Genomic DNA, 106,514 nt, shown 5'->3' with positions numbered 1-106,514 from the left:
CCCCAGGCGCCTTTCCTTCCACGGCAGATTCAGTCCCGGCAGCCCGAAAGCCTGTCCGCCCAGCGCCACGCTCAGCAGCAGCGCATGCGCCAGCAGCGACATCGCGAGCGCCGCGTTCAGGCGCCATGGCGCGCGCTGCGCAAAGAACGGCGCCGGCGCGCCGAATGCCGCGTGCACAGGCGCAGCCGGTTCCTGCGGAACCGCTGCGTGAACTACCTGTACGGCATGGATCGGTGTGGACATGGTGACGAGACGCGCAGATGCCAATGAAGCAAGGAACTCAGCGATGCTATCACAGGCGCCCCGGCCGACGCGTCATGCCGGCACGCGCGCGTGCCCGTGTCCCTCAATACGTGCCCGGCAGCAGGATCCTGCTGTCGACGTCGCGCACGTCGCGCAAACCGCAGAAGGCCATTGTCAGGTCGAGCTCGTTGCGGATGATCTCCAGGCAGCGCGCCACGCCCGCCTCGCCCATCGCGCCCAGCCCGTACAGGAAAGGCCGTCCGATGTGCACACCCTGCGCGCCCAGCGCCAGCGCGCGGATCACATCCTGGCCGGAGCGGATGCCGCCGTCCATGTGCACTTCGATCTCGCTGCCCACTTCGGCGACGATCGCCGGCAAGGCCCCGATGCTCGACTGCGCGCCGTCGAGCTGGCGCCCGCCGTGGTTCGACACGATCAGCGCGTCGGCGCCGCTCTTGACCGCAAGGCGCGCATCCTCGGGGTCCATGATGCCCTTGATGATCAGCTTGCCGCCCCAGCGCTCCTTGACCCAGGCCACGTCGTCCCAGGACAGCGTCGGGTCGAACTGCTGCGAGGCCCAGGACGAGAGCGAACTCATGTCCGACACGCTGCTCGCATGGCCGACGATGTTGCCGAACTGGCGGCGCGGCGTGCGCAGGATGTTCCAGCACCAGCGCGGCTTGGTCGCCAGGTTGATCAGGTTCGGAAGGGTCAGCTTGGGCGGCGCCGTCATCCCGTTGCGCAGGTCCTTGTGGCGCTGGCCGAGCACCTGCAGGTCGAGCGTGAGCACCAGCGCCGAGCACCTGGCCGCCTTGGCGCGGTCGATCAGGCGGTTGATGAAGTCGCGGTCCCGCATCACGTACAGCTGGAACCAGAACGGTGTCGTGGTGTGCCTGGCCACGTCTTCGATCGAGCAGATGCTCATCGTCGAGAGCGTGAACGGCACGCCGATCTTCTCTGCCGCGCGCGCGGCCAGGATCTCGCCGTCGGCATGCTGCATGCCGGTCAGACCCGTGGGCGCAAGCGCCACCGGCATCGCCACTTCCTGGCCGACCATGGTGCTCTTCAGGCTGCGGTCGACCAGGTTGACCGCGACGCGCTGGCGGAACTTGATCTTCGCGAAGTCCTCCTCGTTGGCGCGGTAGGTCGATTCGGTCCACGAGCCGGCGTCGGCGTAGTCGTAGAACATGCGCGGGACGCGCTTCTTGGCCAGGACCCGCAAGTCCTCGATCGTCGTGATGATGCTCATGCGTGGATTTTCCTCTCCTCAGGGGGTATGGTGGAACGCGCCTCGGCCGCTCTCAGCGGCAACTCGAGTACGAATACGGTGCCGCTGCCGGGCGTGCTCTCGACGCGAATCGAGCCGCCCAGCAGCGTAGTGGCGATGGTATGGGCGATGTTCAGGCCGAGGCCCGTGCCGCCCTGCCCCATGCGCGTGGTGAAGAAGGGGTCGAACACGCGCGCCAGGTGGGCGGCCGGGATGCCGCGGCCGTCGTCGCCGAAGACGATGCGCACCCAGTGCCGGTCGAGCAGTTCGGCCGACAGGCGCATGGCGCCGCCGGGACCGTCGAAAGCATGCAGCAGCGCGTTGTTGACGAAATTGATCAGGACCTGGCCCAGCGGGCCCGGGTAGCTGTCCATCGCGATCCCCTCGGGTACCGCGAGTTCGAGCGTGTGGCCGGCCATGCGGACCTTGTTCATCAGCGTGGCCACGATTTCATGGCAGGCGCGCGCAAGGTCGAAGCGGCGGCGCTGGGCGCTGGCCTGGTCGACCGAGACCTGGCGGAAGCTGTCGACCAGGTCGGCCGCCTGGTTCAGGCTGCGCATGATCAGTTCCGACGCTTCGCCGGCCGCGCCGACATAGGCTTGCAGGGCCGAGCGACGCAACGCGTCCGTCTCGAGCGCATGGGCGATGCCGAGCGTCTTCTCATGCAGCGTGCTGGCCATCAGGAGACTGTTGCCGATCGGGGTGTTCAGTTCGTGCGCCACGCCGGCCACGAGCGAACCGAGCGAAGCCAGTTTCTCCTGCGCCGCGAGCTGGCCCTGGACGTCCTTGAGCTGGCGGTAGGCCTGGGCATTGTCGAGCGCGACGCCGACATAGGCGGCCAGCGTGCGCAGCATGTCGAGGTGCACGCGCTGGTAGGCGCGCGGGGCGAAGCTTTGCACCGTCAGGGCGCCCAGTACGCGCTGGCCGACCGCGACCGGCATGTACAGCAGGGAACGCGGCAAGGCGGTAACCGACGCATCGGGCACGCAGGGCAGCACGCGGGCCGCTACCTGCCCGGGGTCGGCGCCCGGCAGGTAGCGCGCGGCGTCGAGCGCGAGATCGTCGATGAAGACCTCGCGCCCTTGTTCGACGCACCAGGCGACCAGCTGGCGCGGGTCGCGCCGCTCGACGCTGCTCGGCGCGCGCCGGCTGCCCTCCACCACCGCGTACGCGTAGTCGAGCAGCGCGCCGTCGGGACGGACGACGGCCACCGCGAACACGGGCGCTTCCATCAGCACCCGCACGTGCTCGTGGAGCGTGGCCATGATCGCCTCGGTGTCGAGGTTCGCCGTCAGGCGGCGGCCGATGTCGGACAGCAGCGCGATGCTGCGGCGCGCGCTGTCGGCGGCCTCGCCCTGCTCCTCGGCTTCGCGCTTGCGCTGTTCGGCCGCGTCCTTCTGCAGCACCAGTTCGGCCGTGCGCGCGTTGATCTCGCGCGCCAGCACGTCCTTTTGCTGCATCAGCGCGCGGATGCGCAGGCGGTAGCCGGCCACCACGGCGGCGGCCACCAGCGCCAGCACCAGCAGGCGGAACCACCAGCTCTTCCACCAGGGCGGCATCACCGTCACCGCCAGCGCCGCCGGCGCTTCGCTCCAGACGCCGTCCTTGTTGCTGGCGCGGACCCTGAACACGTAGGTGCCGGGGTCGAGATTGGTGTAGGTGGCAAAACGCTTGTCCGCGTCGGTGGCGACCCAGCCGGCATCGAAGCCTTCGAGCCGGTAGGCATAGCGGTTGCTGCCGGGGGCGGCGTAGTGCAGGCCGGCGAATTCGAACGAAAACACCGATTCGCGGTGGCTCAGCGTGATTTCGCGGGTACGGTCGATCGGCGTGGCCAGGCGCTGCGGCTTGTTAAAGACAAGGAAATCGGTGATCCGCACCAGCGGCGGGACGCGATTGTCGCGGATCGCGTCGGGAGAAAAGGAGGTGAGCCCGTTGACGCCGCCGAAGTGCAGCCGGCCGTCCGGTCCGCGCGCGGCCGAGGCCACGAAAAAGGTGCCGTCGATCAGTCCGTCCTTGGCCGTGTAGTGCTTGTACAGTCCGCTGTCCGGATCGTAGCGGCTGATGCCGTCGGTCATGCTGGCCCACAGGCGGCCGCGCGCGTCTTCCAGCACGGCGCCGATCGGCAGCGGCTCGTCCGCATCGCGCAGCTTGACCAGGCGAAAGCCGAGCTTGCCCGCAGGTCCCCGCTCGGCCCGGTGCAGGCCGCCGGCGGTGCCGACCCAGAGTACGCCGCGCGCACCGAGCGCGAGGGAATACACGCGGTTGTGGCGCAGGCTGGCCGCGTCGAGCGGATCGTGGCGGTAATGGGTGAATGTCCCGCTGCGGCGGTCGAACCGGTCCAGGCCGTTATCGGTGCCGATCCAGAGCATGCCTTGCGCATCCTCGACCATCTCGAACAGGGTGTTGTCGCCCAGGCTGGCGGGCCGGCGCGGGTCGTGGCGCCAGTGGCGGCGCACGGCCAGGTCCTCGCCCAGCTCGTACAGGCCGGCGCGCGTGACGACCCAGAGCACGCCGTCGCGGGTACGCAACACGCCCTGCACCGCGGCCGTCCCCAGGTCGGGCAGCGCGATCTGGTGGAAGCGCCCGCCGTCCACGCCGCTCCAGGCCAGGGCCCCGGCGCTGCCGACATACAGGCGCTGGTCGACGATGGAGAGGCTGTGGACGACGTCGTTCGGCAGTGTGTCGTCGCGGCCGGGCCGGTGCCGTTGCTGCTCGGTGCGCCCGGTGTCGGGGTCGAGCAGGACCAGCCCGCCGCCGGTGGTGCCGATCCAGACCTTGCCGTCGGCGCGCACGGCGACGTCGCGCGCCTTTTCGAAGCCGATGCGGTAGCTGTCCTCGGGACGGAAGCTGAAGTTGTGGAAACCGCCGCTCGCCAGGTCGGTGCGCGAGAGACCGCGGAAACGGGTGCCGACCCAGAGCGTCCCGCTGCGGTCGATGCGGATCGAGGTGACATGGTTGTCGGACAGGGTGTGCGCGTCGAGCGGCCGGTTGCCGTAGGAGACGAAGCGCCCGCTGGCCGGGTCGCGCCAGCGCACGCCGTCGATGTCGGTGCCGACCCAAAGCGTGCCGCCGGCATCGTGGTAGAGGGCCATGACGCGCGCCCCGCCTTCGCCTTCGCCGTCGCCGACGGCGCGCCGGCGCGGCACGGCATCGCTCAGGTCCCAGGCTTCCAGGCCGGCGTCGGTGCCGATCCAGAGCGTGTCGCGCGGCCCCATCGACAGGGCATTGACGCGGGCGCGGCGCGGGTCCTGCCCCGTGAGCGCGAAATATTCGAGCTGCCCGGCGCCGGGCAGCAGGCGCCCCACTCCGCGCGCGGTGCCGGCCCACAGCACGCCCCGGCCGTCGAAGGCCAGGGCGCTGACGGCGTCGCCGCCCGGGTCCGGGTGGCGGATCGTGGTGAAGGCGCCGCTGGCCGGATCGAAGCGCTTGATGCCGTCGGTCGTGCCCAGCCAGAGGATGCCCTGGCCGTCGGCGACGATCGCGTTGACGCTGCGGTTGATGCTGGCGCCCGTGCCGCCGTCGGCCAGCGGGTAGCGCACGAACTTGGCGGCGGCCGCGTCGAAGCGCGCCAGGCCACCCTTGGTGCCGAACCACAGGCGGCCCTCGGCGTCCTCGAAGGAAACGTTGACGAAGCTGTCCGGAAGCGAGTCCGGATTGCGGGGGTCGGCCCGGTAAACCGTCATCTTGTAGCCGTCGTAGCGGTTCAGGCCGGCCTGGGTGCCGAACCACATGAAGCCCTGGCGGTCCTGCAGGATCGTGAGCACCGACTCCTGCGACAGGCCATGTTCGATCGATACCTGTTCGAAGCGCAGGTGGCGCGGCGCGGCCGCTGCGGCCATGTCGCCCGGCGCCAGCAGGCCGCACAGCGCCGCCAGCAAGGTAAGCACCGCGTTTACGCCCCGGTGCAAGGTGTTGCCCAGCATAGTCTCTTGGAATCGGATACAGAATGCATAATCTACCAGAGGAAGCCAAACAGTTGTAATAAATTAAGACTTCCGCAACGCCGACGCCGCTGCTATAATGCGTCTCACGGGCGGCTGTAGCTCAGCTGGATAGAGTACTTGGCTACGAACCAAGGGGTCGTGGGTTCGATTCCTGCCAGCCGCACCACGCAATACGAAGGCCAGATCGCGAGATCTGGCCTTTTTCGTTCGGGCGTCCGCGCGGCGCTTTCCCGCGCATCCGGCCGGCGCGGGCAGGCCCTTCCCAAGCCGGCGATGCCCCGCTATAATGCGTGGCTTGGGCGGCTGTAGCTCAGCTGGATAGAGTACTTGGCTACGAACCAAGGGGTCGTGGGTTCGATTCCTGCCAGCCGCACCACGGATACCGAAGGCCAGATCGCGAGATCTGGCCTTTTTCGTTGGCCTGCACGCGCGGCGAAGCGAAGCCGGATGCGCCGCCGCCACGCACGCCTTCCCATTTTACCAAGGCCCCGCTATAATGCGGGGCTTGGGCGGCTGTAGCTCAGCTGGATAGAGTACTTGGCTACGAACCAAGGGGTCGTGGGTTCGATTCCTGCCAGCCGCACCACGAATACCGAAGGCCGGATCGCGAGATCCGGCCTTTTTCGTTGGCCGGCCCGGCCGGCGCCGGGACCTGGGTGCCGCCGCCATGCAAGCCCTTCCCTTTCCGAGGATGCCCCGCTATAATGCGTGCTTCGGGCGGCTGTAGCTCAGCTGGATAGAGTACTTGGCTACGAACCAAGGGGTCGTGGGTTCGATTCCTGCCAGCCGCACCATAGTTTCAAAGAAATGGCTCAGAAGAGATTCTGGGCCATTTTTCCTTTCCGCGACGCTCGCCCGTACGCGCGCTCCCAGCCCGATTCGCCGTGCGGACCCGAGCGGTTCTACCTGCAGGCGAGTCTTAGATGGGACTTAGCTCGGCAGAGGACGCGCACTTCTCTTTTCGTAGGAGGGCGCTGACGTTATTCGGGCAATCTGCCATCCTTTTCCACTCAACAATTGCCTTGAAATCTGCGCCCTATGAAACCCGGCCTATCCGGGGCCGCCGGCGCGGGCATGTACTGGAAGCATCGACTGTAGCTGCAAACGCACAGCCCTTCCAAATGACGCACATCCTCCTCCCCGTTTGCTAGCATGAAGTCCCCGATTGCCATAACCCGGCCGCAGGACGCGGCTGATTTCGCGAGAGGACGTTATGAAAAAATCGTTACTAGCTGCAGTGGTGTTGGCAAGCGCGTCATTCGGTGCCCCGTCCGCGTGGGCGCAAAACGATGTCGGCAGCCCGCCACAAGCCCTCGACCTGGTCGACAATGCCTCTTTTTTCGGTGACAGCTTCGACGCCGGCAACAGCGGCAACACCTTCGCCGACCGCTTTACCTTCACCGTGACCGGCACCATCGGCCAGAACCTCGATGCCATCGTCGCGTCGATCAGCCGCGACCGGAACATCGGCCTCGACATCACGGGCCTGTGGCTGTTCAACGGCAACGATACCCTGCTCAGCCAGGGCACATCGTTGCAAAGCGGCGCGACCGATGTGTGGTCGGTCGCCGGGGGCAACCTCAGCGCGGGCGACTATTACATCCGCGTGAACGGGACGATCGTTTCGGACGACGGCGCATCGTTCGGCGGGGCGATGATGCTCGTGCCGGTGCCCGAACCCGAGGCCTACGGCATGATGCTGGGTGGACTGGGCATCCTGGGCTTCCTGGCACGGCGCAGGAAGGCCAAATAAGGGAAACAAGCCGAACAAGCCGCATGCGCCGGACAAGCCCGTCCATTAGCACGGCTTGCTGCGCCGGGAGCGCATGCGTTCCCGCCGCAGTTTCGCTGCGCAGTGCTCCCGTCCCGCGTTCAGGTCCGCAGCTTCTTGATGAGGCTGCGGTTGCCCAGGATTTCCTCGATCTGCTCGAAGCGCACCGGCTTGACCATGTGGTGGTCGAACCCGGCCTCGAAGGCCAGCTGGCGGTCTTTTTCCTGGCCCCAGCCGGTGACCGCGATCAGCACCGTCATCGGACCGCAGGAAAGACCGCGGATGCCGCGCGCCAGGTCGTAGCCCGACATTTGCGGCAGGCCGATGTCGAGGAAGGCGTAGTCCGGACAGAAGCGCGCCGCGGCCGCCAGCGCGTCGGGACCGTTGTGGGTGATGACCACGCTGTGGCCCATCGCCGTCAGCAGCGCGCCGATGCTGTTGACGAAGTCGACATTGTCGTCGGCCAGCAGGATGCGGTAGGTCTCGGTGCTCATGAAGGCAGCCGGCGTCGGCTTGGTCGGCAGTTCCGGCTCGACCACGATCGGCAGGCGCACCGTGAAACGGCTGCCGCGCCCCAGGCCTTCGCTGGCTGCGGCGATTGTGCCGCCGTGCAGCTCGACCAGTTTGCGCGCCAGCGACAGGCCCACGCCCAGGCCGGCGTTCGTGCGTTCCAGGGTCGAGTCGACCTGCACGAACATGTCGAACACCGAGTCGAGCATCTCGGGCGCCAGGCCGATACCCGTGTCCATCACTTCCAGCACCAGGGTCTTTTCCTCGACCCGCGCGGTCAGGGTGACGCGCCCGCCGCGGTTGGTGTACTTGGCGGCGTTGTTGAGCAGGTTCGACAGGATCTGCGCCAGGCGCGTGGCGTCGCCGTGCAGGAACACCGGGCGGTCCGGCAAGTCGATCGCCAGTTCGTGGCCATGCAGCTCGATATAGGAGCGCACCACTTCCATGGCGTCGTTGACGACCGCCTTCAATTCGACGCGGCCCATCTTGATGGCGAACTTGCCGGTATTGATGCGCGAGACGTCGAGCAGATCATCGACCAGGCGTACCATCTGGCGCAGCTGGCGCTCCATGATGTCGGTCGCACGCTGGGTGGCCTGGGCGTCGCCGCTGCGAATGCGCAGGATGTCCAGGCCAGTGCGGATCGGCGCCAGCGGATTGCGCAGCTCATGCGCCAGGGTCGCCAGGAATTCATCCTTGCGGCGGTCGGCCACGATCAGCGCATCCTCGGCCTTCTGGCGCACGTCCATCTCGTGTTCGAGGGTGCGGTTGGCCGCCTGCAAGGCCTCGGCGCGCCGCCCGATCTCGGCCAGCATGTCGTTGAAGGCCTCGACCAGCACCCCGATCTCGCCGCTGTCATTGCCCGGCACGCGCAGGGTGAAGTCGCGTTGCTGCATCACCTGGCGCGCCACGTTGGTCACCGCTTCCAGCGGACGGGTGATCGCGGCCTGCAGGCGCGAAGCCACCAGGGCCGCGATCACGAGCGCGCCCAGCATCACGCCGCCGAGGATGGCGCCGTAGTTCAGCAGGCGGTCGACCAGGCCGTAGCGCGAGCGCAGGAAGACGGTTCCCACCGCTTCGCCGTTCTCGACGATGCCGTGCCAGACCTCGAGTTCGCCGCGCTCGATGCGGTAGCCGGGCGCCTGCGGGCGCGGCGGCAGCGTCTGCTCCAGGCCCGCCTGGACATAGGTGGCGAAGCGCGCGCCCGTGTTCGCATAGACGGCGCCGGCCAGGATTTGCGGCCGCGCGCGCAGTACGGACAACTGCTGCTGGGCCGTGGCGGCATCGTTGAAGGCCAGGGCCGGCGCGGTGACGCTGGCCATGATGCCGGCCTGGGTGGTCAGATCGTCGACCCAGTAGCGCTGGAAGGTGCGCAGGTCGAGCAGGAGCATGGCGACCGAGGCCGAGAAGAGCGCCGCCAGCGTCGTGAAAACGGCCATTTTGACCAGCTTGCTGCGGACCGTGCCGCCGTCATGGGAATGCCTGCGCGACTGCATCAGCTGGTTCCCTTCACCACGCGGTTGGCGACCGTAAGCAGGCGCGAACTGAGTTTCACGTTGTTCCTCTCTGCCGAGTCGAGCGAGACGTCGAAACGGACCCGCTCCTCGATAATCCTGAAATTGATGACGCTGCCAAATTGCAGGCCGTGTTCGCACTCGGTGACCGGCAGCAGGGCCGCCGGCGCCGCCCGCAGGATGCGCGCCGCGCGGGTGCTGTCGGCGCCGGCCACGAACAGCAGGTGCACCTGGACCTGCTCGCCCTCGCGCAGGGCGCGCACGACGATCGGACGGCCGCGCACCTGGCGTCCCGCCACCACGCGCGCCAGTTCGGCCGCCATCTCGTCGGAACCGACCACGCCGATCGCCACCGGCGCGGTGCTGTCGGCGAAGGCGGCGGCCGGAAAGTCGGCATAGCCAAGGAATTTATACAGGAAGGCGGCCTTCACGCGCCGCTCGAGCGCCTGGCTGGAACCGCCTTGCGCCACCGGCGGCGCCGCCGGCACGGCCGCGGCCGTGCACGGCGCCGCGCCCGCCAGCGCCCAGCCGACCAAGCAGCCGGCCATGCGCCGGCGCGCAGGCGCGGACCAGGGCAGCTGCAGGGTGCGGGAAAAGCGGTGTCGCATCATGGGCCGGGATTAAATGTGCGGTCCGCACTCAGGACCGCGGCGCGCGATCGCCCGGCGCACACCCGGTTCGCCAGGCTTTGCACGAGCGCCCGCACGGACGCATCGGACGCATCGGACGCATAATACCCGGCACGACCGGCCGGGGCAGGCCGGCCAGCCGGATCCGCCATGCCCGCGCAGGCGCAGCCCTGCACCGCCTGCCCGGCGTGCACAGGACAGCGTCGCGTCTCGAATATCCGTATTGCAGCGCGATGAATTGTTTAATGACATATGTCATGGTAAAACATTTTCCTCAATGCACCAAGCGATGCACATTCGCGTGCGCCTGTGCGCAGGCCATAAGCGACATCAATGACTGTCATCAGGATTCTAAATTGGAATTTTGCATTGCGTTGCAGCATAATTCTTCTTGTCTCCTCTATCTCCTTTCCGGAAATAGATTCAGCCCGCTCTCCTGAGCGGGTTTTTTTTTACGCCAGTCCCGTCCGATTGCTGTCATGATTGCCGGCGCCGCCCTGGCGTTCTCCGGGAGACCAAGTTGACCCTGCCTGCCGCCCCGCATCAGCCGATCGAATTCTGGTTCGAATTCGGCAGCAACTACAGCTATCTGGCGGCGATGCGCATCGCCGCCCTGGCCGGCGCCGCCGGCGTGACCGTGCTGTGGCGTCCTTTCCTGCTCGCCCCGATCTTCCGCGAACTGGGCTGGAACAACTCGCCGTTCGTCCTGCAGGGCGCCAAAGGCCGCTACATGTGGCGCGACATGGAGCGCCAGACGGCCAAGTACGGCTTGCCATGGCGCCGCCCGAGCGCCTTTCCGCGCGCCGCCGTGCTGCCGATGCGCGTGGCCGCGCTGGGCATGGACGAACCCTGGATCGGCGACTTCTGCCGCCGCGTGATGCAGCAAAACTGGGTGCGCGACCGCGAGATCGACGACCCGGCCGCCGTGGCCGAAGCGCTGGCCGGCCTGGTATCCGATCCGCAGGCCGTCCTCGACGCCGCCGTGGCGCCAAACAACAAGCTGCGCTTGCGCACCAATACCGAGAGCGCGTCGGCGCGCGGCATTTTTGGAGCGCCGACTTTTTTCGTGGGCAACGAAATGTTCTGGGGTAACGACCGGCTGGAGGACGCCATTGCGCTGGCCGCCGCCCCACCCTGAAGACCGCGGGCGCATCCGAATCGCCGCCCGCCACGGGGCGCGCTTCAACGCGCCGACACAGGGTAGGCAATTAGTGTACGATTCGGCCATGTTTTCGAATACACAACAGGCCGCTTCTCATGCTCGCTTCCGGTAACGCCGTCCGCACCGTTTCATCCTACGACTGGAGCGCCAGCGCGCTGGGCGAGCCTGCGCTCTGGCCGCAGCCGCTGCGCCTGGCCGCCGACCTGATGTTCAACACGCCGCTGCCGATGCTGCTGGCCTGGGGCGAGCAGCCGATCGTGCTGTGCAACGAAGCCTATGGCGCACTCGCCGGCCCCGGCTTGAGCCGCGTGCCGGGCGGCTCGGTGCCGGCCGTGCTGCCGCCGCCGTTCGCGGCGGCCGGCGCGGCGCTGGCGGCCGCGCGCCGCGGCGAACCGGTGCTGGTGAGCGGGGCGACCGTCAATTTCGGTGCCGGCCAGGCCCGCTTCGACCTGCATTTCACCCCGGTCGGCGCCGACGGCGTGCTGTGCGCGCTGGCCGTGGCCGAGCCGGAGCAGGCCGCGCCGGGCGAACCGGCCGGCACCCTCAGCATCCTGGTGGTCGAGGACAATCTCGATTCGCAATACCTGGTCTGCGAGATGCTCAAGGCCTTCGGCTACGACGCCGACGGCGTGGCCCATCCGGACGACGCGCTGGCGCATCTGGCGGCGCGCCGCTACCACGTGCTGTTTACGGACGTCAGCCTGCCTGGGATGTCGGGCGTGGACCTGGCGCGCCTGTCGCTGGAACGCTATCCGCACCTGAAAGTGATCTTCGCATCGGGCTACGGCGACATGCTGCTGCGCCATCTCGACTTTCCCTACCAGTCGCTGCAAAAGCCGTATGAGCTCGACCAGCTGCAGGACGCGCTTGGCCAGGTCACCAGCGCGCTGCGGGCGGGCAGCTGAGTGGCGTCGACGCGTGTGCCGCCAACCCCGACCCCCAGGCTCGCAGGGCCGGGTGCCGCGTCCACGCGCGCGGCCAGGCGCCAGCGCCAGGTCCCGTGCATCGGCCCCGCCTTGGCGTGCGCCCGGCTTTCCATGACGGTGTCTGCATCGATCCGCCTGCCGCTCCCCCGCTGCGCCCTGCCCGCCGGAGGCGCTGCGTGAGCGACAACCGCCCCGAGCCCGAAGCGATGTCCACGGCCGGCAACCACACGGCCTCGACCGTGCTGGCTGCGCGCCAGCAGGCCGAAGCCGAGCTGATGGCCGCCAAGGAAGCGCTGCGCCAGGCCAACGAACGCATGGAAAACATGCTCGAAAGCCTGACCGATGCCTTCTGCGCGGTCGACTTCGACTGGCGCATCACCTATGTCAACGGACGCGCCCTGCAGTTGCTGGCGCCGCTCAACAAGTCGCGCGAAGGCTTGCTCGGCAGGCGCCTGTGGGACGAATTCGAAGAGCTCGCGGGCACCAACCTGGCCAGCGAACTCGAGCGTGCGATGAGCACGCGCCAGACCGGCAGCCGCGAATTCTTCTATCCGCGCCTGGCGATCTGGATCGAGGCGCGGATGTACCCGTCGCCCGATGGCCTGACCCTGTATTTCCACGACATCACACGGCGCCGCGCCGACCAGCAAGCCCTGGTCGAGGGCAATAGCCGACTGCAGGTGGCGCTTGCCGCCGGGCGCCTGGGCGACTGGCGCTGGGACGCCGGCAGCGACCGCGTCAACCTGGGCGAGCGCGCCGCCGAGATCCTCGGCCTGGCCCCGGAAACCCCGATCGCCTGGCCCGAACTGCGGGCGCGCCTGGACGTGCCGGACCGCGCGGCCGTGCGCCGCGCAGTGCTGCAGGCGTTCGCGTCGCACAGCGACCTGAACATCGAATGCCGCCTGCTGCCGGACGGCGGCCAGGTGCGCTGGATTGCCCTGGTCGGACGCGCCGACTACGCCGATGCGAGCCGGCGCGACAGCGTTACCGGCATGGCCGGCGTGATGCAGGACATTTCCTTGCGCAAGAATGCCGAAGACAGCCTGCGCCAGAGCGAAGAAGTGCTGCGCGCGCTGGCCAACACCATCCCGCAGCTGGCCTGGATGGCCCAGGCCGACGGCGCCATCGTCTGGTTCAACGAGCGCTGGTACGAGTATACCGGCACCACCCCCGAACTGGCCAGCGGCTGGGGCTGGCAAGACACGGTCGAGCCGGACGCCCTGCCCGCCATGCTCGAGCACTGGCGCGCCTCGATCCACAGCGGCGAGCCCTTCGAGATGGAATTTCCGATCCGTGGCGCCGACGGCCAGTACCGCTGGTACCTGACGCGGGTGAACGCCGTGCGCGACCGCAACGGCAAGGTCGTGCGCTGGTTCGGCACGAATACCGACGTCGACCAGGTCAAGCGTGTCGAGCAGGCCTTGCGCGAGGAATCGAAAGTGCTCGAGCTGCTCAACAACACCGGCAGTGCGCTGGCCTCGACGCGCGACCTGCGCTCGCTGCTGCAGGTGGCGACCGACGCCGCCAGCGGCATCGCCGGCGCGCGCTTCGGCGCCTTCTTCTATCACGGCAAGGAAAGCGAAGGACCGCGCTTCTCGCTGTACACGCTCTCGGGCGGCACCTCCAACGAATTCCGCAGTTTCGGCGAGCCTCAGGCCAGCGCCCTGTTCGGTCCCGCCTTCCGCGGCGCCGGGGTGATCCGCTCGAGCGACATCATGGACGACCCGCGCTACGGCCGCAGTCCCACGCAGTTCAGCCTGCTCTCGGGCCAGCCGACGGTGCGCAGCTATCTCGCCGTGCCGGTCACGGCCGGTTCCGGCGAAGTGCTGGGCACGATGTTCTTCGGCCACCCCGAGCCGGGCATCTTTACCGAACGTACCGAGCGCATCGTGCGCGGCATCGCCGCCCAGGCCGCGGTCGCGCTCGACAATACGCGCCTGTACGAAGCGGCCCAGCAGGCGGCCGAGGAACGCAAGGTCTTGCTCGAGAGCGAGCGCGAGGCGCGCGCCGAGGCCGAGCGCTCGAGCCAGATGAAGGACGAATTCCTGGCCACCCTGTCGCATGAACTGCGTACCCCGCTCTCGGCCATCCTCGGCTGGGCCCAGGTATTGCGCCGCGGCGGCAAGGACGAGGCCGACCTGCAGCGCGGCCTGCAGACGATCGAACGCAACGCCCGCGCCCAGGCCCAGCTGATCGAAGACCTGCTCGACATGAGCCGGATCACCTCGGGCAAGGTACTGCTCGACATGCAGAGCCTCAATCCGCAGGGCTTCCTGGACGCGGCCATCGAAACCGTGCGCCCGGCGGCCGATGCCAAGAACATCCGCATCGAGAAGCGCTTCGCGCTGAACCCGGGCATGATCGCGGGCGATCCGGCGCGCCTGCAGCAAGTCGTGTGGAACCTGCTTTCGAATGCGATCAAGTTCACGCCGCGCGACGGCCTCGTCACGGTCGAGCTCAGCCCGGGCGAAGGCTCGGTGGTGGTGACGGTGCGCGATACCGGCGCCGGCATCCGCCCCGAGTTCATCACCCACGTGTTCGAGCGCTTCCGCCAGGCCGATGCCTCGATGACACGCCGCCATGGCGGGCTCGGGCTGGGACTGGCGATCGTCAAGCACCTGATCGAGCAGCACGGCGGCACGGTGCGCGCCGAGAGCGCGGGTGAAGGACAGGGAGCGAGCTTCGCGTTCGAGCTGCCGCTGGCCAAGGCGCCGACCCGCGCCGAGCGCCGCGCCGCCATGATCCTCGGCGCCACGCCGCCGGCCGCGCCCGACCTTACCCTGCGCGACCTGGCCGGGGTGTCGGTACTGGTGGTCGACGACGACCGCGACGCGCGCGAACTGATCGCGCGCATCCTTACCGACTGCCATGCGAAGGTGCGCATCGCGGCCAGCGCGCGCGAGGCCTTCGCGGCCTTGCAGGCGGACATGCCGAACCTGCTCATCAGCGATCTCGGCATGCCCGAAGTCGATGGTTTTGAGTTATTGTCTTGGGTAAGGAAATTGCCGCGCAACAATGGTGGACTGTTGCCGGCGGTCGCCCTGACGGCGTTCGCGCGGTCGGAAGACCGCCTGCGCGCCCTGGAAGCGGGTTTTTCCTCGCATATCTCGAAGCCCGTCGAGCCGAGTGAATTGATCGATGTAGTAGGCTCGCTGGTGCGCCCGCGCACGGGGCGCCAGCGTTAATGAAGTTCCTACTATTCCACGCGGCGCTGTCCTACAAGAAATTCTTTGGGCTTTGTTAGACTAATTGAAGTGGGAAAGTTGGATCCTGTAGAAACAAAGTAGTTTCCTTCCAGTACCTATTTCGACGAGAAAAAGCATGCCGAGTAGACAAGAAATTTTGAACGCCAAGATCCTGGTCGTGGACGACTCTCCAGACAATATCGAATTGATGGAAGAGATATTGCGCGAAGAGGGTTATGCGAACGTCAGCTCGACCATGGAGCCGGAGCAGGTCTGCCCGCTGCACCGCGAGCACAACTACGATCTCATCCTGCTCGACTTGCAGATGCCGGGTCTGAACGGTTTCCAGGTCATGAAGAGCTTGAAGGAAATCGAAAAAGGCGGCTACCTCCCGGTGCTGGCCCTCACCGCCCAGCCGAGTTTCAAGATCGCGGCCCTGGAAGCGGGTGCGCGCGACTTCATCAGCAAACCCTTCGACTTGCTGGAAGTGCACAAGCGCATCCACAACATGCTCGAAGTACGCCTGCTCTACAAGGAACTGGCCCAGTACAGCCGTGCGCAGCAGGAACTGGCGCTGCACGACGCCCTCACCGGCCTGCCGAACCGGCGCCTGCTGGAAGACCGCATCGAAACGGCCCTGCAGCATGCCAACCGCAGCCATGCCAAGGCAGCGATCATGTATCTCGACCTGGACGGCTTCAAGGCGATCAACGACACCTACGGCCACGCCTACGGCGACGAGATCCTGAAAATGGTGTCGCAACGCCTGCTGGCCTCGTCGCGCAAGGAAGACACGGTCGCACGCCTCGGCGGCGACGAGTTCATGGTCGTCCTGGGCGACATCCACAGCCTGGCCGACGCCCAGGGGCCGGCCGCGAAGCTGGTCGATGCCCTGGTCGAGCCTTTCTTCATCAACGACCTGACGCTGCGCCTGTCGACCTCGATCGGCATCAGCATCTACCCGGACGACGCAGAATCGGTCGACGCCCTGATCAGCATTGCCGACTACGCCCTGTACGAAGCCAAGCGCGCCGGCAAGAACCGGTACTGCTCGACGGGCACCGCGCCGACGGGCGCCGCAGTCAAGACGCCGGCCAAGCAAGGCGTGCCGGAGCTGGTGCCGCACCGCTAAGCGTCGTTCGAGGTGTCGCACAAGGCCCGGTTCCAGTACATGGACCGGGCCTTTTGCCTATGCACGGTGCAAGCCGACCGGGCGTCCAATGCCGACCGGCCGCTGTCGTGCCGCCTGCGATCGAGAACCCGTCCTGACGACAACGGCGCCCGTCCCGCATTCCTGCGGGTACGGGCGCCGTCTTCTTGGGCACGCCTGCCGGCGCCACCCGGTCAGGCCATCAAGCCGAGCCGATATCTTTCGATCCGATGCGCGGGTTGCCGACGTTGGTCTGTCCGCAGGCTTGCTCGTTGTGCGCAGCGATCGCCGCTGCGTTCTGGTGGTCGCGCGCCGCCTCCACCTTGTCCGGGGCGACCTCGATGCGGGTGATGCCGGAATCGACCGAAATCGGATCGCTGGCCGGGAAGGTCATCTCGACCGCTTCGTCGAGCAGGGTTTCGCTGGCCGTGTCGGCGCTGGACGGCCGCTCGGCGCTGGCCATCATTTCAATGGCGACCGCGTAGCTGATGACCTTGAGCTGGGCCAGCTGGCCGATCGTCTTGATGTTGAAGGCTTCCTGCAAGGCCTTGGCCTGGCTCTCATCGATGCCGCACAGAGCCGTCAGCGGACAATCCACCAGTTCGCGCAGCGATTTGCCATGAAACTGCTCGTTAACAATTTTACTGATATTCATTTTTTTGTCCTCGTAAGTAAGCCGCCTGCCCCACTTCGACATAGTTGTACTGGGCACGGTTCCACTATCGCATGGCACGCTGGTCAAGTATGTGCGCTGGCGAACGCGCAACACTGCGCACGATTGCCCTTAGACACTGGAAATTGCCGTGATATCATTCTCCAGCTCCGGAGGGCCGTTAGTTTATGTCTTTACTTTGGAAAACAAAGGCTCTCTGCTATCCTTTCAGTCCCGCAGAATTTTGGCTCCTTACGACGAACGCAGCAGGAACGACGTGCCAACTACCGACAAACCAAAAATTCTGGTCGTCAATGACGATGCTGCAAGCCTGCTCGCGCTGAGCAGCCTGCTCGACCAATGGGCCGACGAGACCGGCTACAAGGTCATGTCCGCGCGTTCCGGCCAGGAAGCGCTGCGCCAGGTGCTGCTGCACGATTTCGCCGTGATCATCCTCGACGTCAACATGCCCGGCATGGACGGCTTCGAGACCGCCGAGGCGATCCACCAGCGCGCCCGCTCTGCCGACATCCCGATCATCTTCGTGACCGCCTTCCTGGCCGACGAGATCGACCGCCTCAAGGCCTACCAGCGCGGTGCCGCCGACTTCCTGTTCACGCCCGTCATTCCGCAGATCCTGCACGCCAAGGTGTCGGTGTTCGTGGCCCTGGCCAACAAGAACGAGCAGCTGCGCCGCCAGACCGAAAAGCTGTCGCAGCGCACGCTCGAGCTGACCGGCACCAACGAGCGCCTGATGCGCGAGATCGAGGAGCGCCAGGCCGCCGAGGCCAAGAGCCATGCGAAGGACGAATTCCTCGCCATGCTCGGCCACGAGCTGCGCAATCCGCTGTCGGCCATTTCCAGCGCCGCCGCCCTGATCGACATGCCGGGCGCGCACGCCGAGATGGCCAGCCGCGCACGCCAGATCATCCAGCGCCAGACCCAGCACTTGTCGCGCATCGTCGACGACCTGCTCGACCTCTCGCGCGCGATGTCGGGCAAGATTCTGCTGGCAAGAAAGCCCGTCGACATGGCCAGCCTGGTGGGCGCCTGCCTCGACACCTTCCGCGCCACCGGCCGCACCGGCGGCTACCGGATCAACGTCGACCTGGCCCCGAACTGGGTCGACGGCGACCCGACGCGCCTGGAACAGATCGCCACCAACCTGATCGACAACGCGCTCAAGTACACTCCGGCCGGCGGCACGATCGACATCACGATCGCGCTCGAAGGCGAGGAAGTGCTGCTGTGCGTGCGCGATACCGGCGTCGGCATCGCGCCCGACCTGTTGCCGCACGTGTTCGACGTCTTCGTCCAGGGCTCGATCAGCCTGGACCGCGCACAAGGCGGCCTGGGCATCGGCCTGTCGCTGGTGCGCCGCCTGGTCGAGCTGCATGGCGGCAGCGTCAGCGCCACCAGTAACGGCGCCGGCGAAGGCAGCGCCTTCACGATCCGCCTGCCAAGCGCCGAAGCGATCCTGGCCGAGGCCAGGCCGCATGCGGTGGCGGCCGAAGCGGCCAGCAAGCCGGCCGTGCTCCTGATCGAAGACAACGACGATGGCCGCGAGATGATGGCGACCATGCTCGACGTGTACGGTTATCCGGTCCTGCAGTCGGCCGACGGCCTCGACGGCGTGGCGCTGGCGACGGCGCACCTGCCGAACGTGGCGCTGGTCGACATCGGCCTGCCCGGCATCGACGGCTACGAGGTGGCGCGCCGCCTGCGCGCCAATCCGGCCACCAGCGCCATGCGCCTGATCGCCCTGACCGGCTACGGGCTGGCCGAAGACCAGCGCCGCGTGCTGGAAGCGGGTTTCGACATGCACCTCGTGAAACCGGTGGATATCGCCCAGCTGTTGGGCGCGCTGGGCGAACCGGCGCCCCTGCCCGCAGCGGCGGGCTGAGCCGGCTCAGGAACACCGACGAAAACGGCGCCGCGGCGCCGTTTTCATTTGTCCCTCGCTGTCGTCTACCGACCGCCGAACCTGCGGCGGGATGACGCCGGTTTTACTGCGAGGCTTCGATTTCCTGCTGGCGCGCCTGCATTTCCCGGCCCAGGGCCACCAGGTCCAGCTTGAGTTGGCGCGTCTTCGGGAACATTTCCTTCTCCTCTTCCTCGACGTGGTGCTCGACCAGCTCGCCCAGCACCTTCACCTTGGCGTCGTACAGGTCGTCGCCCGGGTCCATCTCCAGAATCTGCGCGATCAGGTTTTTCGCCGACGCGTGTTCGACCACGGCCTCGTCGACCATGTCTTCGGTTTCCTCGCTCGCTTCGCGCGTGGCCGGGTAATAGATCTCTTCCTCGATCGTGGCATGCATGATCAGCGCGTTGCAGATCTCGTCGGCCAGCTTCTTCTTGCTCACCTTGGCGCGGTCGGTCATGTTCTCGAAGCGATCGAACATGTCCTTCACTTCGCGGTGCTGCTGCGTCAGCAGGTCGACGGCATCGATTTGTCCATTGGTTCTAGGCATGGGAACTCCCTGAAAGTTTTTGTATTGAATAAGATGTCCAGGCCTCCAGCATCGTCGCAATCGGCGCGGCCTACCGTTCGGCAGCGCACGGAGACGGGGCGGCGTGCGCGCTTCCGGTGCGAAGCTGCTGTATGATTTGGGAAACATTCAACCGAGCCCACGATGACCGCACCGGACCCGCACCACCTCGACCCGGAACTGGAACGGCAGGTTGCCGAACGCACCGCCGCACTGACCGAGCTGGTCGCCCACCTGATGAGCTGCTGGGACGACGAACGGCGCCTGCTCGCGCGCAAACTGCACGACAGTCTCGGCTCCTCGATGACGGCGCTGACCATGCACCTCGGGCTGCTGTCGAAAGGGCTGACCGATCCGAAGGCGATCGACCGTGCGGGCCAGATGAAGAGCCTGCTCAGCGGCATCATCGACACCAACCGCGCGGTCCAGCTGACGCTCTGGAACGACAAGCTGGAGTTCCTGGGCATCAAGGCGGCGCTGGCGGAACTGGTGAGCGAGTTCGGCCAGGAGCACGGCATCACGGCGCGCGTGAGCCTGCCGGACGACGACGAAGCCTATCCGCGCGCCCAGGGCGTGGCGCTGCTGCGCTGTGCCGAGGAAGGCTTGCGCAATGCGCTGGACCACGGCAAGGCGCGCACGGTGGACGTGATTCTCGACGACGACGGCGAGCAGTTGATGATGACGGTGCGTAACGACGGCGCGGGCCTGGCCTGCCCGGCGGCGCCGGAGTCGCTGCAATGCCATGGCTTGCGTTTGCTGCGCGAGCGGGCCCGGGCGCTGGGCGGAACCGTGAAGCTGGCGCCGCTCGATGAAGGCGGAACAGCCTTGACCATGATCCTGCCGCGCGCGCAAGACCAGTGACGGCTGGCGGGCGTTGCCGGGCCCCAGGGGCGCGGCAACGCCCGCCCCCTCAATGCAGTTTCACAAGCGGCGTCGTGCGGCGAATCAGGAACCGCGCCACCGCCAGCACCCCGGTGCGAATCGATCCCAGCACCGCCTGGTGATGCATCAGGTGCAGGCTGGTGTACATCAGCCGCCCCATCATGCCTTCCACGAACCAGCTGGCCCCGCTTAGCGAGCCCATCAGGCTGCCGACGCTGGTCGACTTGCCCAGCGAGACGAGCGAACCGTAGTCGCGGTAGCGGTAGGGCCTGGTGTCGAGCGGCTTGCCGGCGAAGCGGCGCAAAAATTGCTTGAGCAGGTACTCGGCTTGCTGGTGCGCCGCCTGGGCACGCGGCGGGACCGGCTTGCCGGAGGCGTCGATGCAGGCGGCGCAGTCGCCCAGCGCATACACGCCGGGCACGCCCTTGACCGCCAGGCTCCCGTCGACCTCGATCTGGCCGCCCTTGTTGACCGGCAGCCCGAGCGTGCTCAGGAATTCCGGCGCGCGGATGCCCGCGGCCCAGACGCACATGCTGGCCGGATAGACGTTGCCGTCGGCGTCGATCACGCGCTCGGCGTCGATCTTCATGACCCGGCAATTGCTGACGACGCGGATGCCGCGCTCGTCGAGCAGCTTGAGCGCGGCGTTGGCGACCCGCTCCGGCAGCGGTGCCAGGATGCGCGGCGCGCCTTCGAGCAGGGTGATGCGCACGTCGCGCTTGACCTGCAGGCGCGAGAAACCGTAGGTGGCGTACACGCCCGAGGCTTCGCGCAGTTCGGCCGCCAGTTCGACGCCGGTCGCCCCGCCGCCGATGATGACGACGTCGAGCGCCGCATCGGCGTCCCTGCGCTCCTCGCGTGCCTGTTCGGCCATGGCCATCAGGCGCAGGAGGCGCAGGCGGAAGCGCTCGGCGTCCTCGGTGGCGTTCAGGGAGATGGTGTGTTCGCGCGCGCCGGGCACGCCGAAATAATTGGAGGTGCTGCCGACTGCGATGACGAGCGAGCCGAAATCGATGCGCCGCTCGTGCAGGACCTCTTCGCCGTCGGGGGCGTTTACGGCGCCCACCGTCAGGCGGCGCGCGCCATGGTCGAGCCCCGTCATGGGGCCGTAGACGAAGGTGAAACCGTTATCGTGGGCCAGCATCTGGTAGGACAGGCCCTCCTGGTGGATGTCGAGCGTGCCGGCGGCCACCTCGTGCAGAGAGGGTTTCCAGATATGGTAGAGCCGCGAGTCGACCAGCAATACTTTCGACGGACCGAGCTTGCGTCCAAGTTTGCAGGCCAGTTCCAATCCGCCCGCCCCGCCACCCACGATCACTATTTCGCTTTGCAAACCACCCTCCGTTCGTTGCGCCGCCGGCCGCCCCGGCTATTGGCTACATGACAAGTGTACACCCAGCAGGAATTATCTGTGTGAAACGGACCCGCCCCGACGCTCAGTCGTCGCGGCCGTGGCCCTTGCCGTGGCCCTTGCCATGCTTGTCGTGCTTGTCGTGCCTGTCGTGCCTGTCGTGCCTGTCGTGCTTGTCGTGCTTGTCGTGCTTGTCGTGCCTGTCGTGACGCTCGCGGCGCTCGCGCCGGTCATCGTAATCGACATGGTGCACCACGTGGCGCACCTCGCGCACTTCGCGCACGACCGGGCGCGGCGCGTAGTGGCGCTCGCGGTAGCGCGGCGCATAGGTGTCGGTGTACCAGTCGTCGCGCACGAACATCACGGGACGGCCGCAGGCGTCGTAGCGGTCGCAATAGCGCGACCAGTTCTTGCGGTGCTTCGTCGGCACCCGCAGGTAGACCGGCTCGCTGTACACATGGCGCACTTCGCGCACGATCACCGGCTGCTGGACGTACACCACGGGCGGCGGAGCGAAGTCGCCCAGCTCGACGCGGCCGTAGAAGCCGGGCTGGCCGATGTTGATGCTGACATTCGTCTGGGCCAGTGCGGGCACGGCCGCGGCGCCGAGCGCGGCGCCGAACAACAGGGTAAGGAGGGGGGATTTCATGATGGGTCCTCTGATTGTAGTCTTGTACCGACTGTAGCAGCTTCTGCGCAGAAACTTTGTTCGCTGCAACACATATTTACAATATGCCTCGCCCGGTCCGATGGCGGCAGACGGGCGCGCGCCGGCACCAAACCCCGCTATCATGGACCCGAAGGAGGAATCGCCATGAACACACGTGTCCTGCGCTACGGCGCCATGGTCCTTGCCTGCCTGCTCGCCAGCGCCTGCAAGGACCGCCCGGAACCCGTCAAGCCGATCGCGGCGACGCCGCTGGTCTGCTGCATCGATTTCTAGGGCCGTCCGCAGCCTGCCCTGGCCGTGGGCGGCATGCGCTCGCCCATGCCCGCCCCGCTGCATGAAATCTGCACCCGCACGCCGTGCAGGGTAAACTGTCGGCTGTTCATTTCGCTCCAAGGCTGCCATGTCGTTTTCCTCGCTAGGCCTGATCGACCCGATCACGCGCACCCTCGCCACCCTCGCCTATACCGAACCGACCCCGGTCCAGACCCAGGCGATCCCCGCCGTGCTGGCCGGGCGCGACGTCATGGCGGCGGCCCAGACCGGCACCGGCAAGACGGCCGGCTTCGCGCTGCCGGTCCTGCAGCGCCTGACCATGGAAGCGACCCGCGTGGCCAGCAATTCGACCCGCGCGCTGGTGCTCGTGCCCACGCGCGAACTGGCCGAACAGGTGCATGCCAGTTTCAAGGCCTACGGCGCCGGCCTGCCGCTGCGCACGATGGTCGCTTATGGCGGGGTGAGCATCAATCCGCAGATGATGCGGCTGCGTAAGGGCCTCGACCTGCTGGTGGCCACCCCCGGCCGCCTGCTCGACCTGCAGCGCCAGAACGCGCTCAAGCTCAACGGCGTGCAGATGCTGGTGCTCGACGAAGCCGACCGCATGCTCGACCTGGGTTTCTCGCGCGAGCTCGACCAGGTGTTCGCCGCCCTGCCCCCATTACGCCAGACCCTGCTGTTCTCGGCCACCTTCTCGGACCCGATCCGGGCCCTGGCCGACAAGCTGCTCAAGGACCCGGTCAGCATCGAGACCGCGCCGCGCAACACGACGGTGAAAGCCATCAGGCAGTGGGCGGTCACGGTCGACAAGAAGCGCAAGCCCGAACTGTTCATGCACCTGCTGGAGCGGCACGGCTGGGGCCAGGTACTGGCGTTCGTGAAAACGCGGCGCGGGGTCGACGAACTGGTGGAACTGCTGCATTCCAGGCGCATCGGCGCCGATTCGATCCACGGCGACAAGCCGCAGCCGGCCCGCCTGCGCGCGCTCGAACGCTTCAAGGCGGGCGAAGTGAAGATCCTGGTCGCGACCGATGTCGCCGCGCGCGGGCTCGACATCGACGACCTGCCGGTGGTGGTGAATATCGATCTGCCGATCGTGGCCGAGGACTATGTCCACCGCACCGGCCGCACCGGCCGCGCCGGGGCCTCGGGCGAAGCGGTCTCGCTGGTGTGCGCCGACGAGGTGACCCAGCTGGCGGCGATCGAGCAGCTGACCGGGCAGAGCCTGCGCCGTGTCGAGGAGCCGGGCTTCGTGCCGGAACACCGCGTGCCGGAGACGAATGCCAGTGGCCAGGTGGTGAAGAAGCCGAAGAAGCCGAAAAAGCCGAAGGGCGAGGCGAAGGTCGTCAGCGAGGACGTGCGCTTCCGGCGCGCATGAAATAATATGACAATAAGCGGCGCTTGATGAAATTTTATTTCATCGCAACACCAGCTTGAAGCTGCGTACCCCCTCTTCCCCGGCCGGCTGCACCTCGAAGCCCAGCTTTTTCACCAGCCCGATGATCCGCGTGTTCTGCGGCAGCGCCTCGCCCACGATCTCGCGCGTGCCGCGCAGGCGGCAGTAGTCGATCAGCTTCTGCATCAGGATCCGTCCCAGCCCCATCCCCTTCAGATCCGAGCGCACCGTCACCGCGAATTCGGCGCTGACATTGTCCGGATCGGCCACCACCCGTCCCACGCCGAGCGTCTCGGGCAGCCCGTCGGGCCCGCCGCGGGTGGCGATGAAGGCCATCTCGCGGTCGTAGTCGATCTGGGTGAAGCGCGCCAGCTGCGAGGGCTGCAGTTCGCGGATGCGCACGAACATGCGGTAGCGCACGTCGTCGGGCGTGAGCGCATCGAAAAAGCGCAGGTGGGCCGGACCGTCCTCGGGCCGCACCGGCCGCAGCAGCAGGGGCGCGCCGCCGAACTCGATGGTCTCTTCCAGCTCGCGCGGATAGGGCCGGATCGCGAGCCGGTCGAGGGTGCTGGCGGAATGGTCGGCCAGCGCCAGGCGCATGCGCGCATCGAGGACGATGGTGCCGCTGGCGTCGGCCAGCAGCGGGTTGATGTCGAGTTCGACGATTTCCGGAATGTCCGAGACCAGCCGCGAGACTTGCACCAGGGCCGCGACGATGGCGTCCATGTCGGCCGGCGGGCGGTTGCGGTAGCCGGCCAGCAGGCGCGCCACGCGGGTGCGGTCGATCATGTCGCGCGCCAGCACCGCGTTCAGCGGCGGCAGCGCGACGGCGTGGTCGTCCGCCACCTGCACCGCGATGCCGCCCTGGCCGAACAGGATCACCGGACCGAAGACCGGGTCGGTGGCCGCGCCCAGGATCAGCTCGTGGCCCTCGGGACGGCGCGCCATCGCCTGCACCGAAAAGCCCTCGAAGCGCGCGTCCGGGCGCAGTTCGCCCAGGCGCTTGCGCACGCGCTGGGCGGCGGCGCGCACGGCCTGCTCGGAGTCGAGGTCGAGCGCGACGCCGCCGACATCGGACTTGTGCATCACGTCCGGCGACAGGATCTTGACCGCCACCGGAAAGCCGATGGCGCGCGCCGCGACGACGGCCTCGTCGACGCTGGCGGCCGCCCGCGTTTCGACCAGGTCCATGCCGTAGGCGCGCAGGATGGCCTTGGTCTCGGGATCGGACAGCAGGTAGCGCCCGGCGGCGAGGGCCCCGCGCACCAGGGCGCGCGCGGCGCCGCGCTCGCTGGCGGGAATGCCCGAGACCGAGGGCGGCACCTGCATCAAGAGGTTCTGATTCTGGCGGTAGTGGACGATCTGCAGGAAGCCGGCGACCGCGTCTTCGGGCGTGTCGAAGGTGGGCATGCCGGCGCCGGACGCGATCTCGCGCGCGGCCGTGACCGAATCGCCCCCGAGCCAGCACGAGAGCACGTTGCGCGACGCGCCCTGCGCGATGGGCGCGATCGCGCGCGCGACGTCGGCGCTGTCGACGCTGGCGTTGGGCGCGTGCACGACCAGCACGGCGTCGAGGCCGTCGTCGCGCAGCAGGATCTCGAGCACCCGGGCGTAGCGTTCGGATGCGGCGTCGCCCTGCAGGTTGAGGGGATTGGCGCGCGTGCCGCCCGGTGCGAGCACGGCGTCGAGGCGTTCGAGCGTGGCCGGCGCCAGCACCGCCGCGCTGCCGCCGCCGCACACGAGCGCGTCGAAGGCCAGTACGCCGGGCCCGGCGCCGTTGGCGACGATGGCCAGGCGCTCGCCGTGCAGCGGGCGCGCGTGGGCCAGGGTCTCGACGGCCGCGAACAGCTGTTCGGTGGTGAACACGCGCAGCATGCCGGCGCGCCGGATGGCGGCGTCGAACACGTCGTCCAGGCCGGCCAGGGCCCCGCTTTCGCTGGCGGCGGCGCGGACGTTGGCCGGCACGCGTCCGGCTTTCAGTACCAGGGTCGGTTTGCTGCGCGCCGCCGCGCGCGCGGCCGACATGAACTTGCGCGCATAGCGCAGGTGTTCCACATACAAAAGGATCGAGGCGGTTTCGCCGTCGCTGGCCAGGTAGTCGAGCACGTCGCCGAGGTCGACGTCGGCCGAATCGCCGAGCGCGATGATGTGCGAGAAGCCGATGCCGCGCGAACGCGCCCGGTCCAGCACCGCGGTCATCAGCGCGCCCGATTGCGAGACGAAGGCGATGCGTCCGGGCAGCGCGCCGCTGTGGGCGACGCTGGCGTTCAGGCCCAGGCCGGGCGCCAGCAGGCCGGCGCTGTTCGGCCCGAGGATGCGCAGCAGGTAGGGGTGGGCCGCGTCCAGCATCGCCTGCTTGAGCGATCGGCCGCGTTCGTCGCGCGCCTGCGCCAGGCCGGCGCTGAGCACCACCGCCGCGCGCGTGCCCCGCTCGCCGAGCTGGCCGATGATGCCGGGCACCGTGGCCGGCGGCGTGCAGATGACGGCCAGGTCGGGCGCCGCCGCCAGCTCGGCCACGCTGGCGACGACCCGCAAGCCGGCCAGTTCCGTGCGCGTGGGATGGACGGGATGGATGGCGCCGCGAAAGCCGCCGCCGACCAGGTTATGCAAGACGGTCGCGCCCAGGCTGCCGGGACGGTCCGAAGCGCCGATCAGCGCAATAGAGCGCGGGGCGAACAGCTTCACGAGGTTGCGCACGCTCATCGGCCGGCCCTATGGGAATTGCGTTGCGGATGCGCTGGACGGAACGGCAATCTGACCTCCACCTTCGACGATGACGTGCACGGCGCTGCGGCAGCGGGCGCGCGCACGTGTCCCGGGCCTTGCTGCCCTTGTCGAAGGATACCGCGGGCAGGCGCCGCGGCGCGCACTGAACAGCGGCGCCCGCGCCGTGCCGGCGCCCGGGGCCAGGCTAGCTCATGCTGCCGAGCGCGCCGTCACCGGATAGCCGGCCGCGTCGATCGCCGCCGCGATGCGCTCGAGCCCGGCGCTGCTGTCGATGCGCACGTTCTTCGTCGCCAGGTCGATCTGCACCTGCGCAGCCGGGTCCAGTGCCTGCACGGTCTTGGTCACGCGCGCCACGCAGTGGCCGCAGCTCATGCCTTCCACGGTCAATTCAAGCATTTTCTCTTCTCCAGTCGATCGAGGGGCCGGCATCGCGCCGGTTGGAACGGTTGACACCGCCGGCCGCGCCGGCCGCCAGCTGCGCAGCAGCAGCGCATTGGCGACCACGCTCACGGAACTCAAGGCCATCGCCGCGCCGGCCAGCATCGGATTGAGCAGGCCGAAGGCCGCCAGCGGAATGCCGACCAGGTTGTAGACGAAGGCCCAGCCCAGGTTCTGGCGGATCTTGCGCCAGGTGCGGCGCGAGATGTCGATCGCGTCCATGACCAGGCGCGGATCGCCGCGCATCAGGGTGATGCCGGCCGTATGCATCGCCACGTCGGTGCCGCCCGCCATCGCGATGCCGACATCGGCCGCGGCCAGCGCCGGCGCGTCGTTGATGCCGTCGCCGACCATGGCCACCGTGCGTCCCTGCGCCATGGCGGCGCGCACCACGTCGGCCTTGTCGCCGGGCAGCACCTGGGCGCGGTAGTCGCGGATGCCGAGCGCCGCGGCCGCCACCCGCGCCGCCCCCCCATTATCGCCCGTCAGCAGCATCGTGAGCACGCCGGCCGCTTCCAGGCGTGCGACCGCTTCGGCGGCGCTGTCCTTGATGCGGTCGCCGAAGGCAAGCAGGCCGAGCACCTCGATGGCGCCGGGCGCGCCGCGCGCCAGCAGCGACACCGTGCGCCCGTCGGCCTCGTGGCGGGCGGCCGCGGCGCGCAGCGGCCCGGGCTCGCCATGCAATTGCTCGATCAGCGCGGCATTGCCAAGATACACCGGGACGCCGCCGACCACGGCACGCACGCCTTGCCCGGGCACGGCCTGGGCGTCGCCCGCCGCCGGCAGGACCAGGGCGTGCTCGCGCACGTACGCGGCCACGGCATGGGCCAGCGGATGGTCGCTGTGCCGCTGCACGGCGCCGGCCAGGGTCGCCACCAGCGCCGCGTCGGCGCCCTCCACCGCCACCACGCGCGGGCGCCCTTCGGTCAGGGTGCCGGTCTTGTCGAAGACGACGGTGTCGACCGCGTGCGCGCGTTCGAGCGCCTCGGCGTCGCGGATCAGGATGCCGTGGCGCGCCGCGGCGCCGGTGCCGACCATGATCGCGGTCGGCGTCGCCAGGCCGAGCGCGCAGGGACAGGCGATCACCTGTACCGCGACCGCGTTGAGCAGCGCCGCCTGCCAGTCCCCGGTCGCCAGGCCCCAGCCGAGCAGGGTCGCGAGCGAGACAAGCAGCACGACCGGTACGAACAGCGCGCTCACGCGGTCGACCAGGCGCTGGACCGGCGCCTTGACGGCTTGCGCGTCCTCGACCTGGCGGATGATCTTCGAGAGCAGCGTGGCCGCGCCGACCGCCGTCACCTCGACCAGCAGCAGGCCCTCGCCGTTGACGGCGCCGCCGGTCACGCGCGCGCCCGGTGCCTTGGCCAGCGGCAGGCTCTCACCGGTCAGCAGCGACTCGTCCACGTGGCTGCGTCCGTCGACCACGCGGCCGTCGGCGGCCAGCCGCGCACCGGGCCGCACGACCAGCAAGTCGCCCACGCGCAGCGCATCGAGCGCGACGGTCGTGTCGACGCCGCCGCGCCGCACCACCGCCTCGTCCGCGCGCAGCGCTTCGAGCGCGCGGATGGCTGCCACCGTCTGCCCCTTGGCGCGCGCTTCGAGCCACTTGCCAAGCAGGACGAGGGTGATGACGACTGCCGAGGATTCGAAGTACAGGTGCGCGGCGCCGTGCGCGCCGCCGCGCAGCAACAGATAGAGCGACAGCCCGTAGGCGGCACTGGTGCCGAGCGCCACCAGCAGGTCCATGTTGCCGCTGCCGGCGCGCAGCGCCTTCCAGCCGGCGCGGTAGAAGCGCGCCCCCAGCCAGAACTGCACCGGCGTAGCCAGCAGCCACTGCACCCAGCCCGGCAGCGACCAGTCGGCGCCGAACAGCTGGGCGGCCATGGGCGCGGCCAGCGGCGCCGTGAACAGGGCCGCCAGCGCCACCTGGTGCCAGGATGCCGCGGCGCTGCCCGCGGCCGCGGCCCCTGCCGCGGCCGTGGCGCGGGCCTCGTAGCCGGCGGCGCGCACGGCGGCCACCACCGCGCCGGGCGCCGCCGTGCCGCGCACGCTGGCCCGTTCGGTCGCCAGGTTGACGCTCGCCTCGCGCACGCCAGGCACCGCGCGCACCGCTTTCTCGACACGCGCCACGCAGGAGGCGCAGGTCATGCCGGAAATATCAAAGCTCGCCCGCGCGGGGCTGGCAAGCCGGTCGATGGTGTTGTCCATGGGGTCCTCTCATTCGTTCCATGCAGGATAGGGCTTACCATCGTGGGAAGGTCAAGCGCCTACCGTTGCGGCGCCGTGGCGGGCGGGCGGCGCATGGAGTGCCGTTCGCTATTGTAGGGCCATGTCGCCGGGCCCGCCGGCAAAGGAAGGCCGTGACCGGCGTTCAGGCTGCGCCCAGCGGCGCCATCGGCATGACGAGGTAGCGCATGTCGGCGCGGTCGGCGCCGCCGTCGGCGCCGCCGAGAAAGCTGTCGCGCCCCAGGCGTGCCAATCCGGCGCCGGGCCCGGCCAGGCAGACCGGCCGCACGTCGCGGGCGCGCAGGACCAGCTCGATTTCGAAGCCGACCGTCGGCTCGGCGAAGCTGCGCAGGATGGCGCGCATGGCGGCGCTGGCCTCGCCGCTGGGCAGAAAGCGCGCGAAGGCGCGTGCGTCGAGCGGACCGATGCGCAGGCGGGCGCGCAGGTCGGGGCGCCAGCTGCGCGCGCCCAGCAGGACGTTTTCTCCCAGTTCGGCATTGACGCCCAGCGCGCACTGCTCGCAAGGCTGCAGCCGGTCCCAATGCCCGACCGCTTCCTCGAGCATGATCGGCACCTCGAAGAAATCGGACAGGATGCGTTGCAGCGCCACGCCCGAGCACGGGCGCTGTTGCAGCAGGCCCGCGAAATGCGCGGCCAGGTTCTCCGGCAGCGCGTGCGGGGGAGCGGGACAAGCGGCCAGGGCCAGCAGCAGCGGGCGCAGCCCGGCGCCGCCGGCCGCGGGCCCGATCCGGTATTTCAGCCAGGCCCGATAGAACAGGGCCAGCATGCGGTTCGACAGCAGGTCGAGAAAGGCGCGCGGCGCCGCGTCGTCGCGCGTGCCCTGCCAGGCAGCGATGCGTTCGGTGAAATGCAGCGGGAGCGCGCCGTGGACGCCCAGCAGCCCCATGAACGCGGGCGTGATCGTGAAGCGATGCTCCGCGGCGGCGCCGCCGGCGCCTGGCGGCCTGTGCGCGATCGCTTCGATCTCGGACGCCGGAAAGCCCAGCGACAGGCTGTTTTCAAAGCGCAGGCAAGCGCGCAAGCCCTGTTCCGGGGACACGCCCTGCCCGGCCAGCCAGGCCAGCAGGAGCGAGACCGCCTGCACGAAGCTGAACTCCTGCGGCGCCGCTAGCAGCCGCTCGATGACGCTCGCAACTTCTCGGCGGTGCGTGGGGCGCATGCGAGGATCTCCTCTCCGGTCTGGCTCGATGCGATCGCGAGCCGCGTGAAGCAGTTGAGCTGGCTGTTCAGCGCAAAATAGCGGTCCATCACCTGCGCGAACACGTAGAGCGAGCTGCCGACGAAGGCGTCCTCGTCGACGGTCATGCGGATGCCCACGCCAGGCATCAGCGAGGACACCGGGCGCGTGCGCAGCCAGGCGCGCACGGTGCCGTGTTCGAGCTTGACGATGCCCGCGATCTGGCGCCGCGCGCTGGGCGAGCGCGGCAGGTCGTACAGGGCAAGCATTTTCTGCAGGTCGGGCAGCCCGGCGGTCGTCAGCCCGGCATGGTTCAGCGACAGGTGCGCGATCAGGCACCAGTGGGCGCCCTCGCCGCCGGCCAGGCGCCAGCTCGGCGTCGGCTTGCGCAGCAGGCTGAAGGGTACCGGCCCCATCGCCGATTCGGCCAGCAGGTCGCCTGCCGCCTGGCCGATGCGCAGTTGCACGGGCAGGTCGCGGTTGGAACAGGTCAGTTCCGTGGAGATCGTGGCGCTGGCCGCTTCGTCCGGCGTGAAACCGGGGTCGATCAGCGCCAGCCTGAGTTCATGGCCGGGACTGATCCGCGCCAGCGCCTCGTCGCGCCGCGCCACCCAGAACCGCCCCGCCGCGCCGGCCTGCTCGTGGCGCACCGCATACAGCGGCGCGAATTCAGTCACGGCGGTCTTGCCGCGCGCCTCGCGCACGACGCGGACCTTGTCGATGCTGTGGATGTCGAAGGAGGCGGCATGCGCGCCGTCGGCCGCGAGCGCATAGTCGGCCTGGGCATGCGTCAGCTGGATCGGGTCGCCGGCCTTGCGAAACAGGTTGACCACGGGCGTGCAGCCGGTCAGCAGGTGGCGCGCCGACAAGGGCGCGAGCAGGCGCGCGCAATCGCCGTCGGCGGCGATCCCGGCCAGCCCCACGTGCAGCGTGAAGCGCCGGCAGCCGGGCGGCAGCAGGCGTGCCGCGTGGCGCAGGTCGATGTCGATGAAGTGGAATTTTTCCGGATAGGTGAAATACTCGGTCAGCAGGCGGAATGCCGGGTGTGCGCGCGCCGGCGCGGGCAGCAGGGCTTCGTCGTCCTCGAAACCTGCCAGGCGCAGCGGTATCGCGGCAAGGGTTTGCCACGTGTCGCTGCCATCGGCCTGGACCCAGGCGGCGCGCGCGCGCATGAACAGCGCGTCGAGCAAGGCGGCGCGCAGCGCGGGCTCGCCGTCGACGAACAGCCGGATTTGCCCCAGGCCGCGTTCGCACAGGCCGCCGAGCGAACCCTTCAGTTCCACGGTGATCGCCACCGCGGCGCCGACGCCGCGCGGCAAGGCGGCGCAGCGTGGCGCATGGATGGGCAGCGAAAAGGCCGCCTGGGCGATGCGTAGCGGGCCGGCGAGCACGGGATAGACGGTGCGGAACTGGCAGACGGTCCCCGCCACCGGGGTACTGCGCAGCACCGTGCCGCGCGCGATGCCGGCGAACTCGCCCGCGTCGCGGCCGGCGTCCACGATCCGCGCCACCGAATACGAAGGCAAGGGGCGCAGGTAATGCGGGTACAGGCTCTCGAGCAAGGCCTCGGTGAACTGGGGATAATCGTCGTCGAGCCGCTTGTGAATCCGCGCGCTCAGCAGTGCCACCGACTGGATCAGCCGGGCAACGCCGGGATCGTCGTAGCTGTCGCCGGCGACGTGCAAGTCGCCGGCCGGCTTGGGAAAGCGCTGGCGAAATTCGCGCGCATAGTCGCCGAACAGTCCCAGCTCCGCTTCGAAATACCGTAAAAGCTCATCCATACGCTGTCTTTGCTGGCTGGAAACGCTTATGCTCCCATCGCCTCGCGGCTGTGGATTTGATCGGCGATAAGAACGATCCCTCGACGGCAAAACCGTTGTTGGATGGGATGGATCGTGTCGAAGAAGTGCGGTCTGGAGCTTGCATTGAGGAGCCGCAAGGATCTTCACGATACCCGGTGCACAATGGCCGAATATCCCTTGCCGGCGCATCCAATGGCTCCCCTTCCCGCTTCCGCGCCCCATACCGCCGCCGCCGCCCTGCGCCGCGCGCGCAAGCTCCTGTTCGTCCGCATCCACCATCTCGCTTCCCTCGACGACGGCGCGTTCTGCGCCGGATTCGAAGCCGTGGTGGGCGCGATCGAAGCGGATCTGGCGCACGAGGACACGGTGATGGAAACGCTGGGATTCGACGGCCTGCACGAGCGGCTGGCCGGGAACGCGCTGCTGCTCGCTTCGCTACACCGGATCATCCCCCAGGTCGAATCGGGAGCCGCCGCGCTCGGACGCGCCGCCCTGGCAGCCGCCGCCGACCTGCTCTCGCTGCATCGGCTCACGACCGACCTGGCACTGGTGCTGGCGCGGCCGGTCGTGACGGCGCCGCATCATGCTCCCGTGCGCCAGCCGCCAAAGGTCATGCCGGGACGCCGGCGCAAAGGTTGAGGAAGGGCTCGATCAGCGGAACGCGGGGTTAACGAAAAAAAGCCACCTTGCGGTGGCTTTTTTTCTTGATCCTGGCGGAGACGGTGGGATTCGAACCCACGATACAGGTATAAGCCGTATGCATCCTTAGCAGGGATGTGCCTTCGGCCACTCGGCCACGTCTCCAATCAACACCAGCAGCATTCGCTAGCGCTGAGTGCAAGCATCTTAATGGCCGGTGCCCGATTGGTCAAGGCGGCGCGGCCAAAAATATGGAAAAAGTTAAGCTTTCTCCAAGTCAAAAGCTTTATGCAGAGCACGAACGGCCAGCTCCATATATTTCTCGTCGATCAGCACCGAAATCTTGATCTCGGAGGTCGAGATCATCATGATGTTGATGCCCTCCTCGGCCAGCGTGCGGAACATCTGCGAGGCCACGCCGACGTGGCTGCGCATGCCCACCCCGACCGCCGACACCTTCGACACCTTGGCGTCGCCGACGATGCGCACGTAACCGAGTTCTTCGCGTTTATCTTCCAGCACCGCCAGCGCGCGCTGGTAGTCGCCGCGCGACACGGTGAAGGTAAAGTCGGTCTTGCCATCGACCGACTGGTTCTGGATGATCATGTCCACTTCGATATTGGCGTCCGACACCGGACCCAGGATGTGGTAAGCGACGCCCGGCTTGTCGGGCACGCCGATGACGGTAATCTTGGCTTCATCACGGGTGAATGCGATACCGGAGATGACGGCTTGTTCCATGTTGGTTTCTTCCTCGAACGAAATCAGGGTGCCGGAGTTGGCTTCTTCTGCCAGGGGCATGTGGGGATCGGTCAGCGACGACAGCACGCGTGTCGGCATCCGGTAGTTGCCGGCGAACTCGACCGAGCGCGTCTGCAGCACTTTCGAGCCGAGCGAGGCCAGTTCCAGCATTTCTTCAAATGTAATCTTTTCCAGCCGGCGGGCTTCGTCGACGACGCGCGGGTCGGTCGTATAGACGCCGTCGACGTCGGTGTAGATCAGGCACTCGTCGGCCTTCAGGGCGGCGGCGATCGCCACGGCCGAGGTGTCCGAGCCGCCGCGGCCCAGGGTCGAGATATTGCCCTGCTCATCCACGCCCTGGAAACCGGTGATGATGACGATCTTGCCCGCGTCGAGGTCGGCCCGTACGCGCGAATCGTCGATCGACTGGATGCGCGCCTTGGTGAACGAGGAATCGGTGCGGATGCCGACCTGCCAGCCGGTGTAGGACACGGCGTCCTTGCCGATCGCCAGCAGCGCCATCGCCAGCAGGCCGACCGACACCTGTTCGCCGGTCGAGGCAATCATGTCCAGCTCGCGCGGATCGGGCTGTGCCATGATTTCCTTGGCCAGGCCGATCAGGCGGTTGGTCTCGCCCGACATGGCCGACGGTACCACGACGATCTTGTAGCCGGCGTCGTGCCACTTGGCGACGCGGGCGGCGACGTTCTTGATGCGGTCCGTCGAACCCATCGACGTACCACCGTATTTGTGGACAATTAAAGCCATAACAGGAAGCTTCCCAGCGTGGAGAGGGTGAAAAGGGAACCCCAACTCTAGCATGTTGCAGTGCAAGGTCACAAGGAGGGAAATCCGAAAAGCTATACGAAAAGAAAATAAGGTAATTCGCTTTTCGCTTAAACACTATTCGAGCCGGCATTCCCAGCGCAAGGCGAGCGCCGTCGTGGCGTCCGCACTGGAATGCCGGCAATCCATGCCCAGCCCGGCCGCGAACAGCAGCTCGCCCGCGCTGCTCACGATCGGCAGGCGGGCCCGCTCCCAGGCCGGGATGCCGGCGGCCTGGTAATGCGCCTTCAAGCCCCGCGTCGGGCGGTTCGGGGCCAGCTTCAGGCGCTCGCCGCCCTTGCGGAAGTCGATGACGAGCGCTTGCGCGCGCAGCCAGGCCGGGTCGACGCCGACGCCGCCCGCGGCCGGCTCGACGTGCAGCACGCCGCCATAGGCCGGAAACGCAAGCTGCGTTTCGCCCTGCCAGCGGAAGGACTGGCCCGGCTTGTCGATGATGCCTGCGTCGTCGGGATCGCGCATGCCGGCCAGGTCAGCCAGCCTGGGCGTGATGTACAGCCGGTCGCGGTGGCGCCGGATGTGGCAGGCCGGATGGGTCACCAGCAGCTGGGCGTCGTGGCGTGCTTCGATGAGTTGCGCCACCATCTCGCTCAACCAGGCGGTCGAGGGCATCGCCAGGCCCTGGGTCGCGAACCAGTGGCGCAGCAGGTTGTAGACGCGGTCCAGGCTCATCGTGCGCAGGCGGCCCACGTCGATGGCGCCGTCGACCAGGAGCTCGGCCAGGTCGCCTTCGGCCAGCTCCGCAAGCAGGCGCTGCGCCGACTGGGCGTGCGCCGCGCTGCGCGCGAAGCGCTGCTGGAAGCCGGGAAAGGCCTGGGCCAGGGCCGGCATCACGCGCTGGCGCAAGGCGTTGCGCGCGTAGCGGGTGTCGCTGTTCGACTCGTCCTCGACCCAGTCGAGCCCGGCGTCGTGGGCATACGCGGCGAGCTCGGCGCGTGACAGCGGCAGCAGCGGCCGCGCCATGAGCAGGTCCGGATTGCCGAGCAGCCCGGGCGCGCTGTTGGCCGCGTCCATGCCCGACAGTCCGGCCGGCCCCGAGCCGCGCAGCAATTGCAGCAGCACGGTTTCGGCCTGGTCGTCGAGGTGATGGGCGGTCAGCAGCACGGTGGCGCGATGCTCGCGGCACAGGTCGCCCAGCGCCCGGTAGCGCAGCTTGCGCGCCGCCGCTTCCGTGCCCGAGCCGCCGCGATCGACCACGACGCGCCGGTGGTCGGCGCGCACGCCGAGCGCGGCCGCGCTGGCCTCCACATGGCGCTGCCAGGCGTCGGCGTTCGTGCTCAGGCCGTGATGGACGTGGAAGACGAGGAGCGTGTGTCCGTGCTCGCGGCACCAGCGCGATGCCAGCTGCAGCAGAACCATGGAATCGAGACCGCCGCTGCAGGCGATGGCGATGGTGGCGGGGGAAACCGGGTTGCGCTGCGCGAGCAGGGACGCCAGCGCGTGCGCAAAAGTCGCCGGGACGGACCCGGCTGCGGGACTGCTCACTGGGTGGGGCTCACTCTTCGCTTGGGGTGGTTTCCTTGAACTTCCCGTAAGCCATCAGTTTCTGGTGACGGGCTTCGAGCAGGTCCTTGGTCTTCATGCCCTGGAACTGGCGCAGCGTGTCGGCCAGTGCGCGCTTGAGCATCTGGGCCATGGCCTTCGGATCGCGGTGGGCGCCGCCGAGCGGCTCGGTGACGATCTTGTCGATCACGCCCATCGCTTTCAGGCGGTGCGCGGTCAGGCCGAGGGCGTCGGCGGCGTCGGCCGCGCGTTCCGAGGTTTTCCAGAGGATCGAGGCGCAGCCCTCGGGCGAAATGACCGAATAGGTCGCGTACTGCAGCATCAGGACGGCGTCGCCGACGGCGATGGCCAGCGCGCCGCCGGAACCGCCTTCGCCGATGATGGTGGCGATCAACGGCACTTTCAGCTCGGCCATGACGTACAGGTTGTGGCCGATGGCTTCCGACTGGCCGCGCTCTTCGGCATCGATACCGGGAAAGGCGCCCGGGGTGTCGACGAAGGTGAAGATCGGCAGGTTGAATTTTTCGGCGACCTTCATCAGGCGCATCGCCTTGCGGTAGCCTTCCGGCTTCGGCATGCCGAAGTTGCGCATCGCGCGCTCCTTCGTGTCGCGGCCCTTCTGGTGGCCGATCACCATGCAGGCCTGGCCATTGAAGCGCGCCAGGCCGCCGACGATCGACTGGTCGTCGGCGAAGGTGCGGTCGCCGCGCAGCTCGTGGAAGTCGGTGAAGATATCGTTCACGTAATCCATCGTGTACGGCCGCTGCGGGTGACGTGCGATCTGCGCCACTTGCCACGGCGTGAGCTTGGCGTAGATGTCCTTGGTCAGCTGCTGGCTCTTCTTGTCCAGGCGGTCGATTTCTTCCGAAATGTCGACGGCGGAATCGTCCTGGACGAAACGCAGCTCTTCGATTTTGGAATCGAGCTCGGCAATTGGCTGCTCGAAACTGAGGAAAGTTGTTTTAGTCATTGTACCTCCGGGGTTGTTCTGTGGCCGCGGCGCTGGGCGGACACACGGCGCGCCATGGCAATTTGGCGTTATTCTACCGTACCGGACGCCGCTGCGGAGGCCAGAGCCGATGCCGAACCTGGCACCGATGCGGGGTCCAGGCTGCGCCACAAATACCAGGTGGCGACCGTGCGCCAGGGTTCCCAGTTGGCCGCCACTTCGCGCGCATCGCTGCGCGAGACAGGCTCACCGGAGAAATAATTCTGGCTGATGCCCTGGATCAGGCCAGGGTCGTCGAGCGGCAGCACGTTCGGACGCAGCAGGTTAAAGACGAGGAACATCTCGGCCGTCCAGCGGCTGATGCCGCGAATCTGCACCAGCTCGGCGATCACTGCCTCGTCGTCCATCTCGGACCACAGGTTGGCGTGCACGCGCTTGGCCTTGAAATGGTCGGCCAGGTCGAGGATGTATTCGGTCTTGCGCTTCGATAAGCCGCAGGCGGACAACTGCTCGGCGCCGAGTTTCAGGATCTGGGCCGGCGTGAGTTTCGGGCAGCACTGGCCAAGCTTGGTCCAGGCGGCGTCGGCGGCCTTGGGCGTGACCTGCTGGCCGACGATCGAGCGCGCCAGCGTCGTGAACGGGTCCGGGTGGCCCTTCAGGTGCATGTCGCCGAATTGCGGGATGAGGCGCTTCATGATGCGGTCGCGCTTCATCAGCTCCGCTTTCGCCTCGGCCCAGTACGCGGGCACCTCGAGTTCCGGCACGCCGGCGGCGCCGTTGTCCTTTTCCGCTGCCATCATGCGCGACGCCAGTTCGTCGTCCCGTCCGGCTTGTCTTCCAGGATGATCCCGGCGGCAACCAGCTCGGCGCGGATGCCGTCGGCCTGGGCGAAATTACGCGCTTTCTTGGCGGCGGCGCGGGCCGCGATCAGGTCGGCAATGTCGGCCTCGCCGAGCCCGCCCTGCCCCTCCTGCCCGCCTCCGGCGCGCAGGAATTCGCGCGGCGCCCGCTGCAGCAAGCCGAGCACGCCGGCCAGCGCTTTCAACTGGCGCGCCGTCCCGGCCGACTTGGTACGGTTGACCTCGCTTGCCAGGTCGAACAGCGCGGCCATCGCCAGCGGCGTATTGAAGTCGTCGTCCATCGCTTCGCGAAACCGCAGTGCGTGCGCCTCTTCCCAGTCGACCGCCGCTGCCTCGTCGCCCAGCTCGACGTCGGCAAGCGCCGTGTACAGGCGCGTGAGCGCACCCCTGGCGTCGTCGAGGTGGACGTCGGAGTAATTCAATGGGCTGCGGTAATGGGCGCGCGCAATGAAGAAGCGGATCACTTCGGCATCGTACTTCTTCAAGACGTCGCGGATCGTGAAGAAATTGCCCAGGGACTTGGACATCTTCTCGTTATCGACCCGCACGAACCCGTTGTGGATCCAGTAGTTGACCATCGGCGCACCGAAGGCGCCTTCGCTCTGGGCGATCTCGTTTTCGTGGTGCGGGAACTGCAGGTCCTGGCCGCCGCCATGGATGTCGAAGTGTTCGCCCAGCAGCGAGCAGGCCATGGCCGAGCACTCGATGTGCCAGCCCGGGCGCCCGCGGCCCCATTTCGAATCCCATTTCGCCTCGGCCGGTTCCGATTCCTTGGCCGCCTTCCAGAGCACGAAGTCGAGCGGATCGCGCTTTCCCGTGTTGACGTCGACGCGCTCGCCGGCGCGCAGGTCGTCGAGCGACTTGCCCGAGAGCTTGCCGTAGTCCGGGAAGCTGCGCACCGCATAATTGACATCGCCGTCCGCGCTTCGATAGGCAAGGCCCTTGCTTTCGAGCTGCTCGATGATCGACAGCATGCCCGGCACGTGTTCGGTGGCGCGCGGCACGAAGCTGGCCGGCAGGATGCCGAGCGCGGCCGTGTCTTCGTCCATGTACTTGGTAAAGCGCGTCACCAGCGAGGACAGGGTTTCGCCGTTCTCGACCGCGCGCTTGATGATCTTGTCGTCGATGTCCGTGATGTTGCGCACGTACTTGACCGCATACCCCGATTCCATGAGCCAGCGATAGATGAGGTCGAACGCCATCATCATGCGCGCGTGGCCGACGTGGCAGTAGTCATAGACGGTCATGCCGCAGACATACATGCCGACCTTGCCGGCCTCCCTCGGAACGAATACCTGCTTCTCGCGCGCCAGCGTGTTGTAAATCTTTAATTGGCTCATTGGGTGTGATGAATCGAGAGGGAGTGGACGCCCGGAGCAATACGAATCCCGGGCACGTTCGCCGCGTGGCGCGTGCCGGGATCGTCGTTGCGTCGAGACCGTCAAGCCCTCCGTGTTGTTCTTATTTGATAGAATGGGACGTTCTGCGCAAAGTATAGCATTGATAAAATCCCGACTGGCCGCCTACGGCTCAGGTTTATTTTTCCGCAAAAGACTTGACAGGGCTTTGCGCCACGTCCACCGAGGAGACGCTCCATGACCGTACAAAAACAAGCCCGCCGCGCCCTCTTCGCCCGCCTGGCCGGCGCCGCCCTGGCCCTGGGCCTGGCCGGCAGCGCCTGCGCCGCCGGCAATCCGCAGGTATCCATCAAGACCACGATGGGCGAGATCGTCGTCGAGCTCGACGCCGCCAACGCGCCGAAGAGTACCGCCAACTTCATGCAGTACGTTAAATCCGGTTTCTATAAAGGCACGGTCTTCCACCGCGTGATCGACGGCTTCATGATCCAGGCCGGCGGCTATACCGAGAAACTGATCGACAAGCCCGGTGTGCGCAAGCCGATCCCGAGCGAATCGAAAAACGGCCTGTCGAACAAGCCCTACACGCTCGCCATGGCGCGCACCGGCGATCCGAATTCAGCCACGTCGCAATGGTTTATCAACGTGAACGACAATAACGGCCTCGATTATCCCGGCCAGGACGGCCACGGCTATACGGTATTCGGGCGCGTGGTGCAGGGCCAGGAAACGGTGGACAAGATCAAGGCCGTGGTGGTCGACGACATGCGCGGCATGCAGAACGTGCCGGTCACGCCGGTCGTGATCCGCTCCACGACGGTGCTCGCCGGCGACAGGCTGGTCAAGTAGATCGTCGAATAAGTTGTAAAATGACGGCCTTGCACGTTTGATCAACAAATAGAACAGGATCTCCCATGACCTCCGTACTGCTGACCACCAACAAGGGCAATATCACGCTCGAGCTCGACGCCGAAAAAGCGCCGAAGACCGTTGCCAACTTCCTGGACTACGTGAACAAGGGTCACTTCACCAACACCATCTTCCACCGCGTGATCAAGGACTTCATGATCCAGGGCGGCGGTTTCGAGCCGGGCATGAAGCAGAAGGAAACCGGCGCGACCGTCGAGAACGAAGGCAAGAACGGCCTGAAGAACGACAAGTACACCGTCGCCATGGCCCGCACCTCGGCGCCGCACTCGGCATCGGCCCAGTTCTTCATCAACACCAAGAACAATGACTTCCTCAACTATCCGGGCCAGGACGGCTGGGGCTATGCGGTCTTCGGCAAGGTGACCGCCGGCACCGAGATCGTCGACGAACTCAACAACGTGAAGACCTCGCGCACCGGCATGCACTCCGATGTGCCGGTCGAGCCGATCATCATCGAAAAAGCCGAAGTCGTTCAGTAAGCGTCGTACCGTCACCCACTTGCGCGCGGGAGTCCGCATTTCCATGTCCGCTCCCGCGCGCACGCTCGCGCTTTTCATCTCCGACCTGCACCTGCAGGAATCGCATCCGCGTACGGCCGAGTCCTTCTTCCGCTTCCTGGAAGAACACGCCGCGCATGCCGGCCAGCTGTATCTGCTCGGCGATATCTTCGAATACTGGGCGGGCGACGACGACCTCGACGCGCCTTTCCACGCACGGGTCGTGCATGGCCTGCGCACGCTGGCGGACGCCGGCGTCGCATTGTTCTGGATGGCGGGCAACCGCGACTTCCTGGCCGGCGCCGGCTTCGCCGCGGCCGCCGGCCTGACCCTGCTCGACGAGCCGCATGTAACCACCATCGGCGGCCGGCGCATCGCCCTCGTGCATGGCGACGCCGAATGCACGCTCGACACCGGCTACATGGCTTTTCGCGCGATGGTGCGCGCGCCGGCCTGGCAGGCGCAATTCCTCGCCATGCCGCTGGACCGGCGCAAGGCCATCATCGCCGGATTGCGCGAAGGCAGCCGCGACGCCCATACCGCCAAATCCTGCGAGATCATGGACGTGACTCCGGCCGCGGTCGAGGCGGTATTCGCCGCCACCGGCGCCGATGTCCTGATCCATGGCCACACCCATCGCCCCGCCCTGCACGTGCACGGCAACCGGCGCCGTTACGTCCTGCCCGACTGGGAACTCGATTGCGCGCCGCCGCGCGGCGGCTGGATCGCCATCGACGCCGGCGGCGCCATCACGCGCCACGCCCTCGACGGCTGCCCCGCCTGATCGGACGCGAATAAACAGCCGCAACCGACGTGGGACTTGCGGCCGGACTGCGACAAGCAAAAAAACGCGGCAGGCACGATGGGTGTGCCTGCCGCGTCCTCCCAGCCGAGCGGCCCGGGGGCCGTCGATCACCCGGCCGCTGAGAAGCAGCCAATCGTGCCTACATTTACGGCGTGAAGTATTGTTGCACGACAGCGTAACGCGTCATGCCGATCAGCTTGCCCTTGTTGTAGGTGATCGCGCCAATCGGTGCGCTACCCCAAACAAAGTTCGGAGTGGATACCACGCCTGCCGGGCTAATCAAGCGTACATTGCCCGATCCGCTCAGGTATAGGAAACCCTTTTCGTCGACCGCCAGGTGATCGACTTCGTAGAAGCCCAGCGTGGCGACATTGACCGCGCCGTCGACATTGCCGGTTTCCTTGAATGGCGTACCGGCGAACACGGTCAGCGCGCCGCCCGGGGTCAGCTTGTACACGGCCACGGTACCGGTATCGCCGATGTAGATATTGCCGGCGGCATCGACAGCGACCGATTGCGGCACGAAGTTGGCGTTTGCGCCGACCAGGGCCTGGATCTGCGCCTTGTCGACCAGCTTCGTGGTCACGCCGGCCGGCGTGACGCGCAGCACTTCGCCCGTCCCCGCGCCGGTAACGACGATTGCATTGTGCTCGTTATCGACCGTGAGACCGATCGGGCGCACGGACGCGTTGGCGGTCGTGACCGTGCCATCCTTGATGCGGCGCAGGCCGAGGCTCTGCGCAACCCAGATGCTGCCGTCGCGGCCGGTGGCCACGCGCGTCGGTGCGGCCAGTTTTGCCGTGGCGACCGGACCGTTGTCGAGACCGGCGCTACCGACGACGCCCGCGACCGTCGTCACGACGCCGGCCGGCGTCGCCTTGCGCAGGACGTGGGTGACGGGGTCGACGAAGTACAGGTTGCCTTCGGCATCGGCGGCGAGCGAACTGAAGGAGCCGAAGCGCGCGCTGCCGGCATCGCCGTTGATCGTCTTGCGCACCGCGGGCGTCGCGGCCACGGTCGTGACGGCGCCGTCCAGGGTAATGCGGCGCAGTACCTCCTGGCCGCTGTCGACGACGAACAGGTTCGTGCCGTCGAAACCGATGGAGAGCAGGTTGCCGAATTCGGCGGCGCTGCCCACGCCATCCTTGTCGCCGCGCGTCGCGCTGCCGGCCAGGGTCGTGACGACGCCGGACGGGGTCACCTTGCGCACCGATGCGAAGTCCGAGACGTACAGGTCGCCGTTCGGGGTCGTGGTCATGCCGGTGATGGCGACGAAGCGCGCGTTGGCGCCGGTACCGTTCTGCGCGCTGCCGCCGACCAGGCTGCCGGCATGGAGAACCAGGCTGCCGTTGACATCGCGCCAGATGCGGTTGTTCGCGTCGGCGATGTACACCGTGCCATTCTCGGCCCGGGTGATCGTGCGCAGCGAGATCGTCGGCTGGCTCGGATCCGGGTTCGCATAGTCCGTTGTGACGACCACACCGGCCGAATTGACCCTGCGCACCGTCAGTCCGGCGTTGGCATCGATGACGATCACGCCGCCAGCGCCGTCGGAAGCCATCGAGGTCGGTTTTTCGAAACGGGCGGCGGCGCCGGTGCCGTCGGCTTTCACGGCGGGCGTTGCCACGTTGTAGCAGGCGGTGGTGCCGTTGCCGGCCAGGGTCGAGACGACACCGTCCGGAGTCATCTTGCGAATCGCGCCGTTGCAGCCGTCCATGATGAAGAGATTGCCCTGGCTGTCGACCGTGGCGCCGTTATTGTCATCGCCGTCGAGCCAGAAGCGGGCAGCGCTACCTTTTGCGTCAACCAAACCGGGCTGGCCGGTGCCGCCGGCGAGCATGGCGAGCGCGCCAGCCGCGTCCAGCTTCTGCACGCCATGCAGGCCGGCGTCGAGGACGTAGACGGTGCCCTTGCCGTCGCTCGTGACGGCAACCGGTTCCTGCAGCGAGCCGACCACGCCCGCCAGCACGTTCGGGGCGCAGTCGACGGCCGCGGCGACATTGGCAGTGCCGACGGCGCCGCTGGCACCGGTGGCCTTGCACGTGTAGCCGCCGGGTGGCGTGACCTTGATCTCGTAGGCGGCGCCGCTCTTGAGCGTCGTCGGGAAGACGAAGCTGCCGTTCGCGCCGACCGGCAAGGTGTCGGCGCCGTTGGCCAGGGTGACCGTCGCGCCGGCGCGCAGGCCGGTGACGGTGCCGCCGACCGTGAAATCGGTCTGGCCAGGCGTGGCGGGCGGGGTGCTGCCGGCCGGGGGTGGCGTCGTCGCCGAGCCGCCGCCACCGCCACCGCCGCCGCCGCAACCGGCTACCAATGCCAAGACTGCCACGGCGACTGCATATTCAAATTTCTTCAATTTCATTTCTTCTCTCCTGAGCGCTGACGGCGCGACCGGCGCCATTTCCGTAACAACATAATAGCAAAATATAATTTTTTTAATGGAATTCTGGCAATTGTATCGTGCGCATGTGCTCGCTTCGCAACGGCCTCCTATGACAAGCGAACTCAACAGTTACGCGGTGTAACAGTTGGTGAGTTTTCTTGCTTTCTTTTTGCACTATGATGCTTGCACGAAATGACCCGTGCAGGCCTGGCAATGCCGGCGTGCCGCCATGGGCTCGCGCCTGCGCAGCACACCGGCTTTTTGCCGCTCACGCCGTCTTTCCTGCAGTCCGTCGCATTGCCGCTGTCGCCAGGAATGTCGCTGTTATAGTTCACTACAACACCAATCGACAATGCATAGACAGGAGCCAGACATGCACGACCATGCTGCAGGACCCGGGCGCCGGGAAGGCCATCCATGAGCATCGGCTGGAACGACAACGCACCCATTTACCGCCAGCTCAAGGACCGGGTCATCGACATGATGCTCGACGGCATCCTGAAAGCCGGCGACGCCCTGCCCTCGGTTCGCCAGGTCGCGGCCGAGTACCAACTGAACCCGATCACCGTTTCCAAGGCTTACCAGGAACTGGTGGACGAAAACCTAGTAGAAAAACGAAGGGGGATTGGCATGTACGTCACTGAAGGAGCGAGCGAGAAACTGCTTGCAAGCGAACGCGAGCGCTTCCTGCGCGAGGAATGGCCGGCCATGGTCGAGCGCATCCGCCTGCTCGGCCTGACCGTCGAGCAACTGCTGGACACCGCGCAGCCGGGAGGATCGGCATGAGCGCCGTGATCTCCGCCCGTGGACTGTCCAAGCGCTACGGCAAGCAGGTGGCCGTCGACGGCATCGACTTCGACATTCCGGCCGGGCGCATCGTCGGCCTGATCGGCCCCAACGGTTCGGGCAAGACCACGACGCTCAAGGCGGCGCTTGGCCTGATTCCCTTCGAGGGCGAGCTGAGCGTGATGGGCAAGGACCCGCGTACCCATCGCGACGCCCTGATGCAGGACGTGTGCTTCATCGCCGACGTCGCCATCCTGCCGCGCTGGCTGCGGGTCATGGACGCCATCGACTTCGTGGCCGGCGTGCATCCGCGCTTCGACCGTTCCCGGGCTGAAAAATACATCGCCAACACCCGCCTGCGTCCGACCATGAAGGTCAAGGAAATGTCGAAGGGCATGATCGTCCAGCTGCACCTGGCGCTGGTGATGGCGATCGACGCCAAGCTGCTGGTGCTCGACGAGCCGACCCTGGGCCTGGACATCATCTACCGCAAGCAGTTCTACCAGAACCTGCTGGAAGACTATTTTGACGAGAACAAGACGATCATCATCACCACCCACCAGGTCGAGGAGGTCGAGCACATCCTGACCGACCTGCTCTTCATCCGCGACGGCAAGATCGTGCTGGCCGCCTCGATGGACGAAGTGGGCGAACGCTACGTGGAAGTAATGGTCGCCGCCGACAAGGTCAATGCCGCCAACGCGTTGCAGCCGCTCGACCAGCGCACCGTGTTCGGCAAGTCGGTGATGCTGTTCGACTCGGCCCGGGCCGGCGGCGTCTCGCGCGCCCAGCTCTCCGCCCTCGGCGAAACGCGCAATCCGAGCGTGGCCGACCTGTTCGTGGCAACGATGAAAGGGACCTACGCATGAATACGATGAAATGGCTGCTGCGCCGCGAGTTCTGGGAGAACAAGGGAGGCTTCGTCTGGGCGCCGCTGATCGCCGCTGCGATCATGGTGGTGCTGGTGGGCGCCGTCGTCGGCTACGGCATCGCGTCGGGCAAGCTGGCCACCGACAACATCAGCATCAGGGTCGAGGGCGAGGAAGTGCACAACACCTCCGTGGCGAAGGTGGTCTCGATCGAGTCGCGCGCGCAGATGGCCAGCGTCGCGGCGAACAACTACATCGCGGTGGGTGCGCCGATCTTCTTCGTGCTGCCGATCGTCGCCTTCTTTTACTGCCTGGCCGCGCTGTACGACGACCGGCGCGACCGCAGCATCCTGTTCTGGAAGTCGCTGCCGATCTCGGACGCCGAGACGGTGCTCTCGAAACTGGTCACCGTGCTCGTCGTGGCACCCCTGATCACGATCGGCGTGGCCACGGCGGCGGCCCTCGCGATCCTGTTCTTCGCCGGAATCGCCACCAGTTACCACGGCGTGAGCCTGTTCGGCGCGGTGCTCACCAACGTCAACTTCTACCTGGCGCCCTTCTACCTGGTGGGCATGCTGCCGGTCTATGTTCTGTGGGCGCTGCCGACCGCGGGCTGGCTGCTGCTGGTATCGAGCTGGGCCAGGTCGAAGGTCTTCCTGTGGGCCGTGGGCGTGCCGCTGATGGCCGCCGTGCTGCTCAAGTGGCTCGACTATCTGCTGGCCATGACGGGCGGCGTCACCATCCATGCCGACTGGGTCATCAACAACGTGCTGGAAGCCATCCTGCTCGGCCTGATCCCCGGCACCTGGTTCATGAACGCCGGCGGCGAGCTGCCGCTGCCGACCCGCAACGGCGTCGACATGATGACCATGCTCCAGTACTCGTGGTCGACGCTGGGCAAGCCTGCGCTGTGGGCCGGCGTCGTGGCTGGCGTGGCGATGATTGCCGGCGCCATCCGCCTGCGCCGCTGGCGCGACGAAGGCTGACTTTGCGGGCGGCCCATGGAAAAACGCGGCCGCGGGGCCGCGTTTCCTGTCGGGCGCCGCGCCGGCCTTACTGGAACTGCTGGCGAAACGCTTCGAACTGCGCCTTCAGGTCGGCGACTTCGAGACGCAGGTTCGCCACTTCCTCTTCCAGCTGGCCGATGCGGCTCGACGGCGCCGGCGTGCTGGCCGCGCCAAAGGCCGAGTCGTCGCGCGCGGTCGAGATCTCGCCGCCGAGCAGCTGGCCGTAGCGCGGCTCCTTGGTACCCGGGGCGCGATCGAGGCGCGCCACCAGCGGCGGGTATTTGTCGATCAAAAATTGCAGCGGCGCCTCGACCTCTGCCACCGTCTTGAATTCGTGCAGGCGTCCGCTGCGGGTACGGATCTCGCCGGCGGTCTGCAGGCCGCGCAGCATCAGGATCGTCAGCACCGCCACCTTGTCCTGCTCGAGCGTCCACTTGATGCGCATGCGGTGCTCGTACTTGGTGACGCGCGCGCCGGCGCCGCTGACGCCGCTCACCAGGCGCCGTTCGATCAGGCGCCGCAGCGTGTCCTGCACCGTCTCCTCGGTCAGCTGCATCACCGGATCGCGGCTCGAGAGCTGGTTGCAGCCGTTGACGATGGCGTTGAGCGACATCGGATAATTGTCGGGCGTGAGCGCTTCTTTCTCGGCCAGCACGGCCAGGACGCGGATCTCGAACGGGTCGAGCACGTCGCCGGTGCCGGCGCCAGTGGTTTCTTCAGTCATGGATTCCTCAGTCGACCAGCCGGTTCAATTCGGCCGAATCGAGTTTATCACCCTCCAGCACGTTCGGACAGGCGATCCCGGCCGCCTTGATGGTGGCCGTCAGGCGTTCGATCTGCTCGTCCTGGCGCGCCACATGGTCGATCAGGCCGCGCAGGGCTTTCGAGATCGGGTCGTCGCCGTTCGGCGCCACGCCATAGGCGGCGAACATGCGGGCACTGCGCGACTGTTCTTCCTTGCGGATGATGTGGGCCGGATTGCCGACGGCCGTGGCGCCGGCCGGCACCGGCTTGACCACCACCGCATTGGAGCCGACCTTGGCGAATTCGCCGACCGTGAACGCCCCCAGCACCTGGGCGCCGGCGCCGACGATGACGCCGCGTTCGAGCGTCGGATGGCGCTTGGTGCCGGCAACGAGCGTGGTGCCGCCGAGGGTGACGCCCTGGTAGATGGTGCAGTCGTCGCCGACGATGGCCGTCTCGCCGATCACTACGCCGAAGCCGTGGTCGATGAAGACCCGGCGGCCGATGACGGCGCCCGGATGGATTTCGATGCCGGTGATGACGCGCGCGATGTACGAGATGAAGCGGCCGAGCCACTTCAGGTTCAGCTTCCAGCAGGCGTGCGCCCAGTCGTGCATGACGATGGCGTGCAAGCCCGGGTAGCAAGTGAGCACTTCCCAGCCGTTACGGGCGGCCGGGTCGCGTTCGATGATGCTCTTGATATCTTCGCGCAACGAGGAAAACATAATAGGGACAGGAGAAAAACAGGCGGCAATGGTAGCTTATCGGCCGGGCGGCTGCTCGGGAGCAAGCAATTTTGACATCCGGACCAATACTGCCATGTTACCGCGCCTTGCTTCATGGCGTGCCGCACAAGAAAATGGGCCGTCCGGTATTGCCCGGACGGCCCATTCGCAGCGCGCCGTCGCCGGCAGGACAGGGTCCGCCGGCCCATGCACCTCAGGCTTGCACCCCGCGCTGGCGGCGTGCTTCGTACAGGCAGACGCCCGAGGCGACCGAGACGTTCAGGCTCTCGACCGAACCGAACATCGGGATGTTGACCAGCAGGTCGCAGGTTTCGCGCGTCAGGCGCCGCATGCCCTCGCCTTCGGAACCCATCACCAGCGCGGTCGGGCCGGTGAAGTCGGCTTCATACAGGCTCTTTTCGGCGTCGTCCGAGGTGCCGATCAGCCAGATGCCGCGCTCCTTCAACTCGCGCATGGTGCGGGCGAGGTTGGTCACGGTGATGTAGGGAACCGTCTCGGCCGCGCCGCTGGCCACTTTCGCGGCGGTGGCGTTCAGGCCGACCGCGCGGTCCTTCGGCACGATGACCGCGTGCGCGCCGACGCCGTCGGCCACGCGCAGGCAGGCGCCCAGGTTGTGCGGATCGGTGATGCCGTCGAGGATCAGGAGCAGCGGCGGACCTTCGATGGCGTCGAGCAGCTCGTCGAGATTGCGCGCCAGCGCCAGCTGGCTGGCAAATGCGATCACGCCCTGGTGGCGGCGGGTGCCGACGATCTTGTCGAGACGGCCCGCCTCGACCGGCATGACGCGCACGCCGGCCGCTTTCGCGTTGGCGATCAGGTCCTTCATGCGGCCGTCGTTACGTTCGGCGTCGACGAAGATTTCCTCCACCGACTGGGCTTCGTGGCGCAGCCGCGAGGTCACGGCGTGGAAGCCGAAAATCATCTTGTTCTTCATGCGTTGCTTTTCTTCTTGCTGCTCGTTTTGGAGGTGGTACTCGCTGCCTTGGCGGCAGGCTTGGCGGCGGCGCTTTTCCTGGCGGCGCTCTTTTTTGCCGCCGGTGCTGCCGCGGCCGGGGCTGCTTCGGCCGGGGCTGCTGCCGGGACTGCCGCTGCTGCTGCGGCCGGGGCTGCCTCGGCCTTGACGGCACGGGCGCGGCTTGCCGTGGCCGGGGCCTCGGCTGCCTGCACGGCTGCAACAGGCGCCGGTGCTGCCGCCTTGGCGGCGCGGGCACGCTTCGGCGCGACTACAGCCTCGGCTTGCAGCGCCGGCGCCGCGACGTCGACCGGTGCTGCGGCCCGGGTCTTGCGCGGACGCTTCACGGCGGCCGTGTCGGCGGCCTCGGCCACGATCTGCACCGCCGGCATGGCAGCTTCCTGCACCGCCGCGACCGGCTTGCGCGCGGCGCGTGGACGCCTCGTTGCGGCCGGTGCTTCGGCACCCGATGCGTCGGCAGCCGGTGCTTCGGCACCCGGTGCTTCGGCACCCGGTGCGTCGGCACCCAGTGCTTCGGCAACGTGGGCCGGCTGTTCGGTCACAGCTTGCTGCTTGCGCGGACGGCGCGCAGGCTTGGCCTCGGCCGGCGCGGCGGACGGCGGGGCCTGCACCTGCATCTGCATCTGCACCTGCGCCTGCGCCTGCTCGGGCACGGCAGGCTGCGCGCCCGCCTGTCCGGTTGCCTCGAGCGTAGCTTCCTGCTCCTTGCGCGCGCGGCGCGCACGTTTCGATTCGCCCGTCTCCTGGCCGATGTCGGCCAGTCGCAGCGGCGCCTGCTCCATCACCGGCGCCGCGTTCGCCAGTTCGCGCGCGGCTGCACGCTCCTTGCGCGAACGGCGCGAACGGTTCGATTCGCCGTTGCCGGCAGCCTCGTTCGCGTTCCCGTCGGGCCCAGGCTGCGCCGGGACTTGCGCTTGCGGCTGCTGCTGGGTCGCGACCGGCAGTTCGGCTGCCAGTTCGCGCGCCATCGCACGTTCCTTGCGGCCACGGCGCGAACGCTTCGAGCGGCTGCTCTTGCCTTCTTCGGCAGGGGCATTGCCGGCCTGGCGCGCAGCCTGGGCCGGGGCCTGCGCCTGGACCTGAAGCGCGGGCTGCGCATACGCACCGCGGTTGCGGCCCGGCTTGTTCTCGTCGCGGCGGCCGCCCGAGCGGCCCTGCACCGGTGCGGCGTCGGCGTTGCCATCCTGCGCCAGCACCAGGTCGATCTTGCGTGCTTCCAGGTCGACCTTGGCCACCTGCACGGTAACGCGGTCGGTCAGGCCGAAGGTCTTGCCGGTCCGCTCGCCGCGCAGCACGTGGCGCGCTTCGTCGTACTGGAAGTAATCCTCGCCCAGGCCGGTCACGTGGACCAGGCCCTCGACATACAGTTCGTCGAGCTGCACGAAGATGCCGAAGGTGGTCACGCCGGCGACGATGCCGGTGAAGGACTCGCCCAGCTTGTCCTGCATGAAGTAGCACTTCAGCCAGTTCTCGACGTCGCGCGAGGCTTCGTCGGCGCGGCGCTCGTTGGCCGAGCAGTGCACGCCCAGGGCGTCCCAGATCGTCAGGTCTTTTTCGTCCTTCTTCGGCTTGCCGTCGGCCTTGTCCTTGGCGGCCTGCTTGCGCGTCGCGTTCGAGACGTTCGTATTGAGCATGGACAGGTCGATGCCTTTCGGCTCGTACTTCTTGCCCAGCAAGATCGCCTTGATCGCGCGGTGGGTCAGCAGGTCGGGATAGCGGCGGATCGGGCTGGTGAAGTGGGCATAGGCCTCGTAGGCCAGGCCGAAGTGGCCGACGTTGTCCGGGCTGTAGACGGCTTGCTGCATCGAGCGCAGCAGCATGGTCTGCAGCAGGGCCGCGTCGGGACGCTCCTTGATTTCGCGCATCAGGGCGGCATAGTCGCCGGCGGACGGCTTCAGGCCGCCGCCCAGGTTCAGGCCCGTCATCTTGAGGAAGGTACGCAGCTGGTTCAGCTTTTCCTCGGTCGGCGTGGCGTGGATGCGGAAGGTGCCCGGATGCTTGTGGCGGATCAGGAGGTCGGCGGCGCAGACGTTCGCGGCCAGCATGCATTCCTCGATCAGGCGGTGCGCTTCGTTGCGGGTGCGCGGGATGATCTTCTCGATCTTGCCCATCGGGTTGCAGACGATATAGGTTTCGGTCGTCTCGAAATCGATGGCGCCGCGCAGCTGGCGCGCGCCGAGCAGCGCCTGGAACACGCCGTTCAGGTTTTGCAGGTGCGGCACGATGGCCGGACGGCGTCCAGCTTCCTCGCCTTTCGGGTCGAGCAGGATGTCGGCGACCTGGTTATAGGTCAGGCGTGCGGCCGAGTGGATCACGGCCGGGTAGAACTGGTAGGCCTGGACGACGCCTTCGCTGCTGACGACCATGTCGCACACCAGGCTCAGGCGATCGACGGCGGGGTTCAGCGAACACAGGCCGTTCGACAGCTTTTCCGGCAGCATCGGGATCACGCGGCGCGGGAAGTAGACCGAGGTGCTGCGCTCGATGGCGTCGACATCGAGGCCGTCGTTCGGCTTCACGTAATGGCTGACGTCGGCGATGGCGACCAGCAGGCGAAAGCCCGCGTCGGCGCCGATCTTGACCGGTTCGCAGTAGACGGCGTCGTCGAAGTCGCGGGCGTCTTCGCCGTCGATGGTCACCAGCGCAACGTCGCGCAGGTCGACGCGGTCGGCCAGGTCGGCATCGACCACTTCGTTCGGCAGCCTGTTCGCCTGCTTCAGGGCGGCAGGGGAAAACACGTGCGGCACGCCGAACTTGCGCACGGCGATTTCGATTTCCATGCCCGGGTCGTCGAGTTCGCCGAGCACTTCGACGATGCGGCCGGTGGGCTTCTGGAAGCGCGCCGGCTGTTCGATCAGCTCGACCGAGACGACCTGGCCGGCCTTGGCCTTGCCGGGCGAACCGGCGATCAGGATGTCCTGGTTCATGCGCTGGTCTTCGGGCGACACGATCCAGACACCGCCTTCATTGAGCAGGCGCCCGATGACGTGGGTATTGGCGCGCGCGACGACTTCGACGATCGTGCCTTCCAGGCGGCCGCGGCGGTCGGTGCCGGTGACTTTCGCCAGCACGCGGTCGCCATGGAGCACTTTCTGCATCTCTTTGTCGTTCAGGAACAGGTCATTGCCCGGCTCGTCGGGGATGACGAAGCCGAAGCCATCGCGGTGGGCGCTGACCTTGCCTGCGATAAAACCGGCCTGGTCGGCAAGCGCATAACTGCCCTCGCCTTCGCTGCGGATCTGGCCATCGCGTTCCATTGCATTCAGGCGTCGTCCCAATACTTCCTGGGCGGCGGGATTGACTTGAAGGGCACGTGCGAGCGTGGTCGCATCGAGCGACGTACCGGCATCACGGAACACACCGAGAATTTCCTCTCGGCTAGGAATAGTATGAGTAGGTTGCTTCAAATCGTCTTCTTGAATTGTTCTTAATGGGTTTCCGGAGCGACCGGCACCGTGGCTGGATTGACGCCTTGCCAGGCGTAGTGTAACGGAGGACCGGGCTATTCGCCTAACGAAGCGTGCGCCGAGGCGGCGCTGCGCCGGCGGCGAGCGGGTCTTTGACTTTTGCAAACCATCCGCTATAATCTCGGCTCTTTCGCAAGGACGGCAATGTCCAGGCAAAGAAAAGCAGAAGCAATCACGGGACATTCTGCGCCGGAAGCAGCGAAAGTTGATCTAGCGAAAAACAGGAAAGCCTGATATTGTATCAGCTTCGGTTGCAAGCAGTAACAATGCCCACGTGGCGGAATTGGTAGACGCGCACGGTTCAGGTCCGTGTGCCGCAAGGTGTGGGGGTTCGAGTCCCTCCGTGGGCACCATCTACTGGATGTATATCCGCGCAAGTTCGTTGGTTCGTTTTATCGTAGTCATGCAATACCAGTGCCCACGTGGCGGAATTGGTAGACGCGCACGGTTCAGGTCCGTGTGCCGCAAGGTGTGGGGGTTCGAGTCCCTCCGTGGGCACCATCTACTGGCAGTACTTCCGCATCATTTGCAGTCGTTTTACCGTAGTCGTAACAGCAGTGCCCACGTGGCGGAATTGGTAGACGCGCACGGTTCAGGTCCGTGTGCCGCGAGGTGTGGGGGTTCGAGTCCCTCCGTGGGCACCACGGGTTTTCCGGTGAGTTCGGCGCAAAACGCCGCAATCTTTGCAAAAGGATTGCGGCGTTTTGCGTTGTGCGTTGTGCGTTGTGCGTTGTGCGCCTCGTGCGGCCCCGTCTAGCCTGCCGCGAGGTCGTCGAGAATCGGGCAATCCGGACGCGCGCCGCCTTGGCAGGAGGCCGCCAGCCTGGCGAGCGTGCGTTTCATCGCCTCCATCTCCGCGATTTTCCGTTCGAGTTCCGCGATATGGCTGCGCGCCAGGGCCCGCACATCGGCGCTGGCGCGCTTGTCGTCCTGCCACAGGGCCAGCAGCGCGCGGATCTGTTCCAGCGAAAAGCCCAGCGCCCGCGCCCGGTGAATGAATTGCAGCACCTGTACTTCGCGCTGACCGTACAGCCGGTAGCCGGCCGCGGTGCGGCGCGCCGCGTCGATCAAGCCGATCGACTCGTAATGGCGGATCATCTTGCTCGATACGCCCGAGGCCTTGGCCGCTTCGCCGATATTCATCCCGCTCCTGTTCATGTACGCTGCGCTCATGCGAGGCAGGATACACCTTCCCATCGTGGGAAGCGCAAGACAAATTCCTTGACTGCGCGCCTGAAGGGGTTATGCTCGGCTACGACGAGAGCGTCACGCGTGCCGGTCCGTATCGGGACAGCCGTTGCGAAAAGCTCATCGTTGTTAAATAATAGGTCTGGTTAGCCCGCAGGTCGCCCATCGCTTTAATTACAGAACCGAGGAGACATTGATGTTCACGAGTCCCGAACAATTCGCATCCGCTACCAAAACCCTGTTTGACCTGCAAATGCAGACCTTTGACATGCTTGCCAATAAGACCGTCAAGGGACTGGAGCAGGTCATGGCGCTCAACATGGCCACCGCCCGCAGCACGATGGACAAGACGCTCGCGGCCAGCCGCGATCTGACCCAGGCCCAGGACGCCCGCGCCGCTTTCGACGCCCTGTCGGCACGCATGCAGCCGGACATGGCCGGCGGCGTCGAGTACCGCGACCAGATGAAGGTCATCATCGAGGAGATGCAAAGCGAATTTCGCCGCGCCGCCGACGTCCACGTGGCCGAGGCGAAGAGCACCCTGTCGGCGCTGATCTACGACGTCACGCAGAACGTCAAGCCCGGGTCGGAAAACGCGGTCGAGATCATCAAGGCCGCGATCGACAATGCCTTCAAGGGCTACGAGCAGGTCACGCAAGCCACGCGCGACGCCGTCAAGAATGTCGAGGAGCAGATCGCCAAGGCGGCCTTGCTCGTCAACCCGGGCACGGACAAGGCGGCAGCCGGGGCGCAGCCGGCCGACAAGCCGGCGCAATAACAGCAAGTCGAGTCGCCAGCCGGCTGACCCGACAGGGCGGCTCGCGCCGCCCTGAAATATTCTTTCACCGAGGACCGTCCGGTGAAAGAATATGTCGCCTTATTCCTCCTTCACGATCCCCAGTATTTCCTCCACATGGGCCAGGGAGCCCGCATCCTTCACGACCGTCTTCAGCCATACGTGCAGCGGCTGCTCGCCCCAGTTGGCCGCCTTGTCGGCCAGGTAGGCAACCGGGCTGTGCGGCTCGGTCTGGCGGAAGAAATCGGCCACCGCCCGCAATTGACCCAGCGCCTGCGCCCGGCTGGCGATGGCCCCGGCGAACACCGGCAGCGCGCGCGCGGCCGCTACCGGCGTGCCTGGCTGCGCCATGGCCGGACTCGCGGCAGCGGACAGGCCGGCCGCGCTGGCGCCGGCCGGGGTGACGAAATGCGCCAGGTTCTGCAGCGCCGAGCGCGCGGCGCTGAAGCTCGGACCGTCCGCATCCAGGCGCGTATCGACCGCCGTTTCCAGCGCGTCGAGGGCCGCCAGGCAGTCATTGCAGTCGTCGAGCAAGGCTTGCTGGAAGGCTGTCGAGGTACGGGTGCGCGCCGCTTCCACGCTGGCGATCGCTTCGCTACCGCGGGCGCGCGCCGCTTCGATTTCGCGCATCGAAATGGCCGTGCCTTCGGTGACCGGGCATTCCATCACCAGCTGCGGCACGCGCGCCGCGATCCAGCACAGGTTGCCGATGCGCTGCTCGTGGCCGCCTTCGTCGGGCTGCGGATACAGGCCGTCCCAGTAGCGTTCGCACAGGGCGCCGATGACGCGCAATGCGTCGGCCAGGCTGCGCAGTCCACCCGTTTTCGCGCTTGCCTCGGCCAGCCAGACCGCCAGCTGCAAGTCCTTGCTGCGGGTCTCGATCAGGAGCGCGCAGCGCTTCGCCACGAACTTCCAGTCGGCTTCCTTGAGCGTGGTGACCCAGGCGCCCTGCTCGATCGAGGGATCGTCGGCCTTGCGCGCCTGGGCGATGGCGTCGAGCTCGGGCGAGAACGCGAGGTCTTCGCCGCAGGGCGCGCCGGCGCCGACCGGGTTGAGTAATTGTTCTACCTTGAACATGGCAATCTCCTCAGGCCGCTTCGATCGCGTACTTGAACTTGCCGGCCTTGGTCGCCCCGACCCTGATGCGCGCGAGCGTCCCGCCCTCGGCCATCCGGGCCAGCAGGCTGTCGGCGATCTCCGGCAGCAGCGTGCCGTTGAGGATAGTGTCGACATTGCGCGCGCCGGAATCGACCTCGGTGCAGCGGCTCAAGACGGCGTCGACCAGCGCCTCGTCGTATTCGAAGCTCGCATGATGGTTGTCGCGCACGCGCTGGCCGATGCGGTCCAGTTTCAGGCGGATGATGTTGGCCAGGACCTCGTCGCCGATCGGATAGAAAGGCACCGTTGCCAGGCGGCCGAGGAAGGCCGGCTTGAACTGCTTCATCAGCTGCGGGCGTATCATCTCCAGCAGTTGCTCGGGTTTCGGCATCTCCGCCGCGGTCTTGTTCAGGCAAGCCCCCATCATCGTGGACGAGGCGGTGTTCGAGGTGAGGATGATGATCGTGTTGCGGAAGTCGATCTGGCGTCCCTCGGCGTCGTCCAGCACGCCCTTGTCGAAGACCTGGAAGAACAGCTCGAGCACGTCCGGGTGCGCCTTTTCCACTTCGTCGAGCAGCACCACGCTGTAGGGGTTGCGCCGCACGGCTTCGGTCAGCACGCCCCCCTCGCCATAGCCGACATAGCCCGGCGGCGAGCCTTTCAGGCCGGAGACGCTGTGCGCTTCCTGGTATTCGCTCATGTTGATGGTGACCAGTTTGCGCTCGCCGCCGTACAGCAGGTCGGCCAGCGCCAGCGCCGTCTCGGTCTTGCCGACGCCCGAGGTGCCGACGAACAGGAAGACGCCCTTCGGCTTGTTCGGGTCGTCCAGGTTGGCACGCGCCGTGCGCACGCGCTGGGCGACGGCGAAAGTCGCATGCGACTGGCCGAGGATGCGTTCGTCCAGCAGCGACTGCAGCTGCAGGACGGTCTTGATTTCGTCCTTCACCATGCGTCCGAGCGGAATGCCGGTCCAGCCGGCGACGATGCCGGCCACCGTGTGGCCGTCGACCTGGACCGGCACCAGCGGCGCCTCGCCCTGCACCGCGCGCAGCTCGTCGACGAGGGTGCGCAGGGCCGGACTGTCGCCGCGGCCGGCTTCCAGCTCGCCGCGCATGCGCGCGATGTCGGCGGTCAGCGCACGCTCCTGCTCCCAGCGCGCCGCGAGGCGCTCCTGCTCGGCCAGCGCCGCCAGCCGTTCGCCGCGCAGCATCACCAGGCGCGCCGTATGCTCGCCGCCGGCGCTCTGTTCGCGTTCGAGCGCGGCGATCCGCGCATCGGCGCGTTCGATGCGGCGCACGCAGGATTCGAGCAGCGCCGGCGTGGCGCTCTGGCCGAGCGCGACCTTGGCGCAGGCGGTGTCGAGCACGCTGATGGCCTTGTCCGGCAGCTGGCGGCCGCTGATGTAGCGGTGCGACAGGCGCACCGCCTCGGTAATGGCGTCGTCGTAGACGCGCACGCCGAAATGCCGCTCCATCAGCGGCGCCATCGCGCGCAGCATGGCGCAGGCGGTTTCCTCGTCGGGCTCTTCGACCTTGATCACCTGGAAGCGCCGCGCCAGCGCCGCGTCCTTCTCGAAATACTTCTTGTACTCGCCCCAGGTGGTGGCGGCGATGGTGCGCAGCTCGCCGCGCGCCAGTGCGGGCTTGAGCAGGTTGGCCGCGTCGTTCTGGCCGGCCGCGCCACCGGCGCCGATCATCGTGTGCGCCTCGTCGATGAAGAGGATGATCGCGTGCGGACTCTTCCTGACTTCGTCGATCACGTTCTTGAGGCGGTTCTCGAACTCGCCCTTGACGCTGGCGCCGGCCTGCAGCAGGCCCATGTCGAGGGTGTGGATCTCGACCCCGCGCAGTACTTCCGGCACGTCGCCCTGCACGACGCGCAGCGCAAGTCCCTCGACCACGGCGGTCTTGCCGACGCCCGCCTCGCCGGTCAGGATCGGGTTGTTCTGGCGGCGCCGCATCAGGATGTCGATTGCCTGGCGGATCTCGGCGTCGCGCCCGATCACGGGATCGACCTTGCCGTCGCGCGCGCGCTGCGTCAGGCAAGTGGTGAACTGGTCCAGCGCCGGCGTCTTGCCTGGCGCCTGCGCTTCGAGTTCGCCGACGGGGTCGCCGCCCTGCCCTGGCCGGCAATCCCGTGCGCCGCAAGGGGCGGGGCCGAGCGCTTCACCCGAGCCGCGCGTGAGCTTGTCGAAGTCGTGCTTCAGGCGTTCGAGCGGGAATTCGGCGAACAGGCGCGAGCCACGCTGGGCCAGTTGCGCCAGGTCCGGTTCGGTGAGCAGCGCCAGCAGCAGATGGCCGCTTCGGATCGCGGTCGGCGCGGCATGCGTGTCCTCCCTGCCCAGCGAAGCGATCAGCCAGGCATGTTCGAGCAGGGTCGGCAGGTGCTTCGAGAACACGGGCGTGCGCGCGCTGCCGCAGGCGAAGCGCGCGACTTCGTTGCGCAGGTCCGCTTCCAGCCTGGCCAGGCTGATGCCGCAGGCGCGCGCGGCGACGGCCAGGTCGCAATCGGGCTGCTCGAGCAGCGCCAGGAACAGGTGTTCGATGTCGACTTCATACTGGCCGAGCCCGACGCAGATGCCGGCCGCGCGCGTGGCCGCGGTACGCGTTGCGTCATTGAGCTTGCCGATCAGGGTCTTGAGGTTGATGTCCATGCGTGTCGCGTCCTTTGTGTCGGTAGGTAGAAGCTAGCGCCGGCCGGCGTCGCCGCGCGGACGGGACACTTTCCTGATCGCGTAGTGCAGCGAGGATGGCTGCAGCGCGGCGCTGAAGTTGACGGTGTCGCCTCCGGCCTCGAGTTCGAGCCTGGCGTGGATCACGAAGTCGAGCCGGTTGACGCTGCCCTCGGCCAGTTCCAGGCTGGCGCTGACGTCCTTCAGGCGCGGCTCGTGGGTCTCGATGGCGCGCGTCAGGCTGGCGCAGATGGCGGCGCGGTCTTCGTCGCTGGAAAGGCAAAAGGCCGCGAAATCGACCAGCCCGTAATTGAGGATCGAGGCGCGTGCCAGCGGGAAGCGTTCGAACGCGCTGGCCGGCAGCGCTGCGCGCGTGTTGAGCAGGGCTTCGAGATCCCGCGCGACCTGGTCCTTGACCTGGTCGATGGTGAGGCCGGGCGCCGCCGCGGGAGCGGCGCCGCCCGGCTGGCTGCGCTCGTCCATCAGGCGGTCGAGCAGGCCAGGGGCAAAGCCGTTCATGGAATCTCCCGCGAGGAAAATAAAAGCGCGCGGCCAGGCGGCCGCGCGCGCCGATGCCGGTCAGGCGATCTTGTTGGTCGCCAGATCCCAACCGCCCGAGGTATTGCCGCCGGCGCCGCCGGTCACCTTCTGCTGGGTGTACTTCCATTTGATCTTCGAGAACTTCAGGCCGACCCGCTCCTGGATGATCGCGCCTTCCTCGACCGCCGGCTTGATCGCGCCGATCAGCACATTTTCCAGTTCGATCTCGAAGTACTTGATGCGGTCGCCCTGGCCGTCCGCGCGCATGAATTCCAGCTTCGCCTTCGGAATCGTCTTGCCGGCCGAGCAGGTCTGCAGCAGGATCGGCGACGCCAGGTCGGCGAGCTTGGTGAAGGTGACCTCGTCATGCTCGCAGCGCTCGGCCGTGTGGCCGCCGCCGGTGGAAGCGGTGGCCGAACGCGGCTGCTTCACGCCCCAGTTCACCGAGGTGCATTCGATCCAGTCCTTGTGCTTGTCGTCCGTCGATTCGCCCTTGATGCCATCGATCTGCAGATATACGTCAATTGCCATGTTTGCTTGCTCCTGGTTCAGGTTATGGGTGGATCAGCTTTTGGTCGACTGCGGCAACTCCGCGACCAGTCGGAGAGAAACGGACAATTCATCGAGCTGGAAATGCGGACGCAGGAAGGACACGGCGCGGTAGCAGCCGGGGCGGCCCGGCACTTCCGACACCTGTACGCTGGCCTCGCGCAGCGGGAACTGCGCCTTCTGTTCCTGGCTGGCGTTGTCGTCGAGGAGGACATACTGGGTCAGCCAGCGGTTCAGGTAATCCTCGACGTTGGCGGCGGCGGCGAAGCTGCCGATCTTGTCGCGCATCATGGACTTCATGTAGTGGGCGATGCGCGAGACGGCAAAGATGTACTGCAGCTGCGAGGACAGCATGGCGTTCGCATTGGCCGCCTCGTTCGCGTACTTCTTCGCTTTCTGCGCCGACTGCGCCCCGAAGAAGGCGGCATACGAGGTGTTCTTGCAGTGCACCAGCGAGATGAAGCCGAGGTCCGAGAGCTCCTTTTCGCGGCGGTCGGTGATCGCCACCTCGGTCGGGCATTTCAGGGCGACTTCGCCCTCGTCGGTCTTGAAGGTATGGGCCGGCAGGTTCTCCACCAGGCCGCCGCCTTCGACGCCCCGGATCGCCGCGCACCAGCCGTAGTCCTCGAAGGCACGGGTCAGCTTCGATGCGAACGCATACGAGGCGTTACACCACAGGTATTTGCCGTGGTCCGTGCCGTCGACGTCTTCCACGAAGTTGAAGCCTTCGGTGGTCATGCCGTCCACCGGGTTATACGGCAGGCGGCCCAGGAAACACGGCAGCGTCAGGCCGACGTAGCGCGCGTCTTCCGATTCGCGGAACGCCTTCCACTTCGCGTATTCGACGGTGTCGAAGACTTTCGCCAGGTCGCGCGGTTTGCCCAGGTCGCCGAAGCTGTCGACACCGAACAGTTCCGGCGCGCTCGATGTGATGAAGGGCGCGTGGCTGGCGGCGGCCACGTGCGACATCTGCTCGAGAAAATACATGTCCTCGGGCTGGCGGCTCATCTCGAAGTCGCCCACCAGCGCGCCGTAGGGGGCGCCGCCGAAGGTGCCGAATTCCTCTTCGTAGATCTTCTTGAAGAGCGAGCTCTGGTCGAATTCGAGCGCGGCCTGGAAGTCCTTGACCAGCTCGCGCTTGCTGGCGTTGAGCATGCGGATCTGCAGGCCGGAACCGGTGGACGAGTTCTTCACCAGGTATTGCAGGCCGGTCCAGCTGCGCTCGAGTTTCTGGAACTCGGGGGCGTGCATGACGGCGGAGAGCTGGGTCGAAATCATGCGGTCGAGTTCCGCCAGGCGCGCGTCGATCATCGCCGACAGGTTGTGCGACACCACCATCGTGCCCGCCATGACCTGGGTCACGAGTTCGGAAATCAGGTCGCGCGCCCGCTCATGCTCGCTGGGAGAGGCGGCCACGCGGCTTTGCTCGACAATCTGGTCGAGCAGGGAATTGTCCAGTTCCAGTGCTTGCGCCGGTTTGACGGCTGGTCCGAGCATCGCCGCCATGTTATTTGTCCTCCGTCTTGCGCAGGCCTGCGAGCTTTTCGGTATTGCCCAGGACTTCGCTCAGGATATCGTCGAGCTTGTCGTTCCCGGCCAGCTTGTTGCGCAGGTCGGCCAGCTTGGTACGCGCTTCCAGCAATCCTTTCAGCGGCGCGACCTGCTGCACCACGGCTTCGGGGCGGAAGTCGCCCATCTCGCGGAACTGCAATTGCACGCCGAACTGCCCGCCCTCTTCCGACAAGTGATTCTCGACGCGGAACTGCACGGCGGGCGCAACGCCGCTGAGCACCTCGTCGAAATTCGAGGCGTCGACGTTGACGAACTTGCGGTCCTTCAGGCGCTTCTTCTCGGCATTCGGGTCATTGCCGAAGTCGCCCAGCACGCCGACGACAAACGGCAGCTCCTTGTTCTCGATGGCGTCGCCGATCTCGACGTCATAGGTCATCTGCACACGCGGCGCGCGCACTTTCTGCAAGCGCTTCTGCACGCTTTCATTTTTAGCCATGGCTGCTCCGAAAGAGTGAGGGGCCGGCGGACGCCGGCCCGCAAGGATTACTTGAGCGCGCCAAACGGGTCGCTGGCGCCTGACGTGGATTTGGGCACGGCCGCGGCCGTCGCCGCCGGCGGTCTCGGCTTCGGCGTGGCCAGCCGCTTGGCGCCGCCCGGCACCAGGACGTCTTCGCCCAGGCTCGTGCGCAGCAGCCTGGCCAGTTCCTCCGCCTCGGTTTTCACGTTGCCGCTCAATCTATTCTTGCGCGTGAGCTCGGCCAGCGACTTGCTCGACACGCGCAGGCCGCTGACGGCGGCAATGCTGTTAGCCATCGTGTCGTCGGGGTCGCGCTCGATCGCCTCGAGCGCGTTGACGATCGCCTCGCCGTAATCCTTGCTGTCGAAGCGCATCTGCGCCATGCGCACCCAGGGGGTCTTATCGGCCGGGAAGGCCTGGCTGGCGCTCTTGAGCAGCTTGAAAGCCTGTTCCCCCTGCCCCGCGGCCACCGCGGCGTCGGCCGCGGCGATGGTGGCTTGCATCGTCGCTCCCTTCGCCATGCTGCGCGACACTTCGCCGGTGGTACCGCAGGCGGTCAAGAGGGCGACGCACGCCAAGGCCGGCATCAGTCGTGTGAACATCATGTGTGGTCTCCAGTACGTTGAACCAGCCGCCATTATTCGGGAAGCAATTCCAAGAGAATTGCGCGTAGTCAACAACGGAACGCTTCGGCTTGACCGCGTGCGATGGCGGTTCCGTTTGCGCTAGCGCAGAGAGACTCACAGCCATTGCCGTTAAATGAGCGATGGCATTATTTACGAGAGGCAATGATCAATGCGGCTACTTCCCTTTACCTGCCTGCTTCTTTGTGTGGCGACGCTGCCGGGCTGCGCCAACGACGGCCTGGCCGCACGCGCACTCGATGCCGTCGGCCAGCGCAAGACGGACCCCGCGCACGCCTTCAAGCCGGCGCGCAGCATCGCCCTGCGCCTGCATGCGGCGCCGAAACTCAACACCGACGCCCAGGGCCGGCCACTCGCGCTGGTGGCGCGGGTGTACACGCTGCGCCGGAACGCCGCCTTCGAGGCGGCACCCTATGCCGTCTTCCTGATGCCCGGCCTCGACCGCGAAGCTTTCGGCGCCGACCTTGTCGAGGTCAGGGACGTGACCCTGGTGCCGGGCCAGCGCTACGAAGTCGTCGAGCGGCTGCCGCGCGACGCGGCCTATGTGGGCGTCGTGGCGCTGTTTCATTCGCCGGCGGCGCAGCGCTGGCGCATGTCCTTCGCCGCCGACGAGGCCGAACGCGCCGGCCTGACCATCGCCGTCCAGGCCTGCACGCTGTCGGCCGGCGCAGGGGCGAAGCCACATGCTTCCGGCACCGTGGCGCCGGCGTCTGCGCGCTGTCAATAAATGCGCGCCTGCATTCCCGCAAGCTCAACTCTTTTCTTAAAACATTCTCTCGCGAGGTAACAGTGAACATGCCATCGAAACTGCTGTGGGGAGAGGGCCTGTTTTTGCGCCCCCAGCATTTCCAGCAGCAGGACCGCTACCACGAGGCACGCCTGAACCAGACGGCGCGCACCCTGCACCCATATGCCTGGGGCGTGCGCCGCCTGGCCATCGACCACGAAGCGCTGAAGAACGACATGCTGCGCATCGACGCGCTCTCGCTCGTCTTTGCCGACGGTGAAATCGTCCGTGCGCCTGAAAGCGATGCGCTGCCGCTGCCGGTCAAGCTCGGCGCGCTTGCGCCGAGCATCCAGTCGATCACCTTGCATGCCGCGCTGCCGGCCATCAAGTCGCATGGGGAAAACTGCGCCGGGATGGATGGCGAGCGTGACGACGCCCGTTTCGTGCAGCACGAGTGCGACACCCATGACCTGTTTACGCACGCGGCCGACGCCGACATCACGTATTTGAAAAAAACCGTGCGCCTGGTGTCCGACATCGACGCCCTTGCCGCTTACGAAAGCTTTCCGCTGGTGCGCCTGCGGCGCGTGGCCACCGGCGGCTTCGAGGTCGATCCTTCATTCATTGCCCCGAGCGTCTCGATCGAAGGCGCGCCGGGCCTGCACAACGCGACCGCGCGCCTGATGGAAAAGCTGCTGGCCAAGGTCAATGCGCTGTACGGCCACATGCGCGAGCCGAGCCGCAACGTGGTCGAGATCCGCGGCGGCGACATGTCCTCGTTCTGGCTGCTGCACACGGCCAGCAGCGGCTATGCGGCGCTGTCGCATTACCTGCACCATCCCGAGCTGCATCCGGAGCGCCTGTTCGGCGACATGCTGATGCTCGCCGGCGGCCTGATGGCCTATTCGCGCAGCTACAAGCTGGAAGACTTGCCGGCCTATTCGCACCTCGATCCCGGCCCCGCCTTCGCACGCCTGGACGCCATCCTGCGCGACCTGCTCGATACCGTCGTCTCGAGCCGCTACTTCTCGATCGCACTCTCGAACGAGCGGCCTTCCTATCACCTCGGCGCACTCGACTCCGGCAAGATCACCGCGCAAACCACGCTCTACCTCGCGGTGTCGGCCGACATGCCGGCACTGCAGCTGATCGAGGTAGTGCCGCTGCGCTTCAAGCTCGGCGCCCCGCAGGACGTCGACAAGTTCGTGCTCTCGGCCCTGCCCGGCGTCAAGCTGATCCACGCGCCGCAGGTGCCGGCCGCGCTTCCGGTGCGCCCCGACACGCATTATTTCGCGCTCGAGAACAAAGGCCAGCTCTACGAGAGCATGCTCAAGGCGCAGTCGATCTCGATCTACGTGCCGAACGGGATTCGCGACCTCCAGCTCGACCTGATCGGGGTGGCGGCATGAGCGCCCATGTCGAACGCCGCACCGCACCGGCGCCGGCACGCGGCGCCGCCGGCAGCGCGCCTCATTGCCTCGTCGACCTGATGTACGAAGGCTTCTATGCCCTGTTCCTGCTCAAAAACGGCTGCGGCCCGCACGGCAAGGCCGCCTTTGCCGACCACATGACCGCCTTCCTCGGGGACGTCGACCGCAGCGCCAAGGCCATCGGCGTGGCCGCGGAAGACGTCACCGCCGCCAAGTATGCGTTCTGCTCGGCGGTCGACGAGATCATCCTGCGCTCGAACTACGAGATCCGCGACGCCTGGGAGACGCGCCCGCTGCAGCTGCGCGTGTTCGGCGACCAGCTCGCGGGCGAACACTTCTTCCACCGGCTCGAGGACCTGCGCGCGAAAGGCAGCGTGCACCTGCAAGCGCTGGAAGTGTTCCATATGTGCCTGCTGCTCGGCTTCGAAGGCCGCTACGCGCTCGACGGCCATGACAAGCTGAGTTACCTGACGGCGCGCCTGGGCGACGAAATCGCCCGCATGCGCGGCAAGAACCGCGGCTTCGCGCCCCATGCCGAGCGGCCCGACCAGATCGTCAACACCTTGCGCAGCGACCTGTCGCTATGGGTGTTGACCTCGGTGTTCGCGCTGGCCGGCCTTGCCGCCTATGTCGGCTTTCGCGCCAAGCTGTCGCACGACACCGACACGGCGCTGGCCAGCTACAACGACCTCGTCAAACTGCCGCCGCGCGCTGCGAACGTGACGATCACCCTGCCTTGACCCGCCAAAGAGAAACGCCGCCGGTAGCGATACCGGCGGCGTTCTTCTTTTCCGATGGGTTTTACTGAACGACCTTGAACTCGATCCGCCGATTGCGCGCCCGACCGTCCGGCGTGCGGTTGTCCGCCACCGGCCGGTCCGGACCCTCGCCCGACACGCTGATCGAGCCGGCGTGGATGCCGCGCGCGGCGACGTAGGTCTTCACGGCTTCGGCGCGCGCCTGGCTGAGCGACAGGTTGCCGGCACGCGAGCCGGCATTGTCGGTATGGCCGATCACCTCGACCTTGATGCCGTTGAGTTTCTTCAGGACCTCGCTCATCTGGTCTAGGATCGCCATGCCCGCCGGCGTCAGGGCCGCCTTGCCCGACTCGAACTCGATCAGGCGGTTGGCCAGCGCCGCATCGAGCACGCTCTGTTCGGAAGCTGCCACACGCAGGCCGTTGTTGACCGTGTAGGTGGGATTCAGGCTGGCGGCGATGTCGCCCGCGATCTGCTGGCGCTGGGCTTCGTTGGACACGTCGCCGCGCAGGCTGACCGTATTGCCGTCGATTTTGAGCTGGCCGCGGCTGATCATCTTCAGGTTCGGTCCGACCAGGCGTCCGACATACTCGTTCCAGTTGGCCGGCGTCGACACGGTGCCGACGGCCAGCTGGTCGACCACGCGCTCCTGCCCGTAGACCGCGCGCAGGCGCGCCAGCAGCGCCGCCTTGCTCGCTTCGTCGGCAACGGTGCCGGCGGCGACGATCGGCGCGGCGGTGGCGGCCGCCGGAGGGATGCCGGGCGCCGGCGCCGCCGCCGGGGTTTGGGCCTGCGCGGCGCCCGCCGCCAGCAAGAGGGCGGCCAGGAAAGTCGATGTGCTCACGATACGTCTCCGATGAAAGTCTTGAGGAACAGGTCGCGCGCCATCTTCAGGGGCAGCTGCGGCTGGTCGAGATAGCTGGCCAGGGCGCGCACGTCGACATCCAGGCCGAGCTGCTCGTCGATCCAGCCGGTGTCGTTCAAACGTACCTGCTGCTCCTGGCCGACGAGCGGATCGATGATGCCGCGCAACGTCTGGGCCGCGGCGCCGCAAAAGCCGATCACCAGCACCGCGTGATCCTCCTGGGTTGCCAGGAACAGGGCCAGGTCGAAAGCGGCGCGGCGCACGAAGGGCGCCACCAGTTCGAGCCAGAACGCGGCGACCGGCGCACGCAGCGCCTCGTCGTCCGGCAGCGGCAGCACCAGGCTTTTATCGAGCTGGGTCGGCTTGCTGTGCATGACCGGCTGCAGCAGCAGGCCGAGCGCGAGGATCACGCGGCTGGCATCTTCGCCGCCGAGCAGGCCGGACAAGGAGCCGACCGTGTCCGTGGCGAGGAAGGCAGTCAGCGCGTTCTCGCTTTCGCCCAGCGTGATGGCAGCGTCGCTGATGCCTTGCAGATGCAGGGTCGGATCGCAGGCATCCAGGACCTGGGGCGTGGCCGCCGCCAGAAAGGACCAGAGCGGCGCAAAGGCGAGCGGGCAGCGCGATACGAACGCACCGGGGTCGAGCACGTCGAGCGTGCGCATCATCAGAAAGGGAAAGCGCCGGCCCGGCGTGTCGCGGCTGGCGACCAGGTGGCCGGCGACGGCGTGGCGGCGCGCCGGACCGACGAAGGCGAAACTGACCGGCGCCATGGCGTCGTAGTTGATCTTCCAGCGCGCATCCGACGGCAGGCGGTGCATCACGGCCGCCAGCCAGTCGTCGAGCATGCCCATGGCCGGGGCGTCGTGCGCGAGTTTCACGAAGTCGCTGCGCGCCGGGATCTTGCCGAAGTAGCCGATGCGGTCGAGGGCGGGCGTGCGCATCACTGGTCTCCCGCGGCCAGGCTGGCGATGGCCGGCTCGGCGATCGCGCGCCCGACGATCGTCTGCGGCAGGCGCAGTCCCTGGAAGCCCTTGCCGCCACCCGCGGCCGCGGCGTTGCTGACCAGGCGCAGGTCGACCACGATGGCGAGGTTGCCGCTGACCCAGCGCAGCTCGTTGACGCCGGGACTCTTGCGCTTCTGGGTCGACGCCTCGATCATCTTGCGCATGCCGAACTGGCCCGGCTCGTTGAACAGTTCCACCGTACGTCCGTCGAAGGTAACCGCGCTGATGCGCGCGCCCGCGGTGCCCGGACCTGGATAGACCATGTTGGTCCAGACCGGCGGCGTGTTCCGGTAACGCAGCTGCTGGCCGTCGATTTCGATCGTGTATTCGGTCGTGCCGGGCGCCGGCTGGGCCTGCAACTGGAAGACCGACTGCGGCGCGCCGCCGTTCGACGCGGCCACGCCGTTGCTCGACAAGGGCGCCACCCAGCCCGGAAAGCCCGATACCGCCTGCGGCGTGAGCGTGATGCCGATGTCGGCCCAGGTGCGCGCGGTGAGCATGCTGCCGCGGTTGATCACCAGCGGACCCATCGAGGTGTTGATGAATTTCGCGACCATGCCCTCCGGCCCGAAGACCTGGCCGATTTCGTTGCTGGTCGCTTCGATCCTGCTGCCCGGCGAGAACGGATACTTGTCGGCCAGCGTATTCTGGAACGGCTCGACCACCTGTGCCTGCCACGTCTTGTTGATCTCGGATTCGGACGGCAGCACGATCATCGCGAAGGTCTGGACCAGCGGGCGCACCAGCAGCGGCCGCAGCGTCGCCTTCTGGGCGTCGCTCATCCCGGTCAGCATCTGCTCGTCGACATATTTGAGGGCGTCGGCCAGCTCCGAGCCGCTGCCTTCCAGCGTCTGCTGCATGAATTGCTTGGCGCCGGGACCCGGGTCGCCCTGGTTCTTCAACTGGTTCAGGCGCGAACGCAGGCGCGACAGGCAGTCGAGGTAGCCGGTCATCAGGGACGTTTCCTTTTCGCGCGTGCCGACCAGGCGGGCGACGCCGGCGAACTCGCGTCCGATCGGCCCCATGGCGCCGGCCGCGCCGGCAGCCAGCGGACCGACGGCATCGGCCAGCGCGCGCGCATCCGCCGGCGCGCGGCGCAGCACGACTTCCCTGAACCAGGCTGCCAGCGTGCGTTCGGTCTTGCCGGGGCTGACGCGCGCGGCGCCGGGATTGTCCCAGGAGGTTTCGTCGTAGATGGCTTTCAGCAGGCGCGCAATGGGCGAGGTCTGCGGGTCGCCGAGCCGGTTCATGGCCATCACGCTGCCTTCGAAGCCCTTCAGATCCACCACCGTCACGCCCTGCACGAACTTGCCCCACTCCTTTGCGTACTCGGTCTTGTACATGTCGGCGAGGGTCTTCTGGATCTGTTCAGGGCTGCCCTCGAGCGTCAGGTCGTCCTTGGCCACGGTCTTGAGTACCCAGTCGGTGCTCTGCAGTTCGCGGTTGGACGCGTCGCGAATAGCGCCGAGGACGTATTTTTCCCAGGCCGCGCGGGTAAAGGCGCCGCTCACCGCATGGCTGCCGGCGACCAGGCCGGCGTCGCCGTCGCCGACGATGCGCGCCACCGTTACCGCCGGGAAGCGCGTCGCGGCGCGGGTCTTGATGTCGGCGTAGACGCGCTCGCGCGCCGGCGTGCCGCGCACCACGCGGCGCAGGTTCTCGCGCGCCGAGTCGAGCAGGCCCAGTTTCAAGGTCACCTGCGGCCAGGCCTGGTCGTGGATCTGCGACAGATGGAAGGTCAGCAGCCGCTCGGCGCTGCGGATCATCTGCTCGTGCGGCATCGCGCCGCGGTTGGCGACCAGCCAGGTGCGCCAGTAGCGCGTCAGCTGGTCGTTCAGGTGGCCCGGCTCGGCATGGCTTTTATCGCCCAGCATCAGATAGGTCTTGAGGGCGTTGTAGGCATCGGCGACGTTCGTCGGCGAGACTTCCTGGTAGGGCTGGCCGGGCTTGCTGTTCGGCGCCGCCTGCGCATTCGGGTCGAGCGCATCGGCATGCGCGTTTACCTCGGCCAGCATGGCCTCGAGCGCGCCGGCCACCGGTTCGACCATCACCGCGCGCACGCCGGCGAAATACTCGTCGCGCAGCTTGCGTTCGAGCTTCTCGCCCTGGTACAGGCCGAACGACAGCGCCCAGGGCTGGTCGTCGCGGTATTTGTCCAGCTGCTCGATCCGGTCCTGCAGGATGTCGAGCGCTTCCAGGCGCGCCTGCAGGTCGATGCGTTTTTCCTGCAAGCGCATGACCTTGTCGAGATCGGCCTGCACGTTCGCCACCAGCTGCGCGTTGCCCATGTAGGCCCAGCTCCAGCCACCCAGCGCCGCGCCCAGCAGTACGGTCGCGCCGAAGAAGGCCGCATACTTCAGGCGCGTGCTGCCGGGATTGGTATAGCGCCGGACCAGGTCGCGGTCGGCGAAGATCACCTTGCGGAACAGGTCGAGCAGGAAATAACCCTCATCGGCGCTCGACTCTTCCGCCTCGTTCGCCTTGCGCCCGGTCAGTTCCAGGTCGAAACGGCTGGCCACGCGCTTGGACGACAAGTCCTGCACCTGCCCTTCCTGCAGCGCGCTGGTGAAATAAAAGCCGCGGAACACCGGCTTGAACTGATAGGTGTTTTCCTCGAACAGGGTCGACAGGAAGGCGCGCAGCGGACTGCGGATCGCTGCGAATTCGAGCGGGAAGGTAAATACCCCGGGCCGGATGCGGGCGCTGCGGTTGCCGGCCATGTTCGCCAGGCTCATCTCCTTCAGGCCGTCGTGCAGCTCGTCGAAATGGGTATCGAAAAAGGCCAGCACGTCCTGCGGCGAGCTGCGCCGGTTGTAGCGCAGCGTCGCGCCCCAGACGCGATCGCGTTCGGCGCGTTCGGCATCGTGGAAGAAATCGGTGAAGCCCGCGATCAGGTCGGCCTTGGTAAAGACCACGTACACCGGCGCGTACACGCCCAGGTGCTCGGTCAATTCCTGCACGCGCGTGCGCAGGCTTTTCGCCAGCTCCATCGACGCGCTGGCTGGACCGGCGCTCAGCTCGGCCACGCCGACGGCGATCAGGATGCCGTTGATCGGCGCGCGGCGGCGGTGTTTTTTCAGCAGTTCCAGGAAACTGAACCATTCGGCGCGGTCGCCTTCCTGCACCGAATAGCGCCCCGCGGTGTCGAGCAGGATGCCGTCGGTGGTGAAGAACCAGTCGCAGTTGCGGGTGCCGCCCACGCCGCGCACGGCCTTGCTTCCAGGAATTGGGAAAGTCAGGCCGGAGTGCGTGATGGCACTGCTCTTGCCCGCCGCCGGATTGCCGATGACCATGTACCAGGGCAGCTCGTAGAGTGCCGCCGCGCCGCGCGTCAAGCCCAGCTTCGAGGTCTTGATCGTGGCGATCGCCTCGATCATGTTCTTGCGCAGCACCGCCACTTCGCTCTTGCCGTTTTCGTCGACGCCGGCGGCACTGCTCTTGGCCAGGCTGTCGGTCAGGCGCGCGGCCTGGCGCCGGCGCACGAGCTGGCGCAGGCCCCAGTAACTACCCCACAGGGCCAGCAGCACCAGCGCCGAGATGAGGGCCCAGATCAGGCCGAGTTCGAAAGTTTCCGCGGTGAGGAACAGGATACCGAGGGAGGCGGTGATGCCGGTCACGACAAGCACGCGGCTGTCGGTGAGGAAGTTCCAGAGACGGGCCATGGCGGGAACGTGTGAAGTTGGAGGAAAGTCTGACAGGCAATGCTCGCATCTATTGCCTATCGAAAATTTGACTTTTCTCAATCCCGCTGGCGGCCGGTCAGCGCCGCATCACTCCCCGCAGGCGCAGTTCGGTGTGGCCCAGATCCATCATTTTCCAGCGGCCGCCCCAAGTCATGCCGAGCTGCTCCGCGACTTCGCCGTAAAGCTGGTAGCCACGCATGGCCCAAGGATCTTTTTCCGAGATCACCAGCTTGCCGTTGCGCCAGAATGCGCAGTCGGCTGCCAGGCCGTACTGGTGCCAGCTCTGGAAGGCGCGTGCATTGGTCACCGCACTTCCCAGCTGCGCCAGTGCGTCCTGGCGCGCCGGACTGCGGTAGCCCTCGAGCAAGGCCATGTCATAGCCATACTTTTCTTTCATGATCTTGAATGCGAGCAGCAGGCGCTGGCTGAATTCCGGATGCATCAAGCCCCAGTTGCGGCTCGCGCTCACCAGCATCGGCCGCACCTGCACCACTTCCTGGGTCGAAAACGCCAGCGGCGGCGGGTCGCTTGGCGGCACCAGCTGTTCGCCGCGCAGGAGCGCCGCGATCTGGGCGTCGGGCAGCGCCTCGACCGGCTCATAGCTGGGCAGCATGTCGGGCGTGCGCAGCGCCAGCGCCAGCAAGGAGGGTATCGCCACCGCCGGCACCAGGACCGCCAGCGCGATCCAGTGGCGGCGCATTTGCCGGAGCGCCGACTGGGCTACGGCGCGCAGGTCGCGCCGGTCCGGCAGCAGGCCCGTCGGCCAGGCCGGACGCCGGAACGCCATGCGCCCGAGCCGGCTGCGCACACCGAACATCCATCCAGTGAGCCATGTCCGTCCGCCCGGGAAACATGCCAGCCACATCAAGCTGCAGGCGACGCAAAAATACAGAAGTGCGACGAAGATCAGCATGGATTTCCCCAGATTGTTTCTAATCAGAGCAAGAACGACCATCTTAGGAGTTACGCCGTGCGCCCTACAGACGAAAATCAAGCAGCCTCGACAAGACCAAACCTGATGTCGTCGCGCCGTGGCGCTGGCGAAGAGAACATCCTCGCCATGCTCGAACGCGATTCCGCCCGACGTCCGGGCACCCGCATGTCGGGCGCGCGCCTCGCTTCCTACGGAGCGGCGGCGGCGCTGGCCGGCATCCTCGCCGGCGGCGTGGCCTGGCTGGCCTACGACAACCACAAGACGGCGCAGCAATTGCAGTTCCGGTACGATGCGATCGCCGCCGCCCCGGCGGTGATGGCGGACGCCGCCCTACCCCCGCCGGTCGCACCGGGCGCCGCACCGGCACCCGCCGCCGACGCGTCGCGCACGGCCGTCATCGTCGACGAATCGGTGCGCGCCCGCGACACCACGCCCGCCAGCGCGCCGCCGCCGCTGGTCATGTTGCCGCCAAGGGAAATCAAGAACACGAAGCCGCCCTTACCGGGACCACGCCCGGCCCAGGACAAGGCGCAGTCGACACCGACGAAGGCGCAAGTCCGGGCCGGCGTCAAATCCGATCCGCCGCGCGTGGCGGCCCGGCCCGCCCTCGATAAGAAAGCCGCGAAGACCGTCAAACCGGCCGTCCGCGCGGCCAGGGCGGCCGCCACCCGCGTCGCCGGCACGCCGAAAGCCAGGCCGGAAGCGGCTGCGCGCGCACGCAAGGGCGCGGCGCCGGCAGGCGACGCCCCGGTCGACAGCGATGTCGCCCTGATATCGGCCATCATCGCGCATTCGGAACGCCACCGCGGCGAATCCGAACCTGCCGGCGCCTGCAGCGGCGCCAGGTGCCAGCCCAAATCCACCCGCCCCTGATGTGGCAAAAAACCACGGCCGCACGCTGGAGGGCCGAAAGGGCTGGGTCTTCGCGCGGCCTGAGGCTATACTGTACATAAGCACAGTTGTCGCCTCACACAATGAATCGGGTTCTGGAAAACGAGTTTTATTACCTGGATAATTTCCAGAGTGTCCTCGATTGGATCGGCGGGCGTTACGGCGACCTGTTGACCGATGACGAACATGCCTTCATCGCCGCCTTCCCCGGGCTGCCGCAGCCGGCGCGCGCCTTGTTTGTACGCATGGTCATGCGCAAGGGGAATTTGTTCCGGGCCAGCAAAATGCGGTATGCGGAGATCGGCTGTCCGGTCGCCGCTGCCGAACACTTGCTGCCGACCGGCTGGATCGAACGCGATCCCGTGCTCTCGCTCGACGAGCTGTTCGACGTGCTGGCCAAGCCCGAAATCGCCACGGTCTTCCATCCTCATCTGCACCAGAAGAGTGCACGCAAGGCTGAGCAGCTCGACAGCTTGCGCGCGCAGTTTGCCGACAGCCGCGCCTTCTCGGGCTGGTATGCCGGCTGCACCGATGTCGCCCTGCGCATCCTAGTCAAACCGATGTGCGACCGCTTGCGCCTGATTTTCTTCGGCAACCTGCGCCAGGACTGGACCGAATTCGTGCTGGCCGACCTGGGCGTGTTCCGCTACGAGCAGGTTGAATTTTCGCCGGCCTCGCGCGCCTTTCGCAGTGGGCGCGACATCGAGCATTACCTGCGGCTGCACGCCTGCAAGGAGCGCTTCTATGCCGGCGAGGAGGCCATCGAGGACGTGGTGAACGAGCTGCCGATGCAGGCCTTCGACAACGACTGGCTGGAGGGCCGGCGCGAGAAATTCCTGTTCCAGGTCGGCCAGCATTTTGAAAAGCGGCAGGATTGGGAACGGGCGATCGCCGTCTACACGCGCTGCGGCTATCCGGGTGCGCGCGGGCGTGCGATCCGCGTGCTGGAAAAGGCCGAGCGCACCCTCGAAGCCTGGCAGCTGCTGCAGCAAGCCGAACGCGCGCCCGAGAACGACGCCGAGTCCCAGCATTTGCTGCGCATCGGACCGCGCCTGGCGCGCAAGCTTGGCCACCCGAAATCGATCGCGCGCCGGCCTGCCGTCCCTGTCCGACTCGACCTGTGCCTGCCGGTGCCGGGCGAGGCTCCCTGGGTCGAAGGGGCAGTGCGCGACCACCTCGCCTGCGAGGACGCGCCCGTGTTCTACGTCGAGAACATGCTGGCCAACGCCCTGTTCGGCTTGCTGTGCTGGCGCGCGATCTTCGCCGCCATTCCCGGCGCCTTCTTTCACCCCTTCCACCGCGCCCCGGCCGACCTGTACAGCCTCGACTTCCACCGTCGCCGTGCGCAGGAATTCGCCGACTGCCTGGCCCAGTGCGACGACGGCCGCTACCGCGCCACGATCCTCGCCCACTTTGAAGAGAAGGCCGGCATCTCGGCCCCCTTCGTGTCCTGGGAATCGCTCGACCGCACGCTGCTGGAGCTGGCTCTGGACTGCATCCCCGCCGCCCACCTCAAGCGCTGGTGCGAACGCATCCTGGCCGACGTGAAGGTCAACCGTACCGGCTTTCCCGACCTGATCCAGTTCTGGCCGGCCGAGCGCCGCTACCGGATGATCGAGGTGAAGGGACCGGGCGACCGCCTGCAGGACAACCAGCTGCGCTGGATCGACTACTGCGCGGCGCACGACATGCCGGTGGCCGTCTGCTACCTGCAATGGAGCCAGGCCGCGTGAGCGGGCCGACGTATGGCGTCGCCGTGCGCGCGCTGTGCGAATTCACGGCCAAGCGCGGTGACCTCGACCTGCGTTTCACGCCCTCGCCCACCGCCCAGGAAGGCATCGCCGGCCACGCGGTCGTGGCCGCGCGCCGCGGCGAAGGCTACCAGGCCGAGGTCACGCTGTCCGGCGACTTCGGCCCGCTGCACGTGCGCGGCCGCGCCGACGGCTACGACCCTGCCCGCAACCTGCTCGAGGAAGTCAAGACCTATCGCGGCCAGCTCTCCACGATGCCGGACAACCATCGCCACCTGCACTGGGCCCAGCTGCGCGTCTACGGCCACCTGTTGTGCGCCGCGCGCGGACTCGACAGCGTCAACCTCGCGCTGGTCTACTACGAAATCGGCAGCGGCCTCGAAACCTCGCTGGACGAAACGCGCAGCGCCGTGGAGCTGAAGACCATCTTCGAGGAAGCGTGCGGACGCTTCACCGCCTGGGCCGAACAGGAACTGCGCCACCGCGAGGCGCGCGACGCCGCCCTCGGCGGCCTGCGCTTTCCGCATGCGCACTTCCGGCCGGGCCAGCGCCAGCTTGCCGAAACCGTCTTCAAGGCCAACGCCACCGGGCGCTGCCTGCTGGCCCAGGCGCCCACGGGCATCGGCAAGACCATCGGCAGCCTGTTCCCGGTGCTGAAAGCCGCGCCCGGCCAGGGCATCGACAAGATCTTCTTCCTGGCGGCCAAGACGCCCGGCCGCCAGCTCGCGCTCGACGCCGTCCGGGCGATCCGCCGCGACGCGCCTGCGCTGCCGCTGCGCGTGCTGGAACTGGCCGCGCGCGACAAGGCATGCGAGCATCCCGACAAGGCTTGCCATGGCGATTCCTGCCCGCTGGCCAAGGGCTTCTACGACCGCCTGCCGGGCGCGCGCCAGGCGGCCCTGACGGTGCCGGTGCTGGACCGCGCCGCGCTGCGCGAGGTCGGCCTGACGCACGACGTCTGCCCTTATTACCTGGGCAGCGAGATGGCGCGCTGGACCGATGTCGCGATCGGCGACTACAACTATTATTTCGACGGCAGCGCGATGCTGTACGCGCTGGCCCAGTCCAATGGCTGGCGCGCCAGCGTACTGGTCGACGAGGCGCACAACATGGTCGCCCGCGCGCGCTCGATGTATTCCTGCGAACTCGATCGGGCCGCCCTGCGCGCCGCGCGGGCCGGCGCGCCGCCGCCGGTGAAAAAAGCGTTGAGCAAGATCGCGCGCGTCTGGGGCGGGATCGACGCAGCCGCGCCGGCGTCCTACCAGGTGCTCGCGGCGCCGGGCGAGAAGCTGCTCGACGCGCTGGCGCACGCGACTGGCACCATCAACGACTTCATCGCGGAACAACCGGGCCCGCTCGATCCCGCCTTGCAGCGCTTTTACTTCGACGCCCTGCACTTCACGCGCCTGGCCGAATCCTTCGGCCCGCATTCGCTGTGCGACCTGGCGCGCCAGGGTCAGGGCAAAGACAGTGACAGCACCATTTGCATCCGCAACGTGGTGCCGGCGCCCTTCCTCGCACCGCGTTTCGAAGGCGCGCATTCGGTGACCCTGTTTTCGGCCACGCTCAGTCCCTGGCATTATTTCGCCGACCTGCTCGGCCTGCCCGGAAATACCGGCTGGATCGATGTCGAGTCGCCCTTCAGCGCCGCGCAGTTGACGGTGCACGTCGCCGGGCGCATCTCGACACGCTACCAGCACCGCGCTGCCTCGCTGGCCCCGATCGCCCGGCTGATGGCTGCGCAGTACGCCCGAAAGCCCGGCAACTACCTCGCTTTCTTCAGCAGCTTCGATTACCTGGAACAGGCCGCGAACCTGTTCGCCGGGGAGCATCCCGAGGTGCCGATCTGGCGCCAGGAGCGGCGCATGAGCGAGGCCGAACGCGCCGGCTTCCTGGCGCGCTTCCATCCCGAGGGAAGCGGCATCGGCTTTGCGGTGCTGGGCGGATCGTTTGGCGAAGGCATCGACCTGCCCGGCGCGCGCCTGATCGGCGCGTTCGTCGCCACCCTCGGCCTACCCCAGCTCAATCCCGTCAACGAGCAGCTGCGCACGCGCATGCAGGCGATGTTCGGCGCCGGCTACGACTACACCTATTTGTATCCGGGCTTGCAGAAGGTGGTGCAGGCGGCGGGACGGGTGATCCGCACCGAGCTTGACCAGGGCGTGGTCTACCTGATCGACGACCGTTTCGACCAGGGCGCCGTGCGCGAACTGTTGCCGCGCTGGTGGCGGGTCGAGGCACTGACCGCGTAGCCAAGGGCTGCCGGACGCGGCGCATTGCTGCGGCGGCGCGTGCTCGCACCGCCTCCGGTTCCGTTGGCCGGGATCGCGTTCCTTTCCGGTCAAGTACTCAGCGCATGACCTGCATTACCCGCTGGTAGCCGCTGCGGCTGACCGGCACCCGCTTGCCGTCCTCGAGCACCGCGCACCAGCTGTCCCTGGTCGGTGCCTCGATGCGTCCGATCGCGCCCACCCGCACGATGTAGGAGCGGTGCACGCGCACGAACAGCGCGGGGTCGAGACCCTGCTCCAGCTCGGCCATGCGGCCGTTCTTCAGGTGCGTGCGCCCGCCCGCGCTGATCTGCACATAGTCGTCCTGGGCTTCGATCCAGTCGATGTCCGCGACGGGCACCACGTGCACGCACGCGCCGTCGCGCACGAGGATCCGTTCGAGGGGGCCGTGGCGGCGCGCGGCTTCGAGCGCCACCGCTTCCACCTGCTCCGGCGGCGTCGTGCGCGCCCTGGCGCTGTCGAGCGCCTGCGCCAGGCGCTCGCGGCTGAACGGTTTCAGCAGGTAATCGATCGCGCGCACCTCGAAGGCCTTCAGCGCGAACTGGTCGTAAGCCGTCACGAACACATACCGCGTGCGCGTGCCGGCCAGCTCCACCACCTCGAAGCCGTCGAGTTTCGGCATCTGGATGTCGAGGAAGACGAGGTCCGGCTGCAGTTCGCCGATAGCCTTGACCGCCTCGAAGCCGTTCGCGCATTCGGCCACGATCTCGATGTCCGCACGTGCGGCCAGGTACTCGCGCAAGAGTGCGCGCGCCAGGAATTCATCGTCGACGATGATGACACGCATGGTCTCACTTCTCCTTTTCGGGTTCGCTTTCGGCGGGCAGTGCAATGTCGACCCGGAAGCGCGCGTCATGCCGCGTCCAATGCACGCTGGCCGCGTGGGCGTAGGTCGCCAGCAGGCGCTGGCGCACGTTGGCGAGGCCGATGCCGCAGCCGGCGGCCGGCTGGCTGGCGTCGTCCCAGTCTGCGTCGTTCTCGACGCGGATGCGCAACAAGGCGCCGGCACGTTCGGCGGCGATGCTCACCGTGCCGCCGTCGAGCCGGTTGCCGATGCCATGCTTGACGGCGTTCTCCACCAGGGGCTGGAGCAGCATCGGCGGCAGCAGGCATTGTCCGGCTCCTTCGCCGATCAGGTGCTCGAAACGCAGGCGCGCGCCGAAGCGCACCTGTTCGATCGCGAGGAATGCCCGCACCAGGACGATCTCCTCGTCGAGCGCCACCTTGCGCTGGGCATCCATGCCGAGGCTGCGACGCAGGAAGTTCGACAGCTGCAAGGTCATGCCGCGCGCGGCGGCCGGATCGATCGAGGTCAGCGCGCTGATGGAATTGAGACTGTTGAACAGGAAGTGCGGATCGATCTGGGTGCGCAGCATGCGCAGCTCCGCTTCCTGGGCCGCGATCTTCATCTCGAGCTCGCGCCGCTCCAGACTGCGCGCCCGCTCGAATTCGAGTGCCAGGTAATGCGCGACCGCGGTCAAGCCGTACAGGATCACGCCCAGGCCGAACATCAGCGCCACGAAAGGACGCGTCATCGGCGGCAGGCCGGGCACCAGGGGCCGCAGGCTTTCGGCGAAACCGTTGCCGGCCGCGGCCCAGAGCGCGCCGGCGCATACCGCGCTGCAGGTGAACACGCCGAGCACGGTGCCCAGGGAGCGCGTCGCCAGCGGATAGGCGCGGCACAGGTAATACGCCGAGAAGCCGCTGGCGCAGCCATAGGCCAGCGCCAGCGGGACGGCGAACGGCAGGCTCGCGCTCCAGGGAGCGCCGCCGGCCGCCACCATCAGGCCGGCGAGCAGCACCCCGAGCAGCGCCCAGGCGGCCAGATAGAGCGCGGTGCTGCGCCGTGTGCCGAAGGCCCCCAGCATCAGTTGCGCACCTCGACGCCGCCCATGATCGCGTAGCCGCGCACGACCAGGCGCTTGCTGCCGTCCGGCGGCGCCACGGTCTTTTCCTCGAACCCGCCCATGATCGGCGTACCCTGCAGGATCACCGTCCAGTCGGGCGGCACCTTGAGCGTCACGCCGCCCCAGAAGGCGAATACGTGGATCACCGCTTCACCGCAGATGGAGGCGTCGCGCAGGTCGAGCGTACAGCCGCCCATCACCGCGGTCACTTCGCCGCCGCGAAAGTCCTTGGTGTGCACGCGCCGCTCGAAGCCGCCCAGCACGGCCGTCGCGTCCACCGTCTGCGCCTCGGATCCGGCGCCCTCCCGCAGCTGCTCCTTGCCGCCGGGGACGGCGACGCCGAAACGTGCCGCGCGCTGCCCGGTCGTGGCGCGGTATACGACCATGCCCCCGGCCGCGATCAGGATCAGGGGCCAGGCCGCGCGCCAGGAAAAGTCGATGATCCCGAGGCGATCCAGGATCATCGCCACGCCGATGCCGATGCCGGCCAGGCCGACCAGGTAGCCGTCCGGGGTCGAGGTATCGAGCAGCTTGGCCACGCCGGCGAAGATGAAGATCAGCGGCCAGAAGGCCAGCGCGGCGCGAACCTCGATGATATCGAGGTTATCCAGCAAGAACAGCAGGCCGAGGGCGATGACCAGCACGCCCATCAGCACCTGGCTGGTCGCGCCGCGGCGCGCCTGGCGGTCGGCTGTGTCCTTATGCACGGTCCTTCTCCTTCGCTTGCGGGAAGCGGCGCTCGATCGCGGGCGACAGCACCAGCTGTGCGCCCGCCATCAGCAGGAACAGCGGCCAGCTGTTGCGGAAAGTCAGGCCAAACAAGCCTTCGAACACCGCGAACAGCCACAGGCCGACGAAGATCGTCCACAGGCCGCTCCTGAACTCGCGCGCGCTCGGGTAGCCGATGGTCTGGTTGATGCCGACCACGACCAGCAGCAGCGGCCAATAGTGCCATACCGTCGACACATCGACGATATCCAGTCGGTCGAGCAGGAAGGCCAGGCCAATGGCGATCAGGACCAGCCCCCACAGCATCTGCTTGCGCGCGGTATAGCCGTTTTCGGTACTCATGTGCGTCCTCCGTGTTGTGATACTTATACGATAGCGGGGAGTGCAGCGCGAGCAAAGCCCCTTTCGGCGAACGACGGCGCGGGATCGGCGAATGGCGGAGGAATCGGCGAACGACGCGCCGGCGGGAGGTGGGAGGTGGGAGGTCGACAATGGGACGTGGGAGATCACAAGCGCGCAATGGCGCCGCAGCGCAAACTTGAGCTCAATGTAGCGCTGGAAACACCGGCACGGGACGACAAAAAGCCCGCCGCGTTGCCGGGGCGGGCTGTGCGCTACCTGGAGATCAGGCGGCCGATGCGGACATCGACGGCTGGTTCTTGACCTGGTTGCGGTATTTGGCGCGCGCCGTGGCTTGCTTGACAGCCTCGCGTGCGATATTGGTACGGCGGATGTCGAGACGTTCCTCGATGCCGCGGTGCTGGGCTTCGTGCTTGTTACCGATACGCTTGGTCATGTATTTCTCCTCTGTTAAAACGAATTAGCCGAAAGCGGCGGCAGCGGCCGGGTGGTGAGCGGTTTCACACACTTCCGCGTCGACGATCCCCCACCCCAGCTGGCGCCGGATTTCCTCGGGCGTCGGCGGCGGCTGCGGATCGCGCGAGCGGCGCGCGAGATATTCGCGCACCAGGTGCTTGGGTGGATGCATGGTCGTGGCAGACATGGGGCCTCCGCTTCCTGTTTTCATGGCGCCGTCGCGCTTGGCAGCGGCCGGAATATGGTGCCGATCCTCGAGGCGACCGGCTAACCTGTTGAGATATTTGGCAGGCCCGCTGAACGAATTCGCTGGCGCCTCACTCACACGGCTTCATCTTAGCGAGACCACTGCTGACGCACCGTTAAATGACGCACACTGCGAGCAAGGATGAGTCGGTGGCCGCCCGCGCGCATGGAAAAAGGGAAGCCGCAGCTTCCCCTTGCGTCTCACGCTTCGAACGCCGCGCTTCAGAACTTGTATTTCAGGTTCAGGTAGAACTGGCGGCCGCTGCCGTCGAGTTTCTGCTGTTCTTCTTCGCCGAACGAAACGATCAGGTTCGGCGCAATGTTGTGGCTGGCGTCGAAGCACCCATCCATAACTTGAAGGTAGCTTCAACGCGCGCCACAGCGGCATCGCTGGGCTGATGGGGGGCGACAAATTTTTCCGCAATTGGACTGTGCACACCGGCCTTGTGATACACGGGTCCCAAGCGCGAGCGCCGCTTCCCGCACTTAGCACCTTAAAGGAACCGAAGGTGCGCCCCTCTCATCGCGCGCGGCCTCCAGCCTGGGACGTGCAGTGCGGGTAAGGGCGAGAAAGGCCAGTGCCTGGCCGGCTTCGCGTTCCTGCGTCCGAGCGAGAACGTGGTGCCCCCGCCGATGGCACTGCAGCCGCGCCCCCGGGCGACCGACGCGGCCGCCCCGAGGGCGCGCCTCCCCTTTCTATATAGAGAGGGATAGCCCATCCGCTCCACCGGGCTGGACATCCGCCGCCGTCGGCTGTGGCCCGGCGGCCCGCTTGTCCGTTAGGCGCATGCACGTCCACCCATCCGCTTGTCGGCTACGGTGAGGTTTGCTCTATTCTCCACATTCCACAGTTTTTATTTCCAACGGAAATCAATTAATTTCCTGCACCTGATTTATTTCCCAAACACATTTCTTAAACTAAATAAAAAGCATATTTCGTTTTAATTCGGAATTACCGGTTGAGCGGGGTCAAACTCAGCATTTCGACTGAGGCAGATAATAAACTTACTCAGCAACACTCAGTCTAAATGTCGCTCTCATTCTGTTTAGCGGCTTATTGTTTCCTAAGGCATTTTTCTTAATACTCAAATCAGGGAAGCCGCGCTCTGTTTTGACCGCTCACATTGCAACCCATCGGATTGATCACGCGTACCATGCCAACTTCATCCACTCGAGTATTAAGCCAGTTTTGCGCCGGAATGGTATCGCTGCATCGGAATGCCAAAATAGCGCTGATGGTCTGCATCGATCTGGTTGCGTTACCGATTTGTTTCCTGATCGCGATGTTATTACGTGGAGGCGATCTTAAACTGGCATCCAATTACGGACCCTTGTCGTATTTAATCGTCGCCCTTGTCACGATTGCCGCATTTTCGATGTCCGACCTGTATCGGGCGGTCATTCGTTTTATCGACGGGCGTTTATTGAGCGCCACCGGTTTCGCACTCGGCATCGCCGTATTGTGCGCATCGGTCGTGCTGTTTGCCATCAATGACGCCATGTTTCCCCGCAGTGCATTGGCGATTTACTGGTTCATCGTCTTTTCCTATGTCGTCACTTCACGTATCGGCATGCGTAATTTCCTGCGCACGCACAGTACCCGCCGCCCAGCCTCGGATGCGGTAGCCATTTACGGTGCCGGCGAGGCCGGCGCGCGCCTGGCCCAGACCATGCGCAACAGCGACGAATACCGTCCCGTATGCTTCTTCGACGACAAGCGCGCCCTGAACGACCGTACCATCGCCGGACTGCGCGTGTTCCATACCGATCGTCTGGCCGACCTGGTCACCGCCCATGGCATCCGCACCGTCGTCATCGCCGTTCCCGGCATGCCGTCGGAACGCCTGCGCGACATCATGCAGCGCCTGGCCGGGGCCGGCGTCACGACCAAGATCCTCAGCCGCCTGGTCGACCTGGCCGACGACCGGGTCCGCCCGCGCGATTCGATTCGCGAAGTCAAGTTCGAAGACCTGCTCGGCCGTCCGCCGGTGCCGCCACGGCTCGACCTGTTCGCCCGCTGCGTACGCGGCAAGACCGTGCTCGTCACCGGGGCCGGCGGCTCCATCGGCAGCGAACTGTGCCGCCAGATCGTCACGCTCGCTCCCAGCAGGCTGCACCTGCTCGACCATTCCGAATTCGCCCTCTACACCATCCGCCAGGAGCTGAGCACGCGCTTTCCCGACCTGCGCATCGACGCCCATCTGGGCTCGGTCTGCAATGCCGACCTCGTCGAGCGCATCCTGGCCGACAGCCATATCGACACGGTCTACCATGCAGCTGCATACAAGCATGTGCCGCTGGTCGAGTCGAACATTGTCGAGGGCTTGCGCAACAACGTGCTCGGCGCCCAGGTACTGGCGGCGTCATGCGCCGCGCACCACGTCGAGACCTGCGTGCTGATCTCGAGCGACAAGGCGGTACGCCCGACCAACATCATGGGCGCCAGCAAGCGCATCGCCGAATTGATCTTCCAGGCCGCGGCCGCCAAGCATGGGGGGCAGACCACCTTCTGCATGGTTCGCTTCGGCAACGTGCTCGGCTCGTCCGGCTCGGTCATCCCGCTGTTCCAGCGCCAGATCGCGCGCGGCGGGCCGATGACCATTACCCACCCGGAAGTGTCGCGCTACTTCATGCTCATCCCGGAAGCGGCGCAGCTCGTGATCCAGGCCGGCGCCATGGCCAAGGGCGGCGACGTGTTCGTCCTCGACATGGGCGAGCCGGTACGCATCGTCGAACTGGCGCGCACCCTGCTCGCCATGTCGGGCCTGACCGAAAAAACGCCGCAGAACCCCGAGGGCGACATCGAAGTCAAGTTCGTCGGCCTGTTCGCTGGCGAGAAGCTGCACGAGGAGCTGCTGACCGACGGCGCAGTCTTCCCGAGCGAGCATCCACGCATCATGCGCATGAAGGAAAACGCGCTGCGGCCGAGCGTGCTGGAGACCTGCATCACCTGCCTGATGATGGCTTGCGAAACCCACGAGCGCGGCATGATCGAATCGATGGTCAAGGCCATCGTCAGCGAATACACACCCCAGCTGCCCGTCCCTGCGCCGGCGCAAGCGCCCGAACCCGAGCTCGAAGCGGGCAAGGCGCGGCTTAGCCTCATCCATAAATTCGTGCCGTTTCGCATCTAGCGGCGGCCGCCCGGCTTTACCCACCCACCTAATGTTGGCGAGGAACACATGCGCGACGAACAACAATCGGCCCACCTGCAGCAACTCACAGCCAAACTGCGCGATCGCACGGCGGTCATCGGCATCATCGGACTCGGCTACGTCGGTCTGCCTCTGACCTTGCGCTATGCGGCATGCGGCTTTCGGGTGCTGGGAATCGACATCGACAGGACCAAGGTCGATAAACTCAATCGCAGCGAAAGCTATATCGAACATATTCCATCGGCCGCGATCGAGGCGGCCCGCGCCGGCGGCTTCGAGGCAACCAGCGATTTCACCCGCGCCGGCGAGCCGGACGCCCTGATCATCTGCGTGCCGACGCCGCTCAATGCCTACCGCGAGCCCGACCTGTCCTTCGTGCTCGACACCACCGATGCGCTGTTGCCTTTCGTGCGTCACGGCCAGCTGATCTCGCTCGAGAGCACCACCTATCCCGGCACCACCGAGGAAGAGCTGCGTCCGCGGCTGGAATCGCGCGGCCTGGTCGTGGGGCGCGACATCTTCCTGGTCTTCTCCCCCGAGCGCGAAGACCCGGGCAATCCGCATTTCGAAACGCATACCATTCCCAAGGTCTGCGGCGGTAGCACCACCGCCTGCCTGGAAGCGGGCGTGACCCTGTACGGCGCCGCGATCGACCGCGTGGTGCCGGTGAGCTCGACCCGGACCGCCGAATTGACCAAGCTGCTCGAGAACATCCACCGCGCGGTCAACATCGGCCTGGTCAACGAAATGAAGATCATCGCCGACAAGATGGAAATCGACATCCACGAGGTGATCCGCGCGGCCGCCACCAAGCCCTTCGGCTTTACCGCCTATTACCCCGGTCCCGGCCTGGGCGGACACTGCATCCCGATCGATCCGTTCTATCTCACCTGGAAAGCGCGCCAGTACGGCTTGCACACCCGCTTCATCGAGCTGGCCGGCGAAATCAACAGCGACATGCCGCACTGGGTCATCGGCAAGGTGACCGATGCGCTGAACCAGCGTGGACGCTCGGTGCGGGGCAGCCGCGTGCTGGTGCTCGGCATCGCCTACAAGAAGGATGTCGAGGACATGCGCGAATCGCCCTCGGTCGAACTGATGGAGATCCTGCGCGACAAAGGCGCCCACGTCGCTTACTCGGACCCGCACGTGCCGCTCTTCCCGCGCATGCGCGAGCACCGTTTCGAACTCTCGAGCGTCACGCTCACGCCCGAAACGCTCGCGTCCTACGACCTGGTACTGCTGGCCACCAGCCACAGCGCATTCGATTACGACATGATCCGCCGCTACGCCAACCTGATCGTCGATACCCGCGGCGTTTACCTCGAACGCCTCCCGAACGTCGTCAAGGCCTGATCCGTCCACCGGAAAATAACATGCGCAACTACCCCGCTGCCATTACGAACCGCAAGATCCGTTTCGCCCTCGTGGGCTGCGGCCGCATCGCCAACAACCATTTTGGCGCCATCCGCCAGCACCGCGACCGTTGCGAGCTGGCCGGCGTCTGCGACATCGATCCAGGCGCCCTGGCCGAAGCGGCCGACAAGACCGGCGCGGAGGCTTACGCCACGCTCGACGCGATGCTGGCCCGCTGCGACGCTGACGCCTTCATCGTCACGACGCCCTCCGGCCTGCACCCGGAGCAGACGGTCCAGATCGCCCGCGCAGGCCGCCACATCATCACCGAAAAACCGATGGCCACGCGCTGGGAAGACGGCAAGCGCATGGTCGCGGCCGCCGACACCGCGGGCGTGCGCCTGTTCGTGGTCAAGCAGAACCGCCGCAATGCGACCTTGCAGCTGCTCAAGAGTGCGGTCGAGAAAAAGCGCTTCGGACGCATCTACATGGTCAACCTGAACGTCTTCTGGACCCGCCCCGACGAGTACTACAACAGCGCCAAGTGGCGCGGCACCTGGGAATACGACGGCGGCGCCTTCATGAACCAGGCCAGCCATTACGTCGACCTGATCGACTGGATCGTCGGCCCGGTTGAAAGCCTGCAAGCCTATACGGCCACGCTGGCACGCAACATCGAGGTCGAGGATACCGGCGTCATCAGCCTGCGCTGGAGGAGTGGCGCCCTCGGCTCGATGAACGTGACGATGCTGACCTACCCGCGCAACATGGAGGGCTCGATCACCATCCTCGGCGAGCACGGGACCGTCCGCATCGGCGGCGTCGCCGTCAACGAAGTGCAGCAATGGGAGTTCGCCCAGCCCGACGCCGATGACGACAAGGTGCGCGACGCCAGCTACCAGACGACTTCCGTCTACGGATTCGGCCACCCGCTCTACTACGACAACGTCATCAAGGTATTGCGCGGCGAGGCTGAACCCGAAACCGACGGGCGTGAGGGACTCAAGTCGCTCGAGGTGCTGGTGGCGGCCTACATGTCGGCGCGCGACGGCAAGCGCGTCGCCCTGCCGCTGGAGTATTGACATGGACCGGCCAGCCATCGAATCGCCGGTGCATCCGAGCGCTGTCGTCGATGCCGGTGCCAGGCTCGGGCCGGGTACGCGGGTCTGGCATTTCGCCCACGTGTGTGCCGGAGCGCGTATCGGCGCCGGCTGCTCGCTCGGTCAGAACGTGTTTGTCGGCAATGACGTGCGCATGGGCGACCGCGTCAAGATCCAGAACAACGTGTCCGTCTACGATGCTGTCACGCTTGAAGACGACGTCTTCTGCGGACCCAGCATGGTGTTTACCAATGTCCATAACCCACGCGCCGCGGTCGAGCGCAAGAGCGAATACCGGCGCACGCTGGTGCGGCGCGGCGCCACCATCGGTGCCAATGCCACCATCGTCTGCGGCGTCACCATCGGCGAGTACGCCTTCATCGGCGCCGGGGCCGTGGTCACGCGCGACGTGCCGGCCTTCGCCCTGGTGGCCGGCGTGCCGGCGCGCCGGATCGGCTGGATGAGCCGCTTCGGCGAGCGCCTCGCGCTGCACCTCGACGGCAATGGTGAAGCCCTCTGCCCCCACACGGGCGACCTTTACCTGTTGCAGGACAGCGTCTGCACGCTCGTCCCCGCAGCGCAACCTTGATAGCGGATACCATGGAATTCATCGACCTGAAATCCCAGTACCAGGCCTCGCGCGAACTGATCAACGCACGCATCGCGGCGGTGCTCGACCACGGCCAATACATTCTCGGGCCCGAAGTGGCCGAACTCGAAGCGCGCCTGGCTGCCTACACCGGCGCGCGCCACTGCGTCACCGTCGCTTCCGGCACCGAAGCCCTGCTGATCTCGCTGATGGCGCTTGGGATACGTCCCGGCGACGAAGTGATCACGACGCCGTTTTCCTTCATCGCAACCGCCGAAGTCATCGTGCTGCTCGGCGCCCTTCCGGTGTTCGTCGACATCGATCCAGCCACCTGCAACATTGCTCCCGGCCTGATCGAGGAAGCCATTACCCCGCGCACACGCGCGATCATGCCGGTGTCGCTCTACGGCCAGCCGGCAGACATGACAGAAATCAATGCGATCGCCACGCGCCACGGCCTGGCCGTGATCGAAGATGGCGCCCAGAGTTTCGGCGCCACCTACCGGGGTCGCAAGAGCTGCAACCTGTCCACGGTCGGCTGCACCAGCTTCTTCCCGAGCAAGCCGCTCGGCTGCTATGGCGATGGCGGCGCCCTGTTCACCAGTGACGACGCGCTCGCCGCGGCAGCGCGCGAGATCCGTGTGCATGGCCAGTCGCGCCGCTACGTGCACACGCGGGTCGGCGTCGGCGGCCGCATGGATACGCTGCAGTGCGCGATCGTGCTGGCCAAGCTCGAACGCTTCGATTGGGAGCTGGCCCAGCGCCAGCGCGTCGCCGACGGCTACGAAGCCCTGCTTTCGGGGCGCGTACAGCTCGTCGGCCAGGCGCGCGACCGCACCAGTGCTTTCGGCCAATACACGGTCGTGGTCGAGGAGCGCGAGCGCGTCCAGGCCGAGCTGCATGCGGCAGGCATCCCCACTGCCGTCCATTATCCGGTACCAATGCACCTGCAACCGGCCTACGCCCACCTGAGCCGCGCCGATGCCTGCCCGATCGCGAGCATCATGGCCGCCCGTGTGCTGAGCCTGCCGATGAGCCCCTTCCTGGAAGACGGCGAGGCACGCCAGGTTGCCCAGTCGCTCCTGCGAGCAGTGCGCGTTCCCATCCCGGCGGCCGAACTCGCATCCGAACCGGTATGAAGCTGCAATTGCCGATTTTCTGGAAGCACGTGATCACCGTGCTGGGCGGCGCTCTCGGCGCCCAGGCGCTGCCGCTGCTGGCGGCGCCGTTGATCACGCGCATGTGCACGCCCGCCGAGATGGGCGCGTTCAGCCTCTGGCTGGGCCTGGTTGCGATGGCGGCCATCGGCGCCACCCTGCGCATGGAAACGGCAATGATTCTCGACCACGAAACAAAACAGCAGCGCGTCTGCTTCGGCCTCGTGCTGTACACCGCCACCATCACCGCTCTGATCGTCACGGCACTGACCACGCTGGCTCACCTGGTCGGCGTGCCCGCCATCAGGCAACTGTCCTGGCCGGCGCTCCTGACCGTGGGCCTGGGCACCTGGCTGACGGCCAACATGCAGACGACGCTCGCCTATGCCACTTCGCATAATGCCTTCGGCAAGGCCGCGCGCGCCAAGGTATGGGGTGCCGGCACCATCGCGGTCGCGCAGTTGCTGTTGCTCGCGAGCGGCATCGGCGGCTTGGGCTTGCTGGCAGGTCAGTTGATCGGCTTGAGCATCGGCTTGCTGGCGGCACGCCAGCTGCTGCGTCCGCCCTCGGCGCGCTTCGAACCGATCCTCGGTGCCCAGGCACGCGCCTATCTGGTCCGCCACCGCAAATTCTGGCGCTACGCTCTGCCTTCGAACCTCCTGAACAACGTGGTGGGCCAGTTGCCGCTGTTTCTGATCGGGATGCGCCACGGCGCCCTCGCCGCCGGACTGTATGCCCTGACCCAGCGCGTGCTGGCCGCGCCGATCTCGCTGCTGGCAGCCTCGGTGCTCGAAGTGTTCAAGCGCCAATCGGTGCACGAATTCGAAACGCTCGGCCACTGCAAGCAGGCTTACCGCTATACCTTCAAGGTATTGATTCTGCTGGGCCTGGCGCCTTCGCTGCTACTCCTGTTCCTTTCGCCCCAGCTGTTTGCCTGGGTATTCGGTCCAGCCTGGCGCGAGGCGGGCGAGATGGCGCAGATCCTGGCGCCGCTGTATTTCCTTAATTTCGTCGCCAGCCCGCTCAGCTATGTGTTCTTCGTCACAGGCAAGCAAAACGTCGACCTGTGGTGGCAATTGACCTTGTGCGCCGTGACGATCGCCGCCTTCCTGTGGCCGGGTTCGCTGCACGACAACTTGCGCTGGTTCGCGATCGGCTATTCGAGCCTCTACCTGGTGTACCTGCGCATGTCGTGGCAGTGCTCCCAGAACCGCCTGGCGGCCGCATGACGTCCGCCCGCTCGCTCAAGGCCGCCCGGCGCGATCAGCGCATCCTGCTTGCCGCATTCTTCATGCTGTTCCCAGGATTTTTCTTCTATCACACGCTGCTCGGCACAGGCCTGACCGGTGCCTTTCTCGGCGGTTACTTCGCTCCAGTGTCCCTGATGTTCGCCTTGCCGCTGGGGCTGATCTACCTCAAGCGCATGCAACGCGATCCGCGCCGCTTCCATGCCGTCGACCTGCACTTGTGCCTGTTCCTGATTTATTTCGTCGCGGTCATCCTGGTCAATGCCGCGGCCGGCGCCAACCGAACGATCGTCAGTAATCACATGCTCGGCATCCTGTTCATCTTCAACATGTTCGTGATCGCAAGCTTCCTCGATTTCGACAGCGTGCCCTTTCGCGTCGTCGGCGTGCTCAGCCTGGCCGGAATGGGGGCGATCGCCCTGTCGTACTCGGTCGACGGCGTGTTCTACCTTGGAGCGATGGGCATTGCCAAGGATACCGACGCCCTGGCGACCTACCAGGGGTTTGCCCGCTCCTACCTGATTACCTTCCTGGCCGTGATCGCATTCACCCGCTGGCTGCCGTTACGCCTGCTGCTGCACGCGATGGGTGCGACGACCCTGTTCCTGAACACGGCCCGCAGTGAATTCGCCGCTCTGATGTTCGCCATTCCCATCATCGAGTTCTATTACTCCCGTCACAAGCTGCATTTCCTGCTGTGCGGAATCATCCTGTTCTTCGTCATCCACCTGTACTTCGACCGCATCCTGGCCGCGTTGCCGGCCAACCGCATCCTCGAACTGCTCGACCTGTCGCAATCGACCTCGGCCAGCAAGCGGCATCACCTGACTGTGCATGCGGTCCAGACCATCCTGGCCCACCCCTTGCTGGGCGACTACGCCAGCTACAAGCCCGGCTATTATTCGCACAACGTGCTCTCGGCCTGGGTCGATCTCGGCTTTTTCGGAATCGCTTACCTGATCCTGATCACCGTCGTGCCGATCGTCCCGATGTTCATCCGCGAATATTTTGCGCCGCGTCACTGCGGGATTTTCCTGCTGGGCTTTTCAATGGCCTGCGTCACCGTCTTACTCCTGCTGACCTCGCATTACTTCACCGACATGCTCATCGGCGCCACGCTCGGCGCCAGCTCCCGCTACTTCTATGAGAGGAAATATGCGAAAAATCGCACACCTGACCTCCGCCCACCCGCGTCACGACACCCGGATCTTCGTCAAGCAATGCCGTAGCCTGGCGGCGCACGACTTCGATGTGACCTTGGTGGTCGCGGACGGCGAGGGGCCTGCGCAGCGCGACGGCGTGCGGATCGTCGACGTCGGCCGCCTCGCGGGCCGGGTGAACCGTATGCTGCGCACCACGCGCCGGGTGTTCGAGGCCGCGCTCGCGGCCGATGCCGAGGTCTACCAGTTGCATGACCCGGAACTGATTCCGGTCGGGCTCAGGCTCAAGCGCATGGGACGCAAGGTCATCTTCGATTCGCACGAAGACGTGCCGACGCAACTGCTGTCCAAGCCTTACCTGGGCAAGGGGTCCGCGCGTCTGTTGTCGAATTCGTTCGGCGCCTACGAACGTTTCGCCTGCCGCCGCTTCGACGGCGTCATCGCGGCAACGCCAACCATCCGCAACAAGTTCGCGCACATCAATACCCGTTCGATCGACATCAACAACTACCCCCTCGTCAGCGAATTCGATGGCGATGCGGGTTGGGGCGACAAGGCCGACGAAGTCTGCTACGTCGGCGGCATCTCGGCGATCCGCGGAATACGCGAACTGGTCCACGCCTGTGCATTGCTGCGCTCACAGGCCAAACTGTCGCTGGCCGGCCAGTTCGCCGAACCGGCACTCGAATCGGAAGTGCGCGGCTACCCAGGATGGGAGCGGATCCTGCGCCACGGCTACCTCGACCGCGCCGGCGTCAGCGGCGTCATGCGGCGCGCCGTCGCCGGTCTGGTGACGCTGCATCCCGTCGCCAATTATCTCGACGCCCTGCCGGTCAAGATGTTCGAGTACATGGCGGCCGGCATTCCCGTGATCGCTTCGCGCTTTCCCCTGTGGCGCAACATCGTCGAGCGCCATGGCTGCGGCGTCTGTGTCGATCCGGGCGACCCGGCTGCCATTGCCGCCGCCATCGATCACCTGGTTTTGCACCCGGCACTGGCGGCACGCATGGGCGAAAACGGCCGCCGTGCGGTCGAGCAGCAATACAACTGGCTGCGCGAATCGAGAAAGTTGATCGCCTTTTACGAAAGCGTATAGCCGTTTCAACGACCCCCGTGCTTGGCGCCCGGGCGTCCCTGGATCGCGGTACAGCGCCATACCGGACCAGACAGCGCAAAGGGATATCGAAGCGAGATTAATTCAGATAAGAAAATTTCTGTAGGAATCGAATAAACGAGGTATCAATCGCAATAAAAATATTGTTCCAGGGTTCCGCCTCATTTAATCCTTTTCAATAAGTGCAATGGTATTCGGTCTTATCGTGTATTCATTTCGTCGAGCCTACAAAACATGAAACCCATTTCACACCATTACAGGCTACTTACTGAAATACTGCGCCTTCCCGTGGCCGAGCTGCATTTTCATGAAGCGCTCGGCCCCGCCGACATTCGCGCCGCCTACCGGTATTACACCAAGCCTCATCCACGCTACAAGCTCATCCGGCATAAAACGATCGGTGCGGCATTGCTCGACCTGGGCAGCCTGCGCAGCGAAGATCAATATCTGGAACTAATCAAGGGCAAGAACGCAGGCGCTTACCACGCCAAACGCGCGCGCGGGCGCGGTTATCAATTGCGCCGGATCGACCGCAATGCCCATATCGACGATATCTACGCCATCAATACCTCGCTGGAAGAACGCCAGGGCCGGCCAATGGATGCGAACTACCGCGAAAAGCCCGCGCGTTTCGATACACTCAGCCATTTCCGTTATTACGGCGTATTCAGTGCCGAGGGCCGATTGGTCGCTTATGCCAATCTCGGCCACTACGGAAATTTTGCTTCCTTTTCCCAGCTGATCGGCATCCGTAACAATGACGGCATCATGCATATGATGGTGGTCGGCATCGTTTCCGAGTTGATCGGCGAGCAGCGCGTGCGCTACCTGATGTACGACACCTTCTTCGGTGCCCAGCCCGGCATGCAGACTTTCAAGAAGATCCTCGGCTTCCGTCCCTACCGCGCGAAATACGCCCTCCAATGACCAGCTTCCTGAACCGGATCTACGCCGATTACCTGATGCCGTCGCGCCTGGGCATCTACGAGGCCCTGCTCAAGCGGGCGGGCGATGCGGGCTATGTCCAGACCTCCGTCCGCAATTTTCACCGCGAGCTCGCATCGCCACACGGTGCGCCGCGCAGGGTCCTGGTGCACCGCCACGATATCGACAGCGACCTGCGCACGGCAAAGAAGATGTTCGCGCTCGAAGCAAAATACGGCGTCCACGCCAGCTACTACTTCCGCCTGACGACCCTCGACTTCGGCTTCATGCGCGAGATCGAGGCTGCTGGCAGCGAAGCCAGTTACCACTACGAGGAAGTGGCCGATTACGCCAAGCGTCATCGAATCCGCTGTCCCCACGAGATCCGGCGCCGTTTCCCGGAAATTCGCGAGCAATTCCTCCGCAATTTCACCAGCATCACCGAACGCCTCGGGCTGCGAATGGTCACAGTGGCCAGCCACGGCGATTTCGCCAATCGCCGCCTGAAAGTCATCAACCACGAATTGCTGCGCGACGCGCAATTGCGCGGTCGCTGCGGCATCGAGTGTGAATCCTACGACAGCGAATTGCTGCGTCACTTCGACATGTACATCAGCGACCGCGAGCATCCACTGTATTACACGCCGCTTTCGCCGTTCGACGCGCTTGGCCGCCACGAACGCATCTGCTTCCTGACCCATCCGCTCCAATGGGAAACCAACTGGGCGGAAACGACGCGCTGCAACCTGCGGCGCCTGGCCGAGGAGGTCGCATGGCGCGCCTGAATATCCTGCTGATCAACCATTACGCGGGTTCGGTGCGCCACGGGATGGAATTTCGGCCGTATTACCTGGCGCGCGAATGGGTGCGGCTGGGACACCGGGTACGCATCGTCGCCGCTTCGCACTCGCACATCCGCGCGCAGGCGCCCGACATGGAAGGGCGCACACGGTTCGACCAGAACATCGACGGGGTCGACTACAGCTGGTTCGCCACGCCCGCCTATCGCGGCAACGGCGCCGGGCGCATCGTCAACATGCTCGGCTTCCTGTGGCGACTGGCGCGCGCGGGACGCACGCTGGCGCGCGAAACACGACCCGATGTCGTGATTGCGTCCAGCACGTATCCGCTCGACATCTGGCCTGCGCGCCGGATCGCGCGCCTGGCCGGCGCCCGCCTGCTGTTCGAAGTGCACGACCTGTGGCCGCTCTCGCCGATGGAGCTGGGCGGCTATTCGCGCTGGCATCCCTTCATCATGCTGCTGCAGGCGGCCGAAAACCATGCCTGCCGCCATGCCGACCCCGTCGTCTCGATCCTGCCGAAGGTGCGCGAGCACCTGGAGGCGCATGGCATGGCGCCACACAAACTGCACATCGTCCCGAACGGCGCCGATCCGGCCGAGTGGACCGGCGCCGAGCCGGCCCTCGCGCCGCAGCTCGAGCGCGACCTCGCGAAAGCCCGGGCGGCGGCCGACTGCGTGGTCGGCTACGCCGGCACCCATGGCCTGGCGAACGCGCTCGACACCCTGCTGGATGCGGCTGCGCTGCTGCGCGGGCGGCGCATCGCGTTCGTCCTGGCGGGCAGCGGGCCGGAAAAACAGCGGCTGCAGCGGCGGGTCCAGGCGATGGGACTGCATCACGTGTACTTCCTCGATCCGGTTCCGAAACACGCAGTGCCGGCGCTGCTGCGCCGCTTCGACCTCGCGTACATCGGCTGGCAGCGCCAGCCGCTGTACCGCTTCGGCATCGCGCCGAACAAGCTGATCGACTACATGATGGCGGCGCGTCCGGTCGTGCACGCCGTCGAAGCGGGCAACGACCCGGTTGCCGACGCCGGTTGCGGCATCACGCTCGCACCCGAAGACCCGCATGCGCTGGCCGCCGCCTTCGTACGGCTGGCCGGCAGCAGCGCGGCCGAGCGCGAAGCCATGGGCTTGCGCGGCCAGCGCTACGCACTCGATCACCTCACCTACCCGGTCCTCGGGCAACGATTCTTGACCGCATGCGCAGGAGACTGAACATGGATGACCACCAGCTTGCCGAACCAGCCGTCGCTCCCTTCCTGCCCTTCGCCCTGCCCGACATCGGCGAGGAGGAAATCGCCGCCGTCGTCGAATGCCTGCGCTCGGGCTGGGTGACCACCGGGCCGACGGCACGCCGCTTCGAAGCGGCGTTTCGCGACTACCTCGGCGCCGAGGTACAGGCCATTTCCGTCAACTCCGCCACCGCGGGGCTGCACCTGGCCCTGGAAAGCCTCGGCATCGGACCGGGCGACCAAGTCATCGTGCCGACGCTGACCTTCACCGCCACCGCCGAGGTCGTACGCTACCTGGGCGCGCAGCCAGTGCTGGTCGACGTCGATGCCGCCACCTTGAACATGGATCCGCGGGCCGTCGAAGCCGCGCTCACGCCGCGTACGCGCGCCATCGTTCCGGTGCACTACGCCGGCCTGGCCTGCGACATGGACACCATCCTTGCGCTGGCGCGCCGCCACGGCTTGCGCGTGGTCGAGGATGCGGCGCATGCCTTTCCGACCCGCTATCGAGGCCGGTTGGTGGGCACACTGGAGAGCGATATCACCGTCTTCAGCTTCTACGCCAACAAGACCATGACCACCGGCGAAGGCGGCATGGTGGTGGTGCGCGACGCGGCGCTGGCACGCCGCATCCGCTTGATGCGCCTGCATGGCATTAGCCAGGACGCGTTCGACCGCTATGTGTCGAAGACGCCGGCGTGGTCCTACGAAGTCGTCGCGGCCGGCTTCAAGTACAACCTGACCGACATCGCGGCCGCCATCGGCATCGAGCAGCTGCGCAAGATCGACCGCTTCCTCGGGCAGCGCCAGCTGCTGGCAGCGCGCTACGACGCAGCCCTGGCGGACCTGCCCCTGATCCTGCCGCCGCGGCCCGTGGGCGACAGCACCCATGCCTGGCACCTGTACGTCGTGCGCCTGCACAAGGATGCACCGCTGCGCCGCGATGAACTGATCGTGCGGCTGTCCGAACTGGGCATCGGTACCAGCGTGCACTTCATTCCCTTGCACCGCCAGCCCTACTGGCGCGATCACTGTGTCCCGGAAGCGGCGAGTTTCCCGGTCGCCGACGCCGCCTTCGACGCGATGCTCACGCTGCCCCTGTACACGCGCATGCGCGGCGTCGACCAGGAGCGCGTGATCGACGCACTGCATTCGCTGCTGCCATGTTGAAGCGCGTCTTCGATCTGTGCGCGGCCACGATCGGCGTGCTGCTGCTGTCGCCGCTCCTGGCCGCGATCGGGCTCTGGATCCGGCTCGATTCGCCGGGACCGGTGCTGTTTCGCCAGGTCCGGGTAGGACGGCACGGCGTGCCCTTCGCCATCCTGAAATTTCGCACGATGTCGGCGCGGACCGATCCGCGGCGCCTGCTGACAGTGGGACGCGATGCGCGCATCACGCGCGCAGGCCGCATCCTGCGCAAATACAAGCTCGACGAGCTTCCGCAGCTGTTCAACGTGATCCACGGCACCATGAGCCTGGTCGGTCCACGCCCGGAAGTGCCGCGCTACGTCGCCTGTTATCCGGCACGCGAGCGCGCGCTGGTACTCTCGGTCAAGCCAGGCATCACCGACTGGGCTTCGATCCTGTTCAAGGACGAAAACGCCATCCTGGGAGCGGCGCTCGATCCCGAGCAGGCCTATATCGACACCATCTTGCCCACCAAGCTCGAATATTACGTGCGCTACGTCCGCGAGCGCACGTTCTGGGTCGACTTGAAGATCATCTTGCGCACATTGTGCGCCATTGCCCGCTGACGCATCCAGGCCATGTCCTCGCTCGCTTTTCTCCACCTGGGCAACCTGACGCTGACGCTGCCCCTTGCCAGCGCCATCGCGGCCTGGCTGCTGGCGGCGCGCGACTGGCGTGCAGCCGGCTACTGGCTGATCCTGTTCGTCGCGGCACTGGGCATCGTCGGCATCAGCAAGGTTGCCTTCCTTGGCTGGGGCACCGGTATCCCGGCCCTGCGCTTCCAGGCGTTCAGCGGGCATGCCGCCGGTGCGACCACGGTTTTTCCCGTGCTGCTCTACTTGCTGCTGCGGCGCTGCCCGGCGCCGGCGGCCGCCATCGGCGCCGCGCTCGGCCTTGCGCTTGGCGCAGCGCTCGCCGCCATGCTGGTCGTAACGGACGAACATACGGCCGCCGAGGCGTGCGCCGGCTGGCTCGTCGGCGCGGCCGCCAGCGGCGCCATGCTCAGGATTGCCCGCACCGTGCCCATGCCGTCGCTCCCGGCAGGCCTGGCATCGGCCCTGCTTACATATGGCGCGACCGCCTTCGCCATGCAACAGGCGCACGTGGGCTACTGGATGATCAAGGTTGCCCTTGCCTTGTCCGGCAAGCGCTACCCGTTTCGCTGGGACAGCTGCGGCTGACCGGCACCAGCCCTTCAATTCGACAGGAGAACGACAATGCAAGCCCTATCCTTCCATTGGCAGCGACAGAGCCAGCTCAGCGAGAACACGATGCAGTCGCTGCTGATGAATTTGCTCAGGGGCGTGGCGTCCCTCCAGGTGGCCGCCGCGCACCTGCGCGCCGAAGTCTATCCCGGCTTGCGCGGACTCGAGGAACCAGGCCTCGCTTACATGGCCCTCGCCTTCTTCACGGGCTTTGCGCACCAGGCCGTCATGGTATTTTTCATGATTAGCGGCTGGCTCGTCGGCGGCAGCCTGCTCGACAAGATCGGTCAATCGCGCGCCTTGCGCGCCTACGCCATCGACCGCGCCACACGCTTGTGGACGGTGCTGGTGCCGACCCTGGTCATCATGATCGGCATCGGCTTGATCACCGGCGCCGCAACGACCGAACCGGCGGGATTCGGCTCCCCAGGGGAGTTCTCGGCGGGCACCTTCGTCGGCAACCTGCTCGGCTTGCAGACAATTACCGTGGAGCGTTTTGGCGGCAACTATCCGCTCTGGAGCCTCGCGAACGAGACATGGTATTACATTCAGTTCCCACTGCTGTTGATGATCTTCACCGGCCGCGGCCTGTTCCAGCAGGCTGCCTGTGCGGCCCTGTTGGCGCTCACCGTCGCCTGGCTTCCCTATGTGATGACCCTGTATTTTGGCATCTGGTTGCTCGGGGCTGCCTTCTCGCGCATCCGCGTCGACAGCAGCTTCGGCATGCGCATGCTGCTCCTGGCGTTTGCTGTCGTATTATCGGTGTACTTCCGCATCAACGGCGTCAACGACGACATCCTGCCCGAATCGTTCGGCCAGGACCTGATCTGCACCTTGCCTGTCGTCGTCCTGCTGGCAGCCATGCACATGCCGATCGGCCCATCGCCCATCCTGCAGCGCGTCGCTTCCTTCGGCAAATGGTTATCCGAGTTTTCCTTCACGCTCTATGTCCTGCACGTTCCGGTGATCGACCTGTTGCAGCATATCGGGCTGACGCAGTTCGGCCGCGAAAAGCTCATCCCCGCCAGCCTGACCGACTTTGCGATTTTTTTCATCATGCTCGGCATCCTGCTGGGAGCGAGCTACCTGTCCTACCTGGTTTTCGAGCGCAACACCTACCGTGTCCGCCGCTTCGCAAAACGTCTGCTGCTGCCGGCCAGCCCAAAGCCGGCGACGCCCATCATCTTCTCAGCCGACTGAATCGGTGATTGGCCCCGCCGCATCCACGTGCCGGCAGGCGCGTGGATGAAGGGCTTTCGGCATTCACGCGTAGCGGGCGTAGCCTGCTGCATGGTTCCGGGACCTGGGTAACACTGTCTCGGTACATAAGGCGACACCAGCGGTCTCATCGAACCATCCTGTCGTTCCCGTCGCTTCCTGCTCCTTCCTGTCGCTTCATGGCACTTCGGTGGTGCCACTTTCGTGGTGCCGCTTCCGTACAAAGACGCCGATTGGCCTTCGCAAGCCGGCCTGCGAGGCCGGCTTAACATTCATGTCGAGTGCCGGTCGAGTACCTAGAACCTATCCCAGCAGGAAGTGAGTCGTTGCTGACGCGCCTGACAAGCGGGTGCTGCGTTGCTCGTCGTTGTCTGGCGCGCTACGCGGCCTTCTCGCGCCTTGCTCCCGACTGCCGTGCATCGTCATCGACTTCCTCCTTCCTGCTGAGATAGGTTCTTAGGCGGGAGTGAATCGTCAGGCGGTCGGCGGCAGATCGCCGTGTTCGTAAAATGCCGGCGTCCCAGCGGCGCGCCGCGCGGCTGGGAGATCGATGCGATGGCTTGCAGGTCGCCTGTCGGTACTGCTCGCGATGCACGCGCACTGGGCCAAGGTCAGGAAACGCCTATGATCGTTCGACGGGCACTGCCCGGAACAGGCTGGCCGTTCGAGACACCCGTCCGTTTGCAGTCATGCAGGCGCGTGGAGAGCATGCTTGCCACGACGTTTTTCTCCACGGCCTGCAATGCCGGGCTATCCGGCCAGCGGGTCGGCCCTAGGCGACGTAACCGATCTGCGCTGCCGTTCCACCGTATTGCGCGGCGTTCGAACCGAGGCGCAAGGCCATGTCGTTGAAGAGCACGCCTTGTGGCGAGATACCGGCCTGGTTCAAGCGCTTGACCGACTCGTTGATCTGCCCCTCGGTTGTCACGCCGGCACGCGCGACGATGAACACGGCGCCGGCATAAGCGCCAACGACCAGTGCGTCGGCAACCGCCAGTACCGGCGGCGGGTCGAGCAGGACCAGGTCGTAATGGCTGCTGACCGACTCGATCAGGGCTCTGAAATTCAGGTGCTGCAAGAATTCGGAGCGGTTGGGCGGCAGCTCGCCGGTGGGAATGAAGTCGAGGTTGTCCATCACATCGTGGTGGATGATGTCCTCGACCGGCATCGATCCGATGATCGAGCGCGACAGGCCGCGCTCGCGGCCGATGCCGAAATAGCGGTGCAGGTGCCCGTTGCGCAAGTCGGCATCGATCAGGAGCACGCGTTTGCCGCTCGATGCCATCACGGCCGCGAAATTGGCTGCGATAAAGGATTTACCTAGCGAGCGCGTGGGGCCGGCAAACATCACGATGTTGTTCTTGAAGTGCGGCATCGCGAACTGCAGGGCGGCGCGGAAACTGCGCAGGCTTTCCACTGCCGGATCCTCCGGCATGATCTGGGCCAGCAAGGGCAGCGGCGCCGTCTCGCCGCGCGCCTTGCGCAGCAACTTGTCCTGGTTGCCGCTGTGCGGGATCGACGCGTAGACGACGCGCGCATTGAGGAGGCGTTCGATCTTCTGCGGGTCGTCGATACCGCCCTGCAAAGCCTTGCGTGCGAATGCGAGCAGCGTCCCCAGGAAGAGCCCCGTGATGACGGCCAGGGCGACGATCAGCGGACGATTCGGCTTGAGCGGCTTTTCCGGCGCGATCGGCGCATCGACCAGCCGCACGTTACTGACCCGCCCGACAGAAATAAGCCGCAGCTGTTGCGCCGTGTTCGACAGCGCCGTGTACAGGTCGGTATTGACCTTGATGTCGCGCGTCAGGCGCGCCTCGTCCTGCTCGAGCACCGGCAGGGTCTTGATGCGGGCAGCGATCTCGGCGATCTCGGCGTCGACTTCCTTGCGCTGGCGGTTGATCGCGGCGACGATCGGATGGTCTTCCGTGAAACGCGCGAGCAGCTCGGTTTTCTTTTGCAGCAGGTCGATGCGGCGCGCGCGCGCCGCCGTTGCCTGCGCCAGGCTGACGCGCGCTTCCTCGCGCAGGTCGACCGTACCGTGCGAATTGCGGAACTGGTTGTAGCGGTCTTCGGATTGCTCAAGCTGGCGCTTCAGGATCGGCAGCTGCTTGTTCAGGAAGGCCAGCGATTTTTCCGCTTCCTCGGTCTTGCGCGCCAGGTTCTGGCGCATGTATTCGCGGCCGATCTCGCTCAGCAAGGCGTTGATGCGTTTGGCGTGCTCGCCCTGCAGCTTGACTTCGATCACGCCGGACTGCTTGCCCTGCTCGGTGATCACCATGGCCGTCTGGATCGCCTGGATAGTGCCCAGGCGCGACTTGCGTTTCAGCCTGAAACGCGCGCCAGGATTGGCGAACAGCCGGTCGACCTTGATTTCCATGGTACCGTCCGGCGTCGGCACCCGGTAGCGCTGGCCGACCGTACCGTCGAAAGCGAGGCGTTGGCCGCCGCCGGAAAAGTGGTAGCGGTTGATGCCGCGCGCCGTGATCGTGAAATCGCGGTTGAGCCAGCTCTCGGGCACGTCGAAGACCGTGACCTCGGCCTTTTCGCCGCCCCAGACATAGCCGCCGTAGCCAAACAGCCCGGGCGTCGAAAGCGCGCCGTTGTTCTGGTTGGCGAACCAGAAGCCGACGACCGGGAAATACTTGGGCTGCACTTCGATGTAGAGCTGCAGGTTGTCGACCGCTTGCGAGACGACCATGCGCGAACGCAGAAGCTCCATTTCGGCAATGGCGGCCTTCTTGGTCTCGAACAGCGAGGACGCCTCGCTCAGGATGTTCTTCGAGGCATTCGGACTTTCTTCCTCGACGTGGATCATCAGGTTGGCTTCGTAGACGGGTTTCGCGACGAGCGCATACAGCACGGCGATCAGGGTGATCAGCGCCGTGATGCCGCCGATCAGCCAGCGGTTGTCGTACAGGGTGTTGAAATGTCCTTTGAGGTCGACCGTCGGCTCGTCGGCGTTCGTGAGCGGCGGCCGTGGGTCGAAGGGCACGCTCAGGATCGGCGGACTGTGGGCGACATGGGTCAGCGGCAGGTGATCGGCGGGTTTGGTCATGGTCGTCTCCAGTGCTCAGGGGCGATTGGTGACGCCGACCGCGGAGGTGAGCGCACCGGGGAACAGCAGGCTGAGATGGCGGTTCCAGTTCGCCAGCGGCGACGCGGCGACATAGACCACGTCCTTCGGCCGCAGCTCGAAGGACTCGGCCATGGCCAGGGAACCGGCAAGCCGCGCGTCGAGCTGGAATACGCGCGTGCGTTCGGGCGTCTTGCGCACCACGTAGATCTGGCGCGCGTCCCCGCTCAGCGGGCTGATGCCGCCCGTCTCGCCCAGCGCCTCGTTCAGCGTGAGGCGGCCGTTGTGCATGGTCAGCGCCTTCGGCGTCACGACCTCGCCGGAAACGAAGACCTTGCTCTCGTCGCGCGAGTGCACGCGCACGACGTCGCCCGGGGCCAGCATGATATTGCCGGGATTGATGCCTCTCTGGACCAGGTCACGCAGGTTGATGCGGTAGCGCTCGTCGCCGCGTTCGAGGGCGATGCGGCTTTGGTCGGCGGTGGGCAGCAGGCCGCCGGCGCGGTTCAGTGCCTCGACCAGGGTCATCGGAATGTCGTTGATGGCCTGCAGGCCGGGCTGCTTGACCTCGCCGTCGATGTACACCCGCTTGCTGCGGTAGGACTGGACTCGCAGCGTGATGTTCGGGTTGGCGATGTAGCGCGCCAGCTTTTGCGTCAGCAGCGCGCGCGCCGCTTCCTCGGTCAGCCCCTCGACCGGCAGCAGGCCGGCGAACGGGAACTGGATGCGGCCCTGGTGGTCGACCACGAAGCCCGGCTGCGGGACGTTTGCCGCGGCGCTGGCATTCGTGCCGTTGGCATCGGCTGCGGCGGTGGCGGCTGTCATGCCGCCGCCGGCCAGCTCGGGGTGATCCCAGACCACGATGGAGAGGACGTCGCCGCGTCCGATCGCATACGGCGGAGGATGCGAGACGACCAGGCGCGACAAATCCTGGTCGCCCTGGCGCGCATTGGTTTGCTTCTCGGCCGCGATTAGTTGCTCCGTAATCATTTCGGTCGGCGGCGGCGGCTCGGTGCTGCCCTTGCTGTCCTCGGAACGAAACTGCAAGCCGGTCGAGCACCCGGCCAGGAGCAGCACACCTGCCGCGGCGACGATACGCCAACGCAAAATTTCTGTTGGTAAATTCATGACTTTGCCTATGAAATGGACTGTCGTTCTACGGCTGACTAACTCAGCGTACGGTGTCCATCACAGGCGGCTTTGCTGCATATCAAACGGCAGGCTCAGGCTGGACGAGCGCTTGCGCAACGGTGGCTGGCGCGGCAGGTGCATGCAATCGAAGCGCGTGCCCGCGCGCCGGCGTCCGGCCGGGGGTGCTGGCTTGCACGACGAACGCTTGCGTCCGCTAGCAATTGTCTCGGCGGTGGACCATACTGAGACATCCTGCTACCGACGGAGGCAACCGTATGCACGCGGGTTTCATCTTTGCAACCGGGATCGAGAACAGTAATCCGACCATCGAGGGCGGTCGCGTCCGCATGGATGAGCTCGATAAATGCGGCCATTATCAATACTGGAAGCGCGATTTCGAGCTGGTCAGGGAGCTGGGTTTGGGCGTGCTGCGCTATGGCCCGCCTTTGTACCGTACCTACCTTGGCCCGAATCGGTTCGATTGGGAATTCGCCGACCTCGCCTTTGCCGAACTGCGGCGGCGCAATATCGTGCCGATCGTCGACCTGTGCCATTTCGGCTTGCCCGACTGGATCGGCAACTTCCAGAATCCCGACTTCCCTTCCCTCTTTGCGGATTACGCGGCAGCGTTCGCGCGGCGCTACCCCTGGGTACAGATGTATACCCCGATCAACGAAATGTGGATCTGCGCAGTCTTTTCAGCCCTGTATGGCTGGTGGAACGAGCAACAGCGCAGCGACACTGCCTTCGTCACCGCGATCAAGCACCTGGTCAAGGCGAACATCCTGGCCATGCACGCCATTATCAAGGTGCGCCCGGATGCGCTGTTCATCCAGAGCGAATCGACCGAGTACTTTCACGCCGAGTCACCCGACGCGATCCGCCTGGCCGAGTTCAACAACGCGCGCCGCTTCCTGGCCCTCGACTTGAATTATGGCCGGCGCGTCGATTCGGACATGTACGAATACCTGCTCGACAACGGGATGCGGCGCGACGAATACCATTTTTTCCTAAGCCACAATCTCAAGCATCACTGCATCATGGGCAACGACTACTACCGGACCAACGAGCACTACGTTTCTGCCGACGGCATGACACGCGCCGCCGGCGAAATCTTCGGCTATGCCGTCATCACCCACCAGTATTACAACCGCTACCGGCTGCCCGTGATGCACACGGAAACGAACTTGTGCCAGGGGCCGGCCGGCGACGAAGCCGTCTACTGGCTGAAGAAGGAATGGGCGAATGTGCTGCGGGTGCGTAACAACGGGGTACCGCTGATCGGCTTCACCTGGTATTCGCTGACCGACCAGGTCGACTGGGACAGCGCGCTGCGCAGGAACAATGGGAATGTGAATGCGCTCGGCCTGTTCGACCTCGACCGCAAAATTCGTCCGGTCGGCGTCGCCTACCGGGAACTTGTCAAGGACTGGGAAGCCGTGCTTCCGACCAAGAGCATTTGCCTGCAGGTGCCGATCGTCATGCCACACGAATTCGGCGGCGAAATCACCTCGCTCGACCCCGAATCGCCGGCCAGCGGCGCCATCCAGGGTTAGGGCGCGGGCTTGGGCGCTTTGCGCGGCGTGAATGTATACGTATCGCCGTGCGCAAGGTAGACCACACCTTCGTCCAGCCCCGCCGCCTTCACTTCGCGCGCGAATTCGGAGAGTGGCGACTTGAATACGTCGTAGTCGTTGTAGTGGATCGGGACCGTCTTTTTTGGTTTGACGATCTGCATCATCTGCACCCCGTCCTTGCCATCCATGGTCACCTTGAACGTGCCCAGGATGCGCGTGCCGCCCAGGTGAAGCAGGGCCAGGTCGATACCGGGATAGCGCTGCGCAATCGTGTGGATGTCGTCGTAGACCAGGGTATCGCCGCTGATATACATGCGGTAATCCGGGACATCGGCATTCGCGCCGAAATCGAGCACGCTGCCCATCACCGTCGGCAACAGCACCGAGACGCCGGCCGCGCCGTGACGGCCGGGAACCGCGGTGATGCGCAGGCGCGCTTCTCCCTTGCTCACCTCGAGCCGGTCCCAGTCCGATAATGCGAAACGCTGCTGGAAACCCAGGCGCTTGAGACCTTCGCTCGCTTCGCGCGTGGACACGATCGGCGTGTTGCGATTCAGGCGCTCCTGCACCAGCTTGTCGAAGTGATCGTCGTGCATGTGCGACAGGATCACCAGGTCGATCGGCGGCAGCTTGTCGAATTCGATGGCGGGGTTGGTCTGGCGCTGCGAGGTCAGCCCGTAGCCAAGGTGCACGTGCTCGCCCTTGTGCACGAAATTCGGGTCGGTGAGGATGGTCAGGCCCTGGTAGCGGATCAGGACGGTCGCGGTGCCGATGAATTGCATCGTCCCCGTTTGCGCGGCGGCGGCCGCCGGGTCGCCCGGGGGCAGCTTGAGAGTAAAGGTGTCCGCTTGCGGCACGGCCGCCTGCATCGCGTTCTGTGCCTGCGCGGGACCCGCGACCGACATCCCGAACGCGGCCAGCAGGGCCACGCTTCCCAGCAAACGATAAACACGCATACAGACTCCGTAAATGGCCAGACCCGCTCGCGGCGGGCAACAAGATCGCAAGACGTTATCATAAAGACCATCCCGGTGTCGTTCGTTACCAGACAGATAACAGTCTCGCAAGCGAACCGATCCATCATATTCATTCTTTCGTCTTGTAACGCTGTTCGCGCGCGCGACGCACGGCGCATTTGCTCGGACCGACGGCCAGGCGCTGGCCAGACCAGTGGCCCCTTCCACACGGTGCGCATGGTCGATCACTTCGCCGGTTACGGCACTGGCGAGCAAGGAGACCAGATCGGTGACGACAAGCTGGCCGGAGCCGTCCATACGGTTTCATTCGCGCCAGGACGATTGCTAATCATGCGCAATGCGCAGGCGCGACGGTGGAATCCGAAAAGTCCGAAGGCATCCACACATCGTGATTCTGGAAAAAACGTAAAGTACGGTAAAAACGCGACAAGCATTTTTACATTTTATTGGCTGAAAAACTGATTCGAACTGCGAACTGGCTAACGGACCGATGTCACACTTGTGCCGACAATGGACTCCTTGAACAGCGGAGGCCCGATGGCAACAGTACGACATACATTCACGACGACCGTTCCTGCTTCCGCCAAAGAAGTCTGGGACTGGTCGACTTCCATCAAGGGCATCAAGGCCGAGATGTGGCCAGTCCTGAAGATTACTTTTCCAAAAGGCATGACCCATATCGGCGAAGACACCACCCTCGACAAGCCGCTCTGCCGCTGCCAGTTCCTGTTGCTTGGAATCTTCCCGATCGACATGTCGAAGCTGACCTTCGTCGAACTCGACCCTGGCCGCCGTTTCGTCGAGCAATCGCCTCTGCTATCCATGCGTTCCTGGCGTCACGAGCGCATCGTCACGCCGACGGCTGGCGGTGCGACCGTCACCGACAACCTCACCTTCTCGCCGCGCGTGGCGGGGCCGCTGGTGGGCTGGTTCGTAAAATTGTTCTTCGAGCACCGGCACGCGGTGCTGGCCAAGGCGTTTGCGAAGCATGTGTCGAACCAGGCGCCGGGACCGGTGCGCTGAACGCAGGAACGCACGCGCGCGGTGCTCCATGAGGAACTGGTGATCAATACGGTGTGGCCGGCAGTGACCGAATCGCCGAAGGCTACCTCACCGGTGAGTGTACACGTAGGCCGTGCCGTCGCAGGGCACGCGGCCCGGCGCCTGCTTCACGCGCAGGGACAGGCCGTCGATGCCGGTGCGCATGCCCACCGGATCGAGCGCCAGCTAAGTACACGACCGGAAATAAATGTGAATTTTGGCAAACAGAACCGGATGCGGTGCAAGGCGGCGAGTGCGCCGCAGTGCGAGCACTGCAAGCACCGCAAGCGGACAGGGGCCAACGCAGCAACGCGCCGGTTCTGGCAGCCAAAAGCACATTTATTTTTGGGCGAGTACTTAGACCGATTCGGGCAGCGGCCTGGCCAGCCAGTCTGTATCGACGCCAGCGTCCATGCGCATGCTCCAGCCGGAGGAGCGCGCTATGGCCGCACCATGTTGATCAGCGCTTCAAATGCGTCTTTTTGCAGTGGCCGGGAGAGCACGTAGCCTTGAATTTCATTGCATCCAAGGCTTTGAAGTTCATTTCGCTGTTTGTCAGTTTCCACGCCTTCGGCAGTGACTTTCATCCCCAGGGCATGCCCGAGATCGATCACCGTCTTGACGATTTGAGCTGCGGTCTCGTTCGTCCCTATATCCATGACGAACGATCTGTCGATCTTGAGCTCGCTAATTGGGAAACGACGCAGGTAGCTGAGCGATGAATAACCAGTGCCAAAGTCGTCTAGCGACACATTAACGCCAACCTTCATCAGTTCGCGCATGATGGCTTCGCTTTTGTCAGCGTCCTTCATGAGAAGACTTTCGGTGATCTCGACCTGAAGCAGCGCAGGTGGCAGGCCAGACGCATTCAGCATGGCGACCACCTGCTCGACCAGTCCTGCTTGCCTAAACTGCAGCGCCGATACGTTGACTGACACGGCAATGAGGTGGCCGTGATCAAGCCATGTCTTTGCTTGATCGACAGCAGTGCGAATTACCCAGTTCCCCACCGCTACAATGCCACCAGTTTCTTCAAGACGAGGAATGAAGTCGTTCCGCATGACCCGGCCGAATTCAGGACTCTGCCAGCGCAGCAGCGCCTCGCAACCGACGATGCGGTTCTTCTCCAGGTTGAGCTTGGGCTGATATTCGAGGGACCTGTCAGGAATTCTGTGTGCGGGGCCAGAATTGGTGGTTAGATAATTGCGTTTGTGAAGCG

86 protein-coding genes, 8 tRNA genes and 1 pseudogene are annotated in these 106,514 nt (G+C 66.1%); 48 read left to right on the top strand and 47 right to left on the bottom strand.

Features of this window, described 5'->3' with window-relative positions; genetic code table 11:
* Positions 1–346: 346 nt before the first annotated feature.
* Together ACFPOU_RS16830 and ACFPOU_RS16825 are read right to left on the bottom strand one after the other, a co-directional pair.
* On the bottom strand, positions 347–1,492 hold the full coding sequence (locus ACFPOU_RS16830; RefSeq protein ID WP_379723662.1) for an alpha-hydroxy acid oxidase: 1,146 nt from the start codon (positions 1,490–1,492) through the stop codon (positions 347–349).
* On the bottom strand, positions 1,489–5,433 hold the full coding sequence (locus ACFPOU_RS16825) for a two-component regulator propeller domain-containing protein (RefSeq protein WP_379723659.1): 3,945 nt from the start codon (positions 5,431–5,433) through the stop codon (positions 1,489–1,491). Before ACFPOU_RS16825 ends, ACFPOU_RS16830 begins: the two co-directional genes overlap by 4 nt.
* 110 nt (positions 5,434–5,543) lie before the next feature.
* Here ACFPOU_RS16825 and ACFPOU_RS16820 point away from each other — a divergent pair.
* The 5 genes from ACFPOU_RS16820 (at position 5,544) to ACFPOU_RS16800 (ending at position 7,207) form a co-directional block, all read left to right on the top strand.
* Positions 5,544–5,620 (top strand) — tRNA-Arg (locus ACFPOU_RS16820).
* A 133-nt stretch (positions 5,621–5,753) separates the two neighbouring features.
* A tRNA-Arg gene (locus ACFPOU_RS16815) sits at positions 5,754–5,830 on the top strand.
* A 133-nt stretch (positions 5,831–5,963) separates the two neighbouring features.
* A tRNA-Arg gene (locus tag ACFPOU_RS16810) sits at positions 5,964–6,040 on the top strand.
* Positions 6,041–6,171: 131 nt separating this feature from the next.
* Positions 6,172–6,248 (top strand) — tRNA-Arg (locus ACFPOU_RS16805).
* 419 nt (positions 6,249–6,667) lie between these two features.
* Positions 6,668–7,207: an FxDxF family PEP-CTERM protein gene (locus ACFPOU_RS16800; protein ID WP_379723656.1), complete on the top strand. Its 540-nt coding sequence runs from the start codon at positions 6,668–6,670 to the stop codon at positions 7,205–7,207.
* 119 nt (positions 7,208–7,326) lie between these two features.
* Here ACFPOU_RS16800 and ACFPOU_RS16795 read toward each other — a convergent pair whose 3' ends face one another.
* Positions 7,327–9,231: a sensor histidine kinase, YfiR-like protein-associated gene (locus ACFPOU_RS16795; RefSeq protein WP_379723653.1), complete on the bottom strand. Its 1,905-nt coding sequence runs from the start codon at positions 9,229–9,231 to the stop codon at positions 7,327–7,329.
* Positions 9,231–9,860, bottom strand: coding sequence for a TOL_0243 family YfiR-like periplasmic protein (locus tag ACFPOU_RS16790; RefSeq protein ID WP_379723650.1), 630 nt, complete (start codon positions 9,858–9,860; stop codon positions 9,231–9,233). Before ACFPOU_RS16790 ends, ACFPOU_RS16795 begins: the two co-directional genes overlap by 1 nt.
* A gap of 538 nt (positions 9,861–10,398) precedes the next feature.
* Between ACFPOU_RS16790 and ACFPOU_RS16785 the strand changes: the two genes are divergently transcribed.
* From ACFPOU_RS16785 to ACFPOU_RS16770, 4 genes are all read left to right on the top strand, one after another.
* Complete coding sequence (locus ACFPOU_RS16785) at positions 10,399–11,016, top strand: 2-hydroxychromene-2-carboxylate isomerase (RefSeq protein WP_379723647.1); 618 nt, start codon at positions 10,399–10,401, stop codon at positions 11,014–11,016.
* A 119-nt stretch (positions 11,017–11,135) separates the two neighbouring features.
* Entirely contained in the window at positions 11,136–11,945 is an 810-nt protein-coding gene (locus ACFPOU_RS16780; RefSeq protein ID WP_379723644.1) for a response regulator, read from the top strand.
* A gap of 197 nt (positions 11,946–12,142) precedes the next feature.
* Positions 12,143–15,151 carry a PAS domain-containing hybrid sensor histidine kinase/response regulator gene (locus ACFPOU_RS16775; protein ID WP_379723640.1) on the top strand — a complete coding sequence of 1,003 codons (3,009 nt, stop codon included), beginning with the start codon at positions 12,143–12,145 and terminating at the stop codon, positions 15,149–15,151.
* Between the two features lie 136 nt (positions 15,152–15,287).
* Positions 15,288–16,283, top strand: coding sequence for a GGDEF domain-containing response regulator (locus ACFPOU_RS16770; RefSeq protein ID WP_379723637.1), 996 nt, complete (start codon positions 15,288–15,290; stop codon positions 16,281–16,283).
* A 220-nt stretch (positions 16,284–16,503) separates the two neighbouring features.
* On the opposite strand, the gene ACFPOU_RS16765 is transcribed toward ACFPOU_RS16770, so the two are convergent.
* A complete protein-coding gene (locus tag ACFPOU_RS16765; protein WP_379723634.1) occupies positions 16,504–16,956 on the bottom strand; it encodes a hypothetical protein in 453 nt (150 codons plus the stop codon).
* 274 nt (positions 16,957–17,230) lie between these two features.
* Here ACFPOU_RS16765 and ACFPOU_RS16760 point away from each other — a divergent pair, with 274 nt between their 5' ends.
* Entirely contained in the window at positions 17,231–18,856 is a 1,626-nt protein-coding gene (locus ACFPOU_RS16760; protein WP_379723631.1) for a response regulator, read from the top strand.
* A gap of 103 nt (positions 18,857–18,959) precedes the next feature.
* Here ACFPOU_RS16760 and ACFPOU_RS16755 read toward each other — a convergent pair whose 3' ends face one another.
* Positions 18,960–19,424 carry a hemerythrin domain-containing protein gene (locus ACFPOU_RS16755; protein ID WP_379723628.1) on the bottom strand — a complete coding sequence of 155 codons (465 nt, stop codon included), beginning with the start codon at positions 19,422–19,424 and terminating at the stop codon, positions 18,960–18,962.
* Between the two features lie 162 nt (positions 19,425–19,586).
* Here ACFPOU_RS16755 and ACFPOU_RS16750 point away from each other — a divergent pair, with 162 nt between their 5' ends.
* A complete protein-coding gene (locus tag ACFPOU_RS16750; RefSeq protein ID WP_379723625.1) occupies positions 19,587–20,303 on the top strand; it encodes a sensor histidine kinase in 717 nt (238 codons plus the stop codon).
* A 49-nt stretch (positions 20,304–20,352) separates the two neighbouring features.
* Here ACFPOU_RS16750 and ACFPOU_RS16745 read toward each other — a convergent pair whose 3' ends face one another.
* Positions 20,353–21,657 carry an NAD(P)/FAD-dependent oxidoreductase gene (locus tag ACFPOU_RS16745; protein WP_379723622.1) on the bottom strand — a complete coding sequence of 435 codons (1,305 nt, stop codon included), beginning with the start codon at positions 21,655–21,657 and terminating at the stop codon, positions 20,353–20,355.
* Positions 21,658–21,760: 103 nt separating this feature from the next.
* Positions 21,761–22,324, bottom strand: coding sequence for a hypothetical protein (locus ACFPOU_RS16740; protein ID WP_379723619.1), 564 nt, complete (start codon positions 22,322–22,324; stop codon positions 21,761–21,763).
* Positions 22,325–22,489: 165 nt separating this feature from the next.
* Here ACFPOU_RS16740 and ACFPOU_RS16735 point away from each other — a divergent pair, with 165 nt between their 5' ends.
* Complete coding sequence (locus tag ACFPOU_RS16735) at positions 22,490–22,618, top strand: hypothetical protein (protein WP_379723616.1); 129 nt, start codon at positions 22,490–22,492, stop codon at positions 22,616–22,618.
* A gap of 127 nt (positions 22,619–22,745) precedes the next feature.
* Positions 22,746–23,996, top strand: a complete 1,251-nt coding sequence (locus ACFPOU_RS16730; RefSeq protein WP_379723613.1) for a DEAD/DEAH box helicase — start codon at positions 22,746–22,748, stop codon at positions 23,994–23,996.
* Positions 23,997–24,035: 39 nt separating this feature from the next.
* Here the strand turns inward: ACFPOU_RS16730 and ACFPOU_RS16725 are convergent, their stop codons facing one another.
* The 4 genes from ACFPOU_RS16725 to tssF all read right to left on the bottom strand — a co-directional run bounded on the left by ACFPOU_RS16725 (position 24,036) and on the right by tssF (position 32,384).
* A complete protein-coding gene (locus ACFPOU_RS16725) occupies positions 24,036–26,717 on the bottom strand; it encodes a bifunctional acetate--CoA ligase family protein/GNAT family N-acetyltransferase (protein ID WP_379723610.1) in 2,682 nt (893 codons plus the stop codon).
* Positions 26,718–26,930: 213 nt separating this feature from the next.
* Entirely contained in the window at positions 26,931–29,387 is a 2,457-nt protein-coding gene (locus ACFPOU_RS16720) for a heavy metal translocating P-type ATPase (protein WP_379723607.1), read from the bottom strand.
* 163 nt (positions 29,388–29,550) lie between these two features.
* Positions 29,551–30,585 carry a type VI secretion system baseplate subunit TssG gene (gene tssG / locus ACFPOU_RS16715; RefSeq protein WP_379723604.1) on the bottom strand — a complete coding sequence of 345 codons (1,035 nt, stop codon included), beginning with the start codon at positions 30,583–30,585 and terminating at the stop codon, positions 29,551–29,553.
* Entirely contained in the window at positions 30,534–32,384 is a 1,851-nt protein-coding gene (gene tssF, locus ACFPOU_RS16710; RefSeq protein ID WP_379723601.1) for a type VI secretion system baseplate subunit TssF, read from the bottom strand. The genes tssG and tssF overlap by 52 nt, the downstream gene beginning before the upstream one ends.
* A 213-nt stretch (positions 32,385–32,597) precedes the next feature.
* Here tssF and ACFPOU_RS16705 point away from each other — a divergent pair, with 213 nt between their 5' ends.
* Complete coding sequence (locus tag ACFPOU_RS16705) at positions 32,598–33,044, top strand: hypothetical protein (RefSeq protein ID WP_379723597.1); 447 nt, start codon at positions 32,598–32,600, stop codon at positions 33,042–33,044.
* A 72-nt stretch (positions 33,045–33,116) separates the two neighbouring features.
* On the opposite strand, the gene ACFPOU_RS16700 is transcribed toward ACFPOU_RS16705, so the two are convergent.
* The 6 genes from ACFPOU_RS16700 to cysS all read right to left on the bottom strand — a co-directional run bounded on the left by ACFPOU_RS16700 (position 33,117) and on the right by cysS (position 39,280).
* Positions 33,117–33,209: transfer RNA gene (locus tag ACFPOU_RS16700), tRNA-Ser, on the bottom strand.
* A gap of 96 nt (positions 33,210–33,305) precedes the next feature.
* Positions 33,306–34,553 (bottom strand): aspartate kinase, encoded by a 1,248-nt coding sequence (locus ACFPOU_RS16695; protein ID WP_379723595.1) that lies wholly within the window; start codon positions 34,551–34,553, stop codon positions 33,306–33,308.
* A 135-nt stretch (positions 34,554–34,688) separates the two neighbouring features.
* On the bottom strand, positions 34,689–36,113 hold the full coding sequence (gene tilS, locus ACFPOU_RS16690) for a tRNA lysidine(34) synthetase TilS (protein WP_379723592.1): 1,425 nt from the start codon (positions 36,111–36,113) through the stop codon (positions 34,689–34,691).
* 10 nt (positions 36,114–36,123) lie between these two features.
* The gene (locus tag ACFPOU_RS16685) at positions 36,124–37,101 is read right to left on the bottom strand and encodes an acetyl-CoA carboxylase carboxyltransferase subunit alpha (protein WP_379723589.1); all 978 of its coding nucleotides are present in this window, start codon (positions 37,099–37,101) and stop codon (positions 36,124–36,126) included.
* A gap of 68 nt (positions 37,102–37,169) precedes the next feature.
* The gene (locus tag ACFPOU_RS16680) at positions 37,170–37,877 is read right to left on the bottom strand and encodes a DNA-3-methyladenine glycosylase family protein (protein ID WP_379723671.1); all 708 of its coding nucleotides are present in this window, start codon (positions 37,875–37,877) and stop codon (positions 37,170–37,172) included.
* Positions 37,877–39,280, bottom strand: a complete 1,404-nt coding sequence (gene cysS, locus ACFPOU_RS16675) for a cysteine--tRNA ligase (RefSeq protein WP_379723586.1) — start codon at positions 39,278–39,280, stop codon at positions 37,877–37,879. Before cysS ends, ACFPOU_RS16680 begins: the two co-directional genes overlap by 1 nt.
* Positions 39,281–39,535: 255 nt before the next feature.
* Here cysS and ACFPOU_RS16670 point away from each other — a divergent pair, with 255 nt between their 5' ends.
* The 3 genes from ACFPOU_RS16670 to ACFPOU_RS16660 all read left to right on the top strand — a co-directional run bounded on the left by ACFPOU_RS16670 (position 39,536) and on the right by ACFPOU_RS16660 (position 41,509).
* A complete protein-coding gene (locus ACFPOU_RS16670) occupies positions 39,536–40,147 on the top strand; it encodes a peptidylprolyl isomerase (RefSeq protein WP_379723583.1) in 612 nt (203 codons plus the stop codon).
* Positions 40,148–40,212: 65 nt separating this feature from the next.
* The gene (locus ACFPOU_RS16665; RefSeq protein ID WP_379723580.1) at positions 40,213–40,707 is read left to right on the top strand and encodes a peptidylprolyl isomerase; all 495 of its coding nucleotides are present in this window, start codon (positions 40,213–40,215) and stop codon (positions 40,705–40,707) included.
* Between the two features lie 43 nt (positions 40,708–40,750).
* On the top strand, positions 40,751–41,509 hold the full coding sequence (locus ACFPOU_RS16660; protein WP_379723577.1) for a UDP-2,3-diacylglucosamine diphosphatase: 759 nt from the start codon (positions 40,751–40,753) through the stop codon (positions 41,507–41,509).
* A gap of 166 nt (positions 41,510–41,675) precedes the next feature.
* Here the strand turns inward: ACFPOU_RS16660 and ACFPOU_RS16655 are convergent, their stop codons facing one another.
* Positions 41,676–43,889, bottom strand: coding sequence for an NHL repeat-containing protein (locus tag ACFPOU_RS16655; RefSeq protein WP_379723574.1), 2,214 nt, complete (start codon positions 43,887–43,889; stop codon positions 41,676–41,678).
* 438 nt (positions 43,890–44,327) lie between these two features.
* Between ACFPOU_RS16655 and ACFPOU_RS16650 the strand changes: the two genes are divergently transcribed.
* Genes ACFPOU_RS16650 through ACFPOU_RS16640 form a run of 3 tightly spaced genes read left to right on the top strand, consistent with a single transcriptional unit; the run spans position 44,328 to position 46,551 of the window.
* Positions 44,328–44,696 carry a GntR family transcriptional regulator gene (locus tag ACFPOU_RS16650; protein ID WP_379723571.1) on the top strand — a complete coding sequence of 123 codons (369 nt, stop codon included), beginning with the start codon at positions 44,328–44,330 and terminating at the stop codon, positions 44,694–44,696.
* The gene (locus ACFPOU_RS16645; protein WP_379723567.1) at positions 44,693–45,565 is read left to right on the top strand and encodes an ABC transporter ATP-binding protein; all 873 of its coding nucleotides are present in this window, start codon (positions 44,693–44,695) and stop codon (positions 45,563–45,565) included. Before ACFPOU_RS16650 ends, ACFPOU_RS16645 begins: the two co-directional genes overlap by 4 nt.
* Positions 45,562–46,551 (top strand): hypothetical protein, encoded by a 990-nt coding sequence (locus tag ACFPOU_RS16640; protein ID WP_379723564.1) that lies wholly within the window; start codon positions 45,562–45,564, stop codon positions 46,549–46,551. Before ACFPOU_RS16645 ends, ACFPOU_RS16640 begins: the two co-directional genes overlap by 4 nt.
* A 67-nt stretch (positions 46,552–46,618) precedes the next feature.
* On the opposite strand, the gene ACFPOU_RS16635 is transcribed toward ACFPOU_RS16640, so the two are convergent.
* The 4 genes and pseudogenes from ACFPOU_RS16635 to rnr form a co-directional block, all read right to left on the bottom strand.
* On the bottom strand, positions 46,619–47,296 hold the full coding sequence (locus ACFPOU_RS16635; RefSeq protein WP_379723561.1) for a YceH family protein: 678 nt from the start codon (positions 47,294–47,296) through the stop codon (positions 46,619–46,621).
* Positions 47,297–47,303: 7 nt separating this feature from the next.
* Positions 47,304–48,041 carry a serine O-acetyltransferase gene (gene cysE / locus ACFPOU_RS16630; protein WP_379723558.1) on the bottom strand — a complete coding sequence of 246 codons (738 nt, stop codon included), beginning with the start codon at positions 48,039–48,041 and terminating at the stop codon, positions 47,304–47,306.
* A 214-nt stretch (positions 48,042–48,255) separates the two neighbouring features.
* Positions 48,256–48,996, bottom strand: coding sequence for a 23S rRNA (guanosine(2251)-2'-O)-methyltransferase RlmB (rlmB, locus tag ACFPOU_RS16625; RefSeq protein WP_379723555.1), 741 nt, complete (start codon positions 48,994–48,996; stop codon positions 48,256–48,258).
* 1,034 nt (positions 48,997–50,030) lie between these two features.
* Positions 50,031–52,442 (bottom strand): annotated as a pseudogene (gene rnr, locus ACFPOU_RS16620) (ribonuclease R); the annotation flags it as partial.
* Positions 52,443–52,770: 328 nt separating this feature from the next.
* On the opposite strand from rnr, the gene ACFPOU_RS16615 reads away from it, so the two are divergent.
* From ACFPOU_RS16615 to ACFPOU_RS16605, 3 genes are all read left to right on the top strand, one after another.
* Positions 52,771–52,855 (top strand) — tRNA-Leu (locus ACFPOU_RS16615).
* A gap of 63 nt (positions 52,856–52,918) precedes the next feature.
* Positions 52,919–53,003, top strand: a tRNA-Leu gene (locus tag ACFPOU_RS16610).
* Positions 53,004–53,061: 58 nt separating this feature from the next.
* A tRNA-Leu gene (locus ACFPOU_RS16605) sits at positions 53,062–53,146 on the top strand.
* Positions 53,147–53,255: 109 nt separating this feature from the next.
* Here the strand turns inward: ACFPOU_RS16605 and cueR are convergent.
* Complete coding sequence (cueR, locus tag ACFPOU_RS16600) at positions 53,256–53,645, bottom strand: Cu(I)-responsive transcriptional regulator (RefSeq protein WP_379723552.1); 390 nt, start codon at positions 53,643–53,645, stop codon at positions 53,256–53,258.
* Between the two features lie 241 nt (positions 53,646–53,886).
* On the opposite strand from cueR, the gene phaP reads away from it, so the two are divergent.
* Positions 53,887–54,468 carry a TIGR01841 family phasin gene (gene phaP / locus ACFPOU_RS16595; protein ID WP_379723549.1) on the top strand — a complete coding sequence of 194 codons (582 nt, stop codon included), beginning with the start codon at positions 53,887–53,889 and terminating at the stop codon, positions 54,466–54,468.
* A 99-nt stretch (positions 54,469–54,567) separates the two neighbouring features.
* On the opposite strand, the gene tssA is transcribed toward phaP, so the two are convergent.
* The 7 genes from tssA to ACFPOU_RS16560 are packed head-to-tail and all read right to left on the bottom strand — an operon-like array spanning position 54,568 to position 61,978.
* Positions 54,568–55,563, bottom strand: a complete 996-nt coding sequence (gene tssA / locus ACFPOU_RS16590) for a type VI secretion system protein TssA (protein WP_379723546.1) — start codon at positions 55,561–55,563, stop codon at positions 54,568–54,570.
* A gap of 10 nt (positions 55,564–55,573) precedes the next feature.
* The gene (tssH, locus tag ACFPOU_RS16585; protein WP_379723543.1) at positions 55,574–58,237 is read right to left on the bottom strand and encodes a type VI secretion system ATPase TssH; all 2,664 of its coding nucleotides are present in this window, start codon (positions 58,235–58,237) and stop codon (positions 55,574–55,576) included.
* Positions 58,238–58,270: 33 nt separating this feature from the next.
* Positions 58,271–58,774: a type VI secretion system baseplate subunit TssE gene (tssE, locus tag ACFPOU_RS16580; protein WP_379723540.1), complete on the bottom strand. Its 504-nt coding sequence runs from the start codon at positions 58,772–58,774 to the stop codon at positions 58,271–58,273.
* Positions 58,775–58,834: 60 nt separating this feature from the next.
* Positions 58,835–59,326 carry an Hcp family type VI secretion system effector gene (locus ACFPOU_RS16575; protein WP_379723538.1) on the bottom strand — a complete coding sequence of 164 codons (492 nt, stop codon included), beginning with the start codon at positions 59,324–59,326 and terminating at the stop codon, positions 58,835–58,837.
* 33 nt (positions 59,327–59,359) lie between these two features.
* On the bottom strand, positions 59,360–60,850 hold the full coding sequence (gene tssC / locus ACFPOU_RS16570) for a type VI secretion system contractile sheath large subunit (RefSeq protein ID WP_379723535.1): 1,491 nt from the start codon (positions 60,848–60,850) through the stop codon (positions 59,360–59,362).
* A gap of 1 nt (position 60,851) precedes the next feature.
* Positions 60,852–61,352, bottom strand: coding sequence for a type VI secretion system contractile sheath small subunit (gene tssB / locus ACFPOU_RS16565; protein WP_379723533.1), 501 nt, complete (start codon positions 61,350–61,352; stop codon positions 60,852–60,854).
* 47 nt (positions 61,353–61,399) lie between these two features.
* Positions 61,400–61,978, bottom strand: a complete 579-nt coding sequence (locus ACFPOU_RS16560) for a tetratricopeptide repeat protein (RefSeq protein ID WP_379723530.1) — start codon at positions 61,976–61,978, stop codon at positions 61,400–61,402.
* Between the two features lie 190 nt (positions 61,979–62,168).
* Between ACFPOU_RS16560 and tssJ the strand changes: the two genes are divergently transcribed.
* The 3 genes from tssJ to icmH all read left to right on the top strand — a co-directional run bounded on the left by tssJ (position 62,169) and on the right by icmH (position 64,914).
* Positions 62,169–62,744: a type VI secretion system lipoprotein TssJ gene (tssJ, locus tag ACFPOU_RS16555; RefSeq protein WP_379723526.1), complete on the top strand. Its 576-nt coding sequence runs from the start codon at positions 62,169–62,171 to the stop codon at positions 62,742–62,744.
* Between the two features lie 62 nt (positions 62,745–62,806).
* Positions 62,807–64,153, top strand: coding sequence for a type VI secretion system baseplate subunit TssK (gene tssK, locus ACFPOU_RS16550; protein WP_379723523.1), 1,347 nt, complete (start codon positions 62,807–62,809; stop codon positions 64,151–64,153).
* Positions 64,150–64,914, top strand: a complete 765-nt coding sequence (gene icmH, locus ACFPOU_RS16545; RefSeq protein ID WP_379723520.1) for a type IVB secretion system protein IcmH/DotU — start codon at positions 64,150–64,152, stop codon at positions 64,912–64,914. Before tssK ends, icmH begins: the two co-directional genes overlap by 4 nt.
* A 61-nt stretch (positions 64,915–64,975) precedes the next feature.
* Here icmH and ACFPOU_RS16540 read toward each other — a convergent pair whose 3' ends face one another.
* From ACFPOU_RS16540 to ACFPOU_RS16525, 4 genes are all read right to left on the bottom strand, one after another.
* Entirely contained in the window at positions 64,976–65,776 is an 801-nt protein-coding gene (locus ACFPOU_RS16540; RefSeq protein WP_379723517.1) for an OmpA family protein, read from the bottom strand.
* Entirely contained in the window at positions 65,773–66,738 is a 966-nt protein-coding gene (tagF, locus tag ACFPOU_RS16535) for a type VI secretion system-associated protein TagF (RefSeq protein ID WP_379723514.1), read from the bottom strand. The genes ACFPOU_RS16540 and tagF overlap by 4 nt, the downstream gene beginning before the upstream one ends.
* The gene (gene tssM, locus ACFPOU_RS16530) at positions 66,738–70,463 is read right to left on the bottom strand and encodes a type VI secretion system membrane subunit TssM (protein ID WP_379723511.1); all 3,726 of its coding nucleotides are present in this window, start codon (positions 70,461–70,463) and stop codon (positions 66,738–66,740) included. Before tssM ends, tagF begins: the two co-directional genes overlap by 1 nt.
* Positions 70,464–70,560: 97 nt before the next feature.
* Positions 70,561–71,394, bottom strand: a complete 834-nt coding sequence (locus ACFPOU_RS16525) for a M15 family metallopeptidase (protein ID WP_379723668.1) — start codon at positions 71,392–71,394, stop codon at positions 70,561–70,563.
* Positions 71,395–71,502: 108 nt separating this feature from the next.
* On the opposite strand from ACFPOU_RS16525, the gene ACFPOU_RS16520 reads away from it, so the two are divergent.
* The 3 genes from ACFPOU_RS16520 to ACFPOU_RS16510 all read left to right on the top strand — a co-directional run bounded on the left by ACFPOU_RS16520 (position 71,503) and on the right by ACFPOU_RS16510 (position 76,312).
* Complete coding sequence (locus ACFPOU_RS16520; protein ID WP_379723508.1) at positions 71,503–72,291, top strand: hypothetical protein; 789 nt, start codon at positions 71,503–71,505, stop codon at positions 72,289–72,291.
* A 101-nt stretch (positions 72,292–72,392) separates the two neighbouring features.
* Positions 72,393–74,042: a VRR-NUC domain-containing protein gene (locus ACFPOU_RS16515; RefSeq protein ID WP_379723505.1), complete on the top strand. Its 1,650-nt coding sequence runs from the start codon at positions 72,393–72,395 to the stop codon at positions 74,040–74,042.
* Positions 74,024–76,312: an ATP-dependent DNA helicase gene (locus tag ACFPOU_RS16510; protein ID WP_379723502.1), complete on the top strand. Its 2,289-nt coding sequence runs from the start codon at positions 74,024–74,026 to the stop codon at positions 76,310–76,312. Before ACFPOU_RS16515 ends, ACFPOU_RS16510 begins: the two co-directional genes overlap by 19 nt.
* A gap of 97 nt (positions 76,313–76,409) precedes the next feature.
* Here the strand turns inward: ACFPOU_RS16510 and ACFPOU_RS16505 are convergent, their stop codons facing one another.
* From ACFPOU_RS16505 to ACFPOU_RS16475, 7 genes are all read right to left on the bottom strand, one after another.
* Positions 76,410–77,138 (bottom strand): LytR/AlgR family response regulator transcription factor, encoded by a 729-nt coding sequence (locus tag ACFPOU_RS16505; protein ID WP_379723500.1) that lies wholly within the window; start codon positions 77,136–77,138, stop codon positions 76,410–76,412.
* A gap of 4 nt (positions 77,139–77,142) precedes the next feature.
* Positions 77,143–78,219 carry a sensor histidine kinase gene (locus ACFPOU_RS16500; protein WP_379723497.1) on the bottom strand — a complete coding sequence of 359 codons (1,077 nt, stop codon included), beginning with the start codon at positions 78,217–78,219 and terminating at the stop codon, positions 77,143–77,145.
* Positions 78,219–78,965: a LiaI-LiaF-like domain-containing protein gene (locus tag ACFPOU_RS16495; protein WP_379723494.1), complete on the bottom strand. Its 747-nt coding sequence runs from the start codon at positions 78,963–78,965 to the stop codon at positions 78,219–78,221. Before ACFPOU_RS16495 ends, ACFPOU_RS16500 begins: the two co-directional genes overlap by 1 nt.
* Complete coding sequence (locus ACFPOU_RS16490; RefSeq protein WP_379723491.1) at positions 78,958–79,329, bottom strand: LiaI-LiaF-like domain-containing protein; 372 nt, start codon at positions 79,327–79,329, stop codon at positions 78,958–78,960. The genes ACFPOU_RS16495 and ACFPOU_RS16490 overlap by 8 nt, the downstream gene beginning before the upstream one ends.
* A 283-nt stretch (positions 79,330–79,612) precedes the next feature.
* Positions 79,613–79,783: a hypothetical protein gene (locus ACFPOU_RS16485; protein ID WP_379723488.1), complete on the bottom strand. Its 171-nt coding sequence runs from the start codon at positions 79,781–79,783 to the stop codon at positions 79,613–79,615.
* Between the two features lie 24 nt (positions 79,784–79,807).
* A complete protein-coding gene (locus ACFPOU_RS16480) occupies positions 79,808–79,990 on the bottom strand; it encodes a hypothetical protein (RefSeq protein WP_379723485.1) in 183 nt (60 codons plus the stop codon).
* A 281-nt stretch (positions 79,991–80,271) separates the two neighbouring features.
* Positions 80,272–80,400 carry a hypothetical protein gene (locus tag ACFPOU_RS16475; protein WP_379723482.1) on the bottom strand — a complete coding sequence of 43 codons (129 nt, stop codon included), beginning with the start codon at positions 80,398–80,400 and terminating at the stop codon, positions 80,272–80,274.
* An 848-nt stretch (positions 80,401–81,248) separates the two neighbouring features.
* Here ACFPOU_RS16475 and ACFPOU_RS16470 point away from each other — a divergent pair.
* From ACFPOU_RS16470 to ACFPOU_RS16400, 15 genes are all read left to right on the top strand, one after another.
* Positions 81,249–83,183, top strand: coding sequence for a polysaccharide biosynthesis protein (locus ACFPOU_RS16470; protein ID WP_465263290.1), 1,935 nt, complete (start codon positions 81,249–81,251; stop codon positions 83,181–83,183).
* A 48-nt stretch (positions 83,184–83,231) separates the two neighbouring features.
* The gene (locus ACFPOU_RS16465; RefSeq protein ID WP_379723476.1) at positions 83,232–84,560 is read left to right on the top strand and encodes a nucleotide sugar dehydrogenase; all 1,329 of its coding nucleotides are present in this window, start codon (positions 83,232–83,234) and stop codon (positions 84,558–84,560) included.
* A gap of 20 nt (positions 84,561–84,580) precedes the next feature.
* Positions 84,581–85,642, top strand: coding sequence for a Gfo/Idh/MocA family protein (locus tag ACFPOU_RS16460; protein ID WP_379723473.1), 1,062 nt, complete (start codon positions 84,581–84,583; stop codon positions 85,640–85,642).
* Between the two features lies 1 nt (position 85,643).
* Positions 85,644–86,249 (top strand): acyltransferase, encoded by a 606-nt coding sequence (locus tag ACFPOU_RS16455; protein WP_379723470.1) that lies wholly within the window; start codon positions 85,644–85,646, stop codon positions 86,247–86,249.
* Positions 86,250–86,260: 11 nt separating this feature from the next.
* The gene (locus ACFPOU_RS16450) at positions 86,261–87,388 is read left to right on the top strand and encodes a DegT/DnrJ/EryC1/StrS family aminotransferase (protein ID WP_379723467.1); all 1,128 of its coding nucleotides are present in this window, start codon (positions 86,261–86,263) and stop codon (positions 87,386–87,388) included.
* On the top strand, positions 87,385–88,635 hold the full coding sequence (locus ACFPOU_RS16445) for a lipopolysaccharide biosynthesis protein (protein ID WP_379723464.1): 1,251 nt from the start codon (positions 87,385–87,387) through the stop codon (positions 88,633–88,635). The genes ACFPOU_RS16450 and ACFPOU_RS16445 overlap by 4 nt, the downstream gene beginning before the upstream one ends.
* Positions 88,632–89,882 carry a hypothetical protein gene (locus tag ACFPOU_RS16440; RefSeq protein WP_379723461.1) on the top strand — a complete coding sequence of 417 codons (1,251 nt, stop codon included), beginning with the start codon at positions 88,632–88,634 and terminating at the stop codon, positions 89,880–89,882. Before ACFPOU_RS16445 ends, ACFPOU_RS16440 begins: the two co-directional genes overlap by 4 nt.
* Positions 89,809–90,909, top strand: a complete 1,101-nt coding sequence (locus ACFPOU_RS16435) for a glycosyltransferase family 4 protein (RefSeq protein WP_379723458.1) — start codon at positions 89,809–89,811, stop codon at positions 90,907–90,909. Before ACFPOU_RS16440 ends, ACFPOU_RS16435 begins: the two co-directional genes overlap by 74 nt.
* Before the next feature lie 252 nt (positions 90,910–91,161).
* A complete protein-coding gene (locus ACFPOU_RS16430; protein ID WP_379723455.1) occupies positions 91,162–91,854 on the top strand; it encodes a hypothetical protein in 693 nt (230 codons plus the stop codon).
* On the top strand, positions 91,851–92,636 hold the full coding sequence (locus ACFPOU_RS16425) for a hypothetical protein (RefSeq protein ID WP_379723452.1): 786 nt from the start codon (positions 91,851–91,853) through the stop codon (positions 92,634–92,636). Before ACFPOU_RS16430 ends, ACFPOU_RS16425 begins: the two co-directional genes overlap by 4 nt.
* Complete coding sequence (locus ACFPOU_RS16420; RefSeq protein ID WP_379723665.1) at positions 92,633–93,868, top strand: glycosyltransferase family 4 protein; 1,236 nt, start codon at positions 92,633–92,635, stop codon at positions 93,866–93,868. Before ACFPOU_RS16425 ends, ACFPOU_RS16420 begins: the two co-directional genes overlap by 4 nt.
* Positions 93,869–93,870: 2 nt before the next feature.
* On the top strand, positions 93,871–95,055 hold the full coding sequence (locus ACFPOU_RS16415) for a DegT/DnrJ/EryC1/StrS family aminotransferase (RefSeq protein WP_379723449.1): 1,185 nt from the start codon (positions 93,871–93,873) through the stop codon (positions 95,053–95,055).
* Positions 95,049–95,639: a sugar transferase gene (locus ACFPOU_RS16410; protein WP_379723446.1), complete on the top strand. Its 591-nt coding sequence runs from the start codon at positions 95,049–95,051 to the stop codon at positions 95,637–95,639. The genes ACFPOU_RS16415 and ACFPOU_RS16410 overlap by 7 nt, the downstream gene beginning before the upstream one ends.
* A 12-nt stretch (positions 95,640–95,651) precedes the next feature.
* The gene (locus ACFPOU_RS16405; RefSeq protein ID WP_379723443.1) at positions 95,652–96,254 is read left to right on the top strand and encodes a phosphatase PAP2 family protein; all 603 of its coding nucleotides are present in this window, start codon (positions 95,652–95,654) and stop codon (positions 96,252–96,254) included.
* A 36-nt stretch (positions 96,255–96,290) separates the two neighbouring features.
* The gene (locus ACFPOU_RS16400; protein WP_379723440.1) at positions 96,291–97,478 is read left to right on the top strand and encodes an acyltransferase family protein; all 1,188 of its coding nucleotides are present in this window, start codon (positions 96,291–96,293) and stop codon (positions 97,476–97,478) included.
* A gap of 790 nt (positions 97,479–98,268) precedes the next feature.
* On the opposite strand, the gene ACFPOU_RS16395 is transcribed toward ACFPOU_RS16400, so the two are convergent.
* Both ACFPOU_RS16395 and ACFPOU_RS16390 read right to left on the bottom strand, forming a co-directional pair.
* The gene (locus ACFPOU_RS16395) at positions 98,269–100,551 is read right to left on the bottom strand and encodes a polysaccharide biosynthesis tyrosine autokinase (protein ID WP_379723437.1); all 2,283 of its coding nucleotides are present in this window, start codon (positions 100,549–100,551) and stop codon (positions 98,269–98,271) included.
* Positions 100,552–100,566: 15 nt separating this feature from the next.
* The gene (locus ACFPOU_RS16390; RefSeq protein ID WP_379723434.1) at positions 100,567–101,697 is read right to left on the bottom strand and encodes a polysaccharide biosynthesis/export family protein; all 1,131 of its coding nucleotides are present in this window, start codon (positions 101,695–101,697) and stop codon (positions 100,567–100,569) included.
* A gap of 278 nt (positions 101,698–101,975) precedes the next feature.
* Here ACFPOU_RS16390 and ACFPOU_RS16385 point away from each other — a divergent pair, with 278 nt between their 5' ends.
* Positions 101,976–103,256 carry a family 1 glycosylhydrolase gene (locus ACFPOU_RS16385; protein ID WP_379723431.1) on the top strand — a complete coding sequence of 427 codons (1,281 nt, stop codon included), beginning with the start codon at positions 101,976–101,978 and terminating at the stop codon, positions 103,254–103,256.
* On the opposite strand, the gene ACFPOU_RS16380 is transcribed toward ACFPOU_RS16385, so the two are convergent.
* Entirely contained in the window at positions 103,253–104,233 is a 981-nt protein-coding gene (locus ACFPOU_RS16380) for an MBL fold metallo-hydrolase (protein WP_379723428.1), read from the bottom strand. The two genes, ACFPOU_RS16385 and ACFPOU_RS16380, sit on opposite strands and share 4 nt — an antisense overlap.
* A gap of 237 nt (positions 104,234–104,470) precedes the next feature.
* Between ACFPOU_RS16380 and ACFPOU_RS16375 the strand changes: the two genes are divergently transcribed.
* Together ACFPOU_RS16375 and ACFPOU_RS16370 are read left to right on the top strand one after the other, a co-directional pair.
* Positions 104,471–104,716 carry a hypothetical protein gene (locus ACFPOU_RS16375; protein WP_379723425.1) on the top strand — a complete coding sequence of 82 codons (246 nt, stop codon included), beginning with the start codon at positions 104,471–104,473 and terminating at the stop codon, positions 104,714–104,716.
* A gap of 75 nt (positions 104,717–104,791) precedes the next feature.
* On the top strand, positions 104,792–105,277 hold the full coding sequence (locus ACFPOU_RS16370; protein WP_379723422.1) for a hypothetical protein: 486 nt from the start codon (positions 104,792–104,794) through the stop codon (positions 105,275–105,277).
* A gap of 87 nt (positions 105,278–105,364) precedes the next feature.
* Here ACFPOU_RS16370 and ACFPOU_RS23860 read toward each other — a convergent pair whose 3' ends face one another.
* The gene (locus tag ACFPOU_RS23860) at positions 105,365–105,481 is read right to left on the bottom strand and encodes a transposase family protein (RefSeq protein WP_465263291.1); all 117 of its coding nucleotides are present in this window, start codon (positions 105,479–105,481) and stop codon (positions 105,365–105,367) included.
* Positions 105,482–105,735: 254 nt separating this feature from the next.
* On the bottom strand, positions 105,736–106,514 hold a 779-nt coding region (locus tag ACFPOU_RS16365), incomplete at its 5' end, for a putative bifunctional diguanylate cyclase/phosphodiesterase (protein WP_379723419.1).

Source organism: Massilia jejuensis (assembly GCF_042656795.1).
GTDB classification, from domain to species: domain Bacteria; phylum Pseudomonadota; class Gammaproteobacteria; order Burkholderiales; family Burkholderiaceae_D; genus Telluria; species Telluria jejuensis.
Note: the sequence above shows the minus strand (reverse complement) of the source record. Positions and strands in the feature narration are given on the sequence as shown.

Coding starts and splice junctions, on each gene's coding strand:
- ACFPOU_RS16830 (WP_379723662.1), bottom strand. CDS start 1,492: ATGAGCATCATCACGACGATCGAGGACTTGCGGGTCCTGGCCAAGAAG.
- ACFPOU_RS16825 (WP_379723659.1), bottom strand. CDS start 5,433: ATGCTGGGCAACACCTTGCACCGGGGCGTAAACGCGGTGCTTACCTTG.
- ACFPOU_RS16800 (WP_379723656.1), top strand. CDS start 6,668: ATGAAAAAATCGTTACTAGCTGCAGTGGTGTTGGCAAGCGCGTCATTC.
- ACFPOU_RS16795 (WP_379723653.1), bottom strand. CDS start 9,231: ATGCAGTCGCGCAGGCATTCCCATGACGGCGGCACGGTCCGCAGCAAG.
- ACFPOU_RS16790 (WP_379723650.1), bottom strand. CDS start 9,860: ATGATGCGACACCGCTTTTCCCGCACCCTGCAGCTGCCCTGGTCCGCG.
- ACFPOU_RS16780 (WP_379723644.1), top strand. CDS start 11,136: ATGCTCGCTTCCGGTAACGCCGTCCGCACCGTTTCATCCTACGACTGG.
- ACFPOU_RS16770 (WP_379723637.1), top strand. CDS start 15,288: ATGCCGAGTAGACAAGAAATTTTGAACGCCAAGATCCTGGTCGTGGAC.
- ACFPOU_RS16765 (WP_379723634.1), bottom strand. CDS start 16,956: ATGAATATCAGTAAAATTGTTAACGAGCAGTTTCATGGCAAATCGCTG.
- ACFPOU_RS16755 (WP_379723628.1), bottom strand. CDS start 19,424: ATGCCTAGAACCAATGGACAAATCGATGCCGTCGACCTGCTGACGCAG.
- ACFPOU_RS16750 (WP_379723625.1), top strand. CDS start 19,587: ATGACCGCACCGGACCCGCACCACCTCGACCCGGAACTGGAACGGCAG.
- ACFPOU_RS16740 (WP_379723619.1), bottom strand. CDS start 22,324: ATGAAATCCCCCCTCCTTACCCTGTTGTTCGGCGCCGCGCTCGGCGCC.
- ACFPOU_RS16735 (WP_379723616.1), top strand. CDS start 22,490: ATGAACACACGTGTCCTGCGCTACGGCGCCATGGTCCTTGCCTGCCTG.
- ACFPOU_RS16730 (WP_379723613.1), top strand. CDS start 22,746: ATGTCGTTTTCCTCGCTAGGCCTGATCGACCCGATCACGCGCACCCTC.
- ACFPOU_RS16725 (WP_379723610.1), bottom strand. CDS start 26,717: ATGAGCGTGCGCAACCTCGTGAAGCTGTTCGCCCCGCGCTCTATTGCG.
- ACFPOU_RS16720 (WP_379723607.1), bottom strand. CDS start 29,387: ATGGACAACACCATCGACCGGCTTGCCAGCCCCGCGCGGGCGAGCTTT.
- tssG (WP_379723604.1), bottom strand. CDS start 30,585: ATGCGCCCCACGCACCGCCGAGAAGTTGCGAGCGTCATCGAGCGGCTG.
- tssF (WP_379723601.1), bottom strand. CDS start 32,384: ATGGATGAGCTTTTACGGTATTTCGAAGCGGAGCTGGGACTGTTCGGC.
- ACFPOU_RS16705 (WP_379723597.1), top strand. CDS start 32,598: ATGGCTCCCCTTCCCGCTTCCGCGCCCCATACCGCCGCCGCCGCCCTG.
- ACFPOU_RS16695 (WP_379723595.1), bottom strand. CDS start 34,553: ATGGCTTTAATTGTCCACAAATACGGTGGTACGTCGATGGGTTCGACG.
- ACFPOU_RS16685 (WP_379723589.1), bottom strand. CDS start 37,101: ATGACTAAAACAACTTTCCTCAGTTTCGAGCAGCCAATTGCCGAGCTC.
- ACFPOU_RS16680 (WP_379723671.1), bottom strand. CDS start 37,877: ATGGCAGCGGAAAAGGACAACGGCGCCGCCGGCGTGCCGGAACTCGAG.
- cysS (WP_379723586.1), bottom strand. CDS start 39,280: ATGAGCCAATTAAAGATTTACAACACGCTGGCGCGCGAGAAGCAGGTA.
- ACFPOU_RS16670 (WP_379723583.1), top strand. CDS start 39,536: ATGACCGTACAAAAACAAGCCCGCCGCGCCCTCTTCGCCCGCCTGGCC.
- ACFPOU_RS16665 (WP_379723580.1), top strand. CDS start 40,213: ATGACCTCCGTACTGCTGACCACCAACAAGGGCAATATCACGCTCGAG.
- ACFPOU_RS16660 (WP_379723577.1), top strand. CDS start 40,751: ATGTCCGCTCCCGCGCGCACGCTCGCGCTTTTCATCTCCGACCTGCAC.
- ACFPOU_RS16655 (WP_379723574.1), bottom strand. CDS start 43,889: ATGAAATTGAAGAAATTTGAATATGCAGTCGCCGTGGCAGTCTTGGCA.
- ACFPOU_RS16650 (WP_379723571.1), top strand. CDS start 44,328: ATGAGCATCGGCTGGAACGACAACGCACCCATTTACCGCCAGCTCAAG.
- ACFPOU_RS16645 (WP_379723567.1), top strand. CDS start 44,693: ATGAGCGCCGTGATCTCCGCCCGTGGACTGTCCAAGCGCTACGGCAAG.
- ACFPOU_RS16640 (WP_379723564.1), top strand. CDS start 45,562: ATGAATACGATGAAATGGCTGCTGCGCCGCGAGTTCTGGGAGAACAAG.
- ACFPOU_RS16635 (WP_379723561.1), bottom strand. CDS start 47,296: ATGACTGAAGAAACCACTGGCGCCGGCACCGGCGACGTGCTCGACCCG.
- cysE (WP_379723558.1), bottom strand. CDS start 48,041: ATGTTTTCCTCGTTGCGCGAAGATATCAAGAGCATCATCGAACGCGAC.
- rlmB (WP_379723555.1), bottom strand. CDS start 48,996: ATGAAGAACAAGATGATTTTCGGCTTCCACGCCGTGACCTCGCGGCTG.
- cueR (WP_379723552.1), bottom strand. CDS start 53,645: ATGAATATCGGCGAAGCGGCCAAGGCCTCGGGCGTATCGAGCAAGATG.
- phaP (WP_379723549.1), top strand. CDS start 53,887: ATGTTCACGAGTCCCGAACAATTCGCATCCGCTACCAAAACCCTGTTT.
- tssA (WP_379723546.1), bottom strand. CDS start 55,563: ATGTTCAAGGTAGAACAATTACTCAACCCGGTCGGCGCCGGCGCGCCC.
- tssH (WP_379723543.1), bottom strand. CDS start 58,237: ATGGACATCAACCTCAAGACCCTGATCGGCAAGCTCAATGACGCAACG.
- tssE (WP_379723540.1), bottom strand. CDS start 58,774: ATGAACGGCTTTGCCCCTGGCCTGCTCGACCGCCTGATGGACGAGCGC.
- ACFPOU_RS16575 (WP_379723538.1), bottom strand. CDS start 59,326: ATGGCAATTGACGTATATCTGCAGATCGATGGCATCAAGGGCGAATCG.
- tssC (WP_379723535.1), bottom strand. CDS start 60,850: ATGGCGGCGATGCTCGGACCAGCCGTCAAACCGGCGCAAGCACTGGAA.
- tssB (WP_379723533.1), bottom strand. CDS start 61,352: ATGGCTAAAAATGAAAGCGTGCAGAAGCGCTTGCAGAAAGTGCGCGCG.
- ACFPOU_RS16560 (WP_379723530.1), bottom strand. CDS start 61,978: ATGATGTTCACACGACTGATGCCGGCCTTGGCGTGCGTCGCCCTCTTG.
- tssJ (WP_379723526.1), top strand. CDS start 62,169: ATGCGGCTACTTCCCTTTACCTGCCTGCTTCTTTGTGTGGCGACGCTG.
- icmH (WP_379723520.1), top strand. CDS start 64,150: ATGAGCGCCCATGTCGAACGCCGCACCGCACCGGCGCCGGCACGCGGC.
- tagF (WP_379723514.1), bottom strand. CDS start 66,738: ATGCGCACGCCCGCCCTCGACCGCATCGGCTACTTCGGCAAGATCCCG.
- tssM (WP_379723511.1), bottom strand. CDS start 70,463: ATGGCCCGTCTCTGGAACTTCCTCACCGACAGCCGCGTGCTTGTCGTG.
- ACFPOU_RS16520 (WP_379723508.1), top strand. CDS start 71,503: ATGTCGTCGCGCCGTGGCGCTGGCGAAGAGAACATCCTCGCCATGCTC.
- ACFPOU_RS16515 (WP_379723505.1), top strand. CDS start 72,393: ATGAATCGGGTTCTGGAAAACGAGTTTTATTACCTGGATAATTTCCAG.
- ACFPOU_RS16510 (WP_379723502.1), top strand. CDS start 74,024: ATGGAGCCAGGCCGCGTGAGCGGGCCGACGTATGGCGTCGCCGTGCGC.
- ACFPOU_RS16505 (WP_379723500.1), bottom strand. CDS start 77,138: ATGCGTGTCATCATCGTCGACGATGAATTCCTGGCGCGCGCACTCTTG.
- ACFPOU_RS16500 (WP_379723497.1), bottom strand. CDS start 78,219: ATGCTGGGGGCCTTCGGCACACGGCGCAGCACCGCGCTCTATCTGGCC.
- ACFPOU_RS16490 (WP_379723491.1), bottom strand. CDS start 79,329: ATGAGTACCGAAAACGGCTATACCGCGCGCAAGCAGATGCTGTGGGGG.
- ACFPOU_RS16485 (WP_379723488.1), bottom strand. CDS start 79,783: ATGACCAAGCGTATCGGTAACAAGCACGAAGCCCAGCACCGCGGCATC.
- ACFPOU_RS16480 (WP_379723485.1), bottom strand. CDS start 79,990: ATGTCTGCCACGACCATGCATCCACCCAAGCACCTGGTGCGCGAATAT.
- ACFPOU_RS16475 (WP_379723482.1), bottom strand. CDS start 80,400: ATGGATGGGTGCTTCGACGCCAGCCACAACATTGCGCCGAACCTGATC.
- ACFPOU_RS16470 (WP_465263290.1), top strand. CDS start 81,249: ATGGTATCGCTGCATCGGAATGCCAAAATAGCGCTGATGGTCTGCATC.
- ACFPOU_RS16465 (WP_379723476.1), top strand. CDS start 83,232: ATGCGCGACGAACAACAATCGGCCCACCTGCAGCAACTCACAGCCAAA.
- ACFPOU_RS16460 (WP_379723473.1), top strand. CDS start 84,581: ATGCGCAACTACCCCGCTGCCATTACGAACCGCAAGATCCGTTTCGCC.
- ACFPOU_RS16455 (WP_379723470.1), top strand. CDS start 85,644: ATGGACCGGCCAGCCATCGAATCGCCGGTGCATCCGAGCGCTGTCGTC.
- ACFPOU_RS16450 (WP_379723467.1), top strand. CDS start 86,261: ATGGAATTCATCGACCTGAAATCCCAGTACCAGGCCTCGCGCGAACTG.
- ACFPOU_RS16445 (WP_379723464.1), top strand. CDS start 87,385: ATGAAGCTGCAATTGCCGATTTTCTGGAAGCACGTGATCACCGTGCTG.
- ACFPOU_RS16440 (WP_379723461.1), top strand. CDS start 88,632: ATGACGTCCGCCCGCTCGCTCAAGGCCGCCCGGCGCGATCAGCGCATC.
- ACFPOU_RS16435 (WP_379723458.1), top strand. CDS start 89,809: ATGCGAAAAATCGCACACCTGACCTCCGCCCACCCGCGTCACGACACC.
- ACFPOU_RS16430 (WP_379723455.1), top strand. CDS start 91,162: ATGAAACCCATTTCACACCATTACAGGCTACTTACTGAAATACTGCGC.
- ACFPOU_RS16425 (WP_379723452.1), top strand. CDS start 91,851: ATGACCAGCTTCCTGAACCGGATCTACGCCGATTACCTGATGCCGTCG.
- ACFPOU_RS16415 (WP_379723449.1), top strand. CDS start 93,871: ATGGATGACCACCAGCTTGCCGAACCAGCCGTCGCTCCCTTCCTGCCC.
- ACFPOU_RS16410 (WP_379723446.1), top strand. CDS start 95,049: ATGTTGAAGCGCGTCTTCGATCTGTGCGCGGCCACGATCGGCGTGCTG.
- ACFPOU_RS16405 (WP_379723443.1), top strand. CDS start 95,652: ATGTCCTCGCTCGCTTTTCTCCACCTGGGCAACCTGACGCTGACGCTG.
- ACFPOU_RS16400 (WP_379723440.1), top strand. CDS start 96,291: ATGCAAGCCCTATCCTTCCATTGGCAGCGACAGAGCCAGCTCAGCGAG.
- ACFPOU_RS16395 (WP_379723437.1), bottom strand. CDS start 100,551: ATGACCAAACCCGCCGATCACCTGCCGCTGACCCATGTCGCCCACAGT.
- ACFPOU_RS16390 (WP_379723434.1), bottom strand. CDS start 101,697: ATGAATTTACCAACAGAAATTTTGCGTTGGCGTATCGTCGCCGCGGCA.
- ACFPOU_RS16385 (WP_379723431.1), top strand. CDS start 101,976: ATGCACGCGGGTTTCATCTTTGCAACCGGGATCGAGAACAGTAATCCG.
- ACFPOU_RS16380 (WP_379723428.1), bottom strand. CDS start 104,233: ATGCGTGTTTATCGTTTGCTGGGAAGCGTGGCCCTGCTGGCCGCGTTC.
- ACFPOU_RS16375 (WP_379723425.1), top strand. CDS start 104,471: ATGGTCGATCACTTCGCCGGTTACGGCACTGGCGAGCAAGGAGACCAG.
- ACFPOU_RS16370 (WP_379723422.1), top strand. CDS start 104,792: ATGGCAACAGTACGACATACATTCACGACGACCGTTCCTGCTTCCGCC.